123 protein-coding genes and 4 tRNA genes (1 of these 127 only partly in view) are annotated in these 108537 nt (G+C 67.8%); 55 read left to right on the plus strand and 72 right to left on the minus strand.

Annotation, left to right across the window (positions count from 1 at the left end; all coding sequences use genetic code 11):
• The 7 genes from eccB to ACJH71_RS16295 all read right to left on the minus strand — a co-directional run.
• On the minus strand, positions 1-1031 hold a 1031-nt coding region (gene eccB / locus ACJH71_RS16265; RefSeq protein WP_406759033.1), incomplete at its 3' end, for a type VII secretion protein EccB.
• Positions 1028-2869, minus strand: a complete 1842-nt coding sequence (gene eccA / locus ACJH71_RS16270) for a type VII secretion AAA-ATPase EccA (protein ID WP_406759034.1) — start codon at positions 2867-2869, stop codon at positions 1028-1030. The genes eccA and eccB, both read right to left, overlap by 4 nt.
• Positions 2870-2919: 50 nt before the next feature.
• Positions 2920-3885, minus strand: coding sequence for a TauD/TfdA dioxygenase family protein (locus tag ACJH71_RS16275; RefSeq protein WP_406759035.1), 966 nt, complete (start codon positions 3883-3885; stop codon positions 2920-2922).
• Between the two features lie 124 nt (positions 3886-4009).
• Positions 4010-4297, minus strand: coding sequence for a WXG100 family type VII secretion target (locus tag ACJH71_RS16280; RefSeq protein ID WP_406759036.1), 288 nt, complete (start codon positions 4295-4297; stop codon positions 4010-4012).
• A gap of 17 nt (positions 4298-4314) precedes the next feature.
• Positions 4315-4608: a type VII secretion protein EsxS gene (locus ACJH71_RS16285; protein WP_406759037.1), complete on the minus strand. Its 294-nt coding sequence runs from the start codon at positions 4606-4608 to the stop codon at positions 4315-4317.
• A gap of 45 nt (positions 4609-4653) precedes the next feature.
• Positions 4654-6237 (minus strand): PPE domain-containing protein, encoded by a 1584-nt coding sequence (locus ACJH71_RS16290; RefSeq protein WP_406759038.1) that lies wholly within the window; start codon positions 6235-6237, stop codon positions 4654-4656.
• The gene (locus ACJH71_RS16295) at positions 6234-6545 is read right to left on the minus strand and encodes a PE family protein (RefSeq protein WP_406759039.1); all 312 of its coding nucleotides are present in this window, start codon (positions 6543-6545) and stop codon (positions 6234-6236) included. Before ACJH71_RS16295 ends, ACJH71_RS16290 begins: the two co-directional genes overlap by 4 nt.
• Before the next feature lie 908 nt (positions 6546-7453).
• On the opposite strand from ACJH71_RS16295, the gene ACJH71_RS16300 reads away from it, so the two are divergent.
• Positions 7454-8065, plus strand: a complete 612-nt coding sequence (locus tag ACJH71_RS16300) for a TetR/AcrR family transcriptional regulator (protein WP_406759040.1) — start codon at positions 7454-7456, stop codon at positions 8063-8065.
• A gap of 22 nt (positions 8066-8087) precedes the next feature.
• On the opposite strand, the gene ACJH71_RS16305 is transcribed toward ACJH71_RS16300, so the two are convergent.
• The 6 genes from ACJH71_RS16305 to ACJH71_RS16330 form a co-directional block, all read right to left on the minus strand.
• Complete coding sequence (locus ACJH71_RS16305; protein ID WP_406759041.1) at positions 8088-8843, minus strand: YebC/PmpR family DNA-binding transcriptional regulator; 756 nt, start codon at positions 8841-8843, stop codon at positions 8088-8090.
• A 52-nt stretch (positions 8844-8895) separates the two neighbouring features.
• Positions 8896-10257: an ABC1 kinase family protein gene (locus tag ACJH71_RS16310; protein ID WP_406759042.1), complete on the minus strand. Its 1362-nt coding sequence runs from the start codon at positions 10255-10257 to the stop codon at positions 8896-8898.
• A gap of 76 nt (positions 10258-10333) precedes the next feature.
• On the minus strand, positions 10334-10930 hold the full coding sequence (pdxT, locus tag ACJH71_RS16315) for a pyridoxal 5'-phosphate synthase glutaminase subunit PdxT (RefSeq protein WP_406759043.1): 597 nt from the start codon (positions 10928-10930) through the stop codon (positions 10334-10336).
• Positions 10927-11772 carry an acyl-CoA thioesterase II gene (tesB, locus tag ACJH71_RS16320; RefSeq protein WP_406759044.1) on the minus strand — a complete coding sequence of 282 codons (846 nt, stop codon included), beginning with the start codon at positions 11770-11772 and terminating at the stop codon, positions 10927-10929. The genes pdxT and tesB overlap by 4 nt, the downstream gene beginning before the upstream one ends.
• 42 nt (positions 11773-11814) lie before the next feature.
• Positions 11815-12732, minus strand: coding sequence for a pyridoxal 5'-phosphate synthase lyase subunit PdxS (gene pdxS / locus ACJH71_RS16325; RefSeq protein WP_406759045.1), 918 nt, complete (start codon positions 12730-12732; stop codon positions 11815-11817).
• Positions 12733-12801: 69 nt separating this feature from the next.
• Entirely contained in the window at positions 12802-13449 is a 648-nt protein-coding gene (locus ACJH71_RS16330) for a helix-turn-helix domain-containing protein (RefSeq protein WP_406759046.1), read from the minus strand.
• Positions 13450-13543: 94 nt separating this feature from the next.
• Here ACJH71_RS16330 and ACJH71_RS16335 point away from each other — a divergent pair, with 94 nt between their 5' ends.
• The gene (locus ACJH71_RS16335) at positions 13544-14332 is read left to right on the plus strand and encodes a Coq4 family protein (RefSeq protein WP_406759047.1); all 789 of its coding nucleotides are present in this window, start codon (positions 13544-13546) and stop codon (positions 14330-14332) included.
• A 28-nt stretch (positions 14333-14360) separates the two neighbouring features.
• Here ACJH71_RS16335 and ACJH71_RS16340 read toward each other — a convergent pair whose 3' ends face one another.
• From ACJH71_RS16340 to thrS, 7 genes are all read right to left on the minus strand, one after another.
• Positions 14361-15374 (minus strand): alcohol dehydrogenase catalytic domain-containing protein, encoded by a 1014-nt coding sequence (locus ACJH71_RS16340; RefSeq protein ID WP_406759048.1) that lies wholly within the window; start codon positions 15372-15374, stop codon positions 14361-14363.
• Positions 15375-15435: 61 nt separating this feature from the next.
• The gene (locus tag ACJH71_RS16345) at positions 15436-16485 is read right to left on the minus strand and encodes an NUDIX domain-containing protein (RefSeq protein WP_406759049.1); all 1050 of its coding nucleotides are present in this window, start codon (positions 16483-16485) and stop codon (positions 15436-15438) included.
• A complete protein-coding gene (locus ACJH71_RS16350) occupies positions 16485-17609 on the minus strand; it encodes a glycosyltransferase family 4 protein (RefSeq protein ID WP_406759050.1) in 1125 nt (374 codons plus the stop codon). Before ACJH71_RS16350 ends, ACJH71_RS16345 begins: the two co-directional genes overlap by 1 nt.
• Positions 17609-18532: a phosphatidylinositol mannoside acyltransferase gene (locus ACJH71_RS16355; protein ID WP_406759219.1), complete on the minus strand. Its 924-nt coding sequence runs from the start codon at positions 18530-18532 to the stop codon at positions 17609-17611. Before ACJH71_RS16355 ends, ACJH71_RS16350 begins: the two co-directional genes overlap by 1 nt.
• A gap of 17 nt (positions 18533-18549) precedes the next feature.
• Positions 18550-19224: a phosphatidylinositol phosphate synthase gene (gene pgsA / locus ACJH71_RS16360; RefSeq protein WP_406759051.1), complete on the minus strand. Its 675-nt coding sequence runs from the start codon at positions 19222-19224 to the stop codon at positions 18550-18552.
• Entirely contained in the window at positions 19221-19793 is a 573-nt protein-coding gene (locus ACJH71_RS16365; protein WP_406759052.1) for an HIT family protein, read from the minus strand. Before ACJH71_RS16365 ends, pgsA (ACJH71_RS16360) begins: the two co-directional genes overlap by 4 nt.
• Positions 19790-21868, minus strand: coding sequence for a threonine--tRNA ligase (gene thrS, locus ACJH71_RS16370; protein ID WP_406759053.1), 2079 nt, complete (start codon positions 21866-21868; stop codon positions 19790-19792). The genes ACJH71_RS16365 and thrS overlap by 4 nt, the downstream gene beginning before the upstream one ends.
• Positions 21869-21999: 131 nt before the next feature.
• On the opposite strand from thrS, the gene ACJH71_RS16375 reads away from it, so the two are divergent.
• Entirely contained in the window at positions 22000-22755 is a 756-nt protein-coding gene (locus ACJH71_RS16375; RefSeq protein ID WP_406759054.1) for an SseB family protein, read from the plus strand.
• Positions 22756-22760: 5 nt separating this feature from the next.
• On the opposite strand, the gene ACJH71_RS16380 is transcribed toward ACJH71_RS16375, so the two are convergent.
• Positions 22761-23375, minus strand: coding sequence for a PaaI family thioesterase (locus tag ACJH71_RS16380; RefSeq protein WP_406759055.1), 615 nt, complete (start codon positions 23373-23375; stop codon positions 22761-22763).
• A 64-nt stretch (positions 23376-23439) separates the two neighbouring features.
• Between ACJH71_RS16380 and ACJH71_RS16385 the strand changes: the two genes are divergently transcribed.
• Positions 23440-23943, plus strand: coding sequence for a DUF1990 domain-containing protein (locus tag ACJH71_RS16385; protein ID WP_406759056.1), 504 nt, complete (start codon positions 23440-23442; stop codon positions 23941-23943).
• A gap of 11 nt (positions 23944-23954) precedes the next feature.
• Here the strand turns inward: ACJH71_RS16385 and ACJH71_RS16390 are convergent, their stop codons facing one another.
• From ACJH71_RS16390 to fdxA, 5 genes are all read right to left on the minus strand, one after another.
• Entirely contained in the window at positions 23955-24845 is an 891-nt protein-coding gene (locus ACJH71_RS16390) for an NAD(P)H-dependent flavin oxidoreductase (protein ID WP_406759220.1), read from the minus strand.
• A gap of 65 nt (positions 24846-24910) precedes the next feature.
• Positions 24911-25249, minus strand: coding sequence for a cupin domain-containing protein (locus tag ACJH71_RS16395; RefSeq protein ID WP_406759057.1), 339 nt, complete (start codon positions 25247-25249; stop codon positions 24911-24913).
• A gap of 33 nt (positions 25250-25282) precedes the next feature.
• Positions 25283-25708, minus strand: coding sequence for a hypothetical protein (locus tag ACJH71_RS16400; protein WP_406759058.1), 426 nt, complete (start codon positions 25706-25708; stop codon positions 25283-25285).
• Positions 25705-26439, minus strand: coding sequence for a helix-turn-helix transcriptional regulator (locus tag ACJH71_RS16405; RefSeq protein ID WP_406759059.1), 735 nt, complete (start codon positions 26437-26439; stop codon positions 25705-25707). Before ACJH71_RS16405 ends, ACJH71_RS16400 begins: the two co-directional genes overlap by 4 nt.
• Positions 26436-26780, minus strand: coding sequence for a ferredoxin (fdxA, locus tag ACJH71_RS16410; RefSeq protein ID WP_406759060.1), 345 nt, complete (start codon positions 26778-26780; stop codon positions 26436-26438). Before fdxA ends, ACJH71_RS16405 begins: the two co-directional genes overlap by 4 nt.
• 233 nt (positions 26781-27013) lie before the next feature.
• Here fdxA and ACJH71_RS16415 point away from each other — a divergent pair, with 233 nt between their 5' ends.
• Positions 27014-27820 carry an enoyl-CoA hydratase/isomerase family protein gene (locus ACJH71_RS16415; protein WP_406759061.1) on the plus strand — a complete coding sequence of 269 codons (807 nt, stop codon included), beginning with the start codon at positions 27014-27016 and terminating at the stop codon, positions 27818-27820.
• A gap of 18 nt (positions 27821-27838) precedes the next feature.
• Here ACJH71_RS16415 and ACJH71_RS16420 read toward each other — a convergent pair whose 3' ends face one another.
• A complete protein-coding gene (locus tag ACJH71_RS16420) occupies positions 27839-29506 on the minus strand; it encodes an acyl-CoA synthetase (RefSeq protein WP_406759062.1) in 1668 nt (555 codons plus the stop codon).
• A gap of 124 nt (positions 29507-29630) precedes the next feature.
• Between ACJH71_RS16420 and ACJH71_RS16425 the strand changes: the two genes are divergently transcribed.
• The 3 genes from ACJH71_RS16425 to ACJH71_RS16435 all read left to right on the plus strand — a co-directional run bounded on the left by ACJH71_RS16425 (position 29631) and on the right by ACJH71_RS16435 (position 31974).
• A complete protein-coding gene (locus ACJH71_RS16425; protein ID WP_406759063.1) occupies positions 29631-30287 on the plus strand; it encodes a DedA family protein in 657 nt (218 codons plus the stop codon).
• Between the two features lie 108 nt (positions 30288-30395).
• The gene (locus tag ACJH71_RS16430; protein WP_406759064.1) at positions 30396-31016 is read left to right on the plus strand and encodes a hypothetical protein; all 621 of its coding nucleotides are present in this window, start codon (positions 30396-30398) and stop codon (positions 31014-31016) included.
• Between the two features lie 88 nt (positions 31017-31104).
• Entirely contained in the window at positions 31105-31974 is an 870-nt protein-coding gene (locus ACJH71_RS16435) for a metal-dependent hydrolase (protein ID WP_406759065.1), read from the plus strand.
• Positions 31975-31992: 18 nt separating this feature from the next.
• Here ACJH71_RS16435 and ACJH71_RS16440 read toward each other — a convergent pair whose 3' ends face one another.
• Together ACJH71_RS16440 and ACJH71_RS16445 are read right to left on the minus strand one after the other, a co-directional pair.
• Positions 31993-32406 (minus strand): hypothetical protein, encoded by a 414-nt coding sequence (locus tag ACJH71_RS16440; protein ID WP_406759066.1) that lies wholly within the window; start codon positions 32404-32406, stop codon positions 31993-31995.
• Between the two features lie 69 nt (positions 32407-32475).
• Positions 32476-32547 (minus strand) — tRNA-Val (locus tag ACJH71_RS16445).
• A 158-nt stretch (positions 32548-32705) separates the two neighbouring features.
• Between ACJH71_RS16445 and ACJH71_RS16450 the strand changes: the two genes are divergently transcribed.
• The 3 genes from ACJH71_RS16450 (at position 32706) to ACJH71_RS16460 (ending at position 32971) form a co-directional block, all read left to right on the plus strand.
• Positions 32706-32778, plus strand: a tRNA-Gly gene (locus ACJH71_RS16450).
• Between the two features lie 30 nt (positions 32779-32808).
• Positions 32809-32879: transfer RNA gene (locus tag ACJH71_RS16455), tRNA-Cys, on the plus strand.
• 17 nt (positions 32880-32896) lie between these two features.
• Positions 32897-32971 (plus strand) — tRNA-Val (locus ACJH71_RS16460).
• A gap of 64 nt (positions 32972-33035) precedes the next feature.
• Here the strand turns inward: ACJH71_RS16460 and ACJH71_RS16465 are convergent.
• Complete coding sequence (locus tag ACJH71_RS16465) at positions 33036-33314, minus strand: hypothetical protein (RefSeq protein ID WP_406759067.1); 279 nt, start codon at positions 33312-33314, stop codon at positions 33036-33038.
• 185 nt (positions 33315-33499) lie between these two features.
• Here ACJH71_RS16465 and ACJH71_RS16470 point away from each other — a divergent pair, with 185 nt between their 5' ends.
• The 3 genes from ACJH71_RS16470 (at position 33500) to ACJH71_RS16480 (ending at position 35515) form a co-directional block, all read left to right on the plus strand.
• Entirely contained in the window at positions 33500-34084 is a 585-nt protein-coding gene (locus tag ACJH71_RS16470; RefSeq protein ID WP_406759068.1) for a DUF4352 domain-containing protein, read from the plus strand.
• 50 nt (positions 34085-34134) lie between these two features.
• On the plus strand, positions 34135-34881 hold the full coding sequence (locus ACJH71_RS16475) for a Clp protease N-terminal domain-containing protein (RefSeq protein WP_406759069.1): 747 nt from the start codon (positions 34135-34137) through the stop codon (positions 34879-34881).
• A 97-nt stretch (positions 34882-34978) separates the two neighbouring features.
• A complete protein-coding gene (locus tag ACJH71_RS16480; RefSeq protein ID WP_406759221.1) occupies positions 34979-35515 on the plus strand; it encodes a hypothetical protein in 537 nt (178 codons plus the stop codon).
• Between the two features lie 23 nt (positions 35516-35538).
• Here the strand turns inward: ACJH71_RS16480 and zapE are convergent, their stop codons facing one another.
• The gene (gene zapE, locus ACJH71_RS16485) at positions 35539-36630 is read right to left on the minus strand and encodes a cell division protein ZapE (protein WP_406759070.1); all 1092 of its coding nucleotides are present in this window, start codon (positions 36628-36630) and stop codon (positions 35539-35541) included.
• Between zapE and ACJH71_RS16490 the strand changes: the two genes are divergently transcribed.
• The 4 genes from ACJH71_RS16490 (at position 36629) to msrB (ending at position 40768) form a co-directional block, all read left to right on the plus strand.
• Positions 36629-37420 (plus strand): pyrimidine reductase family protein, encoded by a 792-nt coding sequence (locus ACJH71_RS16490; RefSeq protein WP_406759071.1) that lies wholly within the window; start codon positions 36629-36631, stop codon positions 37418-37420. The genes zapE and ACJH71_RS16490 overlap by 2 nt on opposite strands.
• Positions 37421-37430: 10 nt before the next feature.
• Complete coding sequence (locus ACJH71_RS16495; RefSeq protein ID WP_406759072.1) at positions 37431-39014, plus strand: alpha/beta hydrolase; 1584 nt, start codon at positions 37431-37433, stop codon at positions 39012-39014.
• A 69-nt stretch (positions 39015-39083) separates the two neighbouring features.
• On the plus strand, positions 39084-40358 hold the full coding sequence (gene aftC / locus ACJH71_RS16500; protein WP_406759222.1) for an arabinofuranan 3-O-arabinosyltransferase: 1275 nt from the start codon (positions 39084-39086) through the stop codon (positions 40356-40358).
• Entirely contained in the window at positions 40355-40768 is a 414-nt protein-coding gene (gene msrB / locus ACJH71_RS16505; protein ID WP_406759073.1) for a peptide-methionine (R)-S-oxide reductase MsrB, read from the plus strand. Before aftC ends, msrB begins: the two co-directional genes overlap by 4 nt.
• A gap of 7 nt (positions 40769-40775) precedes the next feature.
• Here the strand turns inward: msrB and hemQ are convergent, their stop codons facing one another.
• From hemQ to hemE, 3 genes are read right to left on the minus strand one after another with little or no spacing between them, the layout of a single operon-like run.
• Complete coding sequence (gene hemQ, locus ACJH71_RS16510) at positions 40776-41477, minus strand: hydrogen peroxide-dependent heme synthase (RefSeq protein ID WP_308483434.1); 702 nt, start codon at positions 41475-41477, stop codon at positions 40776-40778.
• 35 nt (positions 41478-41512) lie between these two features.
• A complete protein-coding gene (locus ACJH71_RS16515) occupies positions 41513-42874 on the minus strand; it encodes a protoporphyrinogen oxidase (RefSeq protein WP_406759074.1) in 1362 nt (453 codons plus the stop codon).
• Entirely contained in the window at positions 42871-43920 is a 1050-nt protein-coding gene (gene hemE, locus ACJH71_RS16520) for a uroporphyrinogen decarboxylase (RefSeq protein ID WP_406759075.1), read from the minus strand. Before hemE ends, ACJH71_RS16515 begins: the two co-directional genes overlap by 4 nt.
• A 266-nt stretch (positions 43921-44186) precedes the next feature.
• On the opposite strand from hemE, the gene ACJH71_RS16525 reads away from it, so the two are divergent.
• The 3 genes from ACJH71_RS16525 to ACJH71_RS16535 all read left to right on the plus strand — a co-directional run bounded on the left by ACJH71_RS16525 (position 44187) and on the right by ACJH71_RS16535 (position 46628).
• Positions 44187-44768, plus strand: coding sequence for a DUF3000 domain-containing protein (locus tag ACJH71_RS16525; RefSeq protein ID WP_406759076.1), 582 nt, complete (start codon positions 44187-44189; stop codon positions 44766-44768).
• A gap of 1 nt (position 44769) precedes the next feature.
• A complete protein-coding gene (locus tag ACJH71_RS16530) occupies positions 44770-46050 on the plus strand; it encodes an HRDC domain-containing protein (RefSeq protein WP_406759077.1) in 1281 nt (426 codons plus the stop codon).
• Positions 46051-46211: 161 nt separating this feature from the next.
• Positions 46212-46628, plus strand: coding sequence for a PACE efflux transporter (locus ACJH71_RS16535; RefSeq protein ID WP_406759078.1), 417 nt, complete (start codon positions 46212-46214; stop codon positions 46626-46628).
• Here the strand turns inward: ACJH71_RS16535 and dxs are convergent.
• Positions 46625-48538 carry a 1-deoxy-D-xylulose-5-phosphate synthase gene (gene dxs, locus ACJH71_RS16540; protein WP_406759079.1) on the minus strand — a complete coding sequence of 638 codons (1914 nt, stop codon included), beginning with the start codon at positions 48536-48538 and terminating at the stop codon, positions 46625-46627. The genes ACJH71_RS16535 and dxs overlap by 4 nt on opposite strands.
• A gap of 47 nt (positions 48539-48585) precedes the next feature.
• Between dxs and ACJH71_RS16545 the strand changes: the two genes are divergently transcribed.
• Together ACJH71_RS16545 and ACJH71_RS16550 are read left to right on the plus strand one after the other, a co-directional pair.
• The gene (locus ACJH71_RS16545; protein ID WP_406759080.1) at positions 48586-49029 is read left to right on the plus strand and encodes a CBS domain-containing protein; all 444 of its coding nucleotides are present in this window, start codon (positions 48586-48588) and stop codon (positions 49027-49029) included.
• 8 nt (positions 49030-49037) lie between these two features.
• Positions 49038-50327, plus strand: coding sequence for an ArsB/NhaD family transporter (locus ACJH71_RS16550; protein ID WP_406759081.1), 1290 nt, complete (start codon positions 49038-49040; stop codon positions 50325-50327).
• Here ACJH71_RS16550 and ACJH71_RS16555 read toward each other — a convergent pair.
• From ACJH71_RS16555 to ACJH71_RS16565, 3 genes are read right to left on the minus strand one after another with little or no spacing between them, the layout of a single operon-like run.
• Positions 50309-51082 carry an ABC transporter permease gene (locus ACJH71_RS16555; RefSeq protein ID WP_406759082.1) on the minus strand — a complete coding sequence of 258 codons (774 nt, stop codon included), beginning with the start codon at positions 51080-51082 and terminating at the stop codon, positions 50309-50311. The genes ACJH71_RS16550 and ACJH71_RS16555 overlap by 19 nt on opposite strands.
• Positions 51082-51780, minus strand: a complete 699-nt coding sequence (locus ACJH71_RS16560) for a fluoroquinolone transporter permease (RefSeq protein ID WP_406759083.1) — start codon at positions 51778-51780, stop codon at positions 51082-51084. Before ACJH71_RS16560 ends, ACJH71_RS16555 begins: the two co-directional genes overlap by 1 nt.
• Positions 51777-52661, minus strand: coding sequence for an ABC transporter ATP-binding protein (locus ACJH71_RS16565; RefSeq protein ID WP_406759084.1), 885 nt, complete (start codon positions 52659-52661; stop codon positions 51777-51779). The genes ACJH71_RS16560 and ACJH71_RS16565 overlap by 4 nt, the downstream gene beginning before the upstream one ends.
• A 52-nt stretch (positions 52662-52713) precedes the next feature.
• Here ACJH71_RS16565 and ACJH71_RS16570 point away from each other — a divergent pair, with 52 nt between their 5' ends.
• Positions 52714-53172 carry a GbsR/MarR family transcriptional regulator gene (locus ACJH71_RS16570; protein ID WP_406759085.1) on the plus strand — a complete coding sequence of 153 codons (459 nt, stop codon included), beginning with the start codon at positions 52714-52716 and terminating at the stop codon, positions 53170-53172.
• Here ACJH71_RS16570 and ACJH71_RS16575 read toward each other — a convergent pair.
• Together ACJH71_RS16575 and ACJH71_RS16580 are read right to left on the minus strand one after the other, a co-directional pair.
• Positions 53161-54336: a class I SAM-dependent RNA methyltransferase gene (locus ACJH71_RS16575; protein WP_406759086.1), complete on the minus strand. Its 1176-nt coding sequence runs from the start codon at positions 54334-54336 to the stop codon at positions 53161-53163. The two genes, ACJH71_RS16570 and ACJH71_RS16575, sit on opposite strands and share 12 nt — an antisense overlap.
• A gap of 2 nt (positions 54337-54338) precedes the next feature.
• Positions 54339-56330 carry an APC family permease gene (locus tag ACJH71_RS16580; protein ID WP_406759087.1) on the minus strand — a complete coding sequence of 664 codons (1992 nt, stop codon included), beginning with the start codon at positions 56328-56330 and terminating at the stop codon, positions 54339-54341.
• A 114-nt stretch (positions 56331-56444) separates the two neighbouring features.
• Here ACJH71_RS16580 and ACJH71_RS16585 point away from each other — a divergent pair, with 114 nt between their 5' ends.
• Both ACJH71_RS16585 and ACJH71_RS16590 read left to right on the plus strand, forming a co-directional pair.
• On the plus strand, positions 56445-57116 hold the full coding sequence (locus tag ACJH71_RS16585; protein ID WP_024441570.1) for a TrkA family potassium uptake protein: 672 nt from the start codon (positions 56445-56447) through the stop codon (positions 57114-57116).
• Entirely contained in the window at positions 57113-57775 is a 663-nt protein-coding gene (locus tag ACJH71_RS16590; protein WP_406759088.1) for a potassium channel family protein, read from the plus strand. The genes ACJH71_RS16585 and ACJH71_RS16590 overlap by 4 nt, the downstream gene beginning before the upstream one ends.
• Here ACJH71_RS16590 and ACJH71_RS16595 read toward each other — a convergent pair.
• Positions 57761-58435 carry a DUF3159 domain-containing protein gene (locus ACJH71_RS16595; RefSeq protein WP_406759089.1) on the minus strand — a complete coding sequence of 225 codons (675 nt, stop codon included), beginning with the start codon at positions 58433-58435 and terminating at the stop codon, positions 57761-57763. The two genes, ACJH71_RS16590 and ACJH71_RS16595, sit on opposite strands and share 15 nt — an antisense overlap.
• A gap of 28 nt (positions 58436-58463) precedes the next feature.
• Complete coding sequence (locus ACJH71_RS16600; protein WP_024441567.1) at positions 58464-58835, minus strand: OB-fold nucleic acid binding domain-containing protein; 372 nt, start codon at positions 58833-58835, stop codon at positions 58464-58466.
• 111 nt (positions 58836-58946) lie between these two features.
• Between ACJH71_RS16600 and ACJH71_RS16605 the strand changes: the two genes are divergently transcribed.
• A complete protein-coding gene (locus ACJH71_RS16605; protein ID WP_406759090.1) occupies positions 58947-59648 on the plus strand; it encodes an alpha/beta hydrolase in 702 nt (233 codons plus the stop codon).
• Positions 59649-59784: 136 nt separating this feature from the next.
• Here ACJH71_RS16605 and ACJH71_RS16610 read toward each other — a convergent pair whose 3' ends face one another.
• Both ACJH71_RS16610 and dut read right to left on the minus strand, forming a co-directional pair.
• The gene (locus tag ACJH71_RS16610) at positions 59785-60600 is read right to left on the minus strand and encodes a DUF3710 domain-containing protein (RefSeq protein WP_406759091.1); all 816 of its coding nucleotides are present in this window, start codon (positions 60598-60600) and stop codon (positions 59785-59787) included.
• Between the two features lie 39 nt (positions 60601-60639).
• On the minus strand, positions 60640-61104 hold the full coding sequence (gene dut, locus ACJH71_RS16615) for a dUTP diphosphatase (protein ID WP_406759092.1): 465 nt from the start codon (positions 61102-61104) through the stop codon (positions 60640-60642).
• A 25-nt stretch (positions 61105-61129) separates the two neighbouring features.
• On the opposite strand from dut, the gene ACJH71_RS16620 reads away from it, so the two are divergent.
• Entirely contained in the window at positions 61130-61615 is a 486-nt protein-coding gene (locus tag ACJH71_RS16620) for a DUF3093 domain-containing protein (RefSeq protein WP_406759093.1), read from the plus strand.
• 135 nt (positions 61616-61750) lie between these two features.
• Here the strand turns inward: ACJH71_RS16620 and ACJH71_RS16625 are convergent, their stop codons facing one another.
• Positions 61751-62053: a DUF4193 domain-containing protein gene (locus ACJH71_RS16625; protein ID WP_013829371.1), complete on the minus strand. Its 303-nt coding sequence runs from the start codon at positions 62051-62053 to the stop codon at positions 61751-61753.
• Positions 62054-62223: 170 nt separating this feature from the next.
• On the opposite strand from ACJH71_RS16625, the gene cei reads away from it, so the two are divergent.
• The 5 genes from cei (at position 62224) to ACJH71_RS16650 (ending at position 66799) form a co-directional block, all read left to right on the plus strand.
• Positions 62224-62874 (plus strand): envelope integrity protein Cei, encoded by a 651-nt coding sequence (cei, locus tag ACJH71_RS16630; RefSeq protein WP_406759094.1) that lies wholly within the window; start codon positions 62224-62226, stop codon positions 62872-62874.
• Positions 62875-62901: 27 nt separating this feature from the next.
• A complete protein-coding gene (gene ppgK, locus ACJH71_RS16635) occupies positions 62902-63711 on the plus strand; it encodes a polyphosphate--glucose phosphotransferase (protein ID WP_406759095.1) in 810 nt (269 codons plus the stop codon).
• A gap of 186 nt (positions 63712-63897) precedes the next feature.
• The gene (locus ACJH71_RS16640; RefSeq protein ID WP_406759096.1) at positions 63898-65388 is read left to right on the plus strand and encodes an RNA polymerase sigma factor; all 1491 of its coding nucleotides are present in this window, start codon (positions 63898-63900) and stop codon (positions 65386-65388) included.
• Positions 65389-65397: 9 nt separating this feature from the next.
• A complete protein-coding gene (locus ACJH71_RS16645) occupies positions 65398-66474 on the plus strand; it encodes a methyltransferase (protein WP_406759097.1) in 1077 nt (358 codons plus the stop codon).
• Positions 66475-66511: 37 nt separating this feature from the next.
• On the plus strand, positions 66512-66799 hold the full coding sequence (locus ACJH71_RS16650) for a hypothetical protein (protein WP_406759098.1): 288 nt from the start codon (positions 66512-66514) through the stop codon (positions 66797-66799).
• On the opposite strand, the gene ACJH71_RS16655 is transcribed toward ACJH71_RS16650, so the two are convergent.
• Complete coding sequence (locus ACJH71_RS16655) at positions 66750-67115, minus strand: DUF952 domain-containing protein (RefSeq protein ID WP_406759099.1); 366 nt, start codon at positions 67113-67115, stop codon at positions 66750-66752. The genes ACJH71_RS16650 and ACJH71_RS16655 overlap by 50 nt on opposite strands.
• 119 nt (positions 67116-67234) lie before the next feature.
• Here ACJH71_RS16655 and ACJH71_RS16660 point away from each other — a divergent pair, with 119 nt between their 5' ends.
• The gene (locus ACJH71_RS16660) at positions 67235-67429 is read left to right on the plus strand and encodes a hypothetical protein (RefSeq protein ID WP_046285837.1); all 195 of its coding nucleotides are present in this window, start codon (positions 67235-67237) and stop codon (positions 67427-67429) included.
• A 75-nt stretch (positions 67430-67504) separates the two neighbouring features.
• On the plus strand, positions 67505-68461 hold the full coding sequence (locus tag ACJH71_RS16665) for a YihY/virulence factor BrkB family protein (protein WP_406759100.1): 957 nt from the start codon (positions 67505-67507) through the stop codon (positions 68459-68461).
• Here ACJH71_RS16665 and ACJH71_RS16670 read toward each other — a convergent pair.
• A complete protein-coding gene (locus ACJH71_RS16670) occupies positions 68448-68687 on the minus strand; it encodes a DUF3039 domain-containing protein (RefSeq protein ID WP_036458716.1) in 240 nt (79 codons plus the stop codon). The genes ACJH71_RS16665 and ACJH71_RS16670 overlap by 14 nt on opposite strands.
• 65 nt (positions 68688-68752) lie before the next feature.
• Between ACJH71_RS16670 and ACJH71_RS16675 the strand changes: the two genes are divergently transcribed.
• The 3 genes from ACJH71_RS16675 to ACJH71_RS16685 all read left to right on the plus strand — a co-directional run bounded on the left by ACJH71_RS16675 (position 68753) and on the right by ACJH71_RS16685 (position 71114).
• Positions 68753-69178, plus strand: coding sequence for a DUF3099 domain-containing protein (locus tag ACJH71_RS16675; RefSeq protein WP_406759101.1), 426 nt, complete (start codon positions 68753-68755; stop codon positions 69176-69178).
• 128 nt (positions 69179-69306) lie between these two features.
• Positions 69307-70272, plus strand: a complete 966-nt coding sequence (locus ACJH71_RS16680; RefSeq protein ID WP_085263651.1) for a sigma-70 family RNA polymerase sigma factor — start codon at positions 69307-69309, stop codon at positions 70270-70272.
• A gap of 149 nt (positions 70273-70421) precedes the next feature.
• Positions 70422-71114, plus strand: coding sequence for a metal-dependent transcriptional regulator (locus ACJH71_RS16685; RefSeq protein WP_406759102.1), 693 nt, complete (start codon positions 70422-70424; stop codon positions 71112-71114).
• Positions 71115-71182: 68 nt separating this feature from the next.
• On the opposite strand, the gene ACJH71_RS16690 is transcribed toward ACJH71_RS16685, so the two are convergent.
• Positions 71183-72238, minus strand: a complete 1056-nt coding sequence (locus tag ACJH71_RS16690) for a DUF4192 domain-containing protein (RefSeq protein WP_406759103.1) — start codon at positions 72236-72238, stop codon at positions 71183-71185.
• 141 nt (positions 72239-72379) lie between these two features.
• Here ACJH71_RS16690 and sthA point away from each other — a divergent pair, with 141 nt between their 5' ends.
• Both sthA and ACJH71_RS16700 read left to right on the plus strand, forming a co-directional pair.
• The gene (gene sthA, locus ACJH71_RS16695; protein WP_406759104.1) at positions 72380-73795 is read left to right on the plus strand and encodes a Si-specific NAD(P)(+) transhydrogenase; all 1416 of its coding nucleotides are present in this window, start codon (positions 72380-72382) and stop codon (positions 73793-73795) included.
• A 174-nt stretch (positions 73796-73969) separates the two neighbouring features.
• Entirely contained in the window at positions 73970-74947 is a 978-nt protein-coding gene (locus ACJH71_RS16700) for a proteasome assembly chaperone family protein (protein WP_406759105.1), read from the plus strand.
• Positions 74948-74962: 15 nt separating this feature from the next.
• Here the strand turns inward: ACJH71_RS16700 and ACJH71_RS16705 are convergent, their stop codons facing one another.
• The 3 genes from ACJH71_RS16705 to ACJH71_RS16715 form a co-directional block, all read right to left on the minus strand.
• Positions 74963-75448 carry a peroxynitrite isomerase gene (locus tag ACJH71_RS16705; RefSeq protein WP_406759106.1) on the minus strand — a complete coding sequence of 162 codons (486 nt, stop codon included), beginning with the start codon at positions 75446-75448 and terminating at the stop codon, positions 74963-74965.
• 36 nt (positions 75449-75484) lie between these two features.
• Entirely contained in the window at positions 75485-75949 is a 465-nt protein-coding gene (gene nrdR, locus ACJH71_RS16710) for a transcriptional regulator NrdR (protein ID WP_406759107.1), read from the minus strand.
• 145 nt (positions 75950-76094) lie between these two features.
• Positions 76095-76595 (minus strand): LysM peptidoglycan-binding domain-containing protein, encoded by a 501-nt coding sequence (locus ACJH71_RS16715; protein WP_406759108.1) that lies wholly within the window; start codon positions 76593-76595, stop codon positions 76095-76097.
• Positions 76596-76808: 213 nt separating this feature from the next.
• On the opposite strand from ACJH71_RS16715, the gene lexA reads away from it, so the two are divergent.
• Positions 76809-77495 carry a transcriptional repressor LexA gene (gene lexA, locus ACJH71_RS16720; RefSeq protein WP_406759109.1) on the plus strand — a complete coding sequence of 229 codons (687 nt, stop codon included), beginning with the start codon at positions 76809-76811 and terminating at the stop codon, positions 77493-77495.
• A 2-nt stretch (positions 77496-77497) separates the two neighbouring features.
• Complete coding sequence (locus ACJH71_RS16725) at positions 77498-77947, plus strand: nuclear transport factor 2 family protein (protein WP_406759110.1); 450 nt, start codon at positions 77498-77500, stop codon at positions 77945-77947.
• Here ACJH71_RS16725 and ACJH71_RS16730 read toward each other — a convergent pair whose 3' ends face one another.
• From ACJH71_RS16730 to ACJH71_RS16770, 9 genes are all read right to left on the minus strand, one after another.
• On the minus strand, positions 77948-79897 hold the full coding sequence (locus ACJH71_RS16730) for an LGFP repeat-containing protein (protein WP_406759223.1): 1950 nt from the start codon (positions 79895-79897) through the stop codon (positions 77948-77950).
• A 280-nt stretch (positions 79898-80177) separates the two neighbouring features.
• The gene (locus ACJH71_RS16735) at positions 80178-81338 is read right to left on the minus strand and encodes an acyl-CoA dehydrogenase family protein (protein WP_406759111.1); all 1161 of its coding nucleotides are present in this window, start codon (positions 81336-81338) and stop codon (positions 80178-80180) included.
• Positions 81339-81419: 81 nt separating this feature from the next.
• A complete protein-coding gene (locus ACJH71_RS16740; RefSeq protein WP_406759112.1) occupies positions 81420-82793 on the minus strand; it encodes a DEAD/DEAH box helicase in 1374 nt (457 codons plus the stop codon).
• Positions 82794-83006: 213 nt separating this feature from the next.
• Positions 83007-84428, minus strand: coding sequence for a GTPase HflX (hflX, locus tag ACJH71_RS16745; RefSeq protein ID WP_406759113.1), 1422 nt, complete (start codon positions 84426-84428; stop codon positions 83007-83009).
• Positions 84425-85303 (minus strand): diaminopimelate epimerase, encoded by an 879-nt coding sequence (dapF, locus tag ACJH71_RS16750; protein ID WP_406759114.1) that lies wholly within the window; start codon positions 85301-85303, stop codon positions 84425-84427. The genes hflX and dapF overlap by 4 nt, the downstream gene beginning before the upstream one ends.
• 4 nt (positions 85304-85307) lie before the next feature.
• Positions 85308-86213, minus strand: a complete 906-nt coding sequence (miaA, locus tag ACJH71_RS16755) for a tRNA (adenosine(37)-N6)-dimethylallyltransferase MiaA (RefSeq protein WP_406759115.1) — start codon at positions 86211-86213, stop codon at positions 85308-85310.
• On the minus strand, positions 86210-86878 hold the full coding sequence (locus tag ACJH71_RS16760) for a hypothetical protein (RefSeq protein WP_406759116.1): 669 nt from the start codon (positions 86876-86878) through the stop codon (positions 86210-86212). The genes miaA and ACJH71_RS16760 overlap by 4 nt, the downstream gene beginning before the upstream one ends.
• A 10-nt stretch (positions 86879-86888) precedes the next feature.
• A complete protein-coding gene (locus ACJH71_RS16765) occupies positions 86889-87806 on the minus strand; it encodes a DMT family transporter (protein WP_406759117.1) in 918 nt (305 codons plus the stop codon).
• A gap of 57 nt (positions 87807-87863) precedes the next feature.
• On the minus strand, positions 87864-88742 hold the full coding sequence (locus ACJH71_RS16770; RefSeq protein WP_406759118.1) for a DMT family transporter: 879 nt from the start codon (positions 88740-88742) through the stop codon (positions 87864-87866).
• Between the two features lie 304 nt (positions 88743-89046).
• On the opposite strand from ACJH71_RS16770, the gene ACJH71_RS16775 reads away from it, so the two are divergent.
• From ACJH71_RS16775 to ACJH71_RS16785, 3 genes are all read left to right on the plus strand, one after another.
• Entirely contained in the window at positions 89047-90378 is a 1332-nt protein-coding gene (locus ACJH71_RS16775) for a DUF349 domain-containing protein (RefSeq protein WP_406759119.1), read from the plus strand.
• An 81-nt stretch (positions 90379-90459) separates the two neighbouring features.
• On the plus strand, positions 90460-90915 hold the full coding sequence (locus tag ACJH71_RS16780; protein WP_406759120.1) for an SRPBCC family protein: 456 nt from the start codon (positions 90460-90462) through the stop codon (positions 90913-90915).
• Positions 90912-91625 (plus strand): phosphodiesterase, encoded by a 714-nt coding sequence (locus tag ACJH71_RS16785; protein ID WP_406759121.1) that lies wholly within the window; start codon positions 90912-90914, stop codon positions 91623-91625. The genes ACJH71_RS16780 and ACJH71_RS16785 overlap by 4 nt, the downstream gene beginning before the upstream one ends.
• Here the strand turns inward: ACJH71_RS16785 and ACJH71_RS16790 are convergent.
• Together ACJH71_RS16790 and miaB are read right to left on the minus strand one after the other, a co-directional pair.
• Entirely contained in the window at positions 91591-92181 is a 591-nt protein-coding gene (locus ACJH71_RS16790) for a hypothetical protein (protein ID WP_406759122.1), read from the minus strand. The two genes, ACJH71_RS16785 and ACJH71_RS16790, sit on opposite strands and share 35 nt — an antisense overlap.
• Positions 92178-93620, minus strand: coding sequence for a tRNA (N6-isopentenyl adenosine(37)-C2)-methylthiotransferase MiaB (gene miaB / locus ACJH71_RS16795; RefSeq protein ID WP_406759224.1), 1443 nt, complete (start codon positions 93618-93620; stop codon positions 92178-92180). Before miaB ends, ACJH71_RS16790 begins: the two co-directional genes overlap by 4 nt.
• Positions 93621-93736: 116 nt before the next feature.
• Between miaB and ACJH71_RS16800 the strand changes: the two genes are divergently transcribed.
• The 5 genes from ACJH71_RS16800 to ACJH71_RS16820 all read left to right on the plus strand — a co-directional run bounded on the left by ACJH71_RS16800 (position 93737) and on the right by ACJH71_RS16820 (position 97159).
• Positions 93737-94495: an amino acid ABC transporter ATP-binding protein gene (locus ACJH71_RS16800; RefSeq protein WP_406759123.1), complete on the plus strand. Its 759-nt coding sequence runs from the start codon at positions 93737-93739 to the stop codon at positions 94493-94495.
• Positions 94495-95316, plus strand: coding sequence for a glutamate ABC transporter substrate-binding protein (locus ACJH71_RS16805; protein ID WP_406759124.1), 822 nt, complete (start codon positions 94495-94497; stop codon positions 95314-95316). Before ACJH71_RS16800 ends, ACJH71_RS16805 begins: the two co-directional genes overlap by 1 nt.
• The gene (locus ACJH71_RS16810) at positions 95313-95990 is read left to right on the plus strand and encodes an amino acid ABC transporter permease (RefSeq protein WP_406759125.1); all 678 of its coding nucleotides are present in this window, start codon (positions 95313-95315) and stop codon (positions 95988-95990) included. The genes ACJH71_RS16805 and ACJH71_RS16810 overlap by 4 nt, the downstream gene beginning before the upstream one ends.
• Entirely contained in the window at positions 95987-96871 is an 885-nt protein-coding gene (locus ACJH71_RS16815; RefSeq protein WP_406759126.1) for an amino acid ABC transporter permease, read from the plus strand. The genes ACJH71_RS16810 and ACJH71_RS16815 overlap by 4 nt, the downstream gene beginning before the upstream one ends.
• Positions 96872-96934: 63 nt before the next feature.
• Positions 96935-97159, plus strand: a complete 225-nt coding sequence (locus tag ACJH71_RS16820) for a hypothetical protein (protein ID WP_406759127.1) — start codon at positions 96935-96937, stop codon at positions 97157-97159.
• Positions 97160-97168: 9 nt separating this feature from the next.
• Here ACJH71_RS16820 and recX read toward each other — a convergent pair whose 3' ends face one another.
• The 3 genes from recX to ACJH71_RS16835 all read right to left on the minus strand — a co-directional run bounded on the left by recX (position 97169) and on the right by ACJH71_RS16835 (position 100128).
• Positions 97169-97708: a recombination regulator RecX gene (recX, locus tag ACJH71_RS16825; RefSeq protein WP_406759225.1), complete on the minus strand. Its 540-nt coding sequence runs from the start codon at positions 97706-97708 to the stop codon at positions 97169-97171.
• Positions 97674-98723, minus strand: a complete 1050-nt coding sequence (gene recA, locus ACJH71_RS16830; RefSeq protein WP_406759128.1) for a recombinase RecA — start codon at positions 98721-98723, stop codon at positions 97674-97676. The genes recX and recA overlap by 35 nt, the downstream gene beginning before the upstream one ends.
• A 178-nt stretch (positions 98724-98901) precedes the next feature.
• Complete coding sequence (locus tag ACJH71_RS16835) at positions 98902-100128, minus strand: oxygenase MpaB family protein (protein ID WP_406759129.1); 1227 nt, start codon at positions 100126-100128, stop codon at positions 98902-98904.
• 71 nt (positions 100129-100199) lie between these two features.
• Here ACJH71_RS16835 and ACJH71_RS16840 point away from each other — a divergent pair, with 71 nt between their 5' ends.
• The gene (locus ACJH71_RS16840; protein WP_406759130.1) at positions 100200-100850 is read left to right on the plus strand and encodes a TetR/AcrR family transcriptional regulator; all 651 of its coding nucleotides are present in this window, start codon (positions 100200-100202) and stop codon (positions 100848-100850) included.
• On the opposite strand, the gene ACJH71_RS16845 is transcribed toward ACJH71_RS16840, so the two are convergent.
• Positions 100841-101035 (minus strand): DUF3046 domain-containing protein, encoded by a 195-nt coding sequence (locus ACJH71_RS16845; protein WP_406759131.1) that lies wholly within the window; start codon positions 101033-101035, stop codon positions 100841-100843. The two genes, ACJH71_RS16840 and ACJH71_RS16845, sit on opposite strands and share 10 nt — an antisense overlap.
• Positions 101036-101044: 9 nt before the next feature.
• Positions 101045-102217, minus strand: coding sequence for a glycosyltransferase (locus tag ACJH71_RS16850; RefSeq protein WP_406759132.1), 1173 nt, complete (start codon positions 102215-102217; stop codon positions 101045-101047).
• A gap of 42 nt (positions 102218-102259) precedes the next feature.
• Here ACJH71_RS16850 and ACJH71_RS16855 point away from each other — a divergent pair, with 42 nt between their 5' ends.
• Positions 102260-102706, plus strand: a complete 447-nt coding sequence (locus ACJH71_RS16855; protein ID WP_406759133.1) for a limonene-1,2-epoxide hydrolase family protein — start codon at positions 102260-102262, stop codon at positions 102704-102706.
• A gap of 10 nt (positions 102707-102716) precedes the next feature.
• Entirely contained in the window at positions 102717-103139 is a 423-nt protein-coding gene (locus ACJH71_RS16860) for a DUF5313 domain-containing protein (protein ID WP_406759134.1), read from the plus strand.
• On the opposite strand, the gene pspM is transcribed toward ACJH71_RS16860, so the two are convergent.
• From pspM to pgsA (ACJH71_RS16880), 4 genes are all read right to left on the minus strand, one after another.
• Entirely contained in the window at positions 103136-103972 is an 837-nt protein-coding gene (pspM, locus tag ACJH71_RS16865; protein ID WP_406759135.1) for a phage shock envelope stress response protein PspM, read from the minus strand. The two genes, ACJH71_RS16860 and pspM, sit on opposite strands and share 4 nt — an antisense overlap.
• A 4-nt stretch (positions 103973-103976) precedes the next feature.
• Entirely contained in the window at positions 103977-104801 is an 825-nt protein-coding gene (gene pspA / locus ACJH71_RS16870; RefSeq protein ID WP_406759136.1) for a phage shock protein PspA, read from the minus strand.
• A gap of 105 nt (positions 104802-104906) precedes the next feature.
• Entirely contained in the window at positions 104907-105257 is a 351-nt protein-coding gene (gene clgR, locus ACJH71_RS16875; protein ID WP_406759137.1) for a transcriptional regulator ClgR, read from the minus strand.
• 215 nt (positions 105258-105472) lie between these two features.
• Positions 105473-106069 carry a CDP-diacylglycerol--glycerol-3-phosphate 3-phosphatidyltransferase gene (gene pgsA / locus ACJH71_RS16880; RefSeq protein ID WP_406759138.1) on the minus strand — a complete coding sequence of 199 codons (597 nt, stop codon included), beginning with the start codon at positions 106067-106069 and terminating at the stop codon, positions 105473-105475.
• A gap of 30 nt (positions 106070-106099) precedes the next feature.
• Here pgsA (ACJH71_RS16880) and ACJH71_RS16885 point away from each other — a divergent pair, with 30 nt between their 5' ends.
• Positions 106100-106648: an amino-acid N-acetyltransferase gene (locus ACJH71_RS16885; RefSeq protein WP_406759139.1), complete on the plus strand. Its 549-nt coding sequence runs from the start codon at positions 106100-106102 to the stop codon at positions 106646-106648.
• A 5-nt stretch (positions 106649-106653) separates the two neighbouring features.
• Here ACJH71_RS16885 and ACJH71_RS16890 read toward each other — a convergent pair whose 3' ends face one another.
• Positions 106654-107163 (minus strand): DUF421 domain-containing protein, encoded by a 510-nt coding sequence (locus ACJH71_RS16890; RefSeq protein ID WP_406759140.1) that lies wholly within the window; start codon positions 107161-107163, stop codon positions 106654-106656.
• Between the two features lie 182 nt (positions 107164-107345).
• On the opposite strand from ACJH71_RS16890, the gene ACJH71_RS16895 reads away from it, so the two are divergent.
• Positions 107346-108537 carry the 5' portion of a wax ester/triacylglycerol synthase family O-acyltransferase gene (locus ACJH71_RS16895; protein ID WP_406759141.1) on the plus strand. It continues 173 nt past the right edge of the window, so the window shows 1192 of its 1365 coding nt (coding positions 1-1192); it begins with the start codon at positions 107346-107348; the stop codon falls past the right edge of the window.

Below are 108537 nucleotides of genomic sequence, written 5' to 3' on the forward strand. Positions count from 1 at the left end.
ACCGGCGGCCGATCCAAACCCTGCGAATCAGTGTTACGCAACACCGCCGCCACCACACCAGAAATCGGCTGCAACCCATCGGATAACACGGCGTAGTACTGCCGGGCGGTGTCGGAGCTGTCGTCGATCTCATGGGCGACGACCACCGAGCCAATGGCTACCGGCACCGGCAAGGCGAAGGGCAGCGGGTTCCCCGCATCGGGGATCACCGGCGCCACCAACGCGGGCGCCTCCGGAATCGCGTTGAACAATCCCGGAGCGATCGGGCGCGGCTTCGATGCGCCCGCGTCCAAGCCCAGCGCGGCCGTGACAGCCCGGTCGCCGAGGTCGATCCGACTGCGCTTGCCATTCCACAGCAGCCAGGCGCCGGCACCGTTGTCGGCCAGCACCGCATGCTGCGCACCCAATGCGTCAGCGCGGCTCCCGTCGGTGTCCAACCGCCCCGCGATCAACGTCACGCCCGTGGCGCTGCCGGACGCCGCGTCGCACACCGTCCAGTTCGCATCGGCGTCGGCGTTTTGCACCAACCGTTCCGGTGCACCGGGAATGCCCAGCAGGTTGCCACGCGGGAAGTTGTCCAACACCGCAGCTTTCACTGCGGTGGGGTTGACCGGACGACCGGCGATCAGCCGCGCGGAGGTCAGGTTCAGCACCGGGTGCAGCTCATCTCCCACCCGCACATACAGCGCCGAGGTGGAGCGGTCAGCCAACACGGGATCGTTGCCGGCTGATCCACCCGGTCGGATCAACGACAAGACAAAGCTGCCAGCCACTCCGGTGGCCAGTAGGACCACCCCCATCAACACCGAACGGGACTGGGTGCGTAGCGGCTCCACCAGCATCCGGGTGTCATGCAGGGCAAGACCCGAGGCAATCCGCCGCACGAGGAAACGCCAGCCGCTGACCTGGTGCTTGGTGACAAAGCCGCGCCGGTATTCGACCCGGTCGGGATTCTCGTTGACCGGGGTACGCGAGGCGAACGAGCGCCGCCCGTCTTCGGTCAGATCGGACCGGTCCGAATGTGCGCTCATACCTTGGCCTCCAGACCCAGGCCACGCAGCAACGGCGCCACCGAGTTACGAACGTCTTCGGCCGTAATGGTCATGAGCTCCTCATCGGTGAACGCCTCGGTGCCGGCTTGTTCGGAATGGTCGAGCCGGAATTCGCGCTCCTCCTCGGAGCGCTCGACGAGGTTTCGCACGAACCGGCCGTTACCGGCAATGTCTAGGCTGCGCCGCTCGACACCGTTGGCGTCGGGGTGCGACGCCGCGGCCAGCTGACCGAACAGTGCCTGTAGGTCTTCTTGCGCACTCGGTTCGAAGACACTGTCGCGGTGCTCGGCCATCACTGTTGCGATCTCGACCAACTCGCCCGCCGAGTAGGACGGGAAGTCGATGCTGCGAGAAAAACGTGACCGCAGACCTTCGTTGGTGTCCAGGAACCGGTCCAGGTCAGCCCGGTAACCCGCGATGATCACCACCAATCGGTCACGGTCGTTCTCCATCCGCGCCAGTAGCGTGTCGATGGCGATCAGCCCGAAGTCGTTCTTGGCGCCGGTGGCCACCAACGCGTACGCCTCATCGAGGAACAGCACACCATCAAGTGCACTGTCGATGACCGCATTGGTCTTGGCCTCGGTCTCACCGATGTGCTGACCGATCAGGTCAGCACGGTGCACCTCGCGCACATTCTCCTTCTTCAACAGACCCAGGCCGCAGTAGATCTTCGCCACCACACGGGCGATGGTGGTCTTGCCCGTCCCCGGCGGTCCGGCGAAGACCAGGTGATGGGCACGCTGGGCCACGGCCAGGCCGTGCTGCTCACGCCGGATAGCCATCGCTACCGAACTTTTCAGCCGCTGTACCTGATCCTTGACCTCGTCGAGGCCGATGAACTCGCCGAGTTCACGCTCCGCTTCGGCCAGCAACTCCGCCTTGCGTTCATGCGCGCCAGGATCGATGAAGTCGGATTCGTTCGGCTCGGTGCCGCGGTCCCACGGGTCGGTGCGCGCCGCGATCCGATCCGCGGTGGTCGTCACAATCCCGAAGCTGTGGTCCAGCAAGGCATGTTGAACCTGCTCGTTCTCCGGGTTGGCGGCATACAGGTCCTGCAAGACCTCGGCCGCGGATTCCTCATCGTCTTGGGCCCGCAGGATCAGCCCCTTGACCAAGGCCCCGTCGGTGACCGCGGCGGCGATCGGCCCTTCCGGCTCCTCCAGGTAGGACAACGCCGGGGCATACATACCCAGCCGAGCCAGTGCAGTTCCCAGGGCGACTTTTGCGGCGTGGGCGAACAACTCGTCGAGTTCCGGGTCGTTGACGATCGGAGTCAACAGCTTCACGACATCCGACCACCGCTCGGCGCGATAGTGGATCACAGTGGCGAGCCAGCGGGCATCGCGGAAGCCCGCTCGGCGCTCGGCGATCTCGGCGACGAGCCGGTATGCCTCGCCGTACCCGCCGGCCGCGGTCAGCGCGCTGGCGTAGGCCAGCCGGAAATCGTCGGGATCGGTGGCACGGAACTGCAGATACAGACCGGAGTCATAGTGGAAGCCCAGCGCCCCGTGCTGCAGGTCGAGTTGCCGTTGCAGAGCACCCACCGACGGCTCGGTGCGCCAGACCGCCTCCAAAACGCGTGCCGACGTGTCGCCGGCAGCGGCCAGACCCACCCATGCATCGCATTGATCGTGGGCGACACGAGTCAGCGCGGCGAAGCCGGTGCGGGCCGCGGCCAGGTCGGCGGGCCGTTTCCGACCGTGGACCGCGATACCCAGCGCCCGACTGCAGGTGGCGAACCGGCTGACGATGTCGGCGTCCACCCTGGTTGTGCGAGTACGTGCCTCCAGCACGCCCACGTCACGGTTATTCATCCTCGAATCACTTCCCACTCAATGCTGTACGGCCCGAAACGATTGGTGGCCTACGCCACCGCTCGCGGCTCTCCAATGACGGAGTACGCCGAAGCGTCGCCCTGGATCACGCGGCTGCGCTCGCCGTTGACGCTGACCGGAATGTCGCCGGCAAGAGTGATGCGGTGCAACCGCCGGTGCTCCTGCCCGAAGTCGGCGACTCCGTAGTGCTGGGTGGCCCGGTTGTCCCAGATCGCCAGGTCGCCCAGCTGCCAGTTCCACCGGATGGTGTTCTCCGGTCGAGTGATCCGCTCCTGGAAGAGCTGGAACAGCAGACGCGACTCGGAGCTCTTGACATCCGCGATTCGTTGCACGAAATTGCCGAGCAGCAAGGAGCGTTCCCCGCTCTCGGGGTGCACCCGCACCACGGGGTGCTGCGTCTCGTACGTGGTGGAGTTGAACGTCTGCACGTATGCCTGGAACTCCTCCGACTGCAGCAGATCGGCGTACTTCTCGAGCTGCTTGGAGTCCGTCAAGTCGAGCTGCGTGTAGTCGAAAGCATTGCTGTGCACCGCCCAAAGCTCTTCCGCCAGGCGGGCCAGCGGATCCGGCAGCTGCTCGTAGGCGGTGACAGTGTTGGCCCAGAGGGTGGTTCCGCCGTAGGACGGCAGCTCCACGGCCCGCAACAGCGACGCCTTGGGCACCCGGTCCACGAACGTGACGTCGGTGTGCCAGCTGTTCGCGCTGGTGCCGCCGAACGAGTCGATGGGAAGAATGGCACCCTCGCCCTGCAACAGCGGGTGGGGGGCCGTCGTGGTACCCAGCAGCCGGGCGAACTCGAACTGGCTGACGTCATCCAAATGGTGCTGCCCACGGAAGAAGATGACCTTGTGAGTCACCAACGCGTCGTTGATCGCGGTGACGGTGTCGTCGTCCAAGTCACCGCCCAACTGGACTCCGTCGATCCTGGCGCCGATGTATTCGCCGAGTTTCACCACGTCCAAGTCGGAGCGGGTGGAAAGCGATTGGCTGGACATGAGACTTCTCCTTTGTCGGTCTAGCTGGTTCTCGAGAGGTTGGAGCCGGCGCGCTGACGTGGAATCCGCGCGCTGGCCTGCCGAATTTGTTTTGGCAGAGTTCTTTTCGGTCAGATAGAAGGGGTCACCCCCAGCGGGCGGCCTCGGCGGTGTCGCGGGCGAGCATCCCCAACGTGTTGGTCTCATGGGTGGTGGCCATCGCGTGATAGGCCCGCACCAACTCCTCCATCGCCTGATTCCACTGCGCCTGCCACGCCTGATACGTCATCCCCGTATCGCCCTGCCACGCCGCCGACAACGCCGCCTGCTCACTGGCAATATCAGCACCCACAGCCTGCAATGTCGCTGCATGCCCGTTCATCTCCGCGGCATGCGCCAGCATCGCCGGGTAGTTGTACAGAATCTGTGACATCACACAGTCCCTTCTCGTCAGAATCCGGTGTAGGTGCTCGCCGCGGCTGCGTCGGCAGCCACGTAGGTACTGCCCGCATCCGCCAAATTGACTTGCGCCGTGTCGAGCAACGCGTTCACGCGCGCCGCCAACGCCACAAACCGGGCGTGGGACCCCTGAAACGCCGCGGCCGCCTCACCCACATGAAACGCCTGCGCCGACATCGCCGCCTGCTCCGCCTGCGCCATCGTCGACCGCATCAACGCCGCCTTGGCACCAAACGCCGACTCCGACGCCACCAACTGCGGAATATGCGCATCCAACAAACTCATCGCTTATCTCCCTATCCACATCGATTGCCTTGTGTTCACCGAGGATCAGCTCTCTGCGTTGTCACCCACTCCTTCGGTCGACTGACCGGTCCAGGTACTCGGCATCAACGGTTCGATCGGAAAACCACTGAACGAATCACCGGTGAGGGTGGTTAAACCCGCCTCTTGCACATCGCGTTTGACAACGCCGCCCCCGAAACCGAGCTGTCCCGCGTTGCCCTGTGAAGCACTCGGGCCATCGTCCGGCGACGCCCATTCGGGGTCGACATTCATGTCGGCGAACTGGTCGCCGTGATCGTGCAGCTGCGTCCTCCGGCGGCGGCGCTTGCGTGCCTGCCGACGCGCGGCGGATTCTTCTGCCGCCGAGTCCGATGCCGGGCTCTGCGCTCGTGCGCCGGTGCCGCTTCCGGTCTTGTTGCTCGAATCGAAGCCAATCCCAGGACCGCCACCGAATCCGATCATGTAGGGGAACGCGATTCCCGCTCCCCCAACTGCCGCGGGCGCCGGTGCCGGCGCCCCTGCACCGGCAGAGGCGCTCGCCGGAAGCCCGGCCGCAGGGGATCCCGAAACGGGCACCGACCCGGCAACGCTCACCAGGTGCGGGTTGGAGACCGCCGTAGCCGAGTCAGGCGCCAAGGTGGCTTCGGGAACCGAGTCGACCAGCATGGGCACGTCGGACGGCCATGGCAGGGCTGCCAGCGCCGCGAACGCGCTCAGACTCGCCAAGGGCGCGGTAAGGGTCGAGGCTATTGCGGCGCCCAGTTCGATGGCGACCAGCGGGTGCGCGATCAAGAACGTCGAGAGGGTCGCCGGGTTGAGCAGCAGCAGGGCGACTTCCGGGTGAGCCCCGACATTCGCAATGACGTAGTCGACCTCTTGAATGAGAGTCACGGTGTTCTTGACCCAGTACAGCCCGGTCAGTGGATTGGTGAATGTTGAGTAGGGCAGCCCGTTGATGGTGCCGGATCCGGGCTCCCAGTTGACCCCCACAGACCGCAGCACCTGCGCTAAGCCCTCCAGGAAGGGATCAGTCCAGGTATGGGCAGGGCCCCACGGGTCCGCCGGATCCGAGGTCTCTGCCGGCCCCGCCGACTTGAGGATCGCCGGAGCCGGAGGGGTCTCCGGCGTTGACGCCGCAGCAGAGCCCGCGACCGCCTGGTAGGTGCTCATCGTCGTGGCAGCCTGAACCCACATCCGCGTGTAGTCCGCTTCGTTGAATGCGATGGGGACGGTGTTGATTCCGAAGAAGTTCGTCGCCAGCAATACCCCGTGAACCGTGTGGTTCGTGGCCAGTTCCGCCAGTGTCGGCATTGCCGCCAACGCAGCGGTGTAGGCGGCGGCCACGGTCTGGTGCTGGGCGGCGACCGCAGCACTGTTGGCGCTGGCCTGCGTCAGCCAGGCCAAGTAGGGGGCATTGGCTGCTGCGTACGATTCGGCGCTGGTGCCCTGCCACGCCCCGCTCTCCACGGCCCCCAGCACCTCGCTGAGTTCTTCGGCCGCCGAGGCGTACTCGGCGCTCAAGGAGCTCCATGTCCCGGCAGCTGCCAACACCGGGCCAGATCCCGGCCCACTGCTCAACAGTGCTGAGTGAACCTCCGGTGGCAACGCCATCCAGGCCGGCGCGCTCATGCCAGCCGCCAGTGCGGGTACGCCGACGCCGCGGCGGCGTCACTCGCGACGTAGTTGATGCCGGCCTCGCCGACGCCGATCCCCGATCGGCCGAGTTCGGCTGTGCCCTGGGCCGCCACCACTTCATGCCGGCCACCGAAGAGGCTGAGCGTGGTCGCGCTCTGCAGGGATACCGGGTCCGCAGCAGGAGGAACCACCGCCGTGATCACCGGCGCCGCGCTGGCATGTGCTTGCGCCAGCCTGGCTGTCAGCGCTTCCACGCGTGCGCAGGCAGCGGCCAGTCCTTCGGGGACGACATGTAGCGGCATGACCAATCTCCTTCCGAACTGGGGGAAAACCTCGCAACTGCTTGTGGGTACTCATAGGACCACCAGGGCCGAACACGTGTCGACCACCGATCTGAGAAGCACTGTGCGACGGCCGTTGGAGGAGAGCTTCACGTCTCCGCCGAGAGCCTACGAATTATGTTGTGCAATACCGATTTTCGGTGTCTCACGAGGTTATGTTAATGCCAGCAAGGATCTCGCGTTGGGTTTGAATCAGCAGGTTCCGAAAGGTGCACCGGCACTTAAACATCGGGCGAGACAGGCGGGCACCGCTGAGCTCCGGCGCCGACGAAAAGTGGCCACTATCGAGCCGTTGGGCGAGACATCCAAGTGCAGATTCGAGTTGAATTGCGCTGCCACACAGCGTCTTACTATCGATGCAGGGTCTGGTCAGAGCATGAGGATTCGCACGCGCGCGTCGCTTGAAAGCGTGATGTCCTCGACGACAGGATGATTCGAGCCGAGGAACTGCGCAGGGTCGCGAACGCAGCAGCGAATAGGAGAATTCGACCATCCTCGCCGTCAGTCGAGCCGGCCGGCAGACCGCGACAATCGGCGGCGAACGTAGCAGCCGCGACAGACGGTAGGAAGTAGAGATGCACGGCCAGGAGGTGGGGTTCCGACCGTGGCAATGTTGGCGGGTGCCCGCTGTGCGGTCACCGAACGTGCAATCAGCCCCGTGGTGTCACGGGAAGCAGGAGCGACATCGCCCCTGGCGGTTCAGCTGACGATCCCGCGATTCCTGGCAGCCCGGCACCACTCGGCCGGCGGCCTGCATGGGAGCGGCCATCAGGACCTCCGTGAATTGGTGGATCAACATGTCGAGCCCGCCGCGACGCGCGCCCGCTAGTCAAGCGACTACACCGAGGTAGTGCGGCTAGCGTAGCTATGTGGCTGACAACGATGCAACAGGCGCCCAGATCGACGAGAACGCTTCGGCGGCCCGCGAAGAAGCCACTGCCGCGGTGCTGATCCATGCGGCCGACCTCTTCGCCGAGCGTGGGCCGGCGGCCACTTCGATTCGCGACATCGGCGCTCGGTCTGGGGTGAACCACGGACTGGTGTTCCGGTACCTGGGGACCAAAGATCAGCTGGTCAAGGCGGTTCTGAACCATCTGGCGGACGAGGTTTCCACAGCGGTGCAGGCAGGCGCGTCGGCGGAGGTGATCGCGGCCAAGACCGAGCTGCAGTGGCGGGTGCTGGCCCGCGCCATCCTCGACGGTTTTCCGGTCGGGCAGCTCCAGGAGCGGTTCCCTATCGCAGCAAATCTGGTGAAGCACGTGCAAAGCAGCTATGACGACGAGCTCACTGGCCGTCTTGCTGCCGCCAATGTGATTGCGCTGCAATTGGGTTGGCAGTTGTTCGAGCCGTTCCTGCGTTCAGCGACGGGCATCGAAGAGCTATCGCCGACCGACCTACGGCAAAGTCTTAGCGGTGAGATCGCGCGGATGCTGAAAGCCAGCCCCACAGACGTGTACCGGATTGCATTCCCGGTGAGCTAAAACGGGCGTCCGCCGAGATGGCTTATTCGGCGTCGAGGGCGGCGAGGACTTCGTCGGACAGGTCCACGTTGGTCCAGACGTTCTGCACGTCGTCACTGTCCTCAAGAGCCTCGACCAGCTTGAACACCTTGCGAGCACCCTCGACGTCGACCGGGACGCTGACCGACGGCTGGAAGCTGGCCTCGGCGGAGTCGTAGTCGATCCCGGCCTCGACCAGCGCGCTGCGCACCGCCACCAGGTCCCCGGGCTCGGAGATGACCTCGAAGCTCTCCCCCAAGTCGTTGACATCCTCAGCACCGGCATCCAGCACCGCCGCCAACACGTCGTCCTCGGTCAACGCGTTCTTGTCCAGGGTGACTGTGCCCTTGCGGCTGAACAGGTAGGCGACCGAGCCGGGGTCGGCCATCTGGCCGCCGTTGCGGGTCATCGCCACCCGGACCTCGCTGGCAGCCCGATTGCGGTTGTCGGTCAGGCACTCGATGAGCACCGCCACGCCGTTGGGCCCGTAACCCTCGTAGGTGATGGTCTGATAATCCGCCCCGCCGGCTTCCTCACCCGCACCACGCTTACGCGCCCGCTCAATATTGTCGTTGGGAACCGAGCTCTTCTTCGCCTTCTGAATGGCGTCGTACAACGTCGGATTGCCCGACGGATCCCCACCACCAACCCGCGCCGCGACCTCGATATTCTTGATCAACCGCGCAAAGTTCTTGCCACGACGAGCGTCGATGACGGCCTTCTTGTGCTTCGTGGTAGCCCACTTGGAATGGCCGCTCATCGGTTGCCCTACCTCACTGTTGCATCAAAACTTTGCCCGACGATTCTACGTGTCAGTTCTGCTCGCGCGCCGGGGGCTGCTCGGGCGGGAAGAATCCGGGTGCCCATCGCTCGATCAGCGCGGCGTAGTCGACGTGCGCGTCCAGCTGTACCGCGACTCCGAGCAGGCCGCCCAGCGTGCGCAGCAACATGACGTAACCAGCCGGAATGGTCAGCCGGCGAGCCATCTTGAATCGGTCGGCAAAGCCTTCCGCCATCGGATCGGTCGTGACCAGCGCAGACTTCTGGAACCACTTGCGGGTGAAGTGGAACTCCCCCGAGCGCAGCGGGTCGATGTAGGGCCACAGCGGCTGGATGTACTCCACCAGCTGATCGGCACTCAGGTCATAGTCGGCCGGCATGAACCCGAGCTGCTTGAGCAGCCGGATCGCCTCGTCCCACTGCTCGTCACGCGCCCAGCACAACAGTTCGGCGAACCCCGGCGGGATGCCTTCGGGATGTTCGGCTACCGCGCCGAAGTCGATGACCCCCAGCCGGCCGTCGGGCAACATCATGAAGTTGCCCGGGTGCGGGTCGGCATGCACCAGCCCCACCCGCGCCGGTGAGCTCAAGGTGAACTCCAGCAGCAGCGCGCACGCGGAGTCTCGCTCCTGTCTGGTGCCACTGTTGATGATCGCCGACAGGCGTCGGCCCTCGATCCACTCCGACACGATGACTTTCGGCGCGCTGGCGATCACCGCCGGCACGAAGAACTTCGGGTCATCGGCATAGGCCTTGGCGAAAGCCCGCTGATTGTCGGCCTCCTGGCGGTATTCAAGCTCCGCTTCCAGGGTGTCGTTGATCTCCGAGACCAGTCGGTCCACGTCAGCGCCCGGAACGACCTGCTTGGCGACCCAGTTGAACCGCTGAATGAGCTTGAGGTCGGCGCGCAGCGCCTCGTCGGCGCCGGGGTATTGGATCTTCACCGCGACGTCGCGGCCGTCCTTCCAAACCGCCCGGTGTACCTGCCCGATGCTCGCCGAGGCGGCGGGGGTGTCGTCGAAGGACGCGAAACGCTCTCGCCATTTGGTACCGAGCTGGGCATCGAGCACCCGGTGCACCTTGGCGGCCGGCAGCGGCGGAGCCTCGCTTTGGAGCTTGACCAACGCCTCGCGGAACGGCTCGGCGAACTGCGGAGGAATCGCGGCCTCCATCACCGACAGCGCCTGGCCGACCTTCATCGCGCCGCCCTTGAGCTCGCCGAGCACCTTGAACATCTCGTCGGCGGCCTTCTCCAGAAGCTCGGCGTTGACCTCGTCTTTGGTCTTGCCGGTCATCCGCTTGCCCACACCGAGCGCTGCACGGCCTGCGACTCCGGCCGGGAGGCTCGCCAGTTTTACAGCGCGGCGAAATCCGCCCCGCGCGAGATCTGCCATGCGGACATCATGCCTGGCCGGTCTCGGCGACCGCATTCCCGGTCACCCAACGGGCGGCCGACTGCGGGCGCGACGGTCAGGCCTGGCCCGAGGCAATGTCGACGAAGAGCCGGTGAATACGTCGGTCGCCGGTCACCTCAGGGTGAAATGAGGTGGCCAGCACCTGACCTTGCCGCACCGCAACCGGATGGCCGGCGGCCTCGGCCAGCACTGCAACGCCGGGGCCGATCCGCTCCACCCAGGGCGCTCGGATGAACACCGCGTGCACCGGGTCGTCCAATCCGTCGAAATCGACGTCACCCTCGAAAGAATCGACCTGGCGACCGAAAGCGTTGCGCCGCACGGCCATATCGATCCCTGACAGCGGAATCGCGGCACGCCCCTGCGCACCGGCATCGAGGATCTCACTGGCGAGCAGAATCATTCCCGCGCAGGAACCGTACGCCGGCATCCCGTCTGCCAACCGGGCCCGTAGCGGGTCTACCAGCTCCAGCTCGCGCAGCAGATGGCTGATCGTGGTCGACTCGCCGCCGGGAATCAGCAGCGCGTCGACCTCATCCAGTTCGCGGCGGCGGCGTACCGGCACCGGATCGGCGCCGACAGCGCTCAGCGCGGCAAGGTGTTCACGAACGTCGCCCTGCAATGCGAGCACGCCGATGCGCGGGCCGCTCACTGGTCCGTCAGGCGGTATCCGGACGGGTATCGAGTCAGCCCCTCCTGCATGACGGCGGCCACCATGTCCCCGGACCGGTTGTAGATCTTGCCCTGGGTCAACGCCCGGCCAGCGCCCGCCGACGGCGACGACTGGTCATAGAGCAGCCATTCGTCGGCCCGGAATGGGCGCATGAACCACATCGCGTGATCGAGCGACGCCACTTGCAGGTGGTCACGCTCGCCGGGGTGGATCGCCCAGGAGGTGCCCAGCAGGGTCAGGTCGCTCATGTAGGCCAGCGCGCAGATGTGCAGCACCGGATCGTCGGGCAGCCGGTCGCGATGGCGGAACCAGACCTGTTGCTCGGCGACCTTGCCCGGGATGTGCGGCAGCTGCTCACGCGGCACCCGGCGCAGATCCCACTCGGCGAACGCCTTGAAGCCCTCGTCGTCGAAGGCCTTCATCGCGGCGATGTCGGGCAGGTCCTTGGGGTCGGGTGCCTCAGGCATCACATCTTGATGCTCAATGCCCTGTTGTTCGGTCTGGAACGAGGCCGACATGTTGAAGATGGTTTCGCCGTGCTGGATGGCGTTGACGCGCCGCGTACAGAACGAACCGCCGTCGCGGACCCGGTCCACGGTGAACACCGTGGGCGCCTTGGCATCTCCGGGACGCAGGAAGTATCCGTGCAGCGAGTGGACCCGGTAACGCGGATCCACGGTGCGCACCGCCGACACCAGAGCCTGGCCGGCTACGTGCCCACCGAAGGTGCGCTGGTTGTCCGCGGACAGCGGGCTGAACACACTCCCGCGGTAGATGTTGACCTCGAGCTGTTCGAGATCAAGGATCTCTTCGATCGCCACGCTATGACCGTCTGCTTTTCGCGCAAGCGCTCATCGCCACCTCTACCAGCCGCGTTCGGCAAGCCGGTGCGGTTGCGCGATGTCCTCCACGTTGATGCCGACCATCGCCTCGCCCAGCCCGCGCGATACCCGCGCCAACACATCGGGGTCGTCGTAGAAGGTGGTGGCCTTGACGATCGCCGCGGCACGCGCGGCCGGGTCACCGGACTTGAAGATGCCGGAGCCGACGAACACACCCTCGGCGCCCAGCTGCATCATCATGGCCGCATCCGCCGGGGTGGCGATGCCGCCCGCGGTGAACAGCGTCACCGGCAGCTTGCCGGCCCTGGCGACCTCCGCGACCAGCTCGTATGGTGCCTGCAGTTCCTTTGCGGCAACGAATAATTCGTCCTGCGACAGCGACGTGAGCCGGCGAATCTCGCCACCGATGGACCGCATGTGGGTGGTGGCGTTGGAGACGTCACCGGTGCCTGCCTCACCCTTGGAGCGAATCATGGCCGCGCCCTCGGTGATCCGGCGCAGCGCCTCGCCCAGGTTGGTCGCCCCGCACACGAACGGCACGGTGTACTGCCACTTGTCGATGTGGTGGGTGTAGTCGGCGGGGGTGAGCACCTCGGACTCATCGATGTAGTCCACCCCGAGGCTCTGCAGAATCTGCGCCTCGACGAAGTGTCCGATGCGTACCTTGGCCATCACCGGGATGGTGACCGCGGCGATGATGCCCTCGATCATGTCCGGGTCGCTCATCCGCGAAACCCCGCCCTGGGCACGGATGTCGGCGGGCACCCGCTCCAGTGCCATCACCGCGACGGCGCCGGCGGCCTCAGCGATGCGGGCCTGGTCCGGGGTGACGACGTCCATGATGACGCCGCCCTTGAGCATCTCGGCCATGCCGCGCTTTACTCGCGCAGTACCCGTTTGTCCGTCGGGTGCCGAACCGTTCTGCGCCGCGCTGTCCACTGAATGCTTCTCCTTGCTGGCCTGTAATACCCGCTCAGTGTAGTGGGCCCACGCCAGCGATTTTCCCGCTCATTGCCGCTGCACGGTGAACACGGGCTCCGCCGGAGGTGGATCGGCGAGCAGTGCAGGCAACACGAACACCCGGACATAGCGGCGGACCTGGTCGGCGTCGTGGGCACCGGGGATGAGGCCCAGCAGTAATCCCAGTGCGCTCGACAGCACGAACCGGGCCGCATCGCCCGAATACAGACCGGCCCGCAGTTGCGGACCGGCCTGCCGGAATCCCGCCTCATAGAGCCCGGCCAGCAGCTCACCCAGCGTTGCCGAGCGGGCGATCAGCGCGGCGACGTTGCCCTCGTCGGTGTGCTCGGAGATGACCCGAAGCAGCGGGTCCTGGGCGACTTCAGTGGCCACGATCACCAGCGACTCCGTCACTAGGTCCCCGGGCCCGGCCACCGCGTGCAGTCGGGCGGTGATCTCGGCGATCTTGCGTCCGGCCACCCGCACCACCAACGCGTCCAACAGCTCGTCACGAGTGGCGAAGTGGCGGTAGATCACCGCGCGGGTGTAGCCGGCTTCCCGCGCGATGACCTGCATTGTGGAGGCCCGGTAGCCACGGTCGGCGAAGGACCGCTCTGCGGCGTCCAGGAGCAGCTCTCGCGCGTGGTCGGGCGGATTGCCTCCACCGGGCGGTCGGCCCCGCCCGCGCACCGTCATGCCCGACCCGCCCGAAATATATGGACATTGCTACTCATATGTCTATTATTAGCCTCACTGCATTCCCCGCGCTTTCCGAGGGAGGGTTCGTCGCATGGCTGCAACGACTGCCGGGGTTCCCGAGCGACGAGACTGGCAGGCCGTGTTCGGCTCGTGGCGTCTGTTGGCCAATCCAGGCCGCAACGGCGGCTCGGCGTTCGAACTGATCGTCGGCCTGGCGGCTCCGATCCTGGCCCGCAGCTACCACCAGTTGCGGGCGCATCCCAACGGCCGGCGCCTGTTCGCCGAGAAGCCGGATCTGTTGGCGCTGCTCGGTGACGACGACTATCTGGCCTCGCTGCCGCAGGGCTCGCTCGGCCATGCCTACCGATCGTTTCTGCGCACCAATCGATTGGACGCAGGCGTCTTCGACGTGGACACGGTGATCCGGCCGATCGCCGAGCGCCGCGGCTGGGACGACGATTTCTTTTTCATGATGCGGCGCGGCACCGCCCTGCACGACATGTTCCACACCCTGGGCGGCTATGGCCCGGACATGGGCGGAGAGTTCGGCAATCTGGGCTTCCACTGCGGCCAGATGGAACCGTCCGGTGCCCTCAAGACGCTGACCCTCGGGCTGCTCGGACCGGTCATCCCGGCCTCGCCGAGGCGGAAGATCCGTTACTTCCGTGAAGCGGTCCGCCGCGGCCAGCGCGCCGACAACTTGATGGCAGCCCCCTACGAAGAGCTGCTGGACAAGCCCATCACGGAGGTGCGGGAGGCGTTGGGTGTCACGCCCACGCGCAGCGCCCACCCGGGCGGCCACCTGTTCATCGGCTGGATGCCGCCAGGCATGAAACCGCCGACCCGCTGGGACTACGACGCGACTCTTCCCGCCGCCTGAATCCGCCGTCGGCCAGGCGGTCAGGCGGTCAGGCGGTCAGGACCATGCGGTAGCGCGCCCGCCCCTCCGCCATCGCGGCGTAGGCCTCGGCTGCCTGGGACAGCGGACGTTCTTCGATGCGGGCCCGAACCCCGGACAACACCGCGAAGCGCATGGTCTCCTCGATGTCGCGGGCGGTGCCCGACGGGTGGCCGGTGAGGCTGAGCCCGGGGGTGATCAGCTGCACGGGCGCGACCGGCAGCGGCTCGGTGGTGACCCCGATGATCACGAGTTCTCCCCGCGGCGCCAGCCCGCCAAGGGTGTCGGCCATTGCTCGCGAATTGGCCGCAGTGGCCAGCACCACGGACACCCCGCCGAACGCCGCCATCGCCGCAGCGACATCCCCGGCGGTCGAGTCGATGTAGTGATGGGCGCCGAGCGCTCGGGCGTCAGCTTCCTTGGCGGCTCCGCGCGCGATCGAGATCGTCTCGAAGCCCATCGCCCGGGCGAACTGCACGCCCAGATGCCCCAACCCACCCAGGCCGAGCACCGCGACCCGGTCCCCCGGTCGCGCCTGGGTAGATCGCAGCGCGTGGTATGTGGTGACCCCGGCGCAGCCCATGGGTGCGGCCTCGACGAAGGTCAACTCGTCGGGGATCCGGGCCAGCGCGTTGGCCGGAACGGTCACCGATTCGGCGTAGCCGCCCGGGTAGTGCCAACTGGGCACCTGACCATTGACACAGTGGATGAAATCGCCTTTGCGGCAAGGAATGCAGTGGTTGCAGTGCCCTCCGAACCAGCCGACCGCAACCCGCTCACCCAGCTGCCAGTCGGTCACTCCCGGCCCCAGTTCGGCGATCGTGCCGGCGATCTCGTGTCCCAGCGTCAGCGGCCAGGTCATTCCAGGGAAGCCACCGTTGACGAAGGCGTGGTCGGTGCCGCAGACACCGCAGGCGGCCACGGCGATACGGACCTGACCGGGGCCCGGCGAGGTGGTGTCGACATCGACAAGAGTCAGCGGTGCATCCACCTCCGCAACGTGCACGGCGCGATGTGTTGGCATGGCGGCTCCCTGGGTAGCGAGGATGATTCGCCCGAGGCGTGTTCAGCCTAAGCCGCGCAGGTCAGGAAATCCGGCGAAGAATCCCATCTTCTCCGGTGCCACCGTCGGCCGACCGGGCGGCCTCGGCGAGACGATCACCCAATTGCAGTGGGTAGACCTTTTCACCGCCGGCAGCCAGCGCCGTGATCTCTGCGGTGTCACACCAACGATGGCCGTGCAGATAACGACGCTCCAGCCCAGTCCGGCCGGCCCCCGACGGCTCGAAGCGCGCAGTGCGGTAGGCGAAGAAGAACTCCTGGCTGTTGAGACGCTCACCGTTGAAATGGAACACGGCGTCGCGGCGCCAGATCGGGCCGACCAGCTCGCCCGGGGCGACCTGCAAACCGGTCTCCTCGGCCAGTTCGCGCGCCGCCGCTTCGGCGAGCGGCTCGTCGGGCAGCACCTGCCCTCCGACGGTGAACCACCAGCGCGGCGCCGGGTTGGCCGCATCATCGGGCAGAGCCGGATCGTGGCCGCACAGCAGCAGTACCGATCCAGCTTCGTCGAGCAGCACCACTCGCGCCGAAACGCGCGGATCCAGCACGCCGCGACCACCGTGGGCGGCCATACCTGCTCGCTCGACGATCTCAAAGTACGTCGGCATCGGAGCGGTGCCACCGAGATGCAGGACTCGGACCAACGGACGTTCACGCAGTGCCACCGTGTCACGGACCGCGTCATTGTGGAACCGGCGTGCCAACAGCACTCGGGCTTCGGCGTCCGCCAACTCGGCGACCATCACGTGCGGCAGCGACTCGGCATCGACCATCGCTAGCTCGGCCGACAGCGCGTTCTCGGCGGCCTCACGCTCGTGGCGCGGAGCCCGCTCGGCGACATCGGCCAGGGCAGCCAGTCGCCGGCCGGCCACCTGGTCCCCGTAGGCGTCGATCGCGACGGCCCGGGCCACCACCGCTCGGCGCCCCAGCGCCCCGTCCAGCGCCTGCCAGGACAGGTCGCAGCGCACGTGCAGCCGGTTGAGCCGGTTCGCGGTCTGGTATGCCCAGGCGACCGCGGCGGCCAGCACCGCCACCCCGACCAGCACCAGCACTGTCGCCACGATGGTCAGTTCCATCAGTCACCCACCGTGACCTTGCTGCCCACCCCGGCAACCGTCTCGTAGACCCGGATGATCTGGTCGGCCACCACCGGCCAGTCGAAGCGGCGTACCGCTTCGGCGCCGGCCGCCACATACGACGCCCGCAGCGCCTCGTCGTCGAGGACCTCGATCAAGGCGGCCGCGAGCGCCGCGGGGTCATCGACCGGCACCAGGCGGCCGGCCTCCCCGTCGCTCAGCACCCGACGGAATGCGTCCAGCTCACTGGCGACCACTGCGGTGCCGGCGGCCATCGCCTCGGCCAGCACGATGCCGAAGCTCTCCCCGCCGGTGTTCGGCGCGCAGTAGACGTCCGCACTGCGCAGGGCCGACGCCTTCTCGGCGTCGTCGACCTGCCCCAAGAAACGCAGGTGACTCGCCAATTTCCCTGCGCTACGGCGCAATTCGTCTTCATCGCCGCGGCCGACGATCAAGACCTGTACGTCTTTGTGCTGCTCGACCAACGCCGGAAGTGCCCCCAGTAGCACCGCCATCCCCTTGCGAGGCTCGTCGTAGCGACCGAGAAACAGCACCGTACGCCCTGCGCGCGGATAGCCCGGCAGGGGCTGCGCCGTGGCGAATGCGGCCACGTCGACCCCGTTGGGGATCTCCACCGCGTCAGAACCCAGGGCCTCCATCTGCCAGCGCCGGGCCAGATCCGAGACCGCGATGCGGCCAATGATCTTCTCGTGCATGGGCCGGAGCAGGCCCTGCACCACGCTCAGCGTCAGCGATTTGGTCGTCGAGGTGTGAAACGTCGCCACGATCGGGCCTTCGGCCACGTTCAGCGCCAGCATCGACAGGCTGGGTGCATTCGGCTCGTGCAGGTGCAGCACATCAAAGTCGCCCTGCATGAGCCAGCGTTTGACCTTGCGATATGCCGCCGGGCTGAACTGCAGCCGGGCCACCGAGCCGTTGTAAGGGATCGCGACGGCTTTGCCGGCCGATACCACGTAGTCGGGCAGCGCGACGTCCGGCGAGGCGGGCGCCAGGACGCTGACGTGATGTCCGCGGGCGCGCAGCACCTCCGCCAGCTGCAGCACATGTGCCTGCACCCCGCCCGGTACATCGAACGAATAGGGGCAGACCATGCCGATCCGCATCAGGTCTCCCCCAAGCGCGCCCGTCGCGATTCGGGAAGGTCGGCGATCCATTGCGGCTGCATCATGTGCCAGTCCTGCGGGTAGGTCGCAATCCCCTCGGCGAACTTGTCGGCCAGCGCCTGGGTTATCACGCCGACATCCCCACTGCTGCAGTCCAGCGGGGCACTGATGTCCACTCCCCATCCCGCGCCGTCGAACCAGCAGTACGCCGGCAACAGTGCCGCGCCGGTCGCCAGCGCGAGTTTGGCCGGGCCGGCCGGCAGCCGGGTGGGCTCACCGAAGAAGTCGACCGTCACCCCGTTGCGGCTCAGGTCGCGGTCGGCCATCAGACATACCAGCCCGTTGTCGGACAGCCGCTCGGTCAGTATTTCGAAGGGCGGGCGGCTACCACCGGAGGACGGCAGTACCTCGAAGCCCAGGCTCTCCCGGAACGCCAGGAACCGGCGGTACAGCGACTCGGGTTTGAGGCGCTCGGCGACGGTGGTGAATCCGCCGTGGGTCTGGGCCATCCACACCCCGGCCATATCCCAGTTCCCGCTGTGCGGCAACGCCAGCACCGCTCCGCGGCCGGCCTTCAGTGCCGCAGTGACGTTGTCGCGCCCCCGCACCGATTCGTGCAGCTGCGCCGCCAGGGCCGCGTGGTCCATGGTGGGCAGCCGAAACGCCTCCCGCCAGTACCGGGCATAGGACGCCAGCGAGGCGCGCATCAGCTCCGCCGGCACCTGCGACGGGCTCACCCCGATGACGCGGGCCAAGTTCTTGCGCAGCTGTTCGGGTCCCCCGCCGCGTGAGGCGTACAGGGCACCGGCGTCGAACGCGTTGCGGGCGACGAATTCGGGCATCGCGCGCACCAGCATCCAGCCCGCCGCGAATCCGGCGTCGGTGGCCCAGGCGTCGAGCTGACTGAGCCCGGGAACTCGCAGACCGCTCGGGATGAAGGTCACGGGCCCGTGGTTTCCTCACCGTCGGAGCCGTCCGCCACCCGCGGCAACGGCTCCACCGCGCCCGGCGAGGTCCGGACGGTGTGCAGCCGCTGGGCGCAGGTGATCAGGCTGGCCACCGCCAACAGCCACATCGCCACCGGCAACGCCCACGGCAGTGGGAAAACCGGCAGGTCGGACAACCCGGCGCCCACCAGCACGATGATCAGCCGTTCAGGACGTTCGATATAGCCGCCGTCACCACGCAGCCCGCTGGCCTCCGCACGCGCCTTGATGTAGGAGATCACCTGCGAGGTGACCAGGCAGATCAGGGTGGCCACCACCAGCGGGGGGTTGTCCAGGCCGAACGCCGCCCACCAGGCAAGACCGCAGAACACCGCGCCGTCGCTGATGCGGTCGCAGGTGGCGTCCAGGACGGCGCCGAACGCGCTGCCACCGCCGCTTTGCCGGGCCATTGCCCCGTCGACCATGTCGAAGTGCACGAAGAACCAGACGATCAAGGTTCCGGCGAACAGCTGGCCGGTCGGGAACAGTGTCAGCGCCGCCAGCACCGCACCGGCGGTGCCCACCATCGTGACGATGTCTGCGGTGAGCCCGGCTCGCAACAGGACTCGCGCCACCGGCGTGGTGATGCCGGCGAACGTCGCCCGCGACAGGAACGGCAGTCTGCTCATTGCTGCGTGGCCCACTCGTCGGCGAGCAGCCGGCGAGTGTCGCGCAGCAACTGCGGGATCACTTTGGAACCGCCGACGATCGTGATGAAGTTCGCGTCACCGCCCCAGCGCGGCACGACATGCACGTGCAGATGCTCGGCCAGCGAACCGCCGGCCGACTCGCCGAGGTTCATCCCGACGTTGAATCCGTGCGGGCGTGACACGGCCTTGATGACGCGGATCGCCTTCTGAATGAATGCCATCAGCTCGGCGCCCTCGTCGTCGGTGAGATCTTCGAACTCCGAGAACCGCCGGTAGGGCACCACCATCAGATGCCCCGGGTTGTAGGGGTAGAGGTTGAGCACCGCGTAGACGTGTGCACCGCGCGCCACCACCAGCCCGTCCTCATCGGACAACGTGGGGATGTCGGTGAACGGTTGGGTGGAGCGCGCCGATCCGGATTCCGCACGCTTCAGCGGGGCCTCGGCCAGGTAGGTCATCCGGTAGGGCGTCCACAGTCGCTCCAGTCGGTCGGGCTCACCGGCGCCGGTGTCGACGATCGCCTCCTGGCCGGCCGCGTCGTCGCTCACTGCGCCTCGCCCGTTCTGGGGCCCGCCTCGAGGCCCGCTTTGAGCGCCTCCGCGGTCGGCACGGTGTTGGCGCGTGCGGCGATCCAACCGGCGATGGCCGCCACCGCCTCGTCGCGCGGCACCCCGTTGATCTGGGTGCGGTCGGCAAACCGGAAGCTGACCGCGCCCGCCTCGACATCGCGGTCGCCGGCCAGCAGCATGAACGGCACCTTCTGGTTGGTGTGGTTGACGATCTTCTTGGGCATCCGGTCGTCGCTGGCGTCGACCTCGACCCGCACCCCGTTGCGGCGCAATTGCGCCGCGAGGTCGTCCAGGTAGGCCACGTGCTGGTCGGCAACCGGGATGCCGACCACCTGGACCGGTGCCAGCCAGGCCGGAAAAGCACCGGCGTAGTGCTCGGTCAACACACCGAAGAAGCGCTCGATCGAACCGAACAGCGCCCGGTGGATGAGCACCGGCCGCTGGCGGGTTCCGTCACTGGCGGTGTACTCCAGCTCGAAGCGGTCGGGCATGTTGAAGTCGAGCTGAATGGTCGACATCTGCCAGCTGCGGCCCAGAGCGTCCTTGACCTGCACCGAGATCTTCGGTCCGTAGAAGGCCGCACCGCCCGGGTCGGGCACCAGGGTCAATCCGGACGCCTCGGCGACCTCGCGCAGGGTGTCGGTCGCCTCCTCCCACACCTCGTCGGAACCGACGTACTTCTCCGGGTCTTTGGTGGACAGCTCCAGGAAGTAGTCGTCCAGCCCGTAGTCGGCGAGCAGGTCGAGCACGAAGCGCAGCAACGAGGCCAGCTCGTCACGCATGCTTTCGCGGGTGCAGTAGATGTGCGCGTCGTCCTGGGTCATCCCGCGCACCCGGGTCAGCCCGTGCACCACGCCGGAACGCTCGTAGCGGTAGACGCTGCCGAACTCGAAGAGCCGCAACGGAAGTTCCCGGTAGGAGCGCCCACGCGACCGGAAGATCAGGTGGTGCATCGGGCAGTTCATCGGCTTGAGGTAGTAGTCCTGGCCCGGCTTGCGCAGGGTTCCGTCCTCGGCGAACTCCGCGTCGATGTGCATTGCCGGGTACATGCCCTCGCGGTACCACTCCAGGTGGCCGGAGGTCTCGTAGAGTTCGGACTTGGTGATGTGCGGGGTGTTGACGAATTGGTAGCCGGCCTCGATGTGCTTGCGCCGCGAATATTCCTCCAGCTCGCGGCGGATGATGCCGCCCCTGGGGTGGAAAACCGGGAGGCCCGAACCGATTTCGTCGGGGAAGCTGAACAGGTCCAGCTCGACGCCAAGCTTGCGGTGATCGCGGCGCAGCGCCTCCTCGATCAATTCGAGGTGACTGTCCAGCGCCTCCTGCGATTCCCATGCGGTGCCGTAGACACGTTGCAGGCTGGCGTTCTTCTGGTCACCGCGCCAGTAGGCGGCCGAGGAGCGGGTGAGCTTGAACGCGGGAATGAATCGGGTGGTCGGGATGTGCGGGCCGCGACACAGGTCACCCCAAACCCGTTCCCGGGTACGGGGATTCAGGTTGTCGTAGGCGGTGAGCTCGTCGCCGCCGACTTCCATGATGTCGCTGTCGCCCGACTTGTCGTCGACCAGCTCCAGCTTGTAGGGCTCCCCGGCCAACTCCGCGCGAGCAGCATCCTTGGACTCGTAGACCCGTCGGGAGAACAGTTGCCCGTCCTTGATGATGGCGCGCATCCGCTTCTCCAGCTTGGCCAGATCCTCGGGGGTGAACGCCTCGGGTACGTCGAAGTCGTAGTAGAAGCCATCGGTGATCGGCGGGCCGATGCCGAGCTTGGCGGCCGGGAACAGGTCTTGGACCGCCTGGGCCAGTACGTGGGCGCACGAGTGCCGGATAACGCTGCGACCGTCGTCGGTGTCTGCGGCCACCGGGGTCACGTCGGCGTCGGCCTCGGGAATCCAGCTCAGGTCGCGCAGTCGACCCTCCGCGTCGCGCACCACCACGATGGCATCCGGGGCTCCCCGGTCAGGCAGGCCCGCCGCGCGTACCGCTGCGGCCGCGGTCGTCCCAGCAGCCACCCGGATCAGGGTTGCCGAGGCGGGGATGGCGGGCACGCTCATGAGGTGGTCTCCAGTGCGGGGTGTCGGGCTGTCGTACGGGTCGCGACCATGCTATCGGGGCGGTCCCCGGCCAACGGTCCTGGCCGTTGCGACCCATCCTGATCTTGTCGACCGGGCTAACGTCTGGGGTTATGCGCCTCGTCGACAATGCGGCCGTGCGGCGCGCCGTCGCCGAGTTCGCAGCCGCACCCGGGCAACGTCGCTACTTTGACGTGCTGCGGGCTTGTATGTGGGGCGAGCTGCTTTTCGACATCACCGGGTCCGATGCGTTCTCCGGCGATGGGCCGCTCCGCGCCGGCTCACGTTTGCGGATCGGCGGCGGCACCGGGCCCGACGGCCGCCCGGCGCTGTTCGCCTTCACCCGCCAATCGGAGATCAGCCGGCTGCATCCACCCGGCACAAACGTCCAGTCGCTGGTCACCCCGGCCACCGAGGCATTGGAGCTGGCCCGGCGACAGGACGATCCTTGGCTTTACCTGGATCCGGCCGGGCCGACCTGTGCGCTCGCAGCCGCCGAGATCGACTTTGCGCTACGGAATCCGCGTAACGAACCGCTCAAGACGGCCGTGGCCGCACTGGCCGCCGGCCGCGCCGAGCGCGCCGAGGTGCTGCGACTGCTCCGGGCTGACGGACCACTGCTGGTGGGCGCCGACGAATCGGGCCCCGATGCTCCGGTGATCCGGGCGATCCGGCACCCCGACGGTTCGGCGACGCTGTTCGCTTTCACCAGCGGACCCGAAGTGCTGGCATTCACACCGTCGGACGTGACGGCGTCGATGACCACCGCGGAAGTGCTGGGGATGGTTCGTCAACGTGGCTACCGCGGGCTGATCATCGATCCCTGCGGCCCGTCGGCTTCGTTCTCGGCGGCCGAGCTCTGTGGGTGAGTGCGTCATGGTTGGCCGGGTTTGAGCACGACGAACAATGCCTCTCCGTCCGTCAGGACGGTGTCGCCGTCGCACAGTCGGGTCTCGACGTAGATCTTGCGGCCCTCCGTCCGGCTGACCCACGCCTCGACCTGCAGCTCCTTGTCGATCGGGACGATCTGGCGGTAGTTGAGGTGCAGGTAGGCGGTGCGCTGATAGGGCCCCCCGGTCAGCATCCAAGATGCAGTGCCCAGCACCGAGTCGAACAGCAGCCCGATAGCCCCGCCGTGCGCGGCACCGTTGCGGCCCAGGTGGAACCTGCGGAACTTGGCCCAGCCGCGCAGTCGGCCGTCGTCGTGCTTCTTGAGCCTCATCGGCACCGGCAACAGATTGCCGCGCATCGGCAGGTCCAACCGGCGCCCCGACGGAGACGACCATTCGTCGGTGTCGTAAGGGGCCAGCAGGTCGCAGACCTCCTGCAGCGCGTCGGCGGCCCGAGTGATCACCTCGGCCGGAGCGTCGACGGCGCGGGCGTGGTCCTGCAGCGCGCGCATGGTCTCTAGGAACCGGCCGTAGTCCGGCCCGCCCCTCTCGGTCGGTTCGGGCGGATTGAAACCGCCGCCGGCGTGTGGGGCATTCACCCCCCTATTTAACGTTCCGGCAATTGCGGTGTCGGCGGCACGCCCGCGATGGCAAGGTTGGGCCGTGGACTTGAGCACGCTGCGCGGGTTGCCGCTCACCTACGCCGAAGTGGGCGCCACCGCCGGAGCACTGCCCGCCGGATATCACCACCTCGACCTGACCGCACCGATCGGTCGGGGCCGTCAGCGTTTTGAGCAGGCCGGCGACGCGGTGCTGCGCTGGGGAATGCACCGCGGCGCAGGCGTGGGTGTGCGGGTGGACGCCGACAGCGATGTCGCCGAGGTGGACACGGTGGCACTGGTGCGTCTCGGCCTTATGAGGGCGCCGTGCCGGGTGGTCTATGTCGTGAACGAGCTCGACCGGCGCGGCTTCGCCTACGGCACGCTGACGGGGCACCCTGAGTCCGGCGAGGAGCTGTTCTCGGTGCGTTACGACCCGGCCGATGAGACGGTCTACGCCCACGTTCGGGCGTTCTCCCGGCCCGCCACCTGGTGGACGAAGGTCGGCGGTCCGGTCGGGCGGCTGGCCCAGCGCACTATCGCCAAACGGTATCTGCGGGCGGTCTGACGCCCCGCGGGTCAGCTCCAGCGCGCCAGCAGGCGCTGCGCCCCGGTGCACATTTCGTCGAGGACCACCGCAACCGGCCGGCTGTCGGTGAGCATGCCCACGCCCTGCCCCGCATCGACCGGCGCGACACGCTGGTTGCCTGCGGCGATCGCGGCGGCCAGCTCCGCACCCGCCTCCCGATCGCCGGCCAGCGCGTCCTCGCGACCGCCCCAGCGGCCGGTGAACTCGTTGCGCAACACCCGCGACGGGAACCGCGCCGGCCAGTCCAGCCGCTGTCCGACATCGAAGACCCGGGTGGTGATCGTGTCGGTGCCGCCGGCCTCGATCAGCGCGCGGCGGGCAGCCTCACCGGTCAGCGCTTCGGGGCACGCCGAGAGGACCGTGCCCAGCCACGCCCCGGCGGCACCGGCGGCCAACACGGCGGCCAGGCTGCGCGGCGTGGAGATTCCGCCGGCGGCCAGCACCGGAACCTCGACGACGTCCAGGACGGCGTCGAGCAGTGGCAGCGTGGCCAGCCGGATCTCCCCGTGGCCGCCGCCCTCGGCGCCGCGTGCCACCAGCACGTCCAGCCCGGCGTCTTGGGCACGGCGGGCCGTCTCGGCGTCATAGACCTGGGTGACGGCCAGAATTCCGGCCGCGTGGGCGCGCTGCACCCAGGACAGGTCGGTTCCGAAGCTGATCGAGAGCAAGGTGGGACGGGCAGCCAACGCGGCCTCGAGCAGGTCCGGCCGATCGCGGATCACCCAGTCCACCAAACCGATCCCGAACCGCGGTGCGACCCCGAGCGCGGCCAGCTCGGTGGCCAGCGACGCCGCGGTGGCGGTGCTGCCCATGCCAACCATGCCCAGCCCGCCCGCCGCGGTGACGGCGGCGGCCAACCGGCCACCGGCCACCCCGCCCATCGGGGCGTTGAGGATGGGCAACCGCAGACCCGCCCCCTGCGACCAGGGTGTGCTCAGTGGCACGCTCAGTGCGAGGCGCTCTTGGCGACCGTCAGCAGCACGACGGAGTCCTCCAGCGACTCCAGCGCATGGCGGGTGCGCGGCAGCGTGACCAGATCGCCGGCCGCCCCCTCCCAGCTGTCGTCGCCGGCGGTCAGCCGCACCCGGCCGCGCAGCACCTGCAGAGTCGACTCCCCCGGGCTGTCATGCTCGGCCAGCGACTGGCCGGCCTGCAAGGCGACCAGGGTCTGGCGCAGGTGATGCACCGAACCGCCGTAGATGGTGTGGGCGGCGCGACCGCTGTGGTGTTGGGTGGCCTCGGCGAGCTTCTCGTCGGCCAACACATTCAGCGAGGTCGATTCCATCGGTACTCCTTCTCACTCGGTGGGTGAAACGGTTCAGCGAGACAGCAGCAGAATGCCCAACGGCAGCAGCGCGGCGACCTTGATGACCTCCAGGGCGACATAGACGTAGTGCGCACGCGAGCGGGGGGCTTCCAGCCCGGACAGCACCTGATCGGCGCGGCGGCCCAGCGCCGGACGCACCGCGAACACCTGAGCTGCCAGCATCGCCACGGCGACCGCGTAGGACACCGCGATGCCGGCCGTCGGCCGCTCGCTCACGAACGCGACCGCGATAACCGCGGCCAGCAGGAACTCGGCGGTGTTGAGGGCCCGAAAGACCAGCCGCCCGATGCCGAGACAGACCGGGATGGTCGCGTTGGGCGCCCGAAACTTCAGCGGCGCCTCCATGAACGAGATCGCGATCACCATTCCGAGCCAGACGAATGTCGCAGCGATCGCCACCGAGGCGCCGGCACTCACCCCGTGGTCCCTTCCACACGCACCGCGGCCGGGGGCGAGGGGTCAACCGGGATTCCGTTGAGGGTCGCCGATTTCAGGTGCGCCACACACAGATCGGGCTTGGCGAACGGGTCGAGACGCTCGACGGACACCGGCGAATCCCAGGCCTCCAGCGCCCCCTGCATCAGCCCAAGGTGGATCGGGCAGACCACTTGGGTGGAGGTTTCGGCGAGCTCCAGGAACGGGCAGTGCCGCAACCCGAGCTGCTCTTCTCCGGTGGTATCGGGTTCCAGGCGTTCGGGCTCGAAACCCAGCTCGTCGAGCATCTCGAGCAGATGGTCGGTGGATTCCTCGGCGTCGACGGGCCCAGACGGTTGGTGCAGCGGCCGCAGCCGATGGCCCCACGCCCGCCCGGCGGCCAGTGCTTTGCCGCTGGGGTCGGAGTCGGCGGCCAAACCGATGGTGAGGATCTCAGCCAGCAGCCGGAACCGGCGCGTTCCGCCACGGTCCATCTGCCGGATGGCCCGGAACATCAGCGCAGGCCGTCCCCGCCCCTTGTGGTCGGGTTCGGTGTGCTCGACGCGGCCTTCCTCAACCAGGGTGTCCAGGTGAAAGCGCACCGTGTTGGGGTGCACCCCCAGCTCGTCGGCGATCTGGGCGATGCTCAGCGGTTCGTCGGCGGCCTGTACCAGCCGCAGAACGTCGAGGCGACGTCCTCCAGGTGGTACAGGCGGCTTGGCGATGTCGCTCACTCCCCCTGGGGTGGGTAACTGGCCACCAGCGGGGTGTCGATGCCCAGCGGACCGATCTTGGCGGCGCCGCCGGGTGAGCCGAGCGCCTCGTCGCGCCCGGGCAGGGCCTCGGTGAAGAACTCCGCGTTGTCGGCCAGGTGCGGTTGGAGCTCCTCCGGGAGGTCATCTTCGTAGTAGATGGCCTCGACCGGGCACACCGGCTCGCAGGCTCCGCAGTCCACACACTCATCCGGGTGGATGTAAAGGGCTCGTCCGCCTTCGTAGATGCAGTCAACCGGGCACTCCTCCACGCAGGCCCGGTCCATCACGTCAACGCACGGCTTCCCGATCACATATGCCATGGGCAGAGAGTTTACACAAGGGATTTTGTAGAAACTAGAAAGGCAAACCTAAATCTCGGGAGCCCAATGCGCTGCCGCGGCCCTCCCCCGCTGCGGCGACTACACCGCCGCGAGAACGGTTGCGATCGTTGAGGATTCACGACTATCAGCGGCTCGCGCAGGGAGCGCTTTCCCCGAGACGGACAGTTCCGGTCGGGCTGCGGCGGGGCGGGGCCGTCGAGTAGAAACGAATGATGACTGACGCCCCCCGTTACCGTGCCTCCTCCGACTTTCCCAGCCTTCGGCTCGAGCCCGGCGAAAACGGCGTGCTGCAGCTGGTGCTGGATGCGCCGGGCCTGAACTCGGTGGGCCCGCAGATGCACCGCGACCTGGCCGACGTGTGGCCGGCGATCGACCGCGACGACGACGTGCGGGCGGTACTGGTTCGCGGCGAGGGCAAAGCCTTCTCCGCCGGCGGCAGCTTCGAGCTGATCGAGAAGATCGTCGGCGACCACGCCGGACGCATGCAGGTGCTGCGGGAGGCCCGCGATCTGGTGCTGAACATGGTCAACTTCTCCAAGCCGGTGATCTCGGCGATCAATGGTCCCGCCGTCGGGGCGGGCCTGGTGGTGGCGTTGCTCTCGGACATCTCGGTGGCCGGGCGCACCGCCCGGTTGATCGACGGCCACACCAAGCTCGGCGTGGCCGCCGGGGATCACGCGGCGATCTGCTGGCCGCTGCTGGTCGGGATGGCCAAGGCCAAGTACTACCTGCTGACCTGCGAAACGCTGCACGGCGAAGAGGCCGAACGTATCGGCCTGGTGTCCAAGTGCGTCGACGACGACGAGGTGCTGGCCACCGCGACCCGCATCGCCGACGACCTGGCGCACGGCGCCCAGGACGCGATCCGCTTCACCAAGCACAGCCTCAACTACTGGTATCGGCAGTTCGCGCCGGCCTTCGAGACCGCACTGGGGCTGGAGTTCCTCGGCTTCTCCGGTCCGGACGTGCATGAAGGTCTGGCCGCCATCCGGGAGAAGCGCAAGCCGCAGTTCGGCTGAACCGGCCGGCCGTTGCGCTCAGACCCGTTGCGCGGCGAGCGCCTGTTCCTTGGCCCAGCGGTAGTCGGCCTTGCCCGACGGCGAGCGCTGCACCTGGGCGCAGAACACCACGTCCTTGGGCAGTTTGTAGCGCGCGATGTAATTGGCGGCCTCGGTGACAATGTCGTCCACCCCGGCGTCGGCGCCCTGCGCCAGCTGCACCACGGCGACGACCTCGTTGCCCCACCGCTCACTGGGCCTTCCCACCACCACGACGTCGTAGACGGCGGGATGGTGCGCAATGGCGGCTTCGACCTCCTCGGCGAAGATCTTCTCGCCGCCGGAATTGATCGTCACCGAGTCCCGGCCCAGCAGTTCGATGCCTCCGTCGGTGTCCCAGCGCGCCCGATCACCGGGGACCGAATGCCGGATCCCCTCGATGACCGGGAAGGTGCGCGCGGATTTCTCCGGGTCACCGAGGTAGCCCAACGGCACATATCCCTGCTGGGCCAGCCAGCCGATCTCGTCGTCGCCGGGCTTGAGAATACGGCTCATGTCCTCGCTGACCACGACGGCCCCCGGGTTCGGGGTGAAGCGGCCGGTCGAAGCCTGAGCACGGCTGGTGGTCTGTCCCATCTGCGCGCCGGTCTCCGAAGAGCCGCCGGCATCGAGGATCGACAGCTGCGGCAACAGATCCAAGATCCGTTGCTTGATCGGCACGGTAAGCGGTGCACCACCGCTGGCCAGCACGAACAGTCCCGACAGGTCGTCGGCCAGCCCGGGGCCGCCGGCTTCCAGCGCATCGGCGAGCGGACGTGCGAAGGCATCGCCGACGATCGACAGCGAAATGACTCGCTCCTTGGCCGCCAATTCCCAGGTCCCGACCGGGTCGAACCGGTCGGTGGTCGCCGACATCACGAACGGCCGCCCGCCCAGCAGCGTGATGAACGCGGCCCACTGGGCGGCCCCGTGCATCAACGGCGCCACCGTCATCGAGCCGGCGGCCGCTGCCGCCCGGACGCGCTCGACGATCTCCTCCAACGTGGTCGGCACGGCGCCGGTGCCGAACTCACGGCCGCCCATCGCATTGATGAAGATGTCGTGCTGGCGCCACATCACACCCTTGGGCATGCCGGTGGTGCCGCCGGTGTAGAGCAGGTACAGGTCGTCCGGGGACAGCGCCAGGCCCAACGGGTCGGCGGAGGTGGCGGCCAGCAACTCCTCGTAGCGCACGGCGCCGGGCAGCGGCTCATTGCCCGAGTCGTCGTCGACGTGGATCAGCGGCATCGCGGGCAGCCGGTCGCCGGCCTGCAGCAACGCGTCGGCCAGCGTGGGGGCATACCGGGCGTGGTACATGATCGCCTCGGTGGAGGCGTTGGTCAGCAGGTAGACCAGTTCGTCGGCCACATAGCGGTAGTTGACGTTGAACGGCGCGACGCGGGCGTTGTAGGCCCCGAGCATGCCTTCCAGATATTCGTTGCCGTTGGCCAGATACAGCGCGAGGTGGCTCTGGCCGGATTCGTCGGGGTCCAGCTCGGAGCGCTCGCGGCGCGCGCCCAGGCCGCGCTCGTGCAGTGCCCGCGCCAACCGGCGGGACCGGTGCTCGATCTGCTGATAGCTGAATCGCCGATCGCCGAAGACGATGCAATCCCGGTCCGGGATTTCCGCCGCCACTGCCGAGAACACTTGGGCGAGGTTGAATTCCACTACCGCTCCTCGATTCGATCACAACGCCGGGCCATGCGCAGAGGTAACGCTACTAGGCGACGCATATCCGGCCGTCCACGGTCGCGACGGGCTTTCCTGCCCAACGTCAGGCATGCTTGGCCGCATGTCGGTAGATGTCCTGCTTTACTCGATCCCCCCCGTGTTGGTCTATCTGCTCGTCGGCACGGTTATCGGGATCGAGAGCCTGGGCGTCCCGTTGCCGGGCGAGCTGATGCTGGTGGGAGCCGCGCTGTTGTCGTCGCGGCACGAATTGGCGGTCGATCCGGTCGGAGTCGCGGTGGCGGCGGTGATCGGCGCGGTGATCGGTGACTCGATCGGCTATTCGATCGGCCGGCGATTCGGTATGCCGCTCTTCGACCGTCTGGGCCGGCGATTTCCGAATCACTTCGGCCCCGGCCACGTTGCGTTCGCCGAACGGTCCTTCGGCCGTTGGGGTGCCAGCGCGGTGTTCTTCGGCCGATTCGTGGCGCTGCTGCGCATCCTGGCCGGCCCGCTGGCCGGGGCCTTGAAGATGCGCTACCCGCACTTTCTGGTCGCCAACGTGACCGGCGCGATCTTCTGGGCCGGCGGAACCACTGCCCTGGTGTATTACGCGGGGGTCGCGGCCGAGCACTGGCTGTCCCGGTTCTCCTGGGTGGCGTTGCTGGTCGCGCTGCTCGGCGGACTCATCGCCGCCCTCGCGCTGCGGGGCCGCGTCGGCGCCCAAATCGCGGAATCGGGGGCCCAGCATCGGCCCGATCCAGAGCCGGCTACCGAATAGCCAGCGAATTCGTGGGCGAATAAGGGTTGTCCCCGCACCGAAGCCGGAGCATGGTGGAAGGGACCGGCGGCGCCGCCGGGGCGTCGCACCGATCACTCGGAGGCCCCCATGTTCGCGCGCGCAACGACCATTCACGCCCATCCGTCCTTCCTCGATGAGGGGATCACCCACGTCCGCGGCGTGGTGATGCCGGCGCTGGCCGATATGGACGGCTGCGCGGGCATGTCCATGCTGGTCGACCGCGACGCCGGCCGGTGCATCGTCACCTCCTCCTGGCTCGATGAGGACACCTTGCGGGCCAGCGAGGCCGGCGCTCAGCAGATGTGCGACCGCGCCGCGGAGATCTTCCACGCCACCGCCGAGATCACCCGCTGGGAGATCGCGGCGGTGCGCCGCGATCACCGGTCTCGGCGACACGCAGGTGTGCGTGTCACCTGGCTGCGGACCGACCCGGCGGGCTGCGAGCGGATGATCGACACCTACAAGCTGGCGCTGATGCCGGAGCTGGAGGATCTCAGCGGCTTCTGCAGCACCACTCTGTTGGTGGACCGGCATTCGGGACGCGCGGTGTCGTCGGTCAGCTTCGACGACCGGGCGGCTTTGGTGGCCAGTCGCAGCAGCGAGCAGGCGATCTGGGCCAGGGCCGTCAACGACGCCGGTGCCGAGGTGCTCGAAGTCGCGGAATTCGATTTGGCGATCGCCCATCTGAACGTGCCCGAGATGGCCTGACCCGGCCCGCAGAGACCGTTCGGCGCCCCTCGCCCAGTGCGCCTGATCGCCGTGTCCAAAACGGGGCGAGATCGATACGCTCGGCTGCATGAGAGGCCAGCGTCGACCGCGCTCGACCCCGAGCTGTCCGAAGACCCGGCGCATCCGTTTCCGCTTCGACGACAACGACGCCTATGGCAAGTACTTCGCCGACGGCGACATGGTGCTCAGTCACTTCCTGGCCGGCTTGTCCGGTGGCTTTCCCGCCGGCGAGGAGTCTTTCATCCGGTCGGTGCGCCGCTTCGCCGATCGCGTCACCGACCCGGTGCTGAAGAAGCAGGTGGCGGGGTTCATCGGCCAGGAGTCCACCCATGGCCAGGAGCACCGCCGGCTCAATGCGATGCTCGCAGCCAAGGGCTACCCGATCCGGTGGCAGGACTCAGCAGCCGTGCACCGCTGGAGGATTCGCGCCGAAGAGCGCACTCCCGCCCTGGTGCATTTGGCCCAGACCGCGGCGCTAGAGCATTACACCGCGGTCCTGGCGGAGCGCATTCTCTCCACCGCCGAGATCCAGGCAATTCCGGGCACGCCAGAGGTCTGGAATCTGCTGAATTGGCGTGCGGTGGAAGAACTTGAGCACAAATCAGTGGCGTTCGACCTCTATCGCGCCGTCGGCGGTTCCGAGGCGGTCCGCATCGTGGCAATGGCGGTGGTGATCGCCGCCACGATTCCGTTTATCGCACTCGGGCTTGTCTTTTCGTTGGCCGGTGACCCATCAGCGCGGCGGCAGCCATTCCGGACGTTGCGCGGAGTCGCCGCACTGTACCGGGGTCCCTTCTTTCGAGGATTTCTACGGGACGCGGCTGTGTACCTACGCCCAGGATTTCACCCCGATGATGTGGATACTGTTGCGCTGCTTAACCATTGGCGTTCACACCTGTTCGGTACCGACGGCACCCTCAACGATCACCTGCGCTGAAAACCCCTGCGCCGCGGATCATCCGTAGTAGGCGAAGCCACATGTTGGGCGCGCTTCGGTCTTGAACGCAGCCAGCATGCCGTCCATGGTGATGGTGCAACTGATCGCCGCATCCCCGGCGTCCGCGGTGACCGAAGTCTCGACCTCGTCGTAGACCGGGTAGCTCTTCTCCCACGGCAGGCTCACGTTCGCCTCGGTCTGCTGCGGGCCGCCGTTGATCCGATAGGTGATGCTGACCGGCACGTCAGCGGTCCCGAGAACCTTCATGGTCGCGGTACCCACCGGAGATCCGGCAGGGGCCCGTTTGACCTGGTACACCGACGCGAACGCCGCTTGAGCAGTCACCGGCGAGCCGACCGCGACCCCGGCGCACAGACCGAGAACCGCGGCACCAACACGCAATGACTTGGGAACCCTCGTCGGCATGGCCATCGTGGCAGCCTACGCCGGGCGTGAGCCCGAAAACGAGAAAAGCCACCTAGCTTGCAGGTGGCTCTCTTGTGGTCCCGGCTGGGATCGAACCAGCGACCTTCCGCGTGTGAGGCGGACGCTCTCCCCCTGAGCTACGAGACCGGATGAACGAGGACGAACACTAGCACGCCGAACCCGCTAAGTATCAATGCGCAGGCCGCTTTTCAGACGAATCGCCGCGCTGACATGCAGAGTTGTGCTGTCTCACATGTCTCCGCTAATGTTCTGCAGGCACCGGGCGACGATCTCGCCCGAGGCACGCGGATGTAGCGCAGTTGGTAGCGCATCACCTTGCCAAGGTGAGGGTCGCGGGTTCGAATCCCGTCATCCGCTCGAGGGTGTCAAGTGGCATCAACCCCTTGCGGTGGAGTGGCCGAGTGGTGAGGCAACGGCCTGCAAAGCCGTGCACACGGGTTCGATTCCCGTCTCCACCTCCGTCCCAAGGCTCTAAGCGCGGTTAGCTCAGCGGGAGAGCGCTTCCCTGACACGGAAGAGGTCGCTGGTTCAATCCCAGTACCGCGCACCAGGCTCAACGTTGCGAAAACCCCTGCCGCCACCGCGTGACGACAGGGGTTTTTCCGTTTCGGAAACTAAGCCTTGTTCGCCTTGAGCACCATGCCGACCAGCGCGGTGACGACCGTGCCCAGCACACCGCCGCCGACCAGGCTGCCGGCCGCATTGGCGAGGTCGAACCCGCCGGCGGCACCGCTGGCAAGGATGCTGTTCAGCAGTCCCCCGCCGGCCAGACCCCCGAGACCGCCACTGATCAAACTCCCGAGTCCGCCCGGACTGGGGATCTTTGCCGACATGTCGGCGCCTTTGCCCCCGAGCGCGCCCCCGATTGCTCCTGCGATCAGCGATTCGAGCATGGTCTACTCCTTTGCCGACGTTGCGCCGCTGGGTTAGCTGCGCCTACAGGTCAGTTATAACGAAGGCCACACTTCACCAAGCCGCATTTGCGGAGATCTATCGGAATCCCGGGCCGGGCCGAGGCCATGAGCAGCTAAGTACCACAATCGGTAGTAACGAAGCGGGAATCGCGAAAGGTGGCCCCATGAATCGACCCATCGTCGCCCTGTCGGTGTTCACCCTGGCAGCCTCCGCCCTCTCGGCGGCATGTTCGAGCCACACCGACCCGGCGGGTGGGCCGGCCGCGGCCGCCACGTCCGGTGGGTCGGACACCGCAACCCCGAAACCGGCCGGGCACCCCGGCGACACCCTGACCCTCACCCGTGTCGACGGCAGCACTGTCAGCGTCACCTTGGAGGAGGTGATCGACCCGGCGACCATCACGCCGGGCCCCGGCGATCCGGGCGCCACCTACATCGCAACACAGTTCACGATCGCCAACCCGGGAACCGAAACCATGAACGGCGACGTCAACACCAACGTCTGGGCATTTGGTTCCGACGGTCGGCGCTACGCGCCGGACCTCAAAGATGTCGGCGAATGCACGAACTTCGACTCCGGGATGTTCCACATCGCCCCCGGCGAGTCCGCGATCGGTTGCGTGGTCTTCGCCCTGCCGGCCGGTGTCAGCCCGACGAAAGTCAGGTACGCCCCCTCGTCGGGGTTTGCCGAAGGCTTCGGCGAATGGCTGCTCCCGTCACCGAGCCGCGCCGCACCACCCCCCGCCTAGCGTCAACCGACAGTTGACGCACCCGCCGTCGTCAACCTAGAGTTGACGGCATGGCCGATCCCACGCTGCTTACCCAGTCCATCCGCCTCGACGACCTGATCAACGCCATCACCGGCGTGCACGACAACCCCCTGGAGCGGTTGACCGATGCCGTGCTGGCTGCCGAACACCTCGGCGAGGTCGCTGACCATCTGATCGGGCACTTCGTGGACCAGGCGCGCCGATCAGGTGCCTCCTGGACCGAGATCGGCACGTGCATGGGCGTCACCAAGCAGGCCGCGCAGAAGAAGTTCGTCCCGCGCCCTGAGACCGCCGCGCTCGATCCCGAGCAGGGCTTCGCCCGCTTCACCCCGCGGGCCCGCAGCGCCGTGGTGGCGGCCCAGAACGCGGCCCACCGCGCACGCCACACCGAGATCACCCCCGATCATCTGGTGCTGGGGCTGTTGGACGATCCCGGCGCGCTGGCCACCGCGCTGCTCACCGCGCAGCACATCGACCCGAAAGCCGTTGCCGCCGCAGTCGCCCTTGAGCCCGGCGACAACGAGCCGCCCGCTCTGATCCCGTTCAACGGTCCGGCCCGCAAAGCACTGGAGTTGACCTTCCGCACCGCACTTCGCCTCGGCCACAACTACATCGGCACCGAGCACCTGCTGCTGGCGCTGCTGGAAGTCGAGGATGGTGCGGGCCCGCTGCATCGCGCCGGTGTGGATCGGGGCCGGGTGGAAGCCGATCTGGCCACCGCATTGGAGGCGATCAGCGCGAACCTGGCCTCCCCCGGTTCTGAAACCACGAACTGACCCGCCAAACCACCCGCCTGTTAACCTGCCTGGCCAAGGCTGCTGCACCCGCGATCGCGATGTGCCATCATGCCCAGAAGCAAACGAAGAGGACATGATGCATCGCTGGATTCTGGCTCTGGTTACTTCCGTCGTCACCGCGCTGGCAGCCCTGATGACGCCGGCCGTCGGACACGCCACGCCCACCACCACCGCGGAGGCGCCGATCGGGCGCCTCGGAGACACGCTGCGCATCCAGTACCACGATGAGGCGTTCGGCCCGATCGTCGCCGATGTCACCGTGCACGACGTGGTGCCCAGCGAGATCCCCCCGGGTTGGGGCGCCAACGGCACGCCCCGCTGGCGCAACCAGGGCGGTCCGTGGCGGGCGAACGTGACCATCCACCCGATCTCGGTGCCCAACCCCTACATCATGGCGGCGTCGGTCACCTTCGACGGTGTCACGCCCGGCGGCGACGCCTACGTGTCCAAGCACACCGACGACCCCACCACCCTGGACGCGGTGCTGACCAACGCGCCCGCGGGCTCCACCGTCGACGGCGGCGTCTACTGGGATGTCTACCGCGGCTTGGTCACCCACGTGGTGATGCTGTCGCGCAACACCGGACTGCGCCTGGCGCAGTGGAATCTGTAGCTAGTCGGCGGGTTTGAGCCTCGCTAACCCCCGCTGCTGAGCGCGAGCAGTCGCGAGGTGGCCCGCAGGTACTTCTTGCGGTAGCCACCGGCCAGCATCTCGGCGCTGAAAATGTGGTCGAGCTTGGCACCGGACGCCACCACCGGGACACCCGCGTCGTAGAGGCGATCGGTGAGCGCCACCAGCCGCAGCGCCACATTCTGGTCCTCGATGGGGTGCGCACCGGTGAGAAAGACCGCGGTGACGCCCTCGATCAGCGTCAGGTAGCGCGACGGATGCATGGTGGCCAGGTGGGCGCACAGCCCGTCGAAGTCGTCCAGCGTCGCTCCGGGACACGCCGCCGCACGCTGGGTGACCTGCTGCGCTGAGGGCGGTTCGGGTGCCGGCGGCAGGTCCCGGTGTCGATAGTCGGGTCCATCAACCCGAACCGGCGTGAAAATGCTTGCCAGCGCGCTGATCTCGCGCAGAAAGTCCTGTACAGCGAAGCGGCCCTCGCCGAGCTGATCGGGCAACGTGTTCGATGTGGCGGCAATGGAGACCCCGCGCGCCACCAGCTCGGACAACAGCCGCGACACCAAAGTGGTGTTGCCCGGATCGTCGAGTTCGAACTCGTCGATGCACACCACCGTATAGCCGCCGAGCAAGTCGATGCACTCGGTGAAGCCGAACACCCCGGCCAGCTGGGTCAGCTCCATGAACGTCGCGAACGCCGTGCCAGGCTCCTGGGCAGCGCCATCGCCGCTGCCGGTATCGGTGATCGTGTGGTAGATCGAGGCCAGCAGGTGAGTCTTGCCGACACCGAAACCGCCGTCGAGGTAGATGCCCACGCCCGGCAACACCTCGCGCTTGCCCAGCAGCTTGCGCCGCCCGGCGCGCCGGGTCAGCGCCTGCCCGCAGAACGCGGTGCACGCGGTCACGGCGGCTGCCTGGCTGGGTTGCGCGGGGTCTGGCCGGTAGCTGGCGAAGCTGGCACCGGCGAACGTCGGCGGCGGCTTGAGCTGCGCGATCAACCGTTCAGGGGAGACCGCCGGACGCCGGTCCACCAGGTGCTCGATCGACTCAGCGGCGGGATTGGACACGCACGAACTGTAGTCACATGGTGCAATCGAGGCCATGTCCGACCTCAGCGCAGACCCCGGATTCACCCTGCTGGGCTCCACGGCGCCCGTCGACGACGCCGACCTGGGCCGGCTGTATGCCTATCCCGAAACCGACGAGCCACGGGTGTGGGTACGGGCCAATTTCATCGGCAGCATCGACGGCGGCGCAACGGTGGCCGGCACCTCCGGCGGGCTGGCCGGGCCCGGCGATCGGTCGGTGTTCATGCTGCTGCGGGCGCTGGCCGACGTCGTCATGGTCGGAGCGGGCACGGTCCGGGTCGAGAATTACGGCGGCGCGCGACTGAGCGTCGCCCAGCGCCAGGACCGGCGCGACCGCGGACAGTCCGAGGTGCCCCGACTGGCGATCGTGACCCAGTCCGGGCAGCTGGACCGGGACATGCGGGTCTTCAATGACACCGAACTGGCACCGCTGGTGTTGACCTGCTCCGCGGTTGCCGACGACACCCGGCGGCGGCTGGCCGGGCACGCCGAAGTTCTGGACTGCTCGGGCGATGACCCCGGACGCGTCGACGAGACGGTGCTGTTGGCCGCGCTGGCGCAGCGCGAGCAGTACCGGGTGCTCACCGAAGGCGGACCGACCCTGCTGGGATCGTTGATCGAACACGAGTTGCTCGACGACTTGTGCCTGACCATGGCCCCATATCTGGTCGGTGGCCTGGCCCGCCGTATCGCCACCGGTCCGGGCGAGCTGACCACGCCGATGCGCTGTGCACATCTGCTCGCCGACGAATCCGGCTACCTCTACGGCCGCTACGTCAAAAGCCCACGCCTACCGCGCCTATAAGGTGACAGGCATGACCAGCTATTCGAGGTTCGCACGGATCGCGGTGGTGACGGCTGCGGCCGTACTGGCCGGGTCCGCGCCCCTGCTGGCCGGTTGCGCACCCGGGCTGGCCGCCGACCCGCGTTTCGCCACCAACTCCGGCGCCGGCGCCCAGGGGCAACCCGAGTCCACCTCGGACCAGGCCGGACCGCCGGCGGTCGAGGTGCCCAAGAACGACCTGCCGTGGCACGACTGCACCGCCCGGGTCTTCGGCGACGCTGCGGCGCCCGCCACACCCGGGGTCCGGCTGGACTGCGCCAGCTACGACGCCGACGTCGACCCACTCGGCGGCGGCTCCGGGTCGATCAGCATCGGGGTGGTACGGGCTCGGTCCGTGCAGACCCCGGGCGATGCCGGCCCCGTGGTGTTCACCACCGGCTGGGATCTGCCGTCGTCGCTGCAGCTGCCGACCTGGCTGGCGCGGGCCGGCGCGGACGTGCTCAAGAGCCACCCGATCGTCGCCGTGGACCGGCGCGGCATCGGCATGTCGAGCCCGGTGGACTGCCGTGATCGCAACCAGCGCGACGAGATGTGGAACCAGGCGCAGTTCGCCCCCGGCGACGACCCGGTGGCCAGTCTGGGCACGGTCACTCAGGAGGCCACCACCGACTGCACCGACTCCATCTCGCCGGGTGAATCCTCCTACGACAACACCCATGCCGCCACCGATCTCGAACGGCTGCGCAGCATCTGGGACATCCCGGCGCTGTCGCTGATCGGCATCGGTAACGGAGCGCAGATCGCCCTGGCCTATGCGGGCTCTCATCCGGGCAAGGTGGCCCGGCTGGCGCTGGATTCCCCGATCCCGCTGGGGGTGGCCGCCGAGTCTGCCGCCGAGGAGAGGGTCAAGGGCCAGGAGGCGGCCTTCGAGGCGTTCGCCGCACAGTGCGTTGCGGTGGGCTGTGCGTTGGGCCCGGATCCGAAGGGAGCCGTCGACGCGGTACTGGACGCTGCCCGCTCCGGGCATGGCCCGGGTGGCGCCTCGGTGGCCGCGGTGACCAACGCGATCGTCACGGCGCTGGGCTATCCCACCGGTGACCGCGTCAACACCACCAACGAGTTGGCCAGGGCGCTGGCCTCGGCCAATTCCGGCGACGCCAATCTGTTGACAAACTTGATCAACCGGGCCCAGGGCACCACCGGCAGCGACGGCCGCTTCATCAACTCGTGCGCCGACGCACTCAACCGGCCCACGCCCGATCGGGTCCGCGAGCTGGTGGTCGCCTGGGGCAAGGAGTACCCCCAGTTCGGCATGGTCGGTGCCCTGGACATGGCGCAGTGCCTGAGCTGGCCCAGCAGCAGCACGCCCGAACTGCCGAAGGAACTCAAGATCGACGTGCTGCTGCTCGGAGTGCAGAACGATCCGATCGTCGGCGAGGAGGGCGTCGCGGCCACCGCCGCGGCCGTCATCAACGCCGGGTCGGCCAGCAAGCGGGTGATGTGGCAGGGCATCGGTCACGGTGCCGCGGTGTACTCGGCGTGCACGCTGCCGCCGCTGATCGGCTACCTCGACAGCGGCAAGTTGCCCGACACCGACGTCTACTGCCCGGCCTGACCCAGCCTGATCCAGAGTTGTAGGACCGGTCCGGGGTACGGTTCGCTGGTGACGGCAGCCGACTCCTTGATGCACCGGGCGGGCACCGCCCTACAGGCCGCGTTCCGGCCCCCCACGTCCCCGCCGAGCACCGCGACCATACTGCGTTCGGTGTTGTGGCCAGTGGCCATCATGTCGTTGATCCATCGCGCGATCGTGCTGCCGCTGAACGGCAACATCACCGATGACTTCAAACCGGTGTACCGGGCGGTGCTGAACTTCCGGCACGGCCTGGACATCTACAACGAGCACTTCGACTACGTCGATCCGCACTACCTGTACTCCCCCGGCGGCACCCTGCTGATGTCGCCGTTCGGCTACCTGCCGGAGACGCTGTCGCGGTACACGTTCATCGCGACCAACACCATCGCGATCGTGCTCGCCGCCTACCTGCTGCTGCGGATGTTCGGGTTCGGACTTTCCTCAGTCGCGGCCCCGGCCCTGCTGGCGGCCATGTTTCTCACCGAGAGTGTCAGCAGCACACTGGTGTTCACCAACATCAACGGCGTGATCCTGCTGGCCGAGGTGCTGTTCTTCCGCTGGCTGCTCGACGGCCGACAGAGCCGCCAGTGGTGGGCCGGTGTCGCGATCGGGCTGACGCTGGTGGTCAAACCGGTGTTGGCGCCGCTGCTGCTCTTGCCGTTGCTGAGCCGACAGTGGCGGCCATTCGTCGGGGCGATCGCGGTACCGGTGCTGTTCAACCTGGTGGCCTACCCGCTGGCCAGCGACCCGAAGAGCTACTTCACCCAGACCGTTCCGTACATCATGGGCACCCGCGACTACTTCAACTCCTCGATCCTGGGCAACGGGGTGTTCTTCGGGCTGCCCTCGGGCCTGATCCTGTTCCTGCGGGTGCTGTTCACCGTATTGGCCGCGGTCAGCCTGTGGTTGCTCTACCGCTACTACCGCACCCGCGACCCCCGGTTCTGGATGCTGACCTCCTCGGGTGTGCTGCTGACCGCGTCGTTCCTGGTGCTGTCGCTGGGACAGGGCTACTACTCGATCGTGCTGTTCCCGTTCCTGATGACCGTGGTGCTGCCGAACTCAGTACTGCGCAACTGGCCGGCGTGGCTGGGCATCTACGGCTTCATGACGCTGGACAAGTGGCTGATCTTCCGGTGGATGAACATCGGCCGGCCGCTGGACTACCTCAAGATCACCTACGGCTGGTCGCTGCTGCTGATCGTGATCTGCACGGTGCTGTGCTACCGCTACCTCGACGCCAAGGAGCAGGGCCGCCTGGACGACGGAATCGACCCGGCATGGCTGGCGCCTGCCGGGACGCGAGCTAGCGTGGAAGTATGACCCCCGAACCGACGGTGTCACTCACCGACGACGAGTGGCGCGCGAAACTGACCCCCGAAGAGTTCGCGGTGCTGCGCCGCGCCGGTACCGAGCCGCCGAACACCGGCGAATACACCGACACCACCACCGAAGGTGTCTACGAGTGCCGGGCCTGCGGTGCCGAATTGTTCCGCAGCACAGAGAAATTCCACTCGCACTGCGGATGGCCGTCGTTCTTCGACCCGGCCGACTCCGACGCGGTGATCCTGCGCTCGGACGACTCGCTGGGGATGCGGCGCACCGAGGTGTTGTGCGCCTCCTGCCACAGTCACCTGGGCCACGTGTTCACCGGCGAGGGTTACCCCACCCCCACCGACCAGCGCTACTGCATCAACAGCATTTGTCTGCGGTTGGTGCCGCCGTCGTCCTAGCGGACCGCTACGGCAGCGACGCCACCAACTGCTCGACCTCGACCCGGGGGCCGGTGAAGAACGGGGTCTCCTCCCGGGCGTGCAACCGGGCCTCGGTGTTGCGCAGGTCGCGCATCAGGTCGACGATCCGGTCGAGTTCGGGCGCCTCGAACGCCAGAATCCACTCGTAGTCACCGAGCGCAAACGCGGGCACGGTGTTGGCGCGGACGTCCTTGTACTCCCGGGCCGCCATCCCGTGCTCGGCCAGCATCCTGCGGCGGTCCTCTTCGGGCAGGACATACCACTCGAGCGACCGCACGAAGGGGTACACGCAGACGTAGGCGCCCGCCGGCTCGCCGGCGATGAAGGCCGGGACGTGGCTCCGGTTGAATTCCGCCGGCCGATGCAGTGCCACGCTGCTCCACACCGGGTCGCAGGCCCGCCCCAGCGCGGTGCGGCGGAACCCGGAGTAGGTGGCCTGCAGGTCCTCGATGCGCTCGGCGTGAGTCCAGATCATGAAGTCGGCGTCGGCGCGCAGGCCAGCGACGTCGTACACCCCGCGGACCACCACGCCGCGCTCTTCCTGCTGCTTCAAGTAGGTGGCCACCTGGTCGGCTATTTCCTCGCGGGTCTGCGAACCCTCATCGAGTCCACCCGGATTCACCGAGAACACCGAGAACATCACGTAACGGAGAGTGGAGTTCAGCTTGTCGTAGTCGAGGTGCGCCATGGCCCCTATGCTGCCACGATGCGCCGCGAAGAGTCCTACGGCGCCGGGGTGGCGCTGATCACGGCCGCCACCGCCCGGTCGGCCGCGGCGATGCAGGCCGGTACCCCGATGCCGTCGAGATAGTTGCCCGCGACCGCCACGGTCGGCGGCAACGCGGCGCGCAGTCCGTTGACCAGGGCGGCGTGGCCGGACCGATATTGCGGCATCGCCGCAGGCCAGCGCTGCACGCGTACGTCGATGGGGTCCACCGTCATGCCGAAGACGGCCTCCAAGTCCTGCACCGACCACGCCACCAGCTCCGCGTCGGAGGCGCTGGTGCGGGGGTCGCCGAACCGGCCGAAGGACAGCCGCAGCACCTCGACCCTGCCGCCGTACCCTCGGTCGCCCCATTTGCGCGACGTCAGGGTGATCGCCTTGGCGTGCAGCCGTTCCCCGGTGGCAACCAGCACCCCGGAGTTGTTCGGAATCGCCGCGCCGGCGGGAACCGCCATCGCTACCACCACCGACGATGCGTTGCCGATCCGGCTGGCCGCAGCGGCGGCACGCGGCGCGAACCCCGTGGCCAGCCGGGCCAGCACGGGGGCGGGCACCGCGACGACCACCCGGTCGGCGCGATGGTGGCCGCCGCTGGCGTCCCGCAGCAGCCATCCGTCACCGGCCGGGTCGATCTGGGTCACCGCCGACTGCACCCAGCGCAGCCGGGCGCTGCGCACCAGTGCGTTGACCAGCACCTGATACCCGCCGGTGATCGCGCCGAACACCGGCACGCCGGTGGTCGTGGGCAGGGCCCGCCGCACCGCCTCGGTCAGGCTGGGCACGCCCTCATCGAGCAGGGTGGCCAGGCCGGGGACCGCCGAGCGCAAGCCGACGGTCGCCGCCGAACCCGCATACACCCCACCGATCAGCGGATCCACCGAACAGGCCACCACCTGCGCACCGAACCGGTCGGCCACCAGTGCGCCCAGTGCCGGATCGCTGCCCGGTTCGAACGCCAACGGGCGGGTGGGCTCGTCCGCGATCCGGGCGAGGGTCTCGGAGTCGACCAGCCCGGCCATCGACTCCGGCGACGAAGGAATCCCGCTGAGGGTGTCCGGCGGCAACCGATGCAGCAGCCGGCGGCTGTACAACAACGGACGCACTCCGGTGGTACTGCGCTGCCGATCGGCCAAACCCAGCTCGGCCAACAGGGCCGGTACCTCGGGCCGGCGCGCGACGAATGCCTCGGCGCCCACGTCCACGCCGATCCCGCCCAGGGTCTCGGTGCGCAGCAGCCCGCCGAGCCGGTCGGCCGGATCGAAGACGGTGATGTCGACTGCGTCGCCGAGCGTCGCACGCAGCCGGTGGGCGGCGGCTAGACCGGAGATGCCGCCCCCGACGACGCAGTACGACGTGGTCACAACGAATGAACCAGCGATACCAGGTCGGTCAGCACCCCGGGGTCGGTTTCCGGCAGCACGCCGTGCCCCAGGTTGAACACGTGGCCCGAGGCTCCGGCGGCAACAGCGGCCCGGCCATCGGCGACAACGGCCCTGGCGGCACCCTCCACCGCCGGCCAGCCCGCCAGCAGCACCGCCGGATCCAGGTTGCCCTGTAAGGCCCTACCGGCGCCCACCCGGGCGGCGGCGTCGGTCAGCGAGGTACGCCAGTCCACCCCGACAACGGTGGCGCCGGCGGCCGCCATCTCGCCCAACAGTTCGCCGGTCTGGACCCCGAAGTGCGTCATCGGCACGTCCCGGTCGGCGAGCGCGGCGAACACCCGGGCGCTGTGCGGCGCCACGAAGCGCCGGTAGTCGGCCAGGCACAACGTTCCGGCCCAGGAGTCGAACAACTGAATGGCGTCCACGCCGTGGTCGAGTTGCACCGTCAGAAACGCGATGGTCAGGTCCGTGAGCCGCGTCATCAACGCATGCCAGCTGTCCGGATCGGCCAGCATCATCGCCTTGGTGCGGGCATGGGTCCGGCTGGGCCCGCCCTCCACCAAGTAGGAAGCCATGGTGAACGGCGCTCCGGCGAAGCCGATCAGCGGCACCGTCCCGAGCGCGTCCACCAGTAGTGATACCGCCTCGGCGACGGCCGTCACCTGCTGCGGGTCCAACGGCCGCAGGGCGGCAACGTCGGCCGCGCTGCGCACCGGGTCGGCGATCACCGGCCCGACATCGGGGACGATGTCCAGATCCACCCCCGCGCCGCGTAGCGGCACCACGATGTCGGAGAACAGGATCGCCGCGTCGACGTCATGGCGGCGGACCGGCTGCAGGGTGATCTCGCAGACCAGTTCGGGGTCGAAACAGGCCGCCAGCATGCTGTGCTGGGCGCGCAGCTCGCGGTATTCGGGCAGCGACCGGCCGGCCTGGCGCATGAACCAGACCGGCACCCGGCTGGGTTGCCGGCCGGCGGCGGCGGTCAGGTACGGGGAATCAGGCAGTTCACGACGGGCACTCATCGTGCTCAATGCTGCCACGCCCACTTAAGGCAGGCCGAATCGTGCCGTTTCCCGCGGCGGTCCCGGCTTCCCCTCACCTCCGCCGCCCCTCCGGGCAACCTCCGGCGAGCCTCGCCGAACCGCCTATTCGGCGCGCCTGTCTGCGCCGACCGGCACCGGGGGTTAGCGTGAGATTCGGTGACCCGCGTCGCGGCGGTGCACAACAGAACCCTGGGTGCCGGCCGCTGTCGCCGCGGCGCACAGCTATCAGTTAAGGAGCGGCACCCGTGACATCAGCCGAGCCTGCCCCATTCCGGGAAGCGGTGGCAACGATGCACGCCGCAACCGTACGGTCGGAGATCGAGTTAGGCCCGATCAGGCCGCCGCAGCGCCTGGCGCCCTACAGCTACGCGCTGGGCGCCGAAGTCAAGCATCCCGAGACCGACGTCATCCCGGAAGACTCCGACGGCGACGCCTTCGGCCGGCTGATCCTGCTCTACGACCCCGACGGCACCGACGCCTGGGACGGCACCATGCGGATGGTGGCCTTCATCCAGGCCGACCTGGATCCGCATGAGGCGATCGACCCGCTGCTGCCCGAGGTCGCGTGGAGTTGGCTGGTCGAGGCTCTGGGCGCCCGCACCGAGCACGTCACCGCCTTGGGCGGGACCGTCACCGCCACCACCTCGGTTCGGTACGGCGACATCTCCGGCCCGCCGCGCGGACACCAGTTGGAGCTGCGCGCGTCGTGGACCGCGACCACCCCGGAGCTGGGCAGCCACGTCCAGGCGTTCTGCGAGGTTCTGGAGCACGCCGCGGGCCTACCACCGGTCGGAATCACCGATCTGAGCTCGCGAACCCGCGTCTGAAATGTCTGAGCAGACCACCGAACCGGCCACCGAAGAGCCCGAGCCGACGCCGCTGCCGCATCCCGCCGAAGGGGTGCCGGAGGTGTCGGTCACCCCTAGGCAGATCGGTGCCGCCGCCGATCTGCTGGCAAGCGGTCGGGGCCCGTTCGCGGTGGATGCCGAGCGGGCGTCGGGCTTCCGCTACTCCAACCGGGCCTACCTCATTCAGATCCGTCGCGCCGGTGCCGGGACGGTCCTGATCGATCCGGTCGGCGCCGGCGCGGATCCGGCTGCCCTGCTGCGCCCGGTTGCCGAGGTGCTCGACGACGACGAGTGGATTCTGCACGCCGCCGACCAAGACCTGGCCTGTCTGGCCGAGGTCGGCATGTGGCCCAAGGCGTTGTACGACACCGAACTGGCCGGGCGGCTGGCCGGTTTCGAGCGGGTCAACCTGGCCGCGATGGTGCAGCGGCTGTTGGGGCTGGGTCTGGCCAAGGGGCACGGTGCCGCCGACTGGTCGAAACGCCCGCTGCCCGCGGATTGGCTCAACTATGCGGCACTCGACGTCGAGGTGCTCATCGACCTGCGCCAGGCGGTCGCTGACGTGCTGGCCGAGCAGGGCAAAACCGACTGGGCGGCACAAGAGTTCAATCACGTTCGGGTCACCGACTTCACCACGACCACCCGCCGGGACCGCTGGCGGCGCACGTCGGGCATGCACAAAGTGCGCGATCGGCGCGGCCTGGCCGCCGTCCGAGAGCTCTGGACGGTACGCGACCAGATCGCGGCGCGCCGTGACATTGCGCCCGGACGGATCCTGCCCGATGCGGCGATCATCGCCGCGGCGATCGCCAACCCGACCACCGTCGAAGAGCTGCTCGCCCTGCCGGTCTTCGGCGGGCCCAAACAACGTCGCAGCGCGGCGACCTGGCTGGCCGCGCTCGCCGCGGCCCGTGACAACCCGGAACCTCCGGAAGCCGGCGAATCCACCACCGGCCCACCGCCGCCATCGCGCTGGGCGCGGCGCAAGCCCGAGGCCGCCGCCCGACTGGAGGCGGCCCGCGCCGCGCTGAGTGCGGTGTCCGAACGGGTGCACGTACCGACCGAGAACCTGCTCACCCCCGAATTGGTGCGCCGGCTGTGCTGGGACTGGAAACCGGCGACATCGGATGCAGCGGTGGTGATCGAGGAGTTCCTGACCGCCGGCGGGGCACGTCCCTGGCAACGTGAGCTGACGGTGCCGGCGCTGATGGCGGCTCTCGGAGCACCCGGCGGCGCGGTGCCCCCCAGCGCCGCTGACTGACCGCCGAGCGATGCCTTGCGCGCCGAGGCTGCGGCACGGCTGTTGCTAGACTGCCCGGGGAGCAGCCGTATTGCGTGTTCGGCCAGTGCTTCTCACGTCACGCAAACCGTGGACGCGAACCGTCAAGGACTTCCCATGGTTGATTTTCCTGGGAGGACCTCGTGTCACCAATTTTTCGCCGGATCGTCTACGTCATCAGCTACGAGCTTGTCGCCGTCGCGCTGACCACCTTGGGCCTGACCGTCCTGGGGTTCGGCGGCGGCAGTTCAGGTGCCGTGGCGGTGGCAGCGTCCACTGTCGCGGTGGTGTGGAACTACGCCTGGACCACCGTGTTCGAGGCATGGGAACGGCGGCAGGACTCCTCGACTCGCACGGTGGGTCGCCGGATCGTGCACGCTATCGGCTTCGAAGGTGGCCTGGTCGTGCTGCTGTTGCCGATCGTGGCCGCGCTATTGAAGGTGTCGCTGGCGCAGGCGTTCGGTCTCGAGATCGGCCTGTTGGCGTTCTTCCTGGTCTACACGTTCGTGTTCGCCTGGTTGTTCGACGCAGTGTGGCCGCCGATCTCCGGCGTGAGTTAGTCCAGCCGCTCGCTGACTTCGTCGACGCAATTGGCCGCGCCCATCGCCGCCACCCAGCCGGTGATCTGGCGGGCCACATCCTGTGCGGTCAGGCCGACCTCGGCCAGCAGCTGCCCGCGCGAGGCGTGGTCGTAGAAACGCTGCGGCAGACCGACGTCGCGGCAGGGCAGGTCGATCTCGGCACGCCGCAGCGCTGCCGACACCGCCGAGCCGATACCGCCGGCCACGCCGTTGTCCTCGCAGGTGATCACCAGCTTGTGTGCGCCGGCCATCTCGACGAGCACCTGCGGCACCGGAAGCACCCAACGCGGGTCGATCACCGTCACCCCGATGCCCTGGTTGTGCAGCCGGTCGGCCACCGCCAGTGCCATAGGCGCGAACGCGCCGACCGCGACCAGCAGGACGTCTTGGGGTAACCCGTCGGCCGGGACGGCCAGCACGTCCACCCCGGAGCGCCGCTCGATGGCGGGAATGTCCTCGCCCACATCCCCCTTCGGGAATCGCAACGCAGTGGGTCCGTCATTAACGTCGAGCGCTTCGCCGAGCTCTTCCCGTAGCCGGATGCCGTCGCGCGGTGCGGCCACCCGGATGCCGGGCACGATCCCCAGGATCGACAGGTCCCACATGCCGTTGTGACTGGCACCGTCGGGCCCGGTGATCCCGGACCGGTCCAATACCAGCGTGACCGGCAGCTTGTGCAGTGCGACGTCCATGACCAGCTGGTCGAAGGCGCGGTTGAGGAATGTCGAATACACCGCCACCACCGGGTGCAGGCCCCCCATCGCCAGCCCGGCCGCGGAAGTCAGTGCGTGTTGCTCGGCGATCCCAACGTCGAACATCCGATCCGGAAAGCGCTGCCCGAACGGCGCAAGCCCCGTGGGGCCGGGCATCGCAGCGGTGATCGCGACGACGTCACGGCGCTTGGTCCCGTATTCGATGAGCGCGTCGGAGAACACCGCTGTCCAGCCGCGCCCGGCGGTTTCGGTGGCGTAGCCGGTCAGCGGATCGATCACCCCGCAGGCGTGCATCTGCTCGGCTTCGTCGTTCTCGGCGGGGCCGTAGCCCTTGCCCTTGCAGGTGACCACGTGCACGATCACCGGCCCGCCGAATCCCCGCGCGCGGCGCAGCGCGGACTCCATCGCGGCCTCGTCGTGACCGTCGATCGGGCCCAGGTACTTCAGGCCCAGGTCGGTGAAGAGCGCCTGCGGCGCCAGTGCATCTTTGAGGCCCGCTTTGAAGCTGTGGATCACTTGGTAGCCGAGCTCCCCGACGACCGGTACGCCGCGGATCGCGGTGCGGCCCCGCTCCAGCAGCCGCTCGTAGGCGGGCTGCAGCCGCAGGGCGGCCAGATGGTCGGCGAACCCGCCGATGGTGGGCGCGTAGCTGCGGCCGTTGTCGTTGACCACGATCACCACCGGGCGGTTGCCGGCGGCGATGTTGTTGAGCGCCTCCCAGCACATCCCGCCGGTCAGGGCGCCGTCGCCGACGACGGCCACCACATGCCGGTTGCGGTGCCCGGTCAGCTCGAAGGCTTTGGCCAGGCCGTCGGCGTAGGACAGCGCCGAGCTGGCGTGGCTGGACTCCACCCAGTCGTGCTCGCTCTCGGCGCGTGACGGGTAACCCGACAGCCCGCCCTTCTTGCGCAGGGTGTCGAAGTCGGGACAGCGCCCGGTCAGCATCTTGTGCACGTAGGCCTGGTGCCCGGTGTCGAAGATGACCGGGTCGTGTGGGGAGTCGAACACCCGGTGCAGCGCCAAGGTCAGCTCCACCACACCCAGGTTGGGCCCCAGATGCCCTCCGGTCGCGGCGACCTTGTGGATCAAAAACTCACGGATTTCCGCCGCCAGATCGGTCAGCTGAGCCTGCGTGAGGTGCTGCAGATCGGCGGGGCCGCGGATCCCTTCAAGCATCCGGCCAGTCTACGCATGGCGGGGGGCACCCACCGTATCGTCGTCATGTGCACGCCGAACAGATCGCTGAGGAATTCCCGGTGGTGGCCATCGACTCCGACGCCATGGAGGCGGCCACATTGTTGGCCGAGCATCGGTTACCGGGCCTCGTGGTCACCGACTCGACCGGCCGGCCGTACGCGGTGCTGCCGGCCTCCCAGGTGGTGCGCTTCATCGTGCCGGGCTATGTCCAGGACGACCCGTCACTGGCCGGGGTGCTCAGCGAGTCCATGGCCGACAGTTCCGCCGAGAAACTGCGCGGCAAGGCGGTGCGCGCCATGCTGCCCGAACACCTGCCGGAGGTGCCGATCGCCGGCGCTGCCGACACTGTGATCGAAGTCGCCTCCACCATGGCCCGGCTGCGCAGCCCGCTGGTTGCCGTCGTCAAGAACGGTAAACTGCACGGCGTGATAACCGCGTCGCGTCTGCTGGCCACAGCGCTGCAGGTCTGATCCCGCGGATGGCCTATTTCGCCGTAGCGGTCTTCCTGATCGCCTACGCGTTCATCGCCGCCGACCGGGTCAACAAGACCCTGGTGGCGCTGACCGGCGCAGCCGCCGTCGTCATCCTGCCCGTCATCTCGTCCGACGACATCTTCTACTCGCACACAACCGGGATCGACTGGGACGTCATCTTCCTGCTGCTGGGCATGATGATCATCGTCAGCGTGCTGCGCCAGACCGGGGTATTCGAATACATCGCGATCTGGGCCGCCAAGCGCGCCAACGGTTCTCCGCTGCGAATCATGATCCTGCTGGTGCTGGTGACCGCCGTCGCGTCGGCACTGCTGGACAACGTCACCACGGTGCTGCTGATCGCCCCGGTCACGCTGCTGGTCTGCGACCGCCTCGAGATCAACGCCGCGCCGTTCCTGATGGCGGAGGTGTTCGCCTCCAACATCGGAGGCGCCGCCACCCTGGTCGGCGATCCACCCAACATCATCATCGCCAGCCGGGCCGGGTTGACCTTCAACGCATTTCTGGTCCACATGCTGCCGATTGTGGTCATCGTGCTGATCGTGTTCACCGTCATGCTGCGGTGGCTGTTTCCGGGATCGTTCACCGTCGACGCCGACCGGGTCGCCGATGTGATGGCCCTCGAGGAACGCGAGGCGATCCGCGACCGCGGTCTGCTGATCAAGTGCGGTGCGGTGCTGACCGCGGTGTTCGCCGGGTTTTTCGGTCACGGGGCGCTGCACCTGGAACCGTCGGTGGTGGCATTGCTCGGTGCCGGGGTGTTGATCGTGATCTCCAAGATGGAGCGCTCGGACTACCTGGCCGGGGTCGAATGGGAGACACTGCTGTTCTTCGCCGGCCTGTTCGTGATGGTCGGCGCGTTGGTGGACACCGGTGCCATCGCCGCCCTGGCCAACGCCGCCACCGAGCTCACCGGTGGCAATGCGCTGCTGACCACCCTGGGAATCCTGGGGGTGTCCGCGCCGGTCTCCGGGATCATCGACAACATCCCCTATGTCGCGACCATGACCCCGGTCGTCGCTGAACTCAGCACCAACCTGCCCACCAATCTGCACCCCGACGCACTGTGGTGGGCGCTGGCCCTGGGTGCCGACTTCGGCGGCAACCTGACCGCCGTCGGTGCCAGCGCGAATGTGGTGATGCTCGGAATCGCCCGCCGCGCAGGCAATCCCATCTCGTTTTGGGAGTTCACCCGCAAAGGCATTCTGGTCACCATCGTCTCGGTGACGTTGTCTGCGGCTTACCTGTGGTTGCGCTACTTCGTCTTTGGCTGAATCTCGGTCGACATGCCGATGTTCTTTGCAATGAAGCGTCGGTACAACGGCACCGCGATGGCCAGGTTGTAAACCACGCCGCCCACCAAATAGGGCCACCACACACCGTGGTCACCGGCCACCCAAAACGCCTTCGCCGCCCAGTACGGCGGCAGCACCGCAAACGCGATATTCCAGCCCGATCCGATGAACCACGGCAGACACGGCAACCCCGCGATCAGCATGCCCAGACCGCGTAGCGCAGCCAGGCCCTGAATCTTGTTGCTGGCCATCGCCAGGATCAGAAGCAACGTCACCACCGCGGACAGCCCGGACAGCAGCCCGATCGGGATCAGCGACGGCACCATGCCGGGGCGCAGAATCCCACTGAAGGACAGGGTGGCGATGACGTAGATGGTCGTCACCACCAGCACGGTGGCCGCCCGGTAGGCGAAGAACGCAGACAGCGGCACCGGCGTGACCCGCAACGCGGCCAGCATTCCGGCGTCGACCTCGTCGAGAACGAGGAAAGCTCCCAGGCCACCGGCGATGATGATTGAGGTCAGCAACAGAAATGCGGTGAGTACCAACGGGTAGTAGGGCACCAGATCGAAGTCGTAGCGCTGCGCGAGCATCGCGGTAAATCGCGGCGTCAGCACCGCGACCCCACTGGTCCAGATCACCGGCGCCAACACGACCATCACGAGTAGCGGGTCACGGTAGGTGCCCCGCAGATCGTTGCGGCCGAGGGCCGCCAGCACGCGCACGTCGGCCATCAGGACCGCTCGATGATGTAGTGGCCGAAGAGGGCGTGCGCCGTGCGCCCCAGACCTGCGATGCACAACGTCGGGTAGACCAGCGCATACCCGAGCTGCCACGGCGACAGGCTCAGTTGCTCGAACGCCGCCCCGAACAGCAGCAACGGCCCGTACGTCGGGATCAGGTAGTGCACCGGCGTCGACCACACCCCGGCGTAGCCCAGCATGGGCAATGTCAGCACAGCCAACGGGATAGTCGCCGCCAAAAACCAGTCGCTGATCGAGCCAAACGGCATCGAGGTGGTGAATCCGACCAGCAGCATCACCAAGGTTGCCAACAGCACGCCGATCAACAGCGGTATCGGGTGGTACCCCGAACCCCCGATGCCAGCCACCGTCACCGCCACCATCAGTGAAATCACCACCAGGGGTATCAGTTTCGCGCTCAGATATTCGCTGAACCGCAGCGGCGTCGCGATGATCGCCGACAAAGTCCGGTCCTGCTTGTCGAAGAACACCGTGCCCGCGATGAAGAAGAAGCCGATGATGGCCGTATCCCCCAGCAGCACATACGGTTCGGCGACCGTGCGCAGCCGGGCCGGCATCGGCAACAGCACCGCCAGCCAGATCAGCCCGGAGAACACCGCGGCATGCAGGAACTTCTGGCGCACCTGCAGCGTCAGTTCAAGCCGTACCGCGGCGGCCAGCCGGGTCACGCCAGGCTCCTTCCGGTGACCTCGACGAAGACGTCATCGAGGCTGGCTTCGCGGCTGTGGATGGTCTCCACGTGTTGCTCGCGCAGCAAGGCGTGAAACTCCGGATCGTCGGCCAGGGTGTCCATGGCAAACTCCGCACACGCCAGTCCGCCCTGCGGAGCCCGGTAGGTCACGCGCACCACTCGTTGACTGCGGGCGATCTTCAGCTCCGCCGGGGTGTCCAGTGCGACGATGCTGCCGTCGACGACGAATGCCACCCGGTCGCATAGCTCGTCGGCGGTCGCCATGTCGTGAGTGGTCAGGAAAACGGTCCGGCCGCGCGCCTTGAAGTCGCGGACCATGTCTTTGACCTTGTTGGCGTTGACCGGGTCCAGACCGGACGTGGGTTCGTCGAGGAAGATCAGTTCGGGATCGTGGATCAGGGCCCGAACGAAGGTCAGGCGCATCTGCATGCCCTTGGAGTAGTCGCCCACCCGGGTGTTGGCGTGTTCAGCCAGTCCGACGGCATCCAACAGAGCCATCGGGTCGGCGGTTTCGCCGGCGTACAACGACGCGAAAAACCGCAGATTCTCCAGGGCGGTGAGTTTCTGATAGTGATTCGGCAGTTCGAAGGACACCCCGATGCGCTGGTAGTAGTCGGCTCCCCAGCCGACCGGGTCTCGGCCCCAGACCTGGGCCAGGCCGCCGTGGCCGCGCAGCAGGCCGATGAGCAGCTTCTGCGTCGTGGACTTGCCGGCGCCGCTGGGACCGAGGAACCCGAAGATTTCGCCGCGCCCGACTGAGAAGTCCATACCGCGAACCGCCGGCCGCTCGGCTTTCGGGTAGCTGTAGGTGAGTCCGCGCACCCGGATCACTTCGGTGCCGTCGCCGTCATTGAGCACACGATCGAATATACTGACATTTCAGAAATTAGTGAACAGACAGGTTTTCCCGATGGCACACGATCCAGACCCCGGCATCGCCGAACAGCTCGCGCTGACGTTGAGCGGCCTCGGACTTCAGCGGATGACCGCCCGGGTGCTGGCGACATTGCTGTTCACCGAGCAGCCCACGATGACCATGGGCGAACTGGCCGATCAGCTGCAGGCCAGCGCGGGCGCGATCTCCGGGGCGATGAAGATGCTCACCGCGGTCGGCCTGGTCGAACGGGTGCCGGCACCGGCCAGCCGGCGTGAGCACTACCGGCTGCGCGACGACGCGTGGGCGGTGCTGTTCACCAACCAGAACGTGGCGATCACGGCGATGCAGGACGCCGCGGCGGCCGGGATCGCGGCCACCACAGACGACCACCCGGCCCACCATCGACTCACCCGTATGCGGGATTTCTACACGTTTCTGCTTGCCGAAATACCGGAGCTGCTGGAGCGCTGGCGCCTGCAGTCATCGGGTTAGCAGCGCCACGCACTCCACGTGATGGGTCAGCGGAAACGCGTCGAACACCCGGATCTGCTCGACGGTGTAGCCGTGCCCGCGGTACAGGCCGATGTCGCGGGCGAAAGCTGCCGCCTCGCAACCGATGTGCACCACCCGCGGCACCTCGGCGGCCGCCAGCAGATCGATCACCTCGCGGCCGGCCCCGGCGCGCGGCGGGTCCAGTACCGCGACGCCGGCCGCGGCGCGCTCGGCGCCCAACACCCGGCGCACCGAGTCGGTGCGCACCGAGACCTGAGGCAGGTCGGCCAGCGCCGCACGCGCGGCCCCCGTCGCGGCCCGCGAGGTGTCGACGCTGATCACCCGGCCGGACTCCCCCACCGGATCGGCCAGCGCCGCGGCGAAGATCCCCGCCCCGCCGTAGAGGTCCCAGGCGGTGCTTCCGGCGTCGGGCTGCGCCCACTCCGCAATCAGCGCGCTGTAGAGCGCGGCCGCGCGGCGGTGCGCCTGCCAGAACGCGGTCACCGGGATCTGCCAGCGGCGCCGGCCCACCCACTGGGTGGAGTGGTAGTCGCCCTCGACGACCTCCGGGCGGTGTTCGCGTCCGGTGCTGACCACGTGGCGGACCCCGTCGTCGTCGGCCACCACGTGCACGTGATCGCCCGGCCGCCAGCTCCGTTCGGCCAGGCCTTTGGTCATCCCGGACGGCAACTGACCGCAGCGCAGGTCGGTGACCAGTTCATCGCTGTGATAGCGGTGAAACCCGGCCTGGCCATCGGCGCCCACCTCCAGGCGGACCCGGCTACGCCAGCCCGTCGGGCCGTCGTCGCCGAGCGCTTCGGCCTCGCCCCGCCATTCGTGGCCACCGAGTCTGGCCAACTGGTTGGAGACCACCTCGCCCTTGAGCGCGCGCACCGCGGCCGGGTCGGCGAACGCCAGGTCACAGCAGCCGGCACCGTGCACCCCGGCGATCGGGCACAGCGACTCGATCCGGCCGGCCGCGGGTTCGAGCACCTCGACACATTCACCGTGCCAGTACGAGCCCCGCTCGGCGGTGATCCGCACTCGCACCTGCTCACCGGGCAGCGCGTACCGCACGAAGACGACCCGGCCGTCGTGGCGGGCCACACAACTGCCGCCGTTCGCGGGCGCCCCTGTGACCAGGGTCAGCTCTTGATCGATCACTACTAAAAACCTCTCCGGGTGTCGCCGGGCGCGTGGTGCGGCTCCATGACTTTGCGCCGCTCCGAGGAGACCAGCTGCCAAGGCACCGAGGTCACCATGACCTGCGGCATGAACAACAGCCGGGTCTTGAGCCGCAGCGCACTCTGGTTGTGCAGCAACTGCTCCCACCAGTGGCCCACCACGTATTCGGGGATGTAGACGGTCACCACGGTGCGCGGCGACTCCTTGCTGATGCGTTTGACGTAGTCGAGCACCGGCCGGGTGACCTCGCGATACGGCGATGCAATCACCTTGAGCGGGACGGTGATCTCGCTATCCTCCCACTCGCGTACCAGGGCGCGGGTTTCGGTGTCATCGACGTTGACCGTGATCGCCTCCAGGGCGTCAGGGCGCGTGGCCCGCGCGTAGGCCAGCGCACGGCGGGTCGGCAGATGCAGCTTGGAGACCAGGACCAGGGCGTGGTTGCGGCTGGGCAGCACCGCCTGGTCGTCCAACGCGGCTGACTGCTCGGCCAACTCCTGGCTGACGGTGTCGTAGTGCCGGCGGATCATTTTCATCACGGCGAACAGCACCGACATCGCGACGATCGCGATCCACGCGCCGGCTACGAACTTGGTGGCGATCACCACGATCAACACCGCCCCGGTAGCGACGAAGCCGATGGTGTTGACCACTCGGGAACGCATCATATTGACCCGTGCCGCACGGTCGGTTTCGTTGCGCAGCAACCGGTTCCAGTGCCGCACCATGCCGATCTGACTCAGCGTGAAGGAGACGAACACCCCCACGATGTAGAGCTGGATCAGCGCGGTCACCTCCGCCCCGAACGCCACGATGAAGGCGATGGCCACCACGGCCAGGAACACGATGCCGTTGGAGAAGGCCAGCCGGTCACCACGGGTATGCAGCTGGCGCGGCAGATACCGATCCTGCGCCAGGATCGAACCCAGCACCGGGAACCCGTTGAACGCGGTGTTGGCGGCCAGCGCCAGGATCAGCGCCGTCACCCCGGCGATGATCCACAGACCGGGTGGAAAGCCCCGGAACACCGTCTCGGCCAGCTGGGCCAGCAAGGTCTTCTGGTCGTAGTCCGCCGGCGCCCCGATCAGCTGTTCGTGCGGGCGCGCGGCGATCTTCACACCGGTCTCGCGGGCCAGCACGATGATGCCCATCATCAGTGTCACCGCGATCACACCCAACATCAGCAGCGTGGTGGCGGCGTTGCGCGACTTGGGTTTGCGGAACGCCGGCACGCCGTTGCTGATCGCCTCCACCCCCGTCAGCGCGGCACATCCCGACGAGAACGATTTCGCCACCAGGAACACCAGGGCCACCCCGACCACCTCGCCCTGGGTGGAGTGGATCTTGAACGCCGCCGACTCGGCCTGCAGTGGATGGCCCAGCACGAAGATCTGGAAGAGCCCCCAGCCCAGCATGGCGAAGACGCCGATCATGAACGCATACGTCGGGAAGGCGAACGCAGTACCGGATTCGCGGATGCCTCGCAGATTGATTGCCGCCACCACGACAACGGTGCCCACCGCAAACACGACCTTGTGGTCGGCGATGAAAGGTATTGCCGAGCCGATGTTGGCGATCCCGGCCGAGATCGAGACCGCAACCGTCAGAACGTAATCCACCATCAACGCGCTGGCCACAGTCAGACCTGCGGTAGCGCCCAGGTTGGTGGTGACCACCTCGTAGTCGCCGCCACCGGAAGGGTAGGCGTGCACATTCTGGCGGTAGGAGGCCACCACGGTGATGAACACGAAAGCGACGGCCAGCCCGACCCACAGGGTCATGCGATAGGCCGCCAGGCCCGCCACCGACAGCACCAGAAAGACTTCTTCAGGTCCGTAGGCCACCGAGGACAGCGCGTCGGAGGCGAACACCGGCAGGGCGATGCGTTTGGGCAGCAGCGTGTGGCTGAGCCGATCACTGCGAAAGGGGCGGCCCAGAACCAGGCGCCGAGCAGCGGTGGAAATCTTCGACACGAGAGCCAAGGGTAAGCCAGGCGGGCATTGGCGGTAGCGTTCACCGAATACGGGCACTATCGCAGTCGATAACCAGCCGAAAGTCGGCCCAGAGGACCTGAAAGGACACAGCACGTGCGGGTAGTTGTCATGGGGTGCGGCCGGGTGGGTGCCTCACTCGCCGACGGGCTGTCCCGGATCGGCCACGAGGTCGCCATCATCGACCGAGACAGCACCGCGTTCAACCGTCTGAGCCCGGAGTTCAACGGTGAGCGAGTGCTCGGTATGGGCTTCGACCGCGATGTGCTGCTACGAGCGGGCATCGAGGAAGCCGCTGCGTTCGCCGCGGTGTCCTCAGGTGACAACTCCAACATCATCGCGGCGCGGCTGGCCCGGGAGACGTTCGGCGTTTCGCGGGTGGTCGCCCGTATCTACGACGCCAAGCGGGCCGCGGTCTACGAGCGTCTGGGCATCCCGACCATCGCCACCGTGCCGTGGACCACCGACCGCCTGCTCGACGCACTGACCCGGGAAAGCGAGACCACCAAGTGGCGGGACCCCACCGGCACGGTCGCTGTCGCCGAGGTCGTCCTGCATGAGGATTGGATCGGTCGTCCCGTCACCGACCTGGAGGCGGCGACCAATGCCCGAGTGGCGTTCTTGATCCGATTCGGCACCGGCATCCTGCCCGAGCCCAAGACGGTCATTCAGGCCAGCGACCAGGTGTACATCGTCGCGGTCTCCGGCCGGGTTGCCGAGGCGATCGCGATCGCCGCGCTGCCGCCGAGCGAGGACCTGGACAAGTGAAGGTCGCGGTAGCCGGGGCCGGGGCGGTCGGCCGGTCCATCGCCCGGGAGCTGCTCGACAGCGACCACCAGGTCACCTTGATCGAGCGCAACCCCGATCACGTCGACACCGAGGACATCGCCGATGCGCAGTGGCATCTCGGTGACGCCTGCGAGCTGAGCCTGTTGGAGTCCGTGCACCTGGAGTCCTTCGATGTGGTGATCGCTGCAACCGGCGATGACAAGGCCAATGTGGTGCTGTCCTTGTTGGCCAAGACCGAATTCGCGGTGCCCCGGGTGGTGGCCCGGGTCAATGATCCCCGCAACGAGTGGCTGTTCACCGACGCCTGGGGCGTGGACGTCGCGGTGTCCACGCCACGCATGCTGGCCTCGCTGGTTGAGGAGGCTGTCGCAGTCGGAGACCTGGTGCGGTTGATGGAATTCCGCAAGGGTCAGGCCAATCTGCTGGAGATCACCCTGCCCGACGACACCCCGTGGGGCGGCAAGCCGGTGCGCAAGCTGACACTGCCCCGAGACGCCGCGCTGGTAACGATCCTGCGCGGGACACGCGTGATCGTGCCGCAGGACGACGAGCCCCTGGAAGGCGGGGACGAGCTGTTGTTCGTCGCGTCCAACGGCGTCGAAACCGAACTGCGCGCGCTGCTGCTACCGGCTCACTGACCGGGGTTCGCGCTCGGCCTCGCCCTCGGCAAGCCGCTCATCCAGCGCACGCTGCACGTACTTGACCGCCAGATAGGTGACCACCGCCGCAACCGCGGTCAGCGGCCAGCCCATGGCGATGCGGGTCACTCCCAGCCAGCCGGTCTGATCGGCGTCGTAGAGCAGTCTCTGGACCACGAAACGCGAGCCGAAGACCAGCACCCAGGTCAGGGTCGCGAGATCGTAGGCGTAGATCGCCGACCGCAGCTCACGCCAGGCCTGGGGCTGGCCGCTGGCCCACGACCAGATGTAGCCGACCACCGGCCGGCGGATCACCATCGAGGCGGCGAACACCACCGCCCACACCAGCGACGTCCAGATTCCGAGCAGGAAATACGCCTTGGAGTCGCCCGTCCGATACGCGATCAGCGCGCAGACGGCCACCCCGATGAAGCCGGATATGGCGGGCTGGCTGGATTGCCGGCGAATCAGGCGCCACACCAGCACCGTCGCGGCCACCCCCAGCGCCGACAGGACCGCGACCCGCAGGCCGAAGAGATTGGAGGCCGGCACGAACACCACGATCGGCAGCGAGGAGTAGACCACCCCAGCGACCCCGCCGATCTGCTCCAGGAGCCGCTGCGGCCCCTGTGCGCCCTCGGCGCTGTAGTCCTCGCTCATCGCTGCGCCGACCCGATGGGAGGCGCGATCACTGCTGGATTTCGTAGTGCGGGTTGTAGATGGCCTTGCAGCCGCTTTCGAGTTTGCCCAGCCGGCCGTGCACCCGCAGGGTGCGACCGGAGTCGATCCCGGGAATGCGTCGCTGCCCCAGCCACACCAGCGTCACCGTGTCGGTGCCGTCGAACAGCTCGGCGCGGACGCCGCCCACGCAACCCTTGGCGTTGGCTTCGACGCTACGCAGTACCCCGACCATGGTGACCTCTTGGCCGCGTTGGCAGTCGATCGCCCGCTGCGCGCCGGTATTGAGCGCCTCGTCGGACAACTCTTCGACGTCACGCAGCTCGGGATCTTCCGTCAATCGCCGAGTCAGCCGGCGCAGGTACCCTTTCGGAGCAGCCATTGCCCTCTCCCTTACTCGTATGCGCACGCTACGGTAGACCTGTTGATTACCTAATGCCACATGACCTGCCCACGGGGTGGCTGACAACACCCAACACGATCAAGAGGTGGCATGGTTCTGCGCGGCGCGACGGCGGTCCTGCTGCCGGGGACCGGCTCCGACGACGACTACGTCCACCGGGCGTTCGCCCAGCCGTTGCAGCATGTGGGCGCGGAATTGGTCACGCATCGCCCCCAACCCGGCCGACTCATCGAGGGCTATCTGGATGCTCTCGATACGGCGGCCGCACGGTCCGGCCCGATCCTGGTCGGTGGAGTCTCGATCGGTGCGGCGGTAGCCGCCGCTTGGGCCCTGCGCCATCCCGAGCGAGCGGTCGGGGTGTTGGCCGCGCTGCCCGCCTGGACCGGCGCCCCCGATGACGCACCGGCGGCCCATGCCGCGCGCTACAGCGCCGAGCAGTTGCGCAACGACGGTCTGGCGGCGGTGGTGGCCCAGATGCGGGCATCGAGCCCGCCGTGGCTGGGCGACGAGTTGACCCGATCGTGGACCGCCCAGTGGCCGCAACTTCCCGACGCACTCGAGGAGGCTGCGGCCTATGTCGCGCCGACGCACGCCGAGCTGGCGACCCTGGCGGTGCCGATGGGCGTGACCGCGGCGGTCGACGACGCAGTTCATCCGTTGCAGACGGCCTCTGAATGGGCCGCCGCGGCCCCGCGCGCGGCGCTGTGCACCGTCACCCTGGACCAGATCGGCATCGACCCGACCGCCTTGGGCACCGCCTGCGTGAATGCGCTGACGATCGCTGCGGGCTGATCGGCTCTCCTCCGTCGAGCCTCGCTAACCGCCGGTGCTGATTCGGCGGTCCAGCTTCGGCTCTCCCCCGTCGAGCCTCGCTAACCGCCGGTGCTGATTCGGCGGTCCAGCTTCGGCTCTCCTCCGTCGAGCCTCGCTAACCGCCGGTGATAGTGCGCAACTGCTGCATCGCGGATCCCTCCACGCTGCGGCGGGCGGCCGGCGCCGGCGGTACGTCGCCGCCTCCGCCGAACATGGCGGCCTGCTGCTGCAGCGCTGCTGCCTGCTGGGCTGCAGCCTGCTCGGCCGCCGCCTGCTGCGCCGCGGCCTGCTGTGCCGCGGCAGCGCGCAACTGCTCGGCCATCGGCTCGGGCAGCCGCACCGGCAACGGGGTACGCACCGGCAGCGGCGTGTCGCCGCGCCGCACCACCGTGTCCGCCAGCGCCTCGCGCGCCTGCTGGGCGAGCACGTCGATGGTCTCGGGCCGACCGTTGATCACGCAGCGCACCATCCAGCGGTAGCCGTCGACACCGATGAACCGGACCGCACCGGTCGCCGATCCGAGCACCTCCCGGCCCCACGGACCGTCGACGATGCTGACCATCGCGTTGTCCCTGCGCAGCGCGTCGGCCAGCTCGCCGGCCACCTCACGCCACAGACCCGCCGACTTGGGCGCGGCGTAGGCGGCGATGTTGAACCGACCGTTGGGCGTCACCAGCCACACCGCGCTGGGGACTCCCGCCTCGCTCAATTCGACCTGGACCTGGGCGCCGGCCGGCATCGGCACCAGCACCGAACCCAGGTCGAGTCGGGCCGTCGCCGCCGCCGCGGGGTCGTCGAAATCTTCGATGTCGAAGGGGCCCTCCAGCTCCTCCGACTCGGACACGAACCCGTCCGCTGCTCCGGAGGCTTCCGGCCCGGCGCTCGTCGGCTCGTCGGCCTCGCCTTTGCCTTTACCCCTACCGAATGCCATCACAGCCGCCCATCTTCATCGCTCTGCCGTCACAAGCCATCACAAGCTCGCGTGCCCACCCGAGGACCCGTGTCCGCCGGAACCACGGGTCGTTGGTTCCAGCCCGGCCTCGTCGAACGAGGCCACCTCGACCAGTTCCGGAAGTTCGACCCGTTGCACCAGCAACTGGGCGATCCGGTCGCCGCGGTGGATCTCAATCGGCGTCGCCGGGTCAAGGTTGATCAACGAGACCTTTATCTCACCACGATAGCCCGCATCGACGGTTCCGGGACTGTTGACAATCGAAAGACCCACCCGCGCAGCCAAACCCGACCGAGGGTGGATAAGGCCGACCATGCCGAAGGGAATTGCCACCGCGATTCCGGTGGGTACCAGCGCACGCTGCCCCGGAGCCAGCTCGACGTCGATCGCGCTGTAGAGGTCGACGCCGGCATCGTCGGCGTGAGCACGGTTCGGCAGGGGCAGATCCGGATCTAGGCGAACAACCGCAAGACTGGGCGACACGAGGCGCAAGACTACTCTTAGCCGGATGTCGGGATCGCGCCTGAACCATCGGGCATCGCAAACAGTGCGCTACAGCGAACAGCTGTGGGTGCCGTGGTGGTGGTGGCCACTGGGGTTCTTGGGCAACGGGCTGATGGCCTACGAAGTCCGCTTGGGCCTGCGCACGCTGCCCGGCTGGCTGCCGTTCGCGGTGTTCTTCGCGATCACCGTCGGCGCCCTGCTGTGGCTGGGACGCATCAAGGTGCGCGTTGTCGAAAGCGGCGGTGAAACGCAGCTGTGGGCCGGCGACGCGCACCTGCCGACCACCGCGATTGCACGCTGCGCCGAGGTCCCGCAGTCAGCCAAATCCGCGGCGTTGGGCCGCCAACTCGACCCGGCGGCGTACGTCGTCCATCGCGGGTGGGTGGGGCCGATGATCTTGGCCGTCGTCGATGATCCCGACGACCCGACGCCGTACTGGCTGGTCAGCTGCCGCAATCCGCAGCGGATGCTGGCGGCATTGCAGGACTAGCGACGATCGCCAGCGCGACGAAGTCGGGCGCAGCGGGTCGTCGCCATCGAGCTAGCGACGATCGCCAGCGCGACGAAGTCGGGCGCAGCGGGTCGTCGCCATCGAGCTAAGCAGGATTGAGCGGGACGGGCCCGGTCAGGCCGCGCAGTCGGTGCAGATCATCACACCGTTCTTCTCACTGGCCAGACGGCTGCGGTGCTGCACCAGGAAACAGCTCGAGCAGGTGAACTCGTCGGCCTGTTTCGGAACGACACGCACCGACAGCTCCTCGCCGGACAGGTCGGCACCGGGCAGCTCGAACGACTCGGCCGATTCGGACTCGTCGACGTCGACCACAGCGGACTGCGCCTCGTTACGTCGCGCCTTGAGTTCCTCCAACGAATCCTCGGAAACGTCGTCGGTCTCGGTGCGCCGTGGGGCGTCGTAATCGGTAGCCATGGTCTTCTCCCCTCAAGTCCCCTCGAAACCCTGCGCGAGCTTTGTACCAGCGTCGAACGCATCCACCAAATGATTCGTGCCCGGATCGCCGTCAGATCAAGTGTGATTTACGTCACATTACGTTGTTGACCACGGTCATCGCCCCCGCGGACGCCCTCTAGAGTGCGTACGTGGTCGCGCAAATCACTACCGGTTCCGAGTTCGACAAACACGGTCGGCCGTTCCGGCGACGCAACAACCGACCGGCCGCTTACGCCTTGGCCGCGCTGGCACTGTTGACCGCCGTGGCATGGACGGTGGCGCTCACCCGCCCGGCCGACGTCCATGAAGTCGCGGTGTGCAATGCCCCGCCGCCGCCGACCGAGCCCGACCAGCCGAAGCTGGGCACTCAGGTGCCGCGCGCCGCGATGATCAGCACCACCCCGGCCAAGCTGGCCGACATCAAGGCCAGGGTCCTCAATGCCAGCGGCCGTGCCGGACAGGCCGCCGACGTCGCCGATGCGCTGCGCGACGACGGCTTCGCCCAGCCGACCGCCGCCAACGACCCCGTCTACGCCGAGGACCGGCTGGACTGCCAGGGCCAGATCCGGTTCGGCCCCGCGGGCCAAGCCGCCGCGGCGGCACTCTGGTTGGTGGCGCCGTGCACGGAACTGTTCCGCGACGACCGTGCCGACGATTCGGTGGATCTGGCGGTCGGCAGTGACTTCGTCAGCCTGTCCCACAGCGACGACATCGAGGCGGCGCTGGCCGGCCTGCGTCCGGACGCCACTGGATTGCCCGACCCGGCGCTGCTGACCAAGATTCATTCCGGCACCTGCTGACAACCGAATCGCCGAAGAGGAGATCCGATGGGCACCGAACCCGCCCCTGCCCCGATCGAGGACCGTCCGATTGCCGGCGCACGGCGGCAACGACGCGGCTTCGGCGTCGACGTCGGCGGCAGCGGCATCAAGGGCGGCGTCGTCGATCTGGACACCGGCGCACTGATCGGTGAACGGTTCAAGCTGCCCACACCCAGCCCCGCCACACCGGTCTTGGTCGCCCAGACCGTCGCCGCGGTGGTCCGGGACTTCGGCTGGACCGGCCCGTTGGGAGTCACCTATCCGGGCGTGGTGGTCGACGGCGTGGTGCAGACCGCCGCAAACGTCGACAAGTCCTGGATCGGGTTGAACGCGCAGCAGACGATCGCCGCCGAACTCGATGGCCAGCAGGTTGTCATCCTCAACGACGCCGACGCCGCCGGGCTCGCCGAGGAGCGCTTCGGGGCAGGCAAGAACAACAGCGGCGTGGTCGTGTTGCTCACCTTCGGTACCGGAATCGGCTCGGCGGTGATTCACAACGGAAAGTTGCTGCCCAACACCGAACTCGGGCATATCGAGGTGGGCGGCAAAGAGGCCGAGCACCGGGCCGCCGCCTCGGTCAAGGAACGCAGGAACTGGTCCATGGAGAAGTGGGCCAAGCAGGTGACCATGGTGCTGATAGCGGTCGAGGACGCGCTCTGCCCGGACCTGATCATCGTCGGTGGCGGCATCAGCCGCAAAGCCGATCGGTGGGTGCCGCTGCTGGGCAACCGGACTCCGGTGGTCGCCGCGACACTGCAGAACACCGCCGGGATTGTCGGGGCCGCGATGGCGTCGTCGACCGACGTGACCCGCTGAATAACGCCCGCTCGGCGATTACTGCCCCGCCCTGTCGTTACAATGGTCGACGGCGGCCGCCTAACCGATAGCGGCGACTATCCCAGTTGATCACCAACTGAAATAGAGCCGACATTCGACATACCCGACACTTTCGGTTGCGCACGACGCTGCAACCCGAAAGTCAGTCCGACCGAAGGGGTGGACGTGGCAGCGAGCAAGGCACAACCGGCGACTGAGGAGCCCAAGAAGGGCAGCGCCACCAAGGCGCCCGCCAAAGCCGCCGTGAAGTCGCCTGCCAAGGCTCCCGCGAAGTCTGCCGGGGCAGCGCCCGCCAAGCGGACCGCGGCCAAGGCCACCAAGGCAGCAGCGCCCGCCAAGAAGGCCACCAAGTCGACGGCGCGTACCGCCGCTGACGGCGCAGCCAAGCCCGCGACCCGGGGTCCGGCGAAGAAGGCCGCCAAGGCCACCAAGGCAGCTGCGAAGAACGCCGACGGCGACTTGGCTCCCGAGGATCTCGAGACCGATGTCGAGCTGGACGGCGAGCCCGGTGAGGGCGACATCGAGGACACCGACCTAGCCATCGACGACATCGAAGACGACGACGCCGACGACGCCACGCCAGGCCCGGCAGCCGTCGCGGCCGGCGGTGCGGCCGATGAAGACGACGACGAGATCGCCGAACCCAGCGAGAAGGACAAGGCCTCAGGCGACTTCGTCTGGGACGAAGAGGAGTCCGAAGCGCTGCGGCAGGCGCGCAAGGACGCCGAGCTCACCGCGTCGGCCGACTCGGTGCGCGCCTACCTCAAGCAGATCGGCAAGGTGGCGCTGCTCAACGCCGAAGAGGAAGTCGAGCTGGCCAAGCGCATCGAGGCCGGCCTGTTCGCCACCCAGAAGATGGCCGAGCACACCGAAAAAGGTGAGAAGCTGGCGGTCGCCTACCGGCGTGACATGGCGTGGATCTGCCGCGACGGCGACCGCGCCAAGAACCATCTGCTCGAGGCCAACCTGCGGCTGGTGGTGTCGCTGGCCAAGCGTTACACCGGCCGCGGAATGGCGTTCCTGGACCTGATCCAGGAGGGCAACCTGGGTCTGATCCGCGCGGTGGAGAAGTTCGACTACACCAAGGGCTACAAGTTCTCCACCTACGCCACCTGGTGGATCCGCCAGGCCATCACCCGCGCCATGGCCGACCAGGCGCGCACCATCCGTATTCCGGTGCACATGGTCGAGGTGATCAACAAGCTCGGCCGCATCCAGCGCGAGCTGCTGCAAGACCTGGGCCGCGAGCCCACCCCCGAGGAACTCGCCCGGGAGATGGACATCACCCCGGAGAAGGTGCTGGAGATCCAGCAGTACGCCCGGGAGCCCATCTCGCTGGATCAGACCATCGGCGACGAGGGCGATTCGCAGCTCGGCGACTTCATCGAAGACAGCGAAGCCGTGGTCGCCGTCGACGCGGTCTCGTTCACCCTGCTCCAGGACCAGCTGCAGTCGGTGCTCGAGACGCTCTCCGAGCGCGAAGCCGGCGTGGTGCGGCTGCGGTTCGGCCTCACCGACGGCCAGCCGCGCACCCTCGATGAGATCGGCCAGGTCTACGGCGTCACCCGGGAGCGCATCCGCCAGATCGAGTCGAAGACGATGTCGAAACTCCGGCACCCCAGCCGGTCCCAGGTCCTGCGCGACTACCTCGACTAGCGCGCCGACATGGCCAAAACACCTCCGCCGGCGGTACTGAGCGCCGTCAACGCGTTTCGTGGTGGCCTGCAGCGGCTGCGCCAGGCCACCGTCCCGGCACCCGTGGCCATCATGGAGCTCGGGTTCGCCGGGTGGCTCACCCAGGCGCTCAGCGCCGCGGTGCGACTGGGCATTGCCGACGTGCTCGCCGACGGTCCGCTGACCGCCGACGAGGTCGCCCAGCACGTGGGCACCAACCCCGGTGCCACGTACCGGCTGATGCGCGCGTTGGCCAGCAACTCCGTGCTCAAACTGCGCCGCGACGGCCGGTTCGCGCTGACCCGCACCGGACGAGCGTTGGTCTCCGACAACCCGGCCAGTGTGGCCCCGATGGTCGCGTTCATCGGCCACCCGGCGCACCGCGAACACTGGTCGAACCTCGAGCACTCGGTACGGACGGGTGAGACCGCTGTCAGCAAGGTTCGCGGAATGTCGTTCTTCGAGTACACCGACACCGACCCCGAACTGGCGCAGGTCTTCAACGACGCCATGACCGGAGCATCGTCCGTCGCTATCGAAAGCGCGGTTCCCGCATACGATTTCAGCAACAGCAAGCTGATCGTGGATGTTGGTGGCGGTCACGGCTCGCTGCTGGCCGCGGTGTTGCGTCAGGCGCCCGACGCCCGCGGCGTGCTGTTCGACCTGCCGCAAGTGGTGGCCGGCGCCGACGCGACGGTGGCGGATGTGGCGTCACGCTGCGACATCCAGGGCGGGTCGTTCTTCTCCTCGGTCCCCGCCGGCGGCGACACCTATCTGCTCAAGACCGTCATCCACGACTGGGACGACGAGCAGTCGTTGGCGATTCTGCGCAATGTCCGGGCCGCCATCGCCCCCGGCGGCAAGGTGTTGCTGTTCGAGATGGTGCTGCCCGAAGGCGCTCCTGCACACCTGGGCCTGGTGCTCGACCTGGAGATGCTGGTTGCCGCCGGCGGACAGGAACGTACCCGCCGCGAGTACGCCGAACTGCTGTCCCAGGCGGGATTCGAGCTGCAGCGCGTGGTGCCCACCACCAGCCCGCTGGCGATCGTCGAGGCACGGGCCGTCTAGGAGCCGTGCCCGGCGCTACGGCGTAGGATCGCCCAGCATGCCGACGGATGACGCGTCACCGGCGACCTTCGCTGCGTTGTTGAAGCGCGCGGCCACCCATGGCCACCGGGTGCCGCCCGAGGCCGATCTGAATCCCGCTGTGCTCGACGCGATCAACGCGGTCGCCGCCGCCTGGCCGCGAGTGCCCGCTGTTTTGATCAACAAGGCGCAAACCACGTTCGCCCGTAGCGAACTCACCCGGGCATCCGCAGCCAAGCCGACAACCCCGATCAACCTCAACCGACCGGGCCGAACACACCGTCCGGGCCGGGCCGATAATCACTGACGCCGATCACCGCAGAGATGGGCAACGGCCCGTACAGATGCGGGAACAGCATGGCCTCCGGGTCGCTTGGGACACCCGGCTCCCAGCGCACCGGCGCACCGACTTTGGCCGGATCCACCTGCAGCAACACCAGATCCGTGCAGCCCCGGTACAGCCGATTCGCGGGCAGGTGCACCTGTTGCGGAGTCGACATGTGCACGAATCCCACGCTGTCCAACGACTCGGGACGCAGCGCGCCGGAGGCCTGCGCGCCCGCCCAGTCGCCGGCGCTGCACAGGTGCACCAAGGCATCGGACGGGTTACCGGACTGCGTCATGTCACCGATCCTGCCGTACCGACGGCAGGGGTGAGACACGACACAGCCGAACCGGGGAACAACGCCGAACGCGCAAGCGTCTGACACACTTGAGAATAACCGCGAGAACGGAGGAGCCCATGAACGCGACTCTGACCAGTCCCGAACTCACTCGGGCTGATCGATGCGACCGGTGCGGTGCTGCCGCACGGGTACGAGCCACGCTGCCCTCCGGTGCCGAACTTCTGTTTTGCCAGCATCACGCCAACGAACACGAGGCCAAGCTGATCGAGTTGGCGGCCGTGATTCAGGTCAGCGCAGCGACCGAGGCGTAACCAGAACCGGCACGCAACACGCCCGTCTGCGCCGATTGTGCAATAGCAGCACGCGTCAGGAATGCTGGGCTGGTCATGAATGACCAGATCCCCAGACCTTCCCGCCACCACCTGCTCCGCATTGCACGTCGCACCCTGGTCAAGAGCTGGGACGATTCGATCTTCGCCGAATCGGCGCAGGCGGGGTTCTGGTCGGTGTTGTCGCTGCCACCCTTGCTGCTGGGGATGCTGGGCAGCCTGTCCTATGTAGCCCCGCTGTTCGGGCCCGACACGTTGGCCACCATCCAGGACCGGCTGATCGGCATGGCCAGCAGTTTCTTCTCCAAGAACGTCGTGGTGGAGATCATCGAGCCGACGGTGCGGGACATCGTGGCCAATGCTCGCGGCGAAGTGGTCTCGCTGGGATTCGTGATCTCGCTGTGGGCCGGATCCTCGGCGATCTCGGCGTTCGTCGACTCGGTGGTCGAAGCGCACGATCAAACTCCGCTGCGGCATCCGGTGCGCCAACGCTTCTTTGCACTGGGCCTCTATGTCGCGATGCTGGTGATCGCCGTGGCCACGGCACCGTTGGCCGCGCTGGGGCCGCATGCGGTCGCCGAGCACCTGCCGGCGCAGTGGACCGACGTGTTGCGGTTCGGCTACTACCCGGCGCTGGTGTTGGGCCTGCTGCTGGCGGTGACCGTGCTCTATCGGGTGTCGCTGCCCAAGCCGCTGCCCTCACATCGGCTGGTGTTCGGCGCGCTGCTGGCCACCACGGTGTTCGTGGTGGCGACGATGGGGCTGCGGATCTACCTGCGCTACATCACCAGCACCGGCTACACCTACGGGGCACTGGCAACCCCGATCGCGTTCCTGTTGTTCGCGTTCCTGCTCGGCTTCGCCATCATGCTGGGTGCCGAACTGAACGCGGCAGTTCAAGAGGAGTGGCCCGCGCAGGCAACCCACCTGCACCAGCTGCGTACCTGGGTGGTGTCAGGGCGGGCCCGAACCGGCCCCGACAACGACGCCACCGATCCGGTCAAGCCTGCTTGAGAGTCGCGTAGATCTTCTTGCAGTCCGGGCAGACCGGCGAGCCCGGCTTGGCCGACTTGGTCACCGGGAAGACCTCACCGCACAGCGCCACCACGTGCGTGCCCATGACCGCGCTCTCGGCGATCTTGTCCTTCTTGACGTAATGGAAATACTTCGGGGTGTCGCCGTCGGTCCCGTCATCGACGCGTTCCTCGGAATCGGTGCGCTCGAGGGTGTCGGTCTGTATGCCCATCTCCCCATTGTGCCCAGAACCGGGGACGATCCAAAACCCCTCGTGCCACCGAATCGTTCGTGTGGGACAGTGGAGTAATGAAGCACGGCCCCGAGCTGGGTTTCGACGACGACGGCCGACCGGTCCTGATCACTGCGGCCGCCCCGTCCTTCGAGCAGCAGCACCGCGAACGGGTACGCAAGTACCTGACCCTGATGGCGTTCCGGGTGCCTGCACTGATCCTGGCCGCGCTCGCGTACGGACAATGGCACAACGGCCTGATTTCGTTGCTGATCCTGGTGGCGTCGATACCGCTGCCGTGGATCGCGGTGTTGATCGCCAACGACCGGCCGCCCCGCAGCGCCGAAGAACCCCGCCGGTATGAAGCGGCACCCACTCGTACGCCACTGTTCCCCACCGGCACCCGCCCCGCCCTGGAGCGGCGCATGCCCCCGGATTCGGGCGGTAGCACCACCGGCGAAGCGCCGTACGGTACCGGTTCTTAGCACATTCTCAAAGTCATTGCCGTATTTCCGCACGTCAGGTGGTGTGGAAACGCGATCGGCCGGGAACTCTGCACGCGTGTCGGGCGTTGACACGTGTGACAGCTGAAGCCGATCAACGGGAGGCCGCAATGGCAAAGGCAGATGCCACCACCAGTCGGATCGACGGCGATCTGGACGCGCAGAGCCCAGCCGCAGATCTGGTGCGCGTGTACCTCAACGGAATCGGCAAGACAGCATTGCTCAATGCCGCCGACGAGGTAGAGCTCGCCAAACGGATCGAGGCAGGGTTGTACGCCCAGCATCTGCTCGACACCCGCAAGCGCTTCGGCGAGAAGCGCAAGCGCGAACTGGCGACGGTGGTACGAGACGGCGAGGCCGCCCGTCGGCACCTGCTCGAAGCCAACCTGCGGTTGGTGGTCTCACTGGCCAAGCGCTACACCGGGCGGGGCATGCCACTGCTGGACCTGATCCAGGAAGGCAACCTGGGGTTGATCCGCGCGATGGAGAAATTCGACTACGCAAAGGGTTTCAAGTTCTCCACCTATGCGACCTGGTGGATCCGCCAGGCCATCACCCGAGGGATGGCAGATCAGAGCCGCACCATCCGGCTGCCGGTCCACCTGGTGGAACAGGTGAACAAGCTGGCCCGGATCAAGCGTGAGATGCACCAGCAGCTGGGCCGCGAGGCCACCGACGAGGAACTCGCCGCCGAATCCGGCATTCCGGCGGAGAAGATCAACGACCTGCTCGAGCACAGCCGCGACCCGGTCAGCCTGGACATGCCCGTCGGCTCCGACGAGGAGGCCCCGCTGGGTGACTTCATCGAGGACTCCGAGGCGATGTCGGCAGAGAACGCGGTGATCTCGGAGCTGCTGCACACCGACATCCGCAGCGTGCTGGCCACCCTCGACGAGCGCGAGCACCAGGTGATCCGGCTGCGGTTCGGCCTCGACGACGGCCAGCCCCGCACGTTGGACCAGATCGGCAAGTTGTTCGGTCTGTCTCGCGAGCGGGTCCGCCAGATCGAGCGCGAGGTGATGGCCAAACTGCGCCATGGCGAACGCGCCGACCGGCTGCGCTCGTACGCCAGCTGACGCCGGCTTCGAGCCGCCCGTCCCCCGCGCCGGCGGGCCGCCGATCTCGGCGGCCCGCCGGCGCTATGTTGTAGCCGCAGCGCCGAGCGTCGCTCGCTAACCGTGTACTCGGCTGCCGAAGTAGACTCAGCTGCGACGGAAGGTGCGGAATGAATGACCTGGTTGATACCACCGAGATGTACCTCAGGACGATCTACGACCTTGAGGAAGAGGGTGTCACCCCGCTGCGTGCGCGGATAGCCGAGCGACTGGAGCAAAGTGGTCCGACCGTCAGCCAGACGGTGTCCCGGATGGAACGCGACGGCCTGCTCAAAGTGGCCGGCGACCGTCACCTCGAACTGACCGAGAAGGGCCGCACCCTGGCCGTGTCCGTGATGCGCAAGCACCGGCTGGCTGAGCGGCTGCTCGTCGACATCATCGGCTTGCCGCTGGAAGAAGTGCATGCCGAGGCCTGTCGCTGGGAACACGTGATGAGCGAGGACGTCGAGCGGCGCCTGGTTCAAGTACTCGACAACCCGACCACATCGCCGTTCGGCAACCCCATCCCCGGCCTGCCCGACCTCGGCTTCGGCGCGGGCTCCGCCGGTTGGGATTCCGACTTGGTGCGGCTGACCGAGTTGCCGGCCGGTTCGCCGGTGGCGGTGGTGGTGCGCCAGCTCACCGAGCACGTCCAGGGCGACATCGACCTGATCACTCGGCTGAAGGAAGCCGGCGTGGTACCCAACGCCAGGGTGACCGTGCAGGCCGATGGCGACGACGGCGTGACCATCGTGATCCCGGGCCACGCCGACGTGAGCCTGCCCTTCGAGATGGCACACGCCGTCAAGGTCCAGAAGGTCTGAAGGCCGCTGCCTCATGCGGCGGTCCCAGCTTCGCCTCTCCTCCGTCGAACCTCGCTGAACCGCCGGGCTCAGCCGGCTTGCTGACCGAACCCCTGCCGCTGCGGTAGCTGCACCCCGATCTGCTGCGCCAGCCGATAGCCGGTGTCTGCCAATCCGCGGATGCGCTCCGGCCGCAGCCCCGACTGCAACGCGGTGTCGAGCAGGCCGGCCATCCGATGTCCGGGCTCGCCGCGCAGGGCGGCCTCCAGTGAGACCCCGGCCAGCGGCCCGTCTCCGCGTGCGTAGGCGCTGAACGCCAGCAGCACCAATGCCTCGGCTCGCCACGGCTCGGGCAGGGTCCGGGCCAACACCGACCAGAGCCGCTCGGCGTCGGCGGCGCGTTCACCGATTGCCAACCCGCACAGGGTGTCCCGGACCCGTACGTCGGTGAGCGGGCAAGCGAGCCGGGCCAGCTCCGCAACGGTCGGTTCCCGACCGCCCGCCAGCGTAACCAGAGCGGCCAGCACCCGCTCGACGTCGCGGCGTGCTCGATCCGGGCTGTTGCCCTCCTCCACCGCCCACTGCGCCGCACAGTCGTCGATCGCCGCGGCCACCGCGGCACAGCGTGCCGCGTCATCGGGGGCGATCACCGCCTGCAGGTCGGCGCGCCGGGCATACAGCCGCCTGCCTTCCAACACCGCTGCGGCCGCCAGCGGCGAGGCCTCCGGATCGTCCACCGGACCACCGACGCCGCAGCCGTCGGCACAGCGCCAACGCCCGCCATGGGCCACCTGGTCCACCACATGCGCACCGAGCAGCACGATGCCGTGGCCCGACAACTCCTCGGCCAGCGCAGCGGTCAGCCGGCGGTGCTGCTCGTTGCAGACTGGGCAGCACGCCCCCGCAGCATCGACGATCACCGCGATGGCCGCTGCCGGAGCGGCGGCCGCGGCGACGTCGGCGAGCCGGCCGACGGTGTCCACGAGCGCCTCCGAGAGATCGACCCGCAGCACCGAGCCCAGTTCACCCCCGTCGAGCGACACCAGGATCAGGGATCTCTCCGGCACGAAGCCGAGGATCGCCGGCAGCGCAGCGATCAGTGCTCCGGGCCGATTCAGTGTGAATTCCGGTTGCTTGGTCGTCATGGCAGCAACAGTGACGACCATCACCGTCATCGAGGGCGCACCAGCTCGGCACAGGCCCTCGCATTGTGGATGGACCCGCAACTGTGCATCGATGCGCCTTCGAGATGCAGGACGCGCCGAAAGCGCGTAAGTGTCTGTGTCATGGATTCGAAGAGGGAATACGACGTCATCGTGATCGGCTCGGGCCCAGGCGGACAGAAGGCCGCCATCGCGTCGGCCAAACTCGGCAAATCTGTCGCCCTGGTCGAACGCGGCCGCATGATCGGTGGGGTCTGCGTCAATACCGGGACCATTCCGTCAAAGACCCTGCGCGAGGCCGTGATCTACCTGACCGGGATGAATCAGCGCGACCTGTACGGAGCCAGCTACCGGGTCAAGAACAAGATCACCCCCGCCGATCTGCTCGCCCGCACCCAACATGTGATCGGCAGAGAAGTGGAGGTCGTACGTAACCAACTGATGCGCAACCGTGTCGACCTGTTGGTCGGCCACGGGCGTTTCATCGATCCCCACACGATCGTGGTCGAGGGACAGAACGGCAACGAGACCACCACCGTCACAGCCGACTACGTCGTCATCGCCACGGGAACAGAACCCGTTCGGCCGCCGGGGGTGACATTCGATGAAGAGCGCGTACTCGACTCCGACGGGATCCTCGATCTGAAGTTCATTCCGGCGTCAATGGTGGTGGTCGGCGCCGGCGTGATCGGTATCGAGTACGCCTCGATGTTCGCGGCGTTAGGAACCCGAGTGACCGTGGTGGAGAAACGGGACTCGATGCTGGAATTCTGCGATCCAGAGGTGGTCGAAGCCCTGCGTTTTCACCTGCGCGACCTCGCCGTCACCTTCCGGTTCGGCGAGGAGGTGACCGCCGTCGACGTCAGTTCGAGCGGCACCGTCACCACCTTGGCCAGCGGTAAGCAGATCCCCGCCGAGACGGTGATGTACTCAGCCGGCCGCCACGGCCACACCGCCCACCTCGATCTGGCCAAAGCCGGTCTGAACAGCGACGAGCGTGGCCGCATCGTCGTGGACACAACGTTCAAGACGTCGGTGGATCACATCTACGCGGTCGGCGACGTGATCGGCTTCCCCGCGCTGGCCGCAACCTCGATGGAGCAGGGCCGGCTGGCCGCATACCATGCCTTCGGCGAGCCGACCGATGGGATCACCGAGCTGCAGCCGATCGGGATCTACTCGATTCCGGAGGTCTCCTATGTGGGGGCAACTGAATTGGAGCTGACGCGCAGCGCGATCCCCTACGAGGTGGGCGTGGCCCGCTATCGGGAACTGGCTCGCGGCCAGATCGCCGGTGACTCCTACGGAATGCTCAAGCTGCTGGTGTCGACGACCGATCTGACGCTTCTCGGCGTGCACATCTTCGGCACCAACGCGACCGAGATGGTACACATCGGCCAGGCCATCATGGGGTGCGGCGGAACGGTGGAATACCTGGTGGACGCGGTATTCAACTATCCGACTTTCTCCGAGGCATACAAGAACGCCGCATTGGACGTCATGAATAAAATGCGTGCCCTGCAGCAATTCCGCGGCTAGCGGCCCCGCTGGAGGCCATTTCACCGCTCAGCGAACGCCGCCGGCGCCGTGGAATCCCCCGGTGCCCGCGTACGTTGTCCACCACATGCGCGCACGGTTTTCCGGCGTGGCCCCCGGTGGGGGAAAATAGACGGTGCGATCCCTTGCGATCTGCACAATGAGGAGGCGACGGCGATGGCCGACTACCCGGACAACGGTCCCGACCGGGGCTGGCAATACCAGCCCGAGCAGAGCGGCATGTACGAGCTGGAGGTTCCGGCACCCCAGGTGATGTCGGCGGACGGCGAGGGGCCGGTCCTGATCCACGCCCTGGAAGGCTTCTCCGACGCCGGCCATGCGATCCGGCTGGCGGCCAAGCACCTCAAGAGCAAGCTGGACAGTGAATTGGTGGCGTCATTCGCGATCGATGACCTCCTCGACTATCGGTCGCGGCGACCGCTGATGACGTTCAAGTCCGACCACTTCACCCACTACGCCGAGCCCGAGCTGAGCCTGCACGCGTTGCGGGACAGTGCAGGTACCCCGTTTCTGTTGCTGGCGGGCATGGAGCCCGACCTGAAATGGGAGCGGTTCATCACCGCTGTACGACTGCTGGCCGAGCAGCTCGGGGTACGGCGGACCATCGGCTTGGGCACGATCCCGATGGCCGTTCCGCACACCCGGCCGGTGACGCTCACCGCACACTCCAACAACCGTGACCTGATCAGTGAATTCACCCCGTGGATCACCGAGGTTCAGGTTCCCGGCAGCGCGTCCAACCTGCTGGAGTACCGGATGGCGCAGCACGGCCACGAGGTAGTCGGTTTCACCGTGCACGTACCGCATTACGTTGCCCAGACGGACTATCCCGAGGCCGCCGAGGCGCTGCTCAAGCAGGCCGCCCAGACCGGCGCACTGGAGTTGCCGCTCGCCGAGCTTCGCGATTCCGCGGCCGAGATCCGGACCAAGATCGACCAGCAGGTCGAGGCGAGCGCCGAAGTGGCCCAAGTGGTCACAGCGCTGGAACGCCAGTACGACGCCTTCATCACCGCCCAGGAGAATCGCTCGCTGCTCTCCCGCGACGAGGAGCTGCCCAGCGCCGACGAGCTCGGCGCCGAGTTCGAGCGGTTCCTGGCGCAGGAGGCGAAGAAGAACCTCGACGGCGACGACTGAGGTCCGTGCCGCGCGCTACCCGGTTCGACGCAGCGTCGCGGTGAGATGGTTCTGCGCGGGTTGGCCGACCGCACCCATGTCCAGCGTGTAGGACAACTCATCGCCGTCGAGGCGATAGTGGCGGCCTAACACCGTGACTTCTTTGGCCGTCGGTGCCAGTCCGATCGTCGGTGCGGACATCTGCAGTTCCACGCCGTCGCCGGTGACCGTGTAGCTGCCGACCTCGATCTCCGTGATGCCGCTGGGGTGCGCCAGCACCCATTCGATCTGGCCCGGCTGCGGAACCCGCAGGTAGCCGGTTTCGGCATGCAGCGGCAGGCCTTCGGTGGGCGACTTCGTCTTCTGCCCGTAGACCAGGAACGGCTTACCGACGTGCGAGAACACCACCTCTTCGAGGTAGTCGAACGGCGCGATCGTGGGATACACCCCGGACCCCCGGCCTGACCAGGTGCCCAACAGCGGGGCCAGCTCCACAAGGTTCGGATGCAACTCGGGTGCCATGCCGCCAGCGTAGTGCGCGGCGGGGGCCCGTACGGCTCAACCGGTGCTGGGCATCTCGCGATGTTCGCGCAGGGCCTCGATCTCCCGCTCGAAGTCGGCGGCCGAGGAAAACGACCGGTACACCGAGGCGAATCGCAGATAGGCCACTTCGTCGAGTTCGCGCAGCGGACCCAGGATTGCCAGGCCAACCTCGTGGCTGGGAATCTCCGGCGAACCCGCCGCTCGCACAGCGTCTTCCACCTGCTGAGCCAGCAGGTTCAGCGCGTCGTCATCGACCTGGCGGCCCTGGCAGGCCCGGCGGACCCCGCGCATGACCTTCTCCCGGCTGAACGGCTCGGTGACGCCACTGCGTTTGACCACCGCGAGCACCGCGGTTTCCACCGTGGAGAAACGCCGGCCGCATTCCGGACAGGAACGACGGCGGCGGATGGCCTGGCCTTCATCGGCCTCGCGGGAATCCACCACCCGGGAGTCTGGATGGCGACAAAACGGGCAGTGCATTGCCGCTCCTTCGCCGTGCCGGGAACCCGGGTCTTCAGAGAACTGAGACTCCGCGGGCCACTGGGACAACTGCGAGCGTACCTGCGCGGGTTGCCGGCGGCGCCCCGCAGTGGCCGCAAGCGGCGGCCGAACCGACACTGCGACCTCAGCCCAACGGCGCGATCAGCGTCTGACCGGCGTCGAGGGATACCGACTCCAGGCTGTTCAGTTCGCGGATGCGCTCGATGACCTGTCCGGCCGGTGCGTCCGGTGCCACCCGGGCCGCCAGGTGCGCCAAGCTCTCCCCGCTCTGGACGCGCACCACGCCTAGCTGGTCGGGCACGGCTGAGGTACTGCCGGCCGCGGCCGCGCCGAATTGGGCGATGAGCCCGAGCCACACGGTGATCCCGGCGGCGATCAGGGCCAGCACGACGGTGGTCGCCGGGGTGATGGCCTTAACGGGCTGCGGCCGGTGCGGCGCACGTGACATCAGCACTCCGGCACCGCGGTGGCGCAGCGGGGCGCCGCCGGGCCGCTGCCGGGCCAGCCGTGCCGGCTGGGTCCGGATCGGGTATGCGCGACCCGACGTCCGGGGACCGTGATGCGCCCGGGTCCGCTCGTACTCGGCCGGCTCGAACGACGGAGCGATCGTGTCGATGAGCATCATGTCCGGTTCTCCCTCACTCGGCGTCGGCGACCGTGTTCGCTCGACTGTTCGAATACTAATCGATTGTATGTTCGATATCCGAACATGTGATCGAATCGTTGTCGAAAACATTAGCGAAGGGGTCCGACAACTCGGGGGCCAGTTCGAACGTCCGCGCGACACACCTCGAACACATGTTTGATTAATCGCAGCTATGCGACTAGATTCGCCCCCATGAGTGACAGCAGCAGCAACGTGGCGGGCCCGGACTCAGCGCTGACCGCACGGCAGCGCACCATCCTGAACGTCATCCGCGCTTCGGTGAACGAACGCGGTTACCCGCCGAGCATCCGCGAGATCGGCGACGCGGTCGGGCTGACCTCGACCTCCTCGGTTGCCCACCAGCTGCGCACGCTCGAGCGCAAGGGCTATCTGCGCCGTGACCCCAACCGTCCCCGCGCTGTCGACGTGCGTGGCCAGGAGGACCTGACCGGCGCCGCCGAGGCCGCGCAGCGCACCGAATTCGCCGGTTCCGATGCACTGCCGGAGCCCACGTTCGTTCCGGTTCTGGGCCGGATCGCCGCCGGCGGGCCGATCCTGGCCGAGGAAGCCGTCGAGGATGTGTTCCCACTCCCCCGCGAGTTGGTCGGTGAAGGGGAACTGTTCCTGCTCAAGGTGGTCGGCGAATCGATGGTGGACGCCGCGATCTGCGACGGCGACTGGGTGGTGGTGCGTCAGCAGAACGTCGCCGACAACGGCGACATCGTGGCCGCGATGATCGATGGCGAAGCCACCGTCAAGACCTTCAAACGCACCGGCGGCCAGGTCTGGCTGATGCCGCATAACCCGATCTTCGACCCCATCCCGGGCAACGACGCGGTGGTGCTGGGCAAGGTCGTGACCGTCATCCGCAAGATCTGACCATGTTCGCGCCGTGCCCACCTTTCGATGAGGAGTCGGCGCGCCACAAGGTGCAGGCCGCCGAGGATGCCTGGAACACCCGGGATCCCGCGCGGGTGGCGCTGGCCTACACCGAGGACTCGGTGTGGCGTAACCGCGACGAGTTCATCACCGGGCGCGCGGAGATCGAGGAATTTCTGCGACGCAAGTGGGCCGCCGAACGCGACTACGCGCTGCGCAAAGAGCTGTGGTGCTATCAGGGCGACCGAATTGCGGTGCGCTATCAGTACGAATGCTGCGACGCGGACGGTCAGTGGTGGCGCAGCTACGGCAACGAGCTCTGGGAGTTCGCCGCGGACGGCCGAATGAGCCGCCGCGAGTCGAGCATCAACGACGTCCCCATCACCGCAGAGCAGCGACGCATCTTCGGGCCGCGCCCGCAGCGCGAAGATGCGTCACTGCCGCTGCAGTGATCAGCCGGCCCTGGTGAAGCCGTTGAGCCGCGCCGCGTCCTCGGTGGCGAACCAGATCTCGGCGAGGGTGTCGTCATACAGCGCGTTCTGCGGGGTGTAGTAGAGCCCCGAACCGATGTTCGCCTTGATCGGGTAGCCGGTCGGCTGCTGATAGGGGTCGTCCAGCGGCAGGTGCATCACCGGATGTACCGATTCGTCCATGCCGAAGGTGCGCGTTTCCGCGGCGCCGCCGAACGTGCGCGTGTCCGCGCCACCACCGAACCCGCGGGGCTCCGCGGCAGAGCCGAATGCGCGCGGGTCCGATCCGGCACCTCCGTGGCCCACGGCGTGCCGCCCGGTACCGAACTCATCCTCGGTCACCACCCGGGTGGGGGCGGTGTCGGTGTCGTCATCGTCGTCGGCTTCCGCCTCGGCCTCGTGCTCGCCGTAGTGCAGCCACGGCGCATCCGGGATCGACGAAACAGGCAGTTCGGGCTCGGACGCATACGGCGAGGCGCCGTACCGACTGGGCAGCCGGACCGTGCCCTCGTTCTCACGGTGGTCTTCGCGCCGGTCGTGGTGGGCCCACTGCTCGTCATCGTCGTCGTAGTCGTCGGCTACCGGGGCCGGCACGGCAACCGGTGCGCCCGGCAGCACAGCGGCCGGCCGCCGCCGCTGCCACCACATCGCGGCCCCGGCGAGTGCGCCCAGCACCGCCAGCACCACAACCGGAATCAGCACCCACATCCAGTTCCAGTGCGACTCGGTGGTTGCGCCATTCGAGGTGGACTTGCTGCCTTCAGGCAGGTTCGCTCCGGGAATCTGCAGGCCCGACAGCGATTGCGCCAGGTCGGCCGGTTCCGTGCTGAACGTATTGCTGGCCTGGTTCCAGGCGATCGACCCGCCGGTGAACTTCTGCGACACCACATCGCCCTCGACGGTCTGGTCCCCCACCGGGGCGCCCAGCTTTCCGGAGGCTCCGTCGAGCTTGTCCCAGGCCTCCTTCATCGCGCTGCGCACCACGAAGGCACCGTTGTCGGGGCTGAAGAAGATCACCGGTTCGTCGTCGGCGGCGAACGAATTGAATCTGCTGCCAGAGATCGCTCCGTCAGCCGTGCTGGTGATCGGGAATCCCAGGTCGCTTCCGGCCGGACCACCCAACGACTCGTACTTGGCCAGCACGTCGCCTACCACCGCATTGGCTCCGGTCACCGGGCTGAAATAGACCTTGCCGTGCGCGAAGTCCTGTCCCACGCCGCCGTTGTCGCCGACGGGGTACTGGTCGCCCTGCTTGGCCCCGAGTGCTCCAGCGGGCCCGCCGGCCGTGCGCCAGGCCTGGTCAATGGCCGCGGTCGGGTCGACCTGGGCCTGCAGATCAGCCAGCTGCGCAGCCAATTCCGGCGGAACCGTGGTGAACGTCCGGGTCGCACTGTCGAAGGACAGCGTGCCGGCGCTGAACTTCTGGGTGACGACGGCGCCGTCGTAGCTCTCGTCCTCGACCGGGACGCCGAGCGCACCGGTGGAGCTGCCCAGCTTGTCCCAGCCGGCGTTGATGGGTCCACGCACCACGTGAGCGCCGTGCTCGGGCGTCCAGAAGATCACCGGGTTGTCGGCGCCGGACAAGATGGCCACCCGACTGTCGGGGACCAAGCCGGGCACTTCGTCGCTGCTGGGGAATCCGAGGCCGTTGTCGGCCGCGCCACCCAGCGCCTCGTACTTGTCCAGGATCGCGCCGTAGATCGCCTTGGCGCCGGTCTCGGGGGTGAAGAAGATGGTGCCACCGGCGAAGTCCTGGGCGAACCCGACACCGGCGGGGTGCACGTCACCCTTGGGCGCACCCAGCGGCGATCCGTCGCCCCCGGCGGCCTGCCAGGCCGCCGTGATGGCGTCGTGGGCATCGCCGTCGGGCGTCGCCGCAGCGGTCTGCACCGACAAGAGCACGGTGACCGTCGCCGCGAGGCCGAGCGCCATGCGCACCGCCGTCTTGCCGAACCGATCTTTCCGACTAGTCACCAGCCCTCCCAGGCATCATTATCGACGTTATCGACGCAAATGTTTCCGGCATAGACTTTCCCGCAATCGGCCCGAATTTCGAAGCCATGTCATCGATATTGCGGAAACAGATACCCACCCGATGCTGAATTGATGCCAAAGCCGCCGCCGTAAACGGAACGAGGGGCGCTACCAAACATGCTGGTAGCGCCCCTGGCAGCGCCCCGCTGGGCGCCCAAATCGTTCCCGATTGCCTCGGCTAGACGCCGAGGCTGCGGCCGATGATCTCTTTCATGATCTCGGTGGTGCCGCCGTAAATGGTCTGAACACGGGCATCCAGATAAGCCCGCGCAACCGGGTATTCACGCATGTAGCCGTATCCGCCGTGCAGCTGCAGGCAGCGGTCGATCAGGTGCACCTGCTTCTCGGTGGAGTACCACTTAGCCATCGCGGCCTGCTCGACGGTCAGCTTCTTGTCCAGGTGCAGCTTCACGAACTCGTCGACCATCATCCGCACCACGGTGGCCTCGGTGGCCAGCTCGGCCAGCAGGAACCGGCTGTTCTGGAAGCTGCCGATCGGCTTGCCGAACGCCTTGCGCTCCTTGGTGTACTGGATCGTCTGCTCCAGCACCGCCTCCATGGCGCCCGCGGCCATGATCGCGATCGAGATCCGTTCCTGCGGCAGGTTCTGCATCAGGTAGATGAAGCCCTTGCCCTCCTCGCCGAGCAGGTTCTCCACCGGGACGTGCACGTCGGTGAACGACAGCTCTGCGGTGTCCTGGGCGTCCAAACCGATCTTGTCCAGGTGACGGCCGCGCTCGAAGCCCTCCATGCCGCGCTCCACGACCAGCAGGGAGAACCCCTGCGCGCCCTTGTCGGGGTCGGTCTGGGCGACGACGATGACCAGGTCGGAGTGAATGCCGTTGGTGATGAACGTCTTGGAGCCGTTGAGCACATAGTGGTCGCCGTGCTTGACCGCGCGGGTCTTGATGCCCTGCAGGTCACTGCCGGTGCCGGGCTCGGTCATCGCGATCGCGGTGATCAGCTCACCGGTGCAGAACTTCGGCAGCCAGCGCTGCTTCTGCTCCTCGTTGCACAGTTCCAGCAGATACGGCGCGCAGACGTCGTTGTGCAGGCTGAAGCCCAGCCCGCTGTAGCGCCCCGCGGTGACTTCCTCGGTGATGATCGTGTTGTAACGGAAGTCCGGGTTGCCGCCGCCGCCGTACTCCTCGGGCACCGCCATGCCCAAGAATCCCTGTTTGCCGGCTTCGAGCCACACGGAGCGGTCGACGATCTTGGCCTTCTCCCACTCCTCCTGGTAAGGCGCGGCGTGGCGGTCCAGGAAGGCGCGGAACGACTCCCGGAACAGTTCGTGTTCGGCCTCGAACAGGGTTCGCTGGTACTTGATTGCGGCACTCATTGCCTGACCTCCGGTCGACTGATCTTTCCGACGAGAATAGACCAACCGGATGGTTGGGCGACGCGGTGGTGGGTGTCGGCGCTAGCGCGCTACCCCGCCTTGTCGACGCGCTCCGGCACCGCCGCGCTGCCGGCGCCGGCCACCGGCCTGCGAGGTCGGCTGCGCAGCGCCGCTGCCGCCGCCACGACGGCGCCGCGGACGGCCGGACTGGCCCGGTGAGGTCTGGCCCGGTGAGGTCTTGGCGCGGGCCGGCGGGGCGACCTTCGGGGCCACCGGGGCGGGCGCCCGCAACGGCGCCACCTCCCCCACCAACTCGAGCACCGACGCGGAATCGGCCGCCACCTGTTGCGGGGCGACGCTGATCCCCGCGCGGCGCAACAGCACCTGGGTCTCGCGGCGCTGCTCGGGCAGGACCACGGTGACGACGTCTCCGGCGCTGCCGGCGCGTGCGGTACGCCCGGAACGGTGCAGGTAAGCCTTGTGCTCGGCGGGCGGGTCCACGTGGACCACCAATTCGACCTCGTCGACGTGCACGCCGCGGGCGGCGATGTCGGTCGCCACCAGAACCCGAACGTCACCGTCGGCGAACGCCGCGAGATTGCGCTCGCGCGCGGGCTGCGACAGGTTGCCGTGCAGGTCGACCGACGGCACACCGGATTCGGTGAGCTGACGGGCCAGCTTCCGGGCCTGATGCTTGGTCCGCAAGAACAGGATTCGCCGCCCGGTGCCCGACGCCAGCAGCTGCACCAGATCCTTCTTGTCCTGCAGGCCGGCGACGTGGAACACGTGATGGGTCATCGCCGGAGGAGGCGCATCGAGTTCATCGACGGAGTGCGACACCGGATTGCGCAGGAAACGCCGCACCAGCTTGTCGACCCCGTTGTCCAGCGTCGCCGAAAACAGCAGCCGCTGACCGGTTTCGGCGGTGGCGGCCAGAATGCGGGTGACCCCGGGCAGGAAGCCGAGGTCGGCCATGTGGTCGGCTTCATCCAGCACGCAGACCCGTACCGCGTCCAGTGTGATCAGCCGCTGCTTCATCAGGTCTTCGAGCCGGCCCGGGCAGGCCACCACGATGTCGACGCCGGCGTTGAGCGCGCTCACCTGACGGTTCTGCGACACCCCGCCGAAGATGGTGGTCACCTTCAGGCCGCTCGCCGCCGCCAGCGGTTCCAGGGTTGCGGTGATCTGGGTCGCCAGCTCCCGGGTGGGCGCCAGCACCAGGCCACTGGGCCGGGCGCGGTGGCGCTTCTCGCCGGCCAGCCGTGCGACCAGCGGCAGCGAGAAGGCCAGCGTCTTGCCGCTGCCGGTCTTTCCCCGGCCCAGCACATCACGGCCGGCCAGACTGTCCGGCAGGGTTGCGACCTGGATGGGGAAGGGAGCAGCGATACCGCGATCGGCGAGCACACTGACAAGTGCAGCGGGCACGCCGAGTTCGGCGAATGAATTGGTGGTCATGACATGCCTTTCCGGCATCGGCCGTGCGGCAGAGGCGCCACGACGGCGCCCATCTGTCTGCAACACAGGGGTTGGCGAAATTGCCTGTTGGCAATAACTTTCGCCGCGAGAAGAGCTTCACACGCCAGCTGAATCGGCACCAGGGGCCGGACGGCGGTGAGTAAGCGTTCCACGACGCGTGAGCACCAGCCTATCGCACCGGTGCGGCAATGCCTAAAACGCGGCGAATTCCCGCAGACTGGCCGCCAATGCCGCGGGAACCCGCGCGCGGATTCGGGTGCCGCCCTCGCCGTGCTCGGCCAGCTGCACCCGACCGTGTTCATGCACCCTGGCCACCAAATCGCCACGACCGTAAGGGATGACGACATCGACTGCGGTGTCGACCGGCGCCACTGACTGCGCCATCCGTTGGCGCAGCGCGTCGATGCCCTCACCGGTGTGCGCTGAGACGAACACCGCTTCGGGCAAGGCACGTCGCAGCTGGGCCAACGCCAGATCTCCGGCGGCGTCAATCTTGTTGACCACCAACAGTTCCGGAACACGCTGACCACCCGGCCCGGAATCGTGTTCGGCAATGACTTCGGAGATCACCTCGCGCACCGCGCTGATCTGCGCCAGCGGCGCCGGATCGGAGCCGTCGACCACATGCACCAGCAGGTCCGCATCGGCGACCTCCTCCAGGGTGGAACGGAACGCCTCCACCAACTGGGTGGGCAGATGCCGCACGAAACCGACTGTGTCGGTCAACACAAACGGGCGGTCGTCGTCGAATTGCCCACGGCGCGTGGTGGGTTCCAACGTGGCGAACAGCGCATCCTGAACCAGCACTCCGGCGCCGGTCAGGGCATTGAGCAGGCTGGACTTGCCGGCGTTGGTGTAGCCGACGATCGCCACCGAAGGGACGTCACTGTGCCGACGGCGGCTGCGCTGGGTGTCGCGCACCTGCTTCATCGCCTTGATCTCGCGGCGCAACTTGGACATCCGTTCCCGGATCCGCCGCCGATCGGTTTCGATCTTGGTCTCACCGGGACCGCGGGTGCCGACCCCGCCGCCGGCGCCGCCGGCCCGCCCGCCGGCCTGCCGTGACATCGATTCACCCCAGCCGCGCAGCCGCGGCAGCATGTACTGCATCTGCGCCAGCGCCACTTGCGCCTTGCCTTCGGCGCTGGTGGCGTGCTGGGCGAAGATGTCCAAGATCAGCGCGGTGCGGTCGATCACCTTGACCTTGACCGCTTTCTCCAGCGCGTTCAGCTGCGCCGGCGACAGCTCGCCATCGCAGATGACGGTGTCGGCGCCGGTGGCCAGCACCATCTCCCGCAGCTCCTGGGCCTTGCCGGAGCCGATGTAGGTCGACGGGTCGGGCCGATCTCGACGTTGGATCAGGCCCTCGAGCACCTCCGAGCCGGCGGTTTCGGCCAACGCCGCCAGCTCCACCATGCTGGCGTCTGCCTCGGCGGCGGTCCCGTCGGTCCACACGCCGACCAGCACCACCCGCTCCAGGCGCAGTTGGCGGTATTCGACCTCGGAGATGTCGGCGAGTTCGGTGGACAGCCCGGCGACACGACGCAGCGCTGCGCGGTCGTCGAGGTTCAGCTCACCGGTGCTGGGCTGCGGCCTCGAGTCGGGATAGCTCACTGCGCCGCCCACCACCTCGGTGCGATGTCGCCGCGGGCCACCAGTTCCGACGGACCCCGCAGGTAGCTGCCGGCGTCGGTGACGGTGACGATGACCTGCCCGCCGGGAATGTCGACCCGCAGCGTGCCGGTCGACGCGCCGCCATGCGCCAGGGCCGCCACGGCGGCGGCCACCGTGCCGGTGCCGCACGAGCGGGTCTCGCCGACACCGCGCTCATGCACCCGCATCGCTACCGCGCCGTCGTGGACAGCGGTCAGGATCTCCACGTTCACCCCGTTCGGGAACTGCGCGGTGTCGAACGACACCGGCGCACCGACATCCAGGGCGGCCAGATCTGCCGCGGACAGGCCCGGATCCACACAAGCCAGATGCGGGTTGCCGACGTCGACGCCCAGGCCCGCGAACCGCCGCCCGCCGACTAGTGCCTCGAATGCCGGTCCGGAGCTCCCCAGCAGGTTCGGCTTGCCCATGTCGACGGTCACCTCGGCGTGCACGTCGTCGGCGTGGTGCACGATCACCGGTCGCGGCCCGGCCAGCGAGCCGACGACGAATTCGTCGGCCGATTCCAGGCCCGCGGCGCGCAGATAGTGCGCGAACACCCGGACACCATTGCCGCACATCTCGGCCACCGAGCCGTCAGCGTTGCGGTAGTCCATGAACCAGTCGCCGGGCCCCACACCTTCGGGCAGCTGGTCGAGCACCCCCGCGTCCGCCGCCGCACCGGCGGTGGTCACCCGCAACAGGCCGTCGGCGCCCAGGCCGCGGCGGCGGTCGCACAGCGCGGCCACCGCGGCAGGGGTCAGATCCAGGGCCACGTCCAGATCCGGCAACAACACGAAGTCGTTCTGGGTGCCGTGGCCCTTGGCGAAAAGCATGTGCTCAGGATACGTGCCGCAGCGCTGCCAGCGCCGCGTCGAGCACGCCGCCGACGGCGGCATCGAGCCATTGAGTGCGGTGGTCGCGGCGGAACCAGGAACGCTGCCGGCGCACATAGCGCCGGGTTCCGATGAACGTCGGTTCCCGCGCGCCCGCACCGTCGCCCCCGGCATCGAGATCAGCGATCACTTGGGCGTAGCCCAGCGCTCGGGCGGCGGTGACACCGTCCCGCAACCCGGACTCCAGCAGCCGCTGGACTTCGGTGACCAGCCCCTGGGCGAACATCGTGTCGGTGCGGGCAGCCAGTCGCTCATCGAGAATGACTGTGTCGCAGTCCAATCCGAGGATCACGGTATCCCAGCGCGCCGCTCCGATGGTCGGCGCGGAGGCGGCGAACGGCGCTCCGGTCAGTTCCACCACCTCCAGCGCCCGCACGATCCGCCTGCCGTCGGTGGGCAGGATCGCCGCGGCGGCAGCAGGGTCGGCGTCGGCCAGCTCGGCATGCATGGCGGCAACCCCGACCTCGGCCAACCGCTGCTCGTAGCGGGCCCGCACCACCGGATCGGTGGCCGGAAACGACCAGTCGTCGAGCAGGGCCTGCAGGTAGAGCATCGACCCGCCGACGATGATCGGTACCGCGCCACGATCCATGATCGCCTCGACGTCGGCCGCCGCGGCCTGTTGATAGCGGGCCACCGTCGCGGTCTGCACGACGTCGAGCACGTCAAGTTGATGATGCGGAATGCCACCACGCTCCCCCGGCGGCAGTTTTGCGGTGCCGATGTCCATGCCGCGGTAGAGCTGCATGGCATCGGCGTTCACGATCTCGCCGCCCAACCGCGCGGCCAGGTCCAGCGCCAGTTGCGATTTGCCCGTGCCGGTAGGCCCGACGACCGCGATCGGCCTCACGGCTGCCAGACCCCCACGAAATAGCCGACCCCATACGGGGCGTCGCGGTAGAGCTGTGTGACGCCGTGCGGTGCGGTCCCGACCAGCCCCGCCAGGGCCGCGAAACCCGCCCGGCCGACGACCTGCGGGCCCAGCCCGGTCAGTGCTGCGACGTCGCCGCGCGCCAGCGCATCGTCCAGGGCGCGCTGGCACTCGACGTCTGCCGGCTGGTATCCCCCCGGCGCCGCCGGTGTCACGGTGTTGGCTCCGTCGGCAAGCACCAGCACGCCGGTGCGCTCACCGGCGTCATCGATCTCGGCGCGTATCCGGCGGCCGGCCTTCAGCGCCGCGCCCGGATCGGCGCAGGAATGCACCACCACCTCGGCGTCCGGTGACACCTGCCCGCGTACCCACCCGGCGATCAACGCGCACAACGGCAGATCAACGGATTGCTGGGCGCCCGGTGACAGTCTCACCGCGACGTCGGCGCCGAATCCGGCGAAACTGCCGGCGCCCTCGGGCCCGTACACCGCATCGGGTCCGGCACCCAGAGCCACCCAGCGCGCCGGCAGCGCCTGGGCAGCGGCCAGCGCTGCGGCCCGCAACTCGGCGGCTTCGGCGGCGGTGCCGGCCAGCTCGGGCACCAGCACCGGCGCCGACGGCATGATCGCGATCGGTCCCAGCACGGCACCCAAGCTAGCCGGTGGTCGGCGCTGCCACCGGCTCGGCCAGGTCGGCGCCGGCATCAGCGACGATGGTGGCGGCCTCACCCCGGGCCAGCGCCGCCGTGGCGATCACGATCAGCACCACCCCGATGATCACCGCGACGTCCTCTGTCCCACCGGCCTGAATGGTCTCATTGAGCAGCAGTACGCCCAGCGCACTGGCCACCAGCGGTTTGGCCACGGTCATCGTCGGCATGGACGCCGTCAGCGCACCGGCACGAAACGCCGACTGCTGGAAGATCATCCCGGCCAGCGTCGCCACCAGCCAGGGCAGCAATGCGGGCGCCCGCAGCACCGCGGCGAAGCCGTCGGCTTTGAGCACCTCCACGAGAACCTTCGTCAGCAAGGCGAACACCGCCAGCGAGGTACCGGCCACCACAGCCAGCAGCACTGCCGCCGCCGGCTTGCCCTTGTAGATCCGGGCGGCCAGGACACAACCCACCAGCCCCGCCGCCAGCACCACCGACACGATGATCCAGGTAGCCGCTGGCGCGTGTTGCTTGCCCTCGGTCGGATCCCCCACGATCACGACCACTGCCAGCGCCGCGGCCAGCAGGATGGCCCACATCCACTCCCAGTTGGTCACCCGGCGATGGGTCAGCCAGGCATACATCGGCAACGCGAACAGCAGCGCGGTCACCTGCAAACCGGTCACCAGCATCACCGAGCCGACCGCCAGCGCCACCGCCTGCAGGGCGTAGTTGGCCACCGCCGCTGCACCGCCGCCCCACCACCGCGGGTCGCGCAGTGACAGCCAGAACAGCTCCAGATGGCCCACCTGCTGGTCGGTGATCTCCTGCGCCGACCGCTGCCGGATCACGTCGCCGATCGCGGACGCCAAGGCGGCGCACAACGCGAGCAACGCCGCTAGGAAATTCCCTGTCGACATGACCCCCTCCTCAGACGGGAAACGATACCCGCTGTTCACCTTCCCGCTGGATAAGCGCTACGCCACCGCGACGGCCGGCTCGCCGGCGGTGGCCGCCTGATCACGCGAGAGCGCCGCGACCGCGGCGACCAGCGTGGCCACTGCCAGGACCAGGGTGAACACGGCATCGCGGTCGGGCTTGAGCACCTCGCCGAGCAAGACCATGCCCAGCGTCGCGGCCACCATCGGTTCCAGCACCGTGATCGTCGGCAGCGAGGCCGTCAGGGCGCCGGCCCGAAACGACGACTGCTGGTACACCGCGCCGGCCAGCGCGACGGCACACCATGCGTAGAGCTCCGGTGCGGCGAACAAGGCTCGCGGTCCGTGGCCGATCAGGTCGACCACTCCCTTGGTCAGCACCGCGAAGATTCCCCACGAAATGGCCGACACCGCAGCGAGCAGCACGGCCGCCGCCCGCCCGGCGTATGCCCGCGCCCCGATCAGACACAGCAACACCGTCGGCGCCAGCACGGCGACCACCCAGACCCAGGCCTCCAGCGAGGCCCGCGCCTGCCCGGCGGTGGGATGACCGACGGTGATGATGATGGACTCGGCCGCGACCAGCAGCGCAGACCATAGCCAGACCGAACGCCCCAGCCGATGACCGGATTGGCGGGCACTCAGTGGCAGCGCGAACAACAGTGACGTGACCAGCACTGACTCCACCAGCAGCACCGACCCAAGGCCCAGGGCCACCGCCTGCAGGCTCAAACCCGCCAGACCCGACAGACTGCCCACCCACCACTTCCGGTCGGTCAGCAGCCGAGCGAACAGCGCGGCGGGCCCGATCCCCGGGTCTGCGACCCGGTGGGCACTGCGCTGCTGAATCACGTCGCTGATCGCGCTGAACAGCGCCGCACCGAGTGCAAACAGCACGGCGATGGTCTCTTTCGCCATTGCCGGCCTCCTACCAATCTGCGGGTGCCGCGGGTAACACCGGCGGCGATCGGACAGGCTACCGCCCGGTTCATCCGGCGGCCCCAGCCTCGCCTCTCCTGCGTCGAGCCTCGCTGAACCGCCCCGTCATACGGCGGCCCCAGCTTCCCCTCTCCTGCGTCGAGCCTCGCTGAACCGCCGAGTTGGCGGCGCGGTGCGGCGGGTAACTGCTTGAATACTCTGGAATGCTGCTAGGCAGATCGAAGGCGCCGCGGTGCGCGGCAGACGCGCGGGTTATCCCGCGAAGGGTTAGGTGACGACAGCGATGACCACTGACAGCGGTTCGTCCGCCCCCACCCCCCGGCCGGGTCCCCGTCCGGGGCCTCGCCCGGGACCCAAGCCGGGTGCCCGGCCCGCCCCGGCCGTTATCGGGCCGCCCACCGTTGACCCGCACCGGTTCGGGCGGGTCGACGACGACGGCACGGTGTGGCTGGTCACCTCGGCCGGTGAGCGACAGATCGGCTCCTGGCAGGCCGGCGACCGGGAGGCCGCGTTCGCCCACTTCGGCCGGCGGTACGACGACCTGAGCACCGAAGTGACCCTGCTCGAGGAGCGGTTGTCATCCGGCAGCGGCGACGCCCGCAAGATCAAGGCATCCGCGGCGGCACTGGCCGAGCAGTTGCCGACGGCCAGCGTCCTGGGTGACGTGGAGGCGTTGGCAGCCCGGATCGCGGCGGTCAGCGAGCACGCCGCCACCGTCGCCGCAGCCGGCCGTGCGCAACGCGATGAGCAGCGAGCGGCGGCAACCGCACGCAAGGAGGCGCTGGCCGCCGAAGCCGAGGAGTTGGCCGCGAACTCGACGCAGTGGAAGAGCACCGGCGATCGGCTGCGCGCCATTCTCGACGAATGGCGCACGATCACCGGTCTGGACCGCAAAGTCGATGATGCGCTGTGGAAGCGCTACGCCGCGGCACGCGACGGCTTCAACCGGCGGCGCGGTTCGCACTTCGCCGACCTCGACCGGGGCCGGGCGGGGGCGCGGGAGGAGAAGGAACGGCTGTGCAAGCGAGCTGAGGAACTGTCCGGTTCCACCGACTGGGCGGGCACCAGCGCCACATTCCGGCAGTTGCTCGCCACCTGGAAGACGACCGGGCGGGCCTCCAAGGACGTCGACGAGGCGCTGTGGCAGCGGTTCAAGGCCGCCCAGGACACGTTCTTCTCCGCCCGCAATGCCGCCAACGCCGAACGTGACGCCGAGCTGGAGGCCAATGCCACGGCCAAGGAGGCCCTGCTGGTCGAGGCGGAGCGGATCGATCCGACCAACCAGAACGCCGCGCGCGCCGCGCTCCGCTCGATCGTCACCAAGTGGGATGACCTCGGCAAGGCGCCCAGAGAGCGTTCCGCCGAGTTGGAGCGGCGCCTGCGGGCGGTGGAGAAGAAGGTGCGTGATGCCGGGGCTGCCGCCGAGGCAGCGGTGGTGGACCCCGAAGCCGAAGCCCGGGCCGCCCAGTTCCGCACCCGCGCAGAGCAATTCGAACGCCAAGCGCTCAAAGCCCAGGCCGCGGGCCGCGACAAGGAGGCCGCCGAGGCCAGCGCCAACGCCGACCAGTGGCGGCAATGGGCCCAAGCCGCAGAACAGGCGCTCAACCGGCGCTGACGACCGGCCGATGTTTGAGCATCGGCACCGTCGGGCTACCACCTCCAGTGAGGGCAACAACCAACTCACTGGAGGTGACACATGAGCAATATCACCGCAGCACTCGACGTCAAGCGCCCGATCCGGACGGTCTACAACCAATGGACCCAGTTCGAGTCGTTCCCGAAGTTCATGGAAGGTGTCGAACAGGTACAGCAACGCGATGCCACCCACCTGCATTGGAAGATCAAGGTGGGCCCGGCGTCGCGGGAGTTCGACGCGACCATCACCGAGCAACACCCCGAAGAGCGGGTCGCGTGGCGTTCCGACGCCGGCCCGAGCCACGGCGGCGTGGTCACGTTCCACAAGATCGACGACGACACCACCCGGGTGACCACGCAGATGGATATCGACCCCGACGGTGTTCTGGAAAACGTGGCCGACAAGCTGAACATCCTCGATCACCGTGTCCATGCGGATCTCAAGCGATTCAAGGACTTCATCGAGAACCAGCCCGGCGAAACCGGCGCCTGGCGCGGAGACGTACCGCGACGATGATCGACCCCGCCGGCTGGGTGTTTCGCTGGGGAGCCGCGCTGCGGCACCGCCGGTTCTTCCACCCCGACGGTGTGCTGACGACCGGGTTTCTGCAGCGAGACGCACCGGCAGGCGACGGTCTGCCGGTGCCGTCAGCCATCGTCAACGCTCGCATCTCCAAGGCGACCGGCACACCTGGCCCCCTGCCCGACGCCGTCGGACTGGCGCTTCGGATACCGGCGCCACAGCACGATCACCCCTGCTGGGACATCTTGCTGGTCTCGGCGGGTTCGGGCGTGTTCGGCCGGACACTGGGCGTGCACCCGGTGGCGTCCTGGTCAGGCCTGACGTTGACCACGCTCATGCCGCTGCACTACCGAGAGCAGGCGTGGTGGCTGCGAGCTCGACTGACGACGCCGGTCGAGGGTTTCGGAGTGGCGCTGAGCAGCATTCGCAAGCAGCTCGCCACCAACCAGATCGGCTTCGAACTCGATCAGGCCCGTGGCACAGGAGAATTCCGCCCGCTGGCCCACCTGGTACTCAACGACCTCGATGAGGCCGACGGAACGGGCCACGACGTCTCGTTCGACCCGACCGTGAACAGCGCAGCGGGAGTTGAACTGCGTCCGCGCTGGCTCGCCGACCTGCGCGCCCGCGCCTACCGCGGAAGCCGCGAAGGCAGGGCGGCGCCCGGGGCTACTCGTCCGGCGGCGGATCCTCGGGACGATTGAGATCGTCCAACAGGTTCCGCGACTGCAGTTGCGCGGTGCTCTGCCGGCGCTCTGCCTCAGCGGCGAGTTGCAGCGCGGTGCGTGACCACACCACGCGGGCCCAGTGAAACGTCAGCACGATCAGCGTGATCCAGGCCAGGATCAGTCCGACGCCCGGGCCGGGGTGACCTTGTACCGCGGTCTGCCGGGACCACACGGCCAGCAGTCCGACGGCGCTGGCCACCGCCGAGCCCGCCAGTGCCACCCAGGCCACCGTCCAGCGCCGGGTCAGCAAGGCCAGCAGCGAGAATCCCACCCCGAACACCAGCGCCAGCCACATGAACAGCTGTGACGGCAACGTCACCAGAGCTTCGTCGGTGCCCTCGCCGGGGAACAGGACGTCCCAGCCGCGAACGGAGCCGGTGTGCGGCAACAGGAACGACCCCAGCAATACGAATACGCAGATCGCGACGACCAGACCCCTGCCGCCGGGGTCGATCTCGCCGGCGACGCGCCGCTCGGCGGCTTCGATATCGGCGCGGTAGGCCTCGAAGTTGTTGTCCCCACTGCCGCTCATCGCGCCACCACCCCCGGCATCTTGGGCATGCCCAGTCCGACACCGGGCGCCGGTTCGGCATGGCTGTCACCGGCCCGGGTACGCCGGTGGCTCAACAAAGCCCCGTCGGCCAACAAGTGGTGCGGCGCCGCGCCGGTCACCGTAGTGGTCACCACATCGCCGGGACGGACCTGCGCGGTCCCCGGCGCGAAGTGCACCAGCCGGCCGTCGCGCGCTCGTCCGCTCATCCGCGCCGTCTGGGCGTCCTTGCGACCCTCACCGACTGCCACCAGCAGTTCGACGGTGCGCCCGATCTGGGCCTTGTTCTCGTCCCACGAGATCTGTTCCTGCAGCTCGATCAGCCGGTCGTAGCGTTGCTGGACAACCTCTTTGGGCAACTGGTCGGGAAGCTCAGCGGCCGGCGTTCCGGGCCGCTTGGAGTACTGGAAGGTGAACGCGGCCGAGAACCGCGCGGCGGCCACTACCTCCAGGGTCTCGTCGAAGTCCTGCTCGGTCTCACCGGGGAACCCGACGATCAGGTCGGTGGTGATGGCCGCGTCCGGGATGGCGGCCCGGACCCGGTCGAGGATGCCCAGATAGCGCTCGGCCCGGTAGGAGCGGCGCATCGCCCGCAGAACCCTGTCCGAGCCGGACTGCAGCGGCATGTGCAACGTGGGACAGACGTTCGGGGTCTGCGCCATCGCTTCGATCACGTCGTCGGTGAACTCCGCAGGATGCGGAGAGGTGAAGCGGACCCGCTCGAGTCCCTCGATGTCCCCGCAGGCCCGCAACAGCGAGGCGAACGCCCCGCGGTCGCGCGGCAGTTCCGGGTCGGCGAACGAGACGCCGTAGGCGTTGACGTTCTGACCCAACAGGGTCACCTCGAGAACGCCTTCGGCGGCCAGCGCCCGCACCTCGGCGAGGATGTCGTCGGGGCTGCGGTCCACTTCACGGCCACGCAACGACGGCACAATGCAGAAGGTGCAGCTGTTGTTACAGCCGACCGAGATGGAGACCCAGGCCGAGTAGGCCGAGTCCCGCGCGGCTGGCAGCGACGACGGGAACTCGCGCAGCGATTCGACGATCTCCACCTGGGCGCTCCGGTTGTGCCGGGCGCGCTCCAACAACGCCGGCAAGGACCCCAGGTTGTGGGTGCCGAAGACGACGTCCACCCACGGCGCGCGAGTCAGCACGCTGTCCTTGTCTTTTTGCGCCAGGCAGCCGCCGACGGCGATCTGCATGTCGGGGTTGCTGCGCTTGTTGGGTGCCAGGTGGCTCAGATTGCCGTAGAGCTTGTTGTCGGCGTTCTCCCGCACCGCGCACGTGTTGAACACCACCAGGTCGGCGTCGGCGTCGTCGGGGGCTCGGCGGTAACCGGCCTGCTCGAGCATGCCGGCAATGCGTTCGGAGTCGTGAACATTCATCTGACAGCCGTAGGTACGCACCTCGTAGGTGCGCATCTGTTCGGAAATCACCGGCAAACTCACCCGGACTATGGTACGGCGGCTGTGTCGATCGGAGTGACCAGGCCGATAGCGGCGCCCGCACGGTGGCTTCCTGGGTAGGGTCAGATCCCATGACCAGCGGCGGGCCGGATCTGGTGCCGATGATCGCGATCCACGACGTCAACAAGTTCTTCGGCGGCCTGCATGTGCTCAAAGACATCAACCTCGAGGTCGCTCGCGGCGAGGTGGTGGCGATCCTGGGCCCGTCGGGCTCGGGCAAGTCCACGCTGTGCCGCACCATCAACCGGCTCGAAGTGATCGACTCCGGCACCATATCCCTCGACGGACAGCCGCTGCCGGCCGAAGGTGCGGCGCTGGCCCGGCTCCGGGCCCAGGTCGGCATGGTGTTCCAGTCGTTCAACCTGTTTCCGCACAAGACCATCCTGGACAACGTCACACTGGCACCGATGAAGGTGCACAAGATGCCCCGGGCGCAGGCGCAGCGCCAGGCGATGGCACTGCTGGAGCGGGTCGGGGTGGCCGATCAGGCCCACAAACATCCCGCACAGCTCTCCGGCGGACAGCAGCAGCGAGTGGCGATCGCCCGTTCGCTGGCGATGAACCCGAAAGTGATGCTGTTCGACGAGCCCACCAGTGCCCTGGACCCGGAGATGATCAGTGAAGTGCTCGATGTGATGTCCACGCTGGCCGACGACGGGATGACCATGGTGGTGGTCACCCACGAGATGGGCTTCGCCCGCCGCGCAGCAGACCGGGTGGTGTTCATGGCCGACGGTGCCATCGTCGAGGAGGCCGCTCCCGCAGAGTTCTTTGCTGCCCCGAAATCCGCACGGGCCCAAGACTTTCTCGCCAAGGTCCTCGACCACTGATGCTGACGGTGCGAGCCCTGGCAGCGCTGGCGCGAGCCTGTGCCGTCCTGACGATGGTGGCCGCACTGACTGCGCCCTGCGGGGGGTGCACCGCTCATGACAGCGGCAAGATCACCGTCGGCGTCAAGTTCGACCAGCCCGGGTTGAGCGTTAAGAAACCCGACGGCACGCTCGGCGGATTCGATGTCGACGTGGCCCGCTACGTCGCGGCCCGGCTGGGGTACCCGCCGGACCGCATCGCCTGGATCGAGGCCCCATCCGGGCAGCGCGAGATGCTGCTGCGCAACGGCCAGGTCGACTACCTGGTGGCCACCTATTCGATCACCGATTCGCGGCGCCAGAAGGTCGACTTCGCCGGCCCCTACCTGCTCACCGGGCAGTCACTGTTGGTGCGCGCCGACAACACCGACATCACCGGTACCGCATCGCTGCAGCGACACAAGAAGCTGTGTTCGGTGTCGGGCTCGACGCCCGCGCAACGGATCAAGGACCGCTATCCGGGCGTACAGCTGCAGCGCTACGACACCTACTCGGCGTGCGTGGAGGCCCTGCGCAACGGTGCGATCGACGCGGTGACCACCGATGACGTGATCCTGGCCGGCTATTCCGCCCAGAGCCCCGGGGCCTTCAAGCTGGTCGGCGAACGATTTTCAGAAGAGCTCTACGGGATAGGCGTGCAAAAGGGCAATGAAGGGTTGCGGCAGCGGATCAACGATGCCCTCGCCGAGATGGAACGCGACGGCTCCTGGCGGGCGGCGTTCGTGGACAACTTCGGCCCCGCCGGGTTCGCAGTGCCCGAGCCGCCGCCGATCGAACGATGATGTTCGCCCAGTATCGGGGCCAGATCCTCCAATCCTTCACCGTCACCGTCGAGTTGGCGGTGTTGTCCGGCACGCTGGCGCTGATCCTGGGCACCGGATTGGCTGCGATGCGGCTGGCTCCGGTACCGGTGCTGCGGTGGCTCGGCGGCGGCTACGTCCATCTGGTGCGCAATACCCCGCTGACTCTGCTGTTGCTGCTGTGCTCGTTCGGCCTGGCCCAGACGCTGGGGGTCTCGCTGACCGATCCGCAGTCGCCGACGTCGATCGACGACAGCAACTTTCGCCTGGCGGTGCTGGGCTTAGGTGTGTACACGGCATCGTTCGTGTGTGAGGCGGTGCGCTCCGGGGTCAACACGGTGGGGATCGGGCAGGCCGAGGCCGCTCGTTCGCTGGGATTGAGCTTCACCCAGAATCTTCGGGTCATCTTGCTCCCCCAGGCTTTTCGGGCCGTGATCATCCCGCTGGGCTCGGTGCTGATCGCGCTGACGAAGAACACCACCCTGGCCTCTGCTATCGGGGTCGCCGAAGCGGCGCTGCTGATGAAGTCGATGACCGAGAACACCGCGGCGCTGCTCGGGGTGGGCGCGGTGTTCGCCGCAGGCTTCGTCGTGCTCACCCTGCCGCTGGGCCTGTTGTTCGGCTATCTGGACCGGCGCTGGGCGGTGTCGCGATGAGGTCGGCGCCCCGCGCGACGGTGCTGTTCGACACCCCGGGACCCCGGGCCCGCGTCCGCTACCGGGCATTGTCACTGGTGACGGTGCTGGCTGCGGGGCTGCTCGGCTGGCTGGTGTACTCGCGGTTGTCGGCCAAAGGGCAGCTGACCGCGGAGAAGTGGGCGCCGTTTCTGACTGCGGATCTGTGGCGGACCTACGTGCTGCCCGGGGTGGCCGGGACGCTGACCGCGGCGGCCTGGTCCATTGGGCTCGCGCTGATCCTGGGGGTCGGGCTCGGGGTCGGCCGGCTGTCGCAGATCCGGCCGATTCGCTTCAGTTGCGCGGTGGCCGTGGAGTTCTTCCGGGCGATTCCGGTGCTGATCATGATGATCTTCGCCTACTTCGTCTATGGGCTGCTCAACGCGTTTCCACCGCAACAGATCGCGCTGGCCGGGGTGGTGACCGGGCTGACCCTCTACAACGGCGCCGTCATCGCCGAGATCGTGCGGGCGGGGGTGAAGGCCCTGCCCGGCGGACAGTCGGAGGCGGCCGCCGCGTTGGGCCTGGGCTGGGGCGCCTCGATGCGGCTGGTCCTGCTGCCGCAGGCCGTCACTGCGATGCTGCCGGTGCTGGTGTCACAACTCGTGGTGGTGCTCAAGGACACCGCGATCGGCTACCAGATCACGTTCGTGGAGATGGTGCGCCAAGGCACCGTCGTGGGCTCCCAGTACAGCAACTACCTGCCCGCACTGCTGGTGATCGCGGCGCTGATGATCACCGGAAATATGGTGCTCTCGGCCGGTGCCATCGGGCTGGAGCGGCGGCTGCGCCGGGCCCGCCAGTCCCCCTTGGGCGCAGCCACAATTGAGCCGGAGGGCACCCCGGGTGCCCGGGTCGTTTAGGGACTGCGCGCACGGTGTCCGCCGTCTAGAGTCGGACTCGACAGCTAACGACAGGAGACTCGGATGGCCATCACCCCCAAGGACGCATTCAACGCTGCGCGCGACATCGCCGCGCACGCCGTCGAGAAGGCCTCGGACATCGTCGAGGACGCCGGCGACATCATTCGCGGGGACATCTCCGGCGGCGTCAGCGCGATCGTCCAGGACTCTATGGAGATCGCCACTCACGCCGTCGAACGGACCAAGGAAGTCTTCACCAGCACGGACGAGGTCGAGGAAGACGCCTAGTCCACCCCTTCACACCCGGCGACGTTCTCGTTCAGCGGCCAATTCGGTACTGACCACGTCATAAGCCATCGACGGGTTGTAGCCGCGCCGCGCCAGCATCGCCACCAACCGACGGGTGACCTTCACGTCGTCGGCGCCAAGTGTCTCCCGGCGAAGCTTGGCATGCACCAATTGCTCGGCTCGGTCGCGCTCGGCGGCGGCGTCGATGCCCTCCAGCGCCTCGGCAATCACGTCCTCGTCGACACCTTTGGTGCGCAACTCCGCGGCCAACGCCTTGCGGCCCTTGCCCGCGTGCTCGCGCCGGGATCGCACCCACTGTTCGGCGAAGTCGGTGTCGTCGATCAATCCGGCTGTGGTCAGCCGGTCCAACACCCGGTCACTGACCTCGTCGGGGTAGCCGCGCTTGGTCAGCTGGCCGGCGAGCTCGGCGCGGGTGCGGGCCCGGACGGTGAGCAGGCGAAGGCACAGTGTCTTCGCCTGCTCCTCGCGCTTGGGCTCTGCTGCCTCGACCGACTCAGAAGTCGACGGGGGCGGGCAGAACATCATCAGCCAGCTCATCGGTCAGCACGGCGCCGATACCGAGCTTCTCCTTGATCTTCTTCTCGATCTCGTTGGCCACGTCACGGTTGGTCAGCAGGTAGTTGCGGGCGTTCTCCTTGCCCTGCCCCAGCTGTTCGCCGTCGTAGGTGAACCAGGAACCGGACTTGCGGATGAAGCCCTGGTCCACGCCCATGTCGATCAGCGACCCCTCACGGCTGATGCCCCGGCCGTACAGGATGTCGAACTCTGCCTGCTTGAACGGCGGCGACACCTTGTTCTTGACCACCTTGACCCGGGTGCGGTTGCCGACCGCGTCGGTGCCGTCTTTGAGGGTCTCAATCCGCCGAACATCGAGGCGAACCGAGGCGTAGAACTTCAAAGCCTTTCCACCCGTGGTGGTTTCGGGACTGCCGAACATCACCCCGATCTTCTCCCGCAGCTGGTTGATGAAGATGGCGGTGGTGCCCGAATTATTCAGCGCACCGGTCATCTTCCGCAGCGCCTGGCTCATCAACCGGGCCTGCAGACCGACGTGACTGTCCCCCATCTCACCCTCGATCTCCGCGCGCGGCACCAGGGCGGCCACCGAGTCGATGACCAGGATGTCCAGCGCGCCGGAGCGGATAAGCGTGTCGGCGATCTCCAGCGCCTGCTCCCCGGTGTCGGGCTGGGACACCAGCAGCGAATCGGTGTCCACGCCGAGCTTCTTGGCGTATTCGGGGTCCAGCGCGTGCTCGGCGTCGATGAACGCCGCGATCCCGCCGGCGGCCTGGGCGTTGGCCACTGCGTGCAGCGCCACGGTGGTCTTACCGGAGGACTCCGGGCCGTAGATCTCGACGACCCGGCCCCGGGGCAGGCCGCCGATGCCCAGCGCCACGTCCAGGGCGATCGAGCCGGTCGGGATGACCGAGATCGGCTGGCGCACCTCGTCTCCGAGGCGCATCACCGAGCCTTTGCCGAAGTTCTTGTCGATCTGGGCCATCGCCAGTTCGAGTGCTTTTTCGCGATCGGGCGCTTGCGCCATGATGCCTCTCCTGTGGTTCGGTAGTTCGGTTGACCGGTTCTCGGTCGGTTGGCCGTGACGCTAGCGACGGGGTCTGACAAACCCGTCAGGCCGAACGAACTGCCTCCACAGTAGGCGAACGAATGTTCGAATCAAGTCCGACACGCGGCGTGTCGGCGTGTCGGACTTTGACGCCCGGTCAGACCACCGCCATGACGTGCGCGGAAGCCCCGATCGTGGTGTCTTCGGCGCCCATCATGGTCCGCATGAACGCCTCTTGCTCGCGCCGCCCACGCCGCGCCGCGCGAACCCGGCCGCCGGGCAGGGCCAGGGCCGCGGCGCTGCGGGCCAGGTTCACCGGCAGCCGCAGCAGTGGGTACCACGGCAGCACGAAGACCGGCAGGCCCAGTTTTCGCATCGTGCGCGGCCCGAGAAAGCTGCTGGTCAGCGAGAGATGCTGGGCGCGTGCGATACGGCGACGCACGCCGGTCATGGCACCGAACTGCCATTCCAGCGGATCGTCGGCCATCGGGGCCGCCAACTGCTTGGTGGTCTCATCGGGCGCCGAAAGCGCACCGAGGGTCTGATAGAGGATGCGGATGCCGTCCCGGAAGCTGGTGGGCAGCCAGTCGGCTCGGACCCCCATCAGCCAGCCGACATAGCGAGTCAGGTGCGCAATGTCCTCCAGTTCGCCCGGGGACATCACGATTCCCAGCGCCAGCCCGCCGGCCGGTGGCGCGATCAGCGCTCCTACCAGGGTGGCGGCCATGTCGGTCTGGTTGACCGGCAGGCCCCATTCGTCACTGCGCCAATCCGGCAGCGCGGCGACGTGCCGGCGAACGTATTCGTGGATCAGCCGAACCCGGATGGTGGCCTGATAGCCGGCCCCGAGTGGCTCCAGCCCTCCTTCGCCGCTGACGTCCAGCGCCCATTGCAGGGTCTCGGCGAAGCGCTTGTTCGAGCCCTTCTCCAGCACACCGGTGCGCAGCAGCGTCTTGTTGAACGAGGAGAATTGATAGCCACCGAGGAACGACACGTCCCGGGCGATGTAGGTGCCGTCGGCACCGCCGCGGCGCAGAGCCCGTTGACCACGGCGCACTCGGGCCATGTCGACCCAGTCCGGGATCGGCTCGAACTCGCCGAAGAACTCCCGCAGCGGCGCAGGTGCATCCGGCACGCTGTCCAGACCGCGGGCCAGGATCTGTTCGAAGATCGGGCGGGTCTCTTGGGCCCCCGCGCTGGACATCCACTCGACCAGCCGCTGCATCGGCTCGTCGCCGGCGGTCAGGTCTTCACCGATCTGGCGCCACCGCTGCGGCGTGGGTTTGGTGATCGCCAGCGCCGTCGCCAGCACCCGAATGCTGACCGGTACGGCGCCCGGTCCAGCCGGGTGCCGGGCGGGGGCGGTCAGTACAGGCGCGTTCATCGGGTGGCCTCCAGCGCTATTTTGGATAACATCCGTATTCCGAATTTACGGTCGCTAGTAGGGTGATGTCAATGAAACGCCCTGAGGTGGTGCGTGACTACGGCGGAATCAGCGCGGTGGACCGCCGCGCCGAGCGCCGTAGCAAGTTGCTGGCCGCCGGCCGCCAGATCTGGGGCGAATCGGGCATCGGCGAGGTCACCGTCCGCGGCGTCTGTACCGCCGCGGGGCTCACCCCGCGCTATTTCTACGAACAATTTCCCAATCGCGACGCGCTGTTCTTCGCGGTCTCCGACGACGTCCGCGACCAGCTGCTCGAGGCGATGGTCACCGCCGGGATCGGTGACCCCGGCACGCTGTCGGACAAACTCCGGTCCGCGCTGACGGCCTTTCTCGACCTGATCGCCGCCGACCCCTGCATCCACCGCATCGCCACCAGTGACCTGTCCGCGATTCCGGGGCTCAACGAGCACCGCGCGGGCATCCTCGACTTGATCACCGACGCCATCGTCGAACATGCCCCGGGCGTCCTGGACGGTCAGAATCTCGGGCCGGAAGAACTGCGCCGGGGTGCACTGTTCATCGTCGGCGGTGTCAACCAGATCATCGAAACCTGGCTCGACAATCCGGTCGAGACCACGACGGAACTGGCCGCGATCTGCTCAGACCTCTCCGTCGCCCTGGTCCGCAGCATCGTGGCGCGCAACGACCAGCTTCACCACTGATCGCGCGGCACGTCGAAGTCCGAGCACAGCGCCCACCACACGTCACGCGGCTCCACGCCGTCCTCGATGGCCTGCGCCGCGGTCCGTCCGCCTACCGCGGCCAGCACGTGGTCGGAGAGCACCGAGGTGCCGTAGGCGGCACCGAAACGCATCGTGACCAGTTCGCGGAATTCGGTCAGGCGCACCTACCCAACCTACCCAGTGCCCGACAGTGCCTCGTGGCACACCCGTACCGGATCGGCGACATCAGTGGCCGTGCCTGCGGCGCGCCGCGCGGCATCGCGGTAGCTCGGCGACGCCAACACCGCGCCCACCGCCTCGGCCAATGCCGGCCCGGTCAACGGGCGGATCAGCCGCCCACTGCCTTGGCGCACCACGCGATTGGCGATCTCCCACTGATCGCCGCCACCGGGCACCACCACCAGCGGTACCCCGCCCAGCAGCGTCTTGGCCACCATGCCGTGCCCGCCGCCGCAGACAACCACGTCGGCGTGCGTCAACAGTTCGTCCTGGCGCCCCAACCCGGCGACGGCCCACGACGGCAACTCCAGGGGCGGGCCGCCCAGCCGCGACACCGCCAGCCGGGCGCCGTCGGGTAGTCCGGCACCGGGCACCAGATGCTCCAGGGCGAGTTCGGCCAGCCCGGCGGCGCCGGTGGAGGCGGTGGACGGCGCCACCACCACCAGCGGACCGGAGCCCGGCGGTACGGTCAGCACCTGCTCGGTCGGCTCGAAGTGCAACGGTCCGACCACGACGGCCTCGGCGGGCCAGTCGGGCCGGGGCACCTCGAGCGCGGGCAGCGTGGCGATCAGGCGCCGCAGCGGCCCGGGATCGTCGCCCGGCAGACCGATACCCACCCGCGCTTCGGCACGCTGACGCAGGCCACCGCGTACCGACCGTGCCGTCAACGAGCGCATCACCGCATCACGCAGCCGGCCACGCACCCCGGTGCCCGGTGCCAGCCCGCTGCCGATCGGCGGCAGTCCCTTCGACGGCAGGTACAGCGGGTGCGGACTGAGTTCCACCCACCCGATGCCGAGTAGCTCGGCGGCCATTCCCCCACAAGCCGTGATGACGTCGGAGACCACCAGATCCGGCGCCAGAGCTCGCAGCTGATCGCGGTTTTCCACCGCCATGCGCGCCGCACGGTGATGCAGCTTGGCCCCGTCGTCGGCGTCGTCGTCGGCGGCGGTGGGATCGAGTCCCAGCAGCTCCGCGGCGTCCACCCCGACGGCCCGCGCGGTGTCGAGCCACTGCACCCCGGTCAGCAGCGTCGCCGTGTCTCCGGCCGCCGCGAAGCGCCTGCACAACGCGATCGCCGGGAACGCGTGACCGGGATCTGGGCCGGCTACCACTACGACTCGCATCGGCCTACCGTGCCACAGCCCCTCAGGCCTAGGGTGGCAGGCATGACCGAACTGACTGGCCAGCAGGACGCTGTTGAGGCCGCCGCCAACATCCGCACCGTAGAGACCTTCCTCGACGCCCTGCGCGACGAGGACCTCGACACCGCGGCGGCGGCGCTCGCCGAGGACGTGGTGTACCAGAACGTCGGGCTGCCGACCATCTACGGCCGCAGCGCCACCATCGGAGTGTTTGGGCGGATGGCCGGCCGGGCGGCTTTCGACGTGAAGATCCATCGCATCGCCGCCGACGGCTCGTCAGTGCTCACCGAGCGCACCGATGCGCTGACGCTGGGACCGCTGCGGCTGCAGTTCTGGGTGTGCGGAGTCTTCGAGGTGCACCACGGACGGATCACGTTGTGGCGTGACTACTTCGACTTCCTGGACATGTTCAAGGCGACGCTGCGCGCGGTGGCGGCCACCGTGTTCCCGGCGCTGCGGCCGACGTTCTAGGGTCATCGCTGTGCGTCAAGTTTCAAAGCCTCAGCGCCCAACTCCGATCCAATACCTCCGCTACTGCTACGGACGCCCGTTGCCGCCAGAACTGCTGGACTGGGTCCGCAACGACCTGGCCGGCCCGGGTGCCACCGTCCGGATGATCCTGCGCGCCGCCGTGCCGACGACGCTCATCCTGATCCCGTTCTGGTTCTTTCCGACAGACTTCATGACGCGTTTCAGCATGACGTTCCCGATCTGGTTCATGGTGATCCTGTTCGCGCACGCGCTCAACAAGGTGTGGCGCACGCACATGCTGCGGATGCACGGTCTGAACCCGGAGCTCGCCAACGCACGCAAGCGCGAGCGCGACGCCCACATTCACCGGTCCTACGAGGAACGCTACGGGCCGCGGCCGGACTCGGTCGATCAGCGCAGCGACGACATCTAGACGACCCGGGGCAACTCGGCCAGTTCGTCGAAGGCCTGCGCCCAGCCCAGCATCTTCTCGGTCGCACCGACCAGCTCTTCGCGGTAGCGCCGCTGCGACATCGGGGAATTCGCCGGATCGCCGGCCGACGTCGTCGAGCCGTCGTTGGCCGACGCCACCAGTTGCGCTGCGGCGGTGACCATCTCGTTGTACTGGCGAACGCCGGCACTGAGCTGAGCGGTGAACGCGTTGATCGTCGGCACCAGGTACTGACGTGATTGGGCGCTGTGCTGTACGGCGCGCTCCATCGACACCACCTCGGCGGCGGTGGCCGCCATCGTCGACGCGGCGCGGTTGACCGCTGCCGTCAGTTCGGTGATCTCGTCGTCCGGCAGCAGCCGGCCCCGCTCGAGCACACCCAGCAGCGAGACCATCCCCCGCTCGGAGGCGCCCAGCGCGTACATCGACGGTCGTGCCGCCGAGCCGGGCGGCGGCAGGCGCCGCACCGCGGTGGAGCGCACTGCCGGCAGCGGCGCCGCACGCAGCCAGCGGTAGCGCAGCAACAACAGCGTCGCCGGCGCGGCCGCACCCGCTGCGACCAGCCCGGTGATCAGCAGCACCCATACCGGGGTCGACCAGGACGCCAGCACGGCCGTCACCAGCGTCCAGAATCCGCAGGTGGCAGTGAAGAACAGACCCAGCCGCAGCGCCCACCGGCGCTTGCGCAGCATCCGGGCCCTGGGGTCCGCGATCGCACCCAGCTTGTCGGCGAGCAGGTCGGCAGCCTCGCTGGCCCGGTCCACGGCACGCTGCAGCAGTGGGTGCCGAGCGCTGCCTCCGAGTGTCGCGGCCACCTGACTACCGTCCCAGCGGGTTCTCGGGGGTGGGATTGGCACCGGACTGCGGGGATGCCGGGGTGGCCTGTCCGGGGGCAGTGGCGGAACCACCCGCGGGCAGCGACTCGCCCCGCATGGACGCCCGGATCTGCTCCAGCCGGGAATGGCCGGCCATCTGCACGCCGGCCTGCTCGACCTCGATCATCCGACCCTGCACCGAACCCTGCGCCAACTCGGCGGCCCCGATCGCGTTGGCGTAGCGCCGTTCGATCTTGTCGCGCACCTCGTCCAGGCTGGGAGTGGTTCCGGGAGCGGCGATCTCGCTCATCGAGCGCAGTGACGCGCTGACCTGCTCCTGCATCTTGGCCTGCTCGAGCTGGCTGAGCAGTTTGGTGCGCTCGGCGATCTTCTGCTGCAACACCATGGCGTTCTGCTCCACGGCCTTCTTGGCCTGCACGGCCGCCGACAACGCCTGATCATGTAGGGCCTTGAGGTCTTCCACGCTCTGTTCGGCGGTGACCAGCTGGGCCGCGAACGCCTCGGCGGCGTTGTTGTACTCGGTGGCCTTCGCGGCATCTCCGGCAGCCGTGGCCTGGTCGGCCAGCGTCAGGGCTTGGCGCACGTTGACCTGAAGCTTCTCAATGTCGGCCAGCTGCCGGTTCAGCCGCATCTCCAACTGCCGCTGGTTGCCGATCACCTGTGCCGCCTGCTGGGTCAGGGCCTGGTGCTGACGCTGCGCCTCTTCGATCGCCTGCTGGATCTGCACCTTCGGATCGGCGTGCTCGTCGATCTTCGAGTTGAACAGCGCCATCAGGTACTTCCACGCCTTGACGAACGGGTTGGCCATCAGTCAGCTCCGTCTGCTTGTTTCCAGTGTTGTCGCGCTACCGCCGGTACCGGTGATCAATTTATCGGGTCGACGGTGCTCGGGTGGGTGTTCAGGCCGGGCGCGTCACGCCGAGGCCGCCGATGCCAGCGTACGAATCGGCGGGATCACCACCTTGGTACCGGCATCGATGCGGGTCACCGCGCCACCGTGGGCGTTGCGCACTGCCAGTTCGGCCCGCTCGGCCTGAGCCAGCCGGGTTCCGGCGTCGAAGAGCACAGTCGACAACGGGATGCGCAATGCCGCACAGATCGCGTTGAGCAGCTCACTGGACGCTTCCTTGCGGCCCCGTTCGACCTCCGAGAGGTAGCCGAGGCTGACCCGCGCCGCGTCCGACACCTCACGCAGCGTGCGCCCCTGAGCCGTCCGGGCCTGGCGCAGCACCTCGCCGACCGACTCCCGCAGCAATGTCGTCATCGTGCACTCCCCCTTACGGGTCACCCTTGGAAACCGACAGTCACCAAGGTCAACGCGCGCGACGCCCTAATGGGTTCCCGGATTCGACAGTTTCATTCGGCGGTCCCAGCTTCGCCTCTCCTCCGTCGAGCCTCGCTGAACCGCCGGCTTCATTCGGCGGTCCCAGCTTCGCCTCTCCTCCGTCGAGCCTCGCTGAACCGCCGGCTTCATTCGGGTCAGCTTCGAACTGGCCCGCCGCGCAGGTCGGTAACCGCCGAGACGACGTAGTCCACGCCGGTCAACACCGTCAGGATCACCGCCGCGGTCATCACCGTCCAGGCCGTCACCAGCCAGGGGCCCGCCAGCGGCAAGATGAGCAGCCCGATGCCGACCGCCTGCACCAGGGTCTTGAGTTTGCCGCCGCGGCTGGCCGGGATCACTCCACGGTGCAGCACGGCGAACCTGAGCAGGGTGATCCCGATCTCGCGAGCCAGAATCAGCACCGTCACCCACCACCACAGGTCGCCCAGCATCGACAGACCGATCAGCGCTGCGCCGATCAGCGCCTTGTCGGCGATCGGGTCGGCCAGCGTGCCGAACTCGGTAACCATGCCGTAATTGCGCGCCAGGGTGCCGTCCAGCCGGTCGGTGATGATGGCAATGGCAAAGATGACGAACGCCGCGATACGGGTCTTCGGATCGTGGCCATCCTCGGCGAACAACGCCAGCAGGAAGACCGGGACCAGCCCCATCCGCATGACGGTCAACGCGTTCGCAAGATTGACCACGGGGACATGCGTCACCGCTGGACCGGTTTTTGGCTGTCCCGACACGGGGTCAGAATATCTGTTGCCCAGCCCGAAATGAGAAACCGATACTGTGCAGCTGTGAATCTTGCGGCGGATCGACCGGCCGGACGGCCCGTGGTCCGGCGCGCACGCACCTCGGACGTCCCGGCGATCAAGCAGCTGGTGGACGTTTATGCGGGCAAGATCCTGCTGGAAAAGAACCTGGTGACGCTCTATGAAGCGGTCCAGGAATTCTGGGTTGCCACCGACGCCGACGAGCAGGTGGTGGGCTGCGGCGCCCTGCATGTGCTGTGGTCAGACCTTGGCGAAGTACGCACCATCGCGGTGGACCCGACCCTGACCGGTCGCGGTATCGGACACGCGATCGTCGACCGCCTGCTGCAGGTCGCCCGCGAGTTGGAGTTGCAGCGGCTGTTCGTGCTGACCTTCGAGACCGAGTTCTTCGCCCGGCACGGCTTCACCGAGATCGACGGCACACCGGTGACCGCCGAGGTGTTCGAGGAGATGCAACGCTCCTATGACGTCGGCGTGGCCGAATTCCTGGACCTGAGCTACGTCAAGCCGAACACCCTGGGCAATACCCGGATGCTGCTGGTCCTCTAGTCCCCCTAGTCGACGACCAGATCGCGGGCCCGGCGCGTGGCGCCGATGAGAAAGCTGAACTGCCCGTCGGATTCCATCCGGCCCTCACGGACTACCGAAAGGTCCGCAATACCCTGTTTGCGGGCCTGCTCGCGAACCTGTTCCTCGGTGATCATCTCTTTGCGCATATTGGCGTAGAGGAATGCGCCGTCGTAGATCACCAACAGCGGCCCCGGCCGCAACAGCCTCGCCACCGAAGGCCAGCGATGCGCCATCCAGTTCAGCAGGTATGACCAGCCGATGATCACCCCGACGAGCAGGATGCCGTCGCTGATCGATCGGTAGCCGCCGGCCATCCCGTTCTGCGCCGCATCGGCGATCAACACCACGACGATGAGATCGGTGATGCCGTTGGTGCCCGCCTCGCGTTTCAACACCACCCGCAGCAACGCGTAGATCGCGATGTAGATGACTGTTCCACGGACAAAGATCTCCGAGGGCGGCGTGTCGAAAGCGAAAAGTCGTGCCCAATCCACGTGGCGAGATTACGCGCTCTTGCGTCGCGGGAAAACCGCTGGTGTCCGGTCCGTATCCGGTCCGTGTCCGGTGCGTGTCTGGTGGGTGTCGCGGCGGCCGAACCTGGGGACTTCCGGCCCTGCCGCGGGCCACCCGAACAGGAGATAGTGGTACTGACAGTTGCAGACAACTGGAGGCAGCCGTGGCCGAGCACCTGACCCCCCTGGACGCCGGCTTTCTGGGCGTCGAGGATTCCGATCACAACGTCAGCATGGCCACCGGGACGCTGGCCGTCCTGAACGGCCCGATTCCCGACCACGCCGCGCTGCAGGCAACGCTGGCCGAACGTCTGCGCGGGTGCCCGCGGTTCGGGCAGCGCCTCGTGCGCCACGCCTTGGATCTGAGCGCACCCGAATGGGTGGACGACCCTCACTTCGACCTTGCCCATCACATCGGTCGGGTCGCGGTGCCCTCGCCCGGCGGAGACGCCGAACTGCACGCGGTGGTGGCCGACGTGATGTCCTGGCGACTGGACCGCAATCGCCCACTGTGGGAGATCTGGGTGATCAGCGGACTCAGCGGTGACCGGTGGGCCCTGTTGATGAAGGTCCACCACTGCATCGCCGACGGCACCATGGCAGCGCACATGCTGACGGGCTTGTCCGACAACGGATTAGCCCATCTGGCGGCCCACACCGCCGCGCCGGCACAGGATGCGGCGCGACCGCCGCACGGCCGGCCGCCGCTGGACCTCAACCCGGTGCATTGGGTGCACAACCTGCGCGGTGTCGTGGAACTGGCGGCCGGCTTGCTGCAACCGGCCGCGTCGTCGCTGAACGGTCCGCTCACCAGCCGCCGCCGTTACAGCGCGGCACGGGTTGCGCTCGACGACGTCCAGCAGGTTTGTCGAGTGTTCGACGTGACCGCCGATGACGTGGTGCTGGCGGCTCTGACCGAGAGTTATCGCGACTTCATGATCCGGCGCGGCCAAGTGCCCCAGTCTGATTCGCTGCGCACTCTGGTGCCGGTATCGGCACTGTCCGCGCATGCGCCGGCAAGCCCCGCCAACCGGGTTTCCGTGCTGTTGCCGCGTCTGCCGATCGAGGAGTCCAATCCGGTGAAGCGGTTGCTGGACGTGCGGTCCCGGCTGGCGCGGGCCAAAGCCGGCGGGCAGCGCCACGCCGGACCCGCGGTCCTGTCGGCCGCCGGCCTACTACCTGTGGCGTGGTCGGCTTGGGCGGCACGGCTACTGGGACAACTCCACCAGCGTGGCGTCGTGGCGTTGGCCACCAACGTCCCCGGCCCTTCAGAGCCGTTGCAGATCATGGGTTGCGTCGTGGTTGCGGTGCTGCCGGTGCCGCCCATCGCGCTGCAGCTGCGTACCGGCGTGGCGG

It is taken from the genome of Mycobacterium sp. SMC-15 (genome assembly GCF_045310925.1).
In the GTDB taxonomy this organism is placed as follows: domain Bacteria; phylum Actinomycetota; class Actinomycetes; order Mycobacteriales; family Mycobacteriaceae; genus Mycobacterium.

Bases quoted from the DNA above. Each gene is read 5' to 3' on its own strand.
- eccA (WP_406759034.1), bottom strand. From the start codon at position 2,869: ATGAATAACCGTGACGTGGGCGTGCTGGAGGCACGTACTCGCACAACC.
- ACJH71_RS16275 (WP_406759035.1), bottom strand. From the start codon at position 3,885: ATGTCCAGCCAATCGCTTTCCACCCGCTCCGACTTGGACGTGGTGAAA.
- ACJH71_RS16280 (WP_406759036.1), bottom strand. From the start codon at position 4,297: ATGTCACAGATTCTGTACAACTACCCGGCGATGCTGGCGCATGCCGCG.
- ACJH71_RS16285 (WP_406759037.1), bottom strand. From the start codon at position 4,608: ATGAGTTTGTTGGATGCGCATATTCCGCAGTTGGTGGCGTCGGAGTCG.
- ACJH71_RS16290 (WP_406759038.1), bottom strand. From the start codon at position 6,237: ATGAGCGCGCCGGCCTGGATGGCGTTGCCACCGGAGGTTCACTCAGCA.
- ACJH71_RS16295 (WP_406759039.1), bottom strand. From the start codon at position 6,545: ATGCCGCTACATGTCGTCCCCGAAGGACTGGCCGCTGCCTGCGCACGC.
- ACJH71_RS16305 (WP_406759041.1), bottom strand. From the start codon at position 8,843: ATGAGCGGCCATTCCAAGTGGGCTACCACGAAGCACAAGAAGGCCGTC.
- ACJH71_RS16310 (WP_406759042.1), bottom strand. From the start codon at position 10,257: ATGGCAGATCTCGCGCGGGGCGGATTTCGCCGCGCTGTAAAACTGGCG.
- ACJH71_RS16330 (WP_406759046.1), bottom strand. From the start codon at position 13,449: ATGACGGTGCGCGGGCGGGGCCGACCGCCCGGTGGAGGCAATCCGCCC.
- ACJH71_RS16335 (WP_406759047.1), top strand. From the start codon at position 13,544: ATGGCTGCAACGACTGCCGGGGTTCCCGAGCGACGAGACTGGCAGGCC.
- ACJH71_RS16340 (WP_406759048.1), bottom strand. From the start codon at position 15,374: ATGCCAACACATCGCGCCGTGCACGTTGCGGAGGTGGATGCACCGCTG.
- ACJH71_RS16345 (WP_406759049.1), bottom strand. From the start codon at position 16,485: ATGGAACTGACCATCGTGGCGACAGTGCTGGTGCTGGTCGGGGTGGCG.
- ACJH71_RS16350 (WP_406759050.1), bottom strand. From the start codon at position 17,609: ATGCGGATCGGCATGGTCTGCCCCTATTCGTTCGATGTACCGGGCGGG.
- pgsA (WP_406759051.1), bottom strand. From the start codon at position 19,224: ATGAGCAGACTGCCGTTCCTGTCGCGGGCGACGTTCGCCGGCATCACC.
- thrS (WP_406759053.1), bottom strand. From the start codon at position 21,868: ATGAGCGTGCCCGCCATCCCCGCCTCGGCAACCCTGATCCGGGTGGCT.
- ACJH71_RS16375 (WP_406759054.1), top strand. From the start codon at position 22,000: ATGCGCCTCGTCGACAATGCGGCCGTGCGGCGCGCCGTCGCCGAGTTC.
- ACJH71_RS16390 (WP_406759220.1), bottom strand. From the start codon at position 24,845: ATGGGCGGGGTGGCCGGTGGCCGGTTGGCCGCCGCCGTCACCGCGGCG.
- ACJH71_RS16395 (WP_406759057.1), bottom strand. From the start codon at position 25,249: ATGGAATCGACCTCGCTGAATGTGTTGGCCGACGAGAAGCTCGCCGAG.
- fdxA (WP_406759060.1), bottom strand. From the start codon at position 26,780: ATGGCATATGTGATCGGGAAGCCGTGCGTTGACGTGATGGACCGGGCC.
- ACJH71_RS16415 (WP_406759061.1), top strand. From the start codon at position 27,014: ATGACTGACGCCCCCCGTTACCGTGCCTCCTCCGACTTTCCCAGCCTT.
- ACJH71_RS16425 (WP_406759063.1), top strand. From the start codon at position 29,631: ATGTCGGTAGATGTCCTGCTTTACTCGATCCCCCCCGTGTTGGTCTAT.
- ACJH71_RS16430 (WP_406759064.1), top strand. From the start codon at position 30,396: ATGTTCGCGCGCGCAACGACCATTCACGCCCATCCGTCCTTCCTCGAT.
- ACJH71_RS16435 (WP_406759065.1), top strand. From the start codon at position 31,105: ATGAGAGGCCAGCGTCGACCGCGCTCGACCCCGAGCTGTCCGAAGACC.
- ACJH71_RS16440 (WP_406759066.1), bottom strand. From the start codon at position 32,406: ATGGCCATGCCGACGAGGGTTCCCAAGTCATTGCGTGTTGGTGCCGCG.
- ACJH71_RS16465 (WP_406759067.1), bottom strand. From the start codon at position 33,314: ATGCTCGAATCGCTGATCGCAGGAGCAATCGGGGGCGCGCTCGGGGGC.
- ACJH71_RS16470 (WP_406759068.1), top strand. From the start codon at position 33,500: ATGAATCGACCCATCGTCGCCCTGTCGGTGTTCACCCTGGCAGCCTCC.
- ACJH71_RS16475 (WP_406759069.1), top strand. From the start codon at position 34,135: ATGGCCGATCCCACGCTGCTTACCCAGTCCATCCGCCTCGACGACCTG.
- ACJH71_RS16480 (WP_406759221.1), top strand. From the start codon at position 34,979: ATGCATCGCTGGATTCTGGCTCTGGTTACTTCCGTCGTCACCGCGCTG.
- ACJH71_RS16490 (WP_406759071.1), top strand. From the start codon at position 36,629: ATGTCCGACCTCAGCGCAGACCCCGGATTCACCCTGCTGGGCTCCACG.
- zapE (WP_406759070.1), bottom strand. From the start codon at position 36,630: ATGGCCTCGATTGCACCATGTGACTACAGTTCGTGCGTGTCCAATCCC.
- ACJH71_RS16495 (WP_406759072.1), top strand. From the start codon at position 37,431: ATGACCAGCTATTCGAGGTTCGCACGGATCGCGGTGGTGACGGCTGCG.
- aftC (WP_406759222.1), top strand. From the start codon at position 39,084: ATGCACCGGGCGGGCACCGCCCTACAGGCCGCGTTCCGGCCCCCCACG.
- msrB (WP_406759073.1), top strand. From the start codon at position 40,355: ATGACCCCCGAACCGACGGTGTCACTCACCGACGACGAGTGGCGCGCG.
- hemQ (WP_308483434.1), bottom strand. From the start codon at position 41,477: ATGGCGCACCTCGACTACGACAAGCTGAACTCCACTCTCCGTTACGTG.
- hemE (WP_406759075.1), bottom strand. From the start codon at position 43,920: ATGAGTGCCCGTCGTGAACTGCCTGATTCCCCGTACCTGACCGCCGCC.
- ACJH71_RS16530 (WP_406759077.1), top strand. From the start codon at position 44,770: ATGTCTGAGCAGACCACCGAACCGGCCACCGAAGAGCCCGAGCCGACG.
- dxs (WP_406759079.1), bottom strand. From the start codon at position 48,538: ATGCTTGAAGGGATCCGCGGCCCCGCCGATCTGCAGCACCTCACGCAG.
- ACJH71_RS16550 (WP_406759081.1), top strand. From the start codon at position 49,038: ATGGCCTATTTCGCCGTAGCGGTCTTCCTGATCGCCTACGCGTTCATC.
- ACJH71_RS16555 (WP_406759082.1), bottom strand. From the start codon at position 51,082: ATGGCCGACGTGCGCGTGCTGGCGGCCCTCGGCCGCAACGATCTGCGG.
- ACJH71_RS16570 (WP_406759085.1), top strand. From the start codon at position 52,714: ATGGCACACGATCCAGACCCCGGCATCGCCGAACAGCTCGCGCTGACG.
- ACJH71_RS16595 (WP_406759089.1), bottom strand. From the start codon at position 58,435: ATGAGCGAGGACTACAGCGCCGAGGGCGCACAGGGGCCGCAGCGGCTC.
- ACJH71_RS16600 (WP_024441567.1), bottom strand. From the start codon at position 58,835: ATGGCTGCTCCGAAAGGGTACCTGCGCCGGCTGACTCGGCGATTGACG.
- ACJH71_RS16605 (WP_406759090.1), top strand. From the start codon at position 58,947: ATGGTTCTGCGCGGCGCGACGGCGGTCCTGCTGCCGGGGACCGGCTCC.
- ACJH71_RS16610 (WP_406759091.1), bottom strand. From the start codon at position 60,600: ATGGCATTCGGTAGGGGTAAAGGCAAAGGCGAGGCCGACGAGCCGACG.
- ACJH71_RS16620 (WP_406759093.1), top strand. From the start codon at position 61,130: ATGTCGGGATCGCGCCTGAACCATCGGGCATCGCAAACAGTGCGCTAC.
- ACJH71_RS16625 (WP_013829371.1), bottom strand. From the start codon at position 62,053: ATGGCTACCGATTACGACGCCCCACGGCGCACCGAGACCGACGACGTT.
- ppgK (WP_406759095.1), top strand. From the start codon at position 62,902: ATGGGCACCGAACCCGCCCCTGCCCCGATCGAGGACCGTCCGATTGCC.
- ACJH71_RS16645 (WP_406759097.1), top strand. From the start codon at position 65,398: ATGGCCAAAACACCTCCGCCGGCGGTACTGAGCGCCGTCAACGCGTTT.
- ACJH71_RS16650 (WP_406759098.1), top strand. From the start codon at position 66,512: ATGCCGACGGATGACGCGTCACCGGCGACCTTCGCTGCGTTGTTGAAG.
- ACJH71_RS16655 (WP_406759099.1), bottom strand. From the start codon at position 67,115: ATGACGCAGTCCGGTAACCCGTCCGATGCCTTGGTGCACCTGTGCAGC.
- ACJH71_RS16660 (WP_046285837.1), top strand. From the start codon at position 67,235: ATGAACGCGACTCTGACCAGTCCCGAACTCACTCGGGCTGATCGATGC.
- ACJH71_RS16665 (WP_406759100.1), top strand. From the start codon at position 67,505: ATGAATGACCAGATCCCCAGACCTTCCCGCCACCACCTGCTCCGCATT.
- ACJH71_RS16680 (WP_085263651.1), top strand. From the start codon at position 69,307: ATGGCAAAGGCAGATGCCACCACCAGTCGGATCGACGGCGATCTGGAC.
- ACJH71_RS16685 (WP_406759102.1), top strand. From the start codon at position 70,422: ATGAATGACCTGGTTGATACCACCGAGATGTACCTCAGGACGATCTAC.
- ACJH71_RS16690 (WP_406759103.1), bottom strand. From the start codon at position 72,238: ATGACGACCAAGCAACCGGAATTCACACTGAATCGGCCCGGAGCACTG.
- sthA (WP_406759104.1), top strand. From the start codon at position 72,380: ATGGATTCGAAGAGGGAATACGACGTCATCGTGATCGGCTCGGGCCCA.
- ACJH71_RS16700 (WP_406759105.1), top strand. From the start codon at position 73,970: ATGGCCGACTACCCGGACAACGGTCCCGACCGGGGCTGGCAATACCAG.
- ACJH71_RS16705 (WP_406759106.1), bottom strand. From the start codon at position 75,448: ATGGCACCCGAGTTGCATCCGAACCTTGTGGAGCTGGCCCCGCTGTTG.
- nrdR (WP_406759107.1), bottom strand. From the start codon at position 75,949: ATGCACTGCCCGTTTTGTCGCCATCCAGACTCCCGGGTGGTGGATTCC.
- ACJH71_RS16715 (WP_406759108.1), bottom strand. From the start codon at position 76,595: ATGATGCTCATCGACACGATCGCTCCGTCGTTCGAGCCGGCCGAGTAC.
- lexA (WP_406759109.1), top strand. From the start codon at position 76,809: ATGAGTGACAGCAGCAGCAACGTGGCGGGCCCGGACTCAGCGCTGACC.
- ACJH71_RS16725 (WP_406759110.1), top strand. From the start codon at position 77,498: ATGTTCGCGCCGTGCCCACCTTTCGATGAGGAGTCGGCGCGCCACAAG.
- ACJH71_RS16730 (WP_406759223.1), bottom strand. From the start codon at position 79,897: ATGGCGCTCGGCCTCGCGGCGACGGTCACCGTGCTCTTGTCGGTGCAG.
- ACJH71_RS16735 (WP_406759111.1), bottom strand. From the start codon at position 81,338: ATGAGTGCCGCAATCAAGTACCAGCGAACCCTGTTCGAGGCCGAACAC.
- ACJH71_RS16740 (WP_406759112.1), bottom strand. From the start codon at position 82,793: ATGACCACCAATTCATTCGCCGAACTCGGCGTGCCCGCTGCACTTGTC.
- dapF (WP_406759114.1), bottom strand. From the start codon at position 85,303: ATGCTTTTCGCCAAGGGCCACGGCACCCAGAACGACTTCGTGTTGTTG.
- ACJH71_RS16765 (WP_406759117.1), bottom strand. From the start codon at position 87,806: ATGTCGACAGGGAATTTCCTAGCGGCGTTGCTCGCGTTGTGCGCCGCC.
- ACJH71_RS16770 (WP_406759118.1), bottom strand. From the start codon at position 88,742: ATGGCGAAAGAGACCATCGCCGTGCTGTTTGCACTCGGTGCGGCGCTG.
- ACJH71_RS16775 (WP_406759119.1), top strand. From the start codon at position 89,047: ATGACCACTGACAGCGGTTCGTCCGCCCCCACCCCCCGGCCGGGTCCC.
- ACJH71_RS16780 (WP_406759120.1), top strand. From the start codon at position 90,460: ATGAGCAATATCACCGCAGCACTCGACGTCAAGCGCCCGATCCGGACG.
- ACJH71_RS16785 (WP_406759121.1), top strand. From the start codon at position 90,912: ATGATCGACCCCGCCGGCTGGGTGTTTCGCTGGGGAGCCGCGCTGCGG.
- ACJH71_RS16790 (WP_406759122.1), bottom strand. From the start codon at position 92,181: ATGAGCGGCAGTGGGGACAACAACTTCGAGGCCTACCGCGCCGATATC.
- miaB (WP_406759224.1), bottom strand. From the start codon at position 93,620: ATGCGCACCTACGAGGTGCGTACCTACGGCTGTCAGATGAATGTTCAC.
- ACJH71_RS16800 (WP_406759123.1), top strand. From the start codon at position 93,737: ATGACCAGCGGCGGGCCGGATCTGGTGCCGATGATCGCGATCCACGAC.
- ACJH71_RS16805 (WP_406759124.1), top strand. From the start codon at position 94,495: ATGCTGACGGTGCGAGCCCTGGCAGCGCTGGCGCGAGCCTGTGCCGTC.
- ACJH71_RS16810 (WP_406759125.1), top strand. From the start codon at position 95,313: ATGATGTTCGCCCAGTATCGGGGCCAGATCCTCCAATCCTTCACCGTC.
- ACJH71_RS16815 (WP_406759126.1), top strand. From the start codon at position 95,987: ATGAGGTCGGCGCCCCGCGCGACGGTGCTGTTCGACACCCCGGGACCC.
- ACJH71_RS16820 (WP_406759127.1), top strand. From the start codon at position 96,935: ATGGCCATCACCCCCAAGGACGCATTCAACGCTGCGCGCGACATCGCC.
- recA (WP_406759128.1), bottom strand. From the start codon at position 98,723: ATGGCGCAAGCGCCCGATCGCGAAAAAGCACTCGAACTGGCGATGGCC.
- ACJH71_RS16835 (WP_406759129.1), bottom strand. From the start codon at position 100,128: ATGAACGCGCCTGTACTGACCGCCCCCGCCCGGCACCCGGCTGGACCG.
- ACJH71_RS16840 (WP_406759130.1), top strand. From the start codon at position 100,200: ATGAAACGCCCTGAGGTGGTGCGTGACTACGGCGGAATCAGCGCGGTG.
- ACJH71_RS16850 (WP_406759132.1), bottom strand. From the start codon at position 102,217: ATGCGAGTCGTAGTGGTAGCCGGCCCAGATCCCGGTCACGCGTTCCCG.
- ACJH71_RS16855 (WP_406759133.1), top strand. From the start codon at position 102,260: ATGACCGAACTGACTGGCCAGCAGGACGCTGTTGAGGCCGCCGCCAAC.
- pspA (WP_406759136.1), bottom strand. From the start codon at position 104,801: ATGGCCAACCCGTTCGTCAAGGCGTGGAAGTACCTGATGGCGCTGTTC.
- clgR (WP_406759137.1), bottom strand. From the start codon at position 105,257: ATGACGACATTGCTGCGGGAGTCGGTCGGCGAGGTGCTGCGCCAGGCC.
- ACJH71_RS16885 (WP_406759139.1), top strand. From the start codon at position 106,100: ATGAGAAACCGATACTGTGCAGCTGTGAATCTTGCGGCGGATCGACCG.